The organism is Nocardiopsis oceanisediminis (assembly GCF_048595525.1).
Taxonomy (GTDB): domain Bacteria; phylum Actinomycetota; class Actinomycetes; order Streptosporangiales; family Streptosporangiaceae; genus Nocardiopsis_A; species Nocardiopsis_A oceanisediminis.
Genome location: NZ_JAFMZJ010000001.1, coordinates 2,203,896 through 2,318,527 on the forward strand (window position 1 = coordinate 2,203,896; position 114,632 = coordinate 2,318,527).

The following is a 114,632-nucleotide window of genomic DNA, read 5'->3' on the forward strand; positions in this document are numbered from 1 at the left end:
GTTCACCGCGGCGGACAGCGCCTCGGCGGCGCGGGCGCCGACCTCGGCCGGGTCCTTCCCGGGCAGCGCCAGCACGGTGCCGCCGGCCCGCGTCCCCGCCAGGCCGTCACCGGTCTCCGCCAGGTGCTGGGCGGCCGAGCGGAGCCGCCCGGCGTGCGCCCCGGGCGCCTCGGCGACCACCACGACGTGCGGGGCGTCCAGGTCGGCGCCGAGCAGCCGCCCCCGGCGGCGCAGCGCGTCGGCGTCGTCCGGGGAGTCCAGCACCGCATCCAGCAGGTCGCCGCGGACCCGGTGCTCGGCCTCGCTCGCCGAGCGGCGCATCACCAGCAGCAGGGCGACCACGAGGGCGGCGCGCTCCAGGATCCGGCGGTCGGCGGCGTCCAGCCGGACCCCGCGCAATACCAGGGTGCCCAGCGGCTCGCCGCCGGCCAGTACCGGCGCGGCGCAGGTCCCGCCGACCTGCACCACCCGGCCGCCGGCCTGCGCGGCCCGGACCGCCTCGGCGTCCTCCCCGGCCGGGCCGTCCGGGCCGCGCAGGCCGGCCCCGGGCGGGTCCGCGTCGTAGAGCACCGCCGATCCGCCCAGCACCTCGCTGACCGCGGCCTCCACCTCCTCCATCCCGCCGCCGCGCAGCACCAGGTCGGTGAAGCGCTCGTGGGCGGCCGCGGCCCGCTCCACGCCGGTGCTGTGCAGGGTGAGCCGCTGGTTGGCCTCGCCCAGCTCGGCCAGCGCGGCCCGGGTGTCCTCGATGAGGCCGGCGTTGTCGATCGCGATCGAGGCGTGCGCCGCGAACGAGCCGAGCAGCGCCACCTCGTCCCGGGAGAAGGGGCGCTCCCGGCGGTTGGCCGCGAACAGCACCCCGATCACCCGGCCGTTGAGCTGCAGCGGCACCCCGAGGATGGCGATCAGGCCCTCTTCGCTGACGGCCGTGTCGATCGGGTCGGTGTGCGCGAACCGGGTGTCGGCGAAGTAGTTCGCGGTCACGTAGGGCAGCGCGGTCTGCGCCACCAGTCCGCCCAGCCCGTCCCCGGGGCTCAGCCGCAGCCGCTGGAACCGGGCCGACACCGACCCCGAGGTGACCCGCATGACGGTGCCGCCGCCGTCCCCGGGATCGGCGTCGCGCAGCGTCAGGTAGGCGGTGTCGGTGCCGAGCAGGTTGCGGGCCCGGTCCACGATGGCGCGGAGCACCCGGTCCAGGTCGCGCATGCCGGCCAGGTCGTTCGCGGTCTCGTACAGAGCGGCCAGCTCCGACTCGCGCCGCCGCCGGTCGGCCAGCACGGTGCGCACCTCCAGGGCGAGCACCTTCGCGGTCTCCAGCCCGGCCAGCGCCTCCGGGTCCCGCCCGGCGGCCCGCGCCTCCATCAGCGGCCGCTCGTACTCCACGGCGGGCGCGTCGCGCAGCAGCAGCCGCAGGAACTGGGTCTGCGCGCTCTCCGGGCCGGCCGGGTCCGGCGGCGGGACCGACCGGGTCACCCGGCGCTCCAGCCGCCATCGAGGGTGAGCGAGGCCCCGTTGACGAACGAGGCGGCGGGGCCGCACAGGTAGGCGACGGCCTCGGCGACCTCCTCGGGCTCCAGCAGCCGCTTGGCCGGGGTGCGGGCGAGCAGTACCCGCCCGGCCACCTCGCCGGGGTCCAGGCCGTGCGCGGCGGCCTGATCGGCGAGCTGGGCCTCGACCAGCGGGGTGCGCACGTAGCCGGGGGCGACGCAGTTGGACGTGACGCCCCGGGCGGCCCCCTCCACCGCGACGGCCTTGGACAGGCCCTCCAGGGCGTGCTTGGCGGTGACGTAGGCCGACTTGTAGGGCGAGGCGAGCCGCCCGTGCACCGAGGAGACGTTCACGATCCGGCCCCACCCCCGCCGGTACATGTGCGGCAGGGCGGCCCGGACGGTGCGGAACGGCGCCTCCACCATGACCCGCAGCATCCGGGAGAACTCCTCCGGGGGGAACTCCTCCACCGGGGAGACCAGCTGGAAACCGGCGTTGTTCAGCACGATGTCGGCGCCCCTGCCGATCTCCTCGGCGGCGTCGGGATCGGCCAGGTCGGCCGGGACGGCGGTGCCCGCGCCGCTCTCGGCGAGCGCGCGCACCCCATCGGCGTCCCGGTCCACCAGCCGGACCTCGGCGCCGGCGGCGGCCAGCCGCAGCGCGCACGCCCGGCCGATGCCGGAGGCGGCGCCGGTCACCACGGCGGTCCGCCCGCGCAGGTCGAGCGGGGCGGACGCCTCGGCCGCGGTCGGCGCCGGCGGGGGCGCCGCAGGCTGCGCGCGCTGGTCGGTGGTGGCCATCGAGCCCTCCTGGTCCTGCACGGGGCCGGGGCCGGAGCCCCGGCGGGGAGCGGTCGCAGCTCAATCTAGGCGCGCCCGGCCCCCCGGCGCATGGGGCCCGCCTCCATGCCGGGCGGTCCGGGAGTGGCGGCGGACGACATGCCCCGCCGGCCCGGCCCGCGCGGGCGCCGCCGGCCTTCGGGATCGCGCTCCGCTGCGGCCCGGGGACCCCCACCGGTGCAGCGGGGGCGGCCGCCCCCGGAGGGGCCCGCGCGGCCCCTCCCGGGCGCCGGGTCGGCCCCGGATCCGGTTCCGGCGGGGGAGCAGGGCCGACGCCGCCCCGGCCGCATATCCGGCAGGCGGGCACCGGTCCGGGGCGGATGCTCGCCGGGAACGGGGGTCTCGCCGCCGCTCCGGTTTCTTGCGGGGCGGAAGGCGCGGGCCCGGGGGCGCCTCCGGGCCCGGTGCAGGGCCGCCGCCGCCGGACGGGCCGAGCGCACCTGCCTTCGCGGGGAAGGGGCGGTCCCGGCGGCCGCCCCGAGTGGCCCGGGAAGGCCGCTCCCGGGCGCATGCGGGCCGCGGCCCCGGCGGGGCCGTCCGGACCCCGCTCGGCCCGGCCTCCTTCCCCGGCCGCCGGTGCGCGGGGCGAGAGCCGCCGCTTCCGCCCCCGGTGCCCGCGCCCGGAGCGGGTGCGGAAGGGGGCCTCTCGGCGGCTCCTTCCGCCGCGCGGGCGGTCCGCCGGCCGGGTGCGGGTCCGGGAATGTGTCCGGGATACATGGGCGCGCCGCACCGTGAGTGGGCGGCCGCCATGGCATGGGCCACACTGGGCGGCCTACGGTGCAGCTGCCGAGGCCTTCCGGGCGTCCGGAGGGCCTCGGATCATCCCCCCCCCGACCGTGCGGAAAAGGTGGAGAACCCCATGGCCACGACCCGCGACGGCACCCCGCGCAGCTCGTTCGCGAAGGTGGTGACGTCCAGCCTGATCGGTACCACGATCGAGTGGTACGACTTCTTCCTCTACGGATCCGCGGCCGCGCTGGTGTTCGGCTCGGTGTTCTTCCCCGAGTCCGACCCGCTGACCGGGACGCTGCTGGCGTTCGGCACCTACGCGGTCGGGTTCGTGGCCCGGCCGGTCGGAGGCCTGGTCTTCGGGCACTACGGAGACCGGATCGGCCGGAAGAAGCTCCTGGTCATCAGCCTGCTGATGATGGGCGCATCGACGTTCGCGATCGGGCTGCTGCCCGGCTACGCCACGATCGGCCTGCTGGCGCCGCTGCTGCTCATCCTGCTCCGGCTCATCCAGGGCTTCGCGCTGGGCGGCGAGTGGGGCGGGGCGGTGCTCCTCGTCTCCGAGCACGGCAGCCCGCGCCACCGGGGCTTCTGGGCGTCCTGGCCGCAGGCCGGCGTGCCCTGCGGGAACCTGCTGGCCACCGCGGTCCTCGCGGTGCTGGCCGCGACCATGTCGGACGCCTCCTTCGAGGCCTGGGGGTGGCGCATCCCGTTCCTGCTCTCCGGGATCCTGGTGCTGATCGGGCTCTACATCCGGCTGGCGGTGTCGGAGTCCCCGGTCTTCCTGGAGGCGGCCGCGCGGGCGGAGAAGGCCCGGACCTCCGAGGGCGCCGTCGAGCGGGCCCCGCTGCTGCTGGTCCTCCGGGACCACTGGCGCGAGCTGCTGGTGGCGATGGGCGTGCGCATCGCGGAGAACATCTCCTACTACGTCATCACGGCGTTCATCCTGGTCTACGCGGTGCAGGAGGCCGGCGTCGACAACGGCACGGTGCTCAACGCGCTGCTGGTCGCCTCGGTGGTGCAGCTGGTCGCCATCCCGCTGTGGGGGCTGCTCTCCGACCGGGTGGGGCGCCGCCCGGTGGTGGCCTTCGGCGCGGTCGGGGTGGGCGCCTGGGCGTTCGCGTTCTTCCCGATCATCGACCGGGGCACGTTCGGCGCGCTGCTCGCCGCCGCCGCGGTCGGCCTGGTGCTGCACGCCGCCATGTACGGGCCGCAGGCCGCCTACTTCTCCGAGCTGTTCGGCACCCGGACGCGCTACTCCGGCGCCTCCATCGGCTACCAGCTGGCCTCGATCGTCGCGGGCGGCCTGGCGCCGCTCATCGCCACCGCGCTGCTGGCCGCCTTCGCCTCCTCGGTGCCGATCTCGGTCTACGTGGCCGCGGCGTCGGTGCTCACCCTGGCGGCGGTCGCCGCGTCGCCGGAGACCCGCGGCCGCGACCTGGCCGAGCGCCCCGAGCCGGACGGGGCGGCCGACCCGGGTCAGGCCGCCGGGTCCCGGTAGCGCAGCAGGTAGGCCCGCTCGCCGGCGTCCAGCCGGCGGGCGGCCTGGCGGTCCAGGTCGTAGCCGACGATGACCGACTCGGCGCGCAGGTAGACCGCCTCGTCGTCGAGGATCTCGTAGGCCAGCCGGAAGCTGGCGTTGCGCACCTCGGTGACCCGGGTCTCCACCCGGACCGGGGCGCGGCGGAGCAGCAGCGGCCGCAGGTAGTCCGCCTCGTGCCGGGCGACGACCAGCGCGCCGAACAGCCGCTCCCCGCCGTCGTCCGGCTCGGAGTCCCACTTGAGGAACGCGATCCGGGCGTCCTCCAGGTAGGTCAGCATCCGCACGTTGTTGACGTGGTTCAGCGGGTCGAGGTCGGCGAAGCGGACCTGGGCCAGGTGCACGTGGCGCTCACCGCCCCCTTCGGTCCGTCCGGGGGGCGCCTCGGTCGCGATCTCCACCACTGCTCAGGTCCCTGCCTCTTCGCCTCTGTGATCCCGGGCGGCCCGTGCGCACGGCACCCGCTCGCGGTGGGCGTACCGGACCGCCCACCAGCCGATTGTGCCGCGCCCGGCGGGCCGCCCGCACACCGGCCCCGGGTCAGGGCCCGCCGGGGCCGGGCCGCAGCCCGGTGTAGCGGGCGAGGAACGCCAGCTGCTCGGAGCCGAGCGCCACGCTGCGGCTCACCGAGCGGGAGCTGTGCCCGACCTCCGACTCCCGGCGGAGCAGCACCGGCCGCTCCTGGAGCGGGGCGGAGGTGGCGTGCTGCACGGCGGCGCACATCTTCCGCGCATGCAGCGGGTCCACCCGGGTGTCGTTCTCGAAGACGGTGAACAGGACCGCCGGGTAGCGCTCCCCCTCCCGGACGCGGTGGTAGGGGGAGTAGGACAGCAGCCAGTCCAGCTGCTCGGGGTCGTCGGCGGAGCCGTACTCCACGTTCCACAGCCGGCCCAGCCCGAACCGCTCGTAGCGGACCATGTCCAGCAGCGGGGCCGAGCACACCGCGGCCGCGAACAGGTCCGGCCGCTGGGTGACGGCCGCACCCACCAGCAGGCCCCCGTTGCTGCCGCCCATCACGGCGAGCCGGTCCGGGGCGGTGGTGCCGGACGCGATGAGGTGCTCGGCGCCGGCGGCCAGGTCGTCGAAGACGTTCTGCTTCCGGTCGAGCATGCCCGCCCGGTGCCACTCCTCGCCCTCCTCCAGGCCGCCGCGGAGGTTGGCGACGGCGTAGGCGCCGCCGGCCCGGACCCAGGCCAGCGCGCTCGCCGAGTAGCCGGGGGTGAGGGAGAGCGCGAAGCCGCCGTAGCCGTACAGCACGGTCGGCAGCGGCCCCTCGGCCCCCTCGGGGGAGAGCACCAGCATCCGCACGGCGGTGCCGTCCTTGGAGGCGTAGGCGACCTGCTCGGCGCGGACCCCGGGCAGGTCGAGGTCGGCGGCCCCGGGGGCGGCGGCCCAGAGCGAGGCCTCGCCGGTCCGCACGTCCAGCCGGTACACCGAGGCGGGGGTGGTGTGGTCGGTGTAGGTGAACCACACCTCGTGGCCGCCCTCGGGCCGCTCGGTCAGCGCGCCGACGCTGCCCGGCCCGGGCAGCTCCACCCTGCCCAGCGGCTCGCCGGTGGCCAGGTCGTGCCGGGTGATCTCGGAGACCGCGTGCCGGGACCAGACCGCGATCAGCTGCGGCCGCTCCAGCTCCGGCCCGTCCGCGACGGCGTACCCGCCGAGCACCGCCTCCGGGTCGGGGCCGATCAGGGTGCGCCAGTTCTCCGGGCCGGGGGCGGCGGGGTCGCAGACGCACAGCCGGCCGCGGGGCGCGTCCCGGTCGGTGGAGACGTACAGGCGGCCGTCCCGCCCGACGTAGGGCTCGGCCTCGGCGTCCGCTCCCTCCTGCACCGGGACGAAGCGGGGCGTCTCCGGGCCGGACTCGGCCAGGTCGGCGATCCAGGCGTCGTTGCTGACCGACGTCCCTTCGGAGGCGGTCAGCAGCAGGTGGCGGCCGGAGCGGTCCACGGCCGCCCCGAAGTACTCGGTCATGCCGCGCCCCTCGCCGAAGACCAGAACGTCCTCGTCGGCGGGCCGGCCGACCCGGTGCAGGTAGACGCGGCGGTGGTACTGGCGCTCGTCCTCGGGCACCTGCTCGGGCGGGAGCCGGCGGACGTAGTAGAACGCCTTGCCGCCGGGCAGCCAGGCCGGGGCGGAGTGCCGGGTGCGGTCGATCGGGCCGTCCACCGCCTCGCCGGTGGCGATGTCCATGACCCGGAGCAGGGACTCCTCGTCGCCGCCCTCGGAGAGGTGGTAGGCGAGCAGCCGCCCCTCGTCGTCGGGGTACCAGCCGTCCAGGGTGGTGGTGCCGCCGGGGTCGATCGCGGTGGGGTCGATCAGCACCCGCTCGCCCTCGCCCGGCGCCGAGGTCACCAGCGCCCCGTGCTCCTGGCCGGGCTCGCGCCGGACGAACAGGCACCGCTCGCCGCGCCACACCGGCGGGCCGACGTGGCCGGCCCGCATCAGCGCGGTGATGTCCGCGGCGAAGGCGGACCGCTCGGGCCAGGAGTCGCACATCCGGGCGTAAAGGGAGTCCTGGGCCGCGGACCATTCCCGGGAGGCGGGCGAATCCGCCTCCTCCAGCCAGCGGTAGGGGTCGGCGACGGAACGGCCGTGCAGATCTTCGACCAGGTCCGAGCGGCCGGCCGCAGGGTAGCGGTGATGAGGCATGACCGCACCCTATCGGCGTGCTTCACGCCGCCGATTCATACCGTGCGCCATTATCGGAAGCCAGGGGTTTTCCGCGAGCCCGCAGAATTGGGGTGGCGGCGGACGGGTCCGACCCAGCAAACTGAATGCGGGACTAAACGCTGCGGGAACCACCCACGGGAGGTCCGTGTGGAAGAGTCGACAGAGGCGGCCGCGAGGCCGGCCCACAAGGAGGTCTCCTGGCTGGCCGATCGGCTGGCCGGGGTAGAGACACGTACGGCCGGAGCGGTGCTGTGAGCGCCCGCACCGGCACGGAGGGCGCACTCCGCAGGCACGTCCTCCTGCTCAACGCCAGCTACGAACCCCTGACCACGCTCCCTCTGCGCCGCGCCGTGCTCCTGGTGCTCAGGGAGAAGGCCGAGGTCGTCCACGGTGACGCGGCCGGTGCGGTACTGCACTCCGCGACCACGGCGCTCTCGGTGCCGTCGGTGATCCGGCTCCGCCGCTACATCAGGGTTCCCTACCGCCGCCGCGTTCCGCTGACCAGGATCGCGCTGATGCGCCGGGACGGCAACCACTGCGCCTACTGCGGCAAGCGCGCCGAGACCATCGACCACGTCATCCCCCGGAGCCGGGGCGGCGCCCACGTCTGGGAGAACGTGGTCGCCTCCTGCAAGCCCTGCAACCACAGGAAGGCCGACCGTCTCCTCGACGAGCTGGGGTGGACGCTCAACGTCACCCCCACCGTTCCACGGGGTCTGCACTGGCGGCTGATCAACGGAGACCAGCACGGCGACCCGCAGTGGGCGCCGTACATGCCCCGCCAGGCGGCCTGACCAGGACAACCGAACCGCGCAGCGCCCACCGTGACGCGCCCCGGGGGACCACCCGGGGCGCGTCGCCCGTTCCAGGGGAGCGCGTGCACGAGCGTGCCGCGGCCGTCGCCGCGGGGGCGGCCGATCCCTATCATCGATGCCATGCCTCGATACGAGTACGCCTGCCGGACCTGCGGCGAGTCCTTCGAACTGTCCCGGCCGATGGCCGAGTCCGCCGACCCCGCCGACTGCCCGCAGGGGCACGGCGACACGGTGAAGCTGCTGTCCCGGGTGGCCGTCGGGGGGATGGCGGCCGAGCCCGCCGGGGGCGGGGGCTGCTGCGGCGGCGGGTGCTGCGGCTGACCGCGCCCCCGGACCGCCGGGGCGGTCCTCCGCCCGTCGGCCCCGGGCCGGAACGGGCGGAGCCCGGGCCCCCGCCGTGCGGCCGGGACCCGGGCTCCGCCGGTGCCGGTGCGGGCCTCAGCCCTCGATCTGGGAGACGTCCCGGGAAGCGCCGGTGGAGGCCGAGGTGGCCATCGCGGCGTAGGCGCGCAGCGCGGGGGTCACCGCCCGCTCGCGGGCGCGCGGCCGGAACCCGCCGAGCTCCTTGAGCAGCCGCTCGCGGCGGGCGTTCAGCTCCTCCTCGGCGACCTCCAGGGTGAGGCCGCGGTTCGGGATGTCGATGCTGACCACGTCGCCGTCCTCGACCAGGGCGATGTCGCCGCCGGCCGCCGCCTCCGGGGAGGCGTGCCCGATGGACAGCCCGGAGGTGCCGCCGGAGAACCGGCCGTCGGTGACCAGGGCGCACGCCTTGCCCAGCCCGCGGCCCTTGAGGAAGCTGGTCGGGTAGAGCATCTCCTGCATGCCGGGGCCGCCCTTGGGGCCCTCGTACCGGATGACCACCACGTCGCCCGGCTCCACCCGCTTGTTCAGGATGCCCTCGACCGCGTCCTCCTGGCTCTCGAAGACCTTGGCCGGGCCGGTGAAGGTGAGCAGCTCCTCCTCCACGCCGGCGGTCTTGACCACCGCGCCGTCCACGGCCAGGTTGCCGAAGAGCACGGCCAGACCGCCGTCGGCGCTGTAGGCGCTGCCGACCGAGCGGATGCAGCCGGCCTCCCGGTCGGTGTCCAGGCTCTCCCACCGGGTGTCCTGGGAGTAGGCCTTGGTGGTGCGCCGCCCGCCCGGCGCGGCGTGGAACAGCTCGACCGCCTCCGGGGCCGCGGTGGGCGAGGCGATGTCCCACTCGGCGAGGAACTCGCCGACCGTCTTGCCGTGCACGGTGGGCAGCGACGTGTCGATCAGCCCGCCGCGCGCCAGCTCGCCGAGGATGCCGGGGATGCCGCCGGCCCGGTGCACGTCCTCGATGTGGTACTTCTCCGTGTTCGGCGCGACCTTGCACAGGCAGGGCACCTTGCGGGAGAGCTCGTCGATCTCGGGCAGGCCGAAGTCCACGCCGGCCTCGGTGGCCGCGGCCAGCAGGTGCAGGATGGTGTTGGTGGAGCCGCCCATCGCGATGTCCAGCGCCATCGCGTTGCCGAAGGCCTGCGGGGTGGCGATGGACAGCGGCAGCACCGAGGAGTCGTCGCCCTCGTAGTAGCGCTTGGCGACGTCCACCACGAGCCGGCCGGCGTCCTGGTAGAGCCGCTTCCGGGCGACGTGGGTGGCCAGTACGGTGCCGTTGCCCGGCAGCGCCAGGCCGATCGCCTCGGTCAGGCAGTTCATCGAGTTGGCGGTGAACATGCCCGAGCAGGAGCCGCAGGTGGGGCAGGCGGCCTCCTCCAGCACCGCGAGCTCCTCGTCGGAGACGCTCTCGTCGGCGGCGGCGATCATCGGGTTGATCAGGTCGAGCTTGCGCTCCTTGGTGGCGGTCCCGTCGACCACGGTGACCCGGCCGGCCTCCATCGGGCCGCCGGAGACGAACACGGTGGGGATGTTCAGCCGCATGGCGGCCAGCAGCATCCCCGGGGTGATCTTGTCGCAGTTGGAGATGCAGACCAGGGCGTCCGCGCAGTGCGCGTTGACCATGTACTCCACCGCGTCGGCGATGAGCTCGCGGCTGGGCAGGGAGTAGAGCATGCCGCCGTGGCCCATGGCGATGCCGTCGTCGACCGCGATGGTGTTGAACTCCCGGGGGACGCCGCCGCCCTCGCGGACCGCCCCGGCCACCACGTCGGCGACCTCGCGCAGGTGCACGTGGCCCGGGACGAACTGGGTGAAGCTGTTGGCCACCGCTACGATCGGCTTGCCGAAGTCCTCGCGCTCCACGCCCGAGGCGCGCATGAGAGCGCGGGCGCCGACCATGTTCCGGCCGTGGGTGACGGTGCGTGAGCGGAGTTGCGGCATGGGGTGCTCCCAACGAGAACGGTGTTTCAGACCGATGGTATCCCCGGCTCCGAGCTGCCCGTGTCTCGACTCAGAAGATCACCGTCTCATATCATGAGATATCGTGTCCGGGGCCGGACACGGCGGCGGCCCGCCCCGGACCTCCGGGAGCGGGCCGCCGCGGGCGCGGGGGTCAGTACTTGGCGGGGAGGACCTTCTCCGCCGCGCGGTGGATGTCCTCGATCTCCTGCTCGGTGAGGCGGCTCTTGCCGCTCCGCAGCCACTTGCGCACCTTGGTGCCGCGGATGATGTCGACCCCGCGCAGGTTGTGGCTGTCCCAGGGCATCCCGGGACCGTAGATGGCCAGCGAGGCCCGGACCTGCACCGGCCGGCCGAGCTCCTCGCTGATCAGCTGCTGGGCGGTCCGGGCCTCCTCCAGCGCCTCGTCGATCCGCTCGTTCTTGGAGAACCGCCCGTGGTAGAGGCTCTCCAGCTTGTTGCGGAGCGGAAGCCGCTTGTCCCACGACTCGGAGTCGATCGCGAACGCGCCGCGCCGCCCGACGATGAAGTGGTCGATCTGGCCGTTGCCGCCCGGGGTCCCGCGCGCGTGCAGCACCCGGTAGCCCAGCCGCTTCATCACCCGCAGCTGCGCCTCGGTGCGCCGCTGGGCCATGGAGGGCTTCCGCCAGCGGGGGACCTCCGAGTGGCGCCGCGCGGTGCGGACGATGAACCCGATGAGCACGGCCGCGGCGAACGTCGCCCCGATCTGCCAGTCCCGGGTGAGCAGGCCCGTTGCGAGCCCGACGGCCAGCGCGATCGCGCCGCGCACCGCCCACCTGCGGGTCGCCTCGGGGGAGACCAGGTCGCCGTAGGTGCCGAGGAGCCCGTTCTTCGGGCCCTCGCCGCTCTTCTTGTCCGCCGACACGAAAAAGGGCGACAGGGATGCCGCCTCAGGGCGCTTGGCGCCGTCCTTCGCACTGGTTGCCGATTCCACGGTGCACAGATTAGTTCCATCCATATGCGAGTCCCAGTCCATTGGAACTCACACTTTTGTTCCCTTCTTCTTGGGGGAATCTCACGTGTTCGTCACCGGAGGGAGGGAAGGATAACCCTTTACCCGGACCTCTCTAGAGAAGTACCGGTGCCGCCCTCCGCCCCGGCGGGGTGTCGCCGGGCGGGCCCGCCGCGCTAGCCTCCGCCCATGAATCGGATTCACGACCTGACGGCGCTGGAGCAGGCCGAGGCGGTCCGCCGCCGGGAGCTCTCCCCGGTGGAGATCACCGACCACTACCTGGACCGCATCGACCGGTTGGACGATCAGGTCGGGGCCTTCATAACGGTCACCGCGGAATCGGCGCGGGAACAGGCCCGCAAAGCGGAGGAACGGGTGCTCCGCGACGCGCCGGAGGACCTCCCCCCGCTCCTCGGGGTGCCGGTTCCGGTCAAGGACCTGGACCCCGTTGCGGGCGTCCGGCACACCTTCGGGTCGGTCGCCTACGCGGACAACACCGCGGCGGTCGACGCCGAGTTCGTGGTCCGGCTGCGCGCGGCCGGCACGGTGATGACCGGCAAGACCAACACCCCCGAGTTCGGCAGCCCCTGCTACACCGAGAACGACATCGCGCCGCCCGCCCGCACCCCCTGGGACGCCTCCCGCTCCGCCGGCGGCTCCAGCGGCGGCGCGGCCGCGGCCGTCGCGGCCGGGCTGGCCCCGGTGGCCCAGGGCAGCGACGGCGGCGGCTCGATCCGCATCCCGGCCAGCGTCTGCGGCCTGTTCGGGATCAAGCCGTCCCGGGGCCGGATCACCTCGGCCCCGGTCCGCCCGGACTACGTCGGCCTCTCCACCTCCGGGCCGCTCGCCCGGACCGTCGCCGACGCGGCCCTGCTGCTCGACGTGATGTCCGGCTCGCTCCCCGGCGACTACTACACCGCTCCGCCGCTGCCCGCCGGGGAGACCTTCCTGGACCACGCGGGCCGGGAGCCGAAGCGGCTGCGCATCGGAAGGTTCAGCGCGGCCCCGGTCCCGGGCGTCCAGCCCGACCCGGCGGTGCTGGAGGCCTACGAGGACGCCACCCGGCTGCTGACCGGCCTCGGCCACGAGGTCGAGGAGGCCGAGTGCCCGTTCGACGCCTCGATGCTGCGGATGTTCTCGGTGGTCTGGGCGGCGATGACGGTGGCCAGCCCGGTCCCGCCGGAGTACGAGGACCGGCTGCGCCCGCTCACCCGGAGCCTGCGCGCCAAGGCCCGCGGGCTCTCGGTGGAGGACTACATGCGGGCCACCGCCGGGCTGCAGCTGGCCATCCGCAAGGCGATGCCGGCCATGCTCGGCTACGACGTGCTGCTCAGCCCGACGCTGGCGGCGCTTCCCGCGCCGGTGGGCCACTTCGACGCCGGGGACGACCCGGAGGAGGAGTTCGCCCGGATGACCCGGTTCACCCCCTACACCTCCATGTTCAACGTGACCGGCCAGCCCTCCGCGAGCGTCCCGCTGCACTGGACCCCCGAGGGGCTGCCGGTCGGCGTCATGCTGACGGGCCGGATGGGGGAGGAGGCGACTCTGCTGTCCCTCTCGGCTCAGCTGGAGAGGGCCCGTCCGTGGGCGGACCGGCGTCCCCTGCTGTGGGACGCCTGACCTTCATCCCCAGGGTGAGCAGCGCGCCGAGGGTCGCCAGGGCGGCGGCCCCGGCCACGCCCGCCGCGATCCCGCCCAGGTCGATCAGCCAGCCGGTGAGCGGCGAGGCCAGCGAGATGCCGCCGGTCGTCGCGGTGGTCATCCAGCCGTAGGCCTCGCCCCGCCGGTCCGGTGGGGCCAGTTCGCCCACCCGCTCGGTCACCGCGGCGACCGTCGGGGCGATGGCCAGGCCGGCGATGAACAGCACCGGGCCGATCAGCCACGGCGTCGGCAGGTGCAGCACCGGAGGCAGCAGCGGGATCAGTAGCAGCGCCCCGGCGGCGGTGCCGAAGGCGCGCCGCGGAATCCGCGGCCGCCCGGCCAGGGTGCCCGCGATCAGGCCGCCCACCAGCGACCCCAGCGCGTAGATCGCCATCAGGCCGCCGGCGTAGCCGGGCGTGCCCAGCTCGCGGGACCAGGCGACCATGGCCAGGTCGATCGAGCCCAGCCCGGCGACCATCAGCATGATCACGGCGATCACCAGCAGCACCTGGGGGTCGGTGAGCAGCGACCGGCGGCGCCCGGCGGGCTCCGCCGAGCCGGCCTCCCCGGTGGGGCGCGGCGGCAGGGTGTGCCCGGCCCGGCGCAGCGCCAGCGCGAACCCGACGGCCCCGGTGCACCCGATGGCGCCCAGCACGAGCAGGCCGGTGCGGCCGCCGCCGAAGCCGACCACCATGGCCGCCAGCAGCGGGCCGGCGATGAAGAGCAGCTCCTGCAGGGTGGCCTCGGCGGCGAACATGGTCTGGCGGACCGGACCGGAGGTGATCCGGGGCCACAGCGCGCGGCCGATCTGGGTGGCGGGCGGCTGGAACACCCCGGTGGCCACGGCCAGCGGGACGGCGATCCACCACAGCGCCGCGGGCAGCATCGCCATCGCGGTCAGCCCGCCCCCGTACACCGCGGCCGAGGCGAGCAGCAGCCGGTCGTTGGGCTGCCGGTCGGCCATCCGACCGCGGATCGGCCCGCCCAGCGCGGTGCCGGCGGTCAGCCCGCCGGCGACCAGCCCGGCCAGGGCGTAGGAGCCGGTCCAGTCCGCGACCAGGAAGGTGACCGCGATCGGCATGCCGCCGATGTGCAGCCGGGCGGCCAGGGACCAGAAGAGGAGGGAGCCCACGTCGGGCACGGCGAAGAGGCGGCGATAGGACATGAGCACCGTCTCAGTGAAGCACAGATTCGTCCCATGTTTAATCCGTTTTTCAATGCCCGGCGCCCGCACCCGGCGCGAGCGCGAGCGCGAGCGCGGGCGCGGGTGATGGGGGCGGGGTGCGGAGGTCGGCCGGCTGCGGCGCCTCGCGGGGCTGGGGTTCAGACGGGCGGCGACGGCGAGGGTAGGGGCGGAGCGCGGGTGTCCCAGCCGGGCGCGGCGCCCCACGGAGCGAAGGTTCAAACCGGCGGCGACGGCAGAAGTAGGGGCGGGGCGAAGGTCTCACCCGGGTGCGGCACCCCACGGGGTGGGGGTCCAAGCGGGCAGCGACAGCGGAAGTAGGGCCGGGGCCGGGCGCCTCACCCGGGCGCGGCGCCCCACGGAGCCAGGGTTCAGGCCGGCGGTGACGGCGCAGGCAGGGGCGGGGCGAAGGCGTCGTCCGGGCGCGGCGTCTCGCGGAGTGAAGGCTCAGACCAGCGGCGACGGCAGAGGCGGGGCCGGGGTGCAGGCGTCGCCCGGGCGCGGCGCCTCACAGAGCGAAGGCTCAAGCGGGCGGCGAGGGCGGGAGTGGGGCCGGGGGCGGCGTTCACCGGTCCGGCCCGTGTTCCCGGCGGGGGAGAGCGGTGTTCCGGCGGCGCGCCCAGGGGCGCCCTGCCAGTAGAGGGGGTTATGTCCGTTATGCCGGATCGCCGGCGGGGATCGGGCGGGCCGGGGGCGCCCTGCGCACCTCGGCGGCGGCCCCGATGACATCTACCGGCGAGTAGCACCCCCGGAAGCCCCGCCGCCCCCTCCCTGGTCACTCAGAGTCGCGGAAGCGGGGCTTTGCGGGAGGGCGAATGCGACATCTCGCCCCCGCACCGCCCCTGCCCCCGCACCGCCCCTGCCCGGGGTTCCGGCCCCGCCTTTCCGGCCTTCCCGGCGGCACGGATCCCCGATCACCGCCCCTATCAGGGCCGTTCGGGCCCCAGGAGGCCCGTTCCGGCCCGGGATGCGCGCCCAGGAATCACCGGGGTGCTCTCGCGGTGCGCAGGGCGCCCCCCCGCCACCATCACTGTCCGTGTTTACCCAGGTCAGAGAGGTGTCGGTGATCGCCGAGCGACCCGCCCCGGCGCCGGGGCGACGCGGGCGCGGCGATCCCGCCCCTTCACCCGCCCCCGCAGGCGCCCCGCTGCCCCGGCCCCCTTCCTGCCCTCGCTGCCTGCCTGTACCCCGCTCCGTGAGGCGCCGCGCTCGGCCGGGATGCCTCGGCCCCGCCCCTGCCTCCGCCGTCGCCGCCGGCCTGAACCTTCGCTCCGCGAGACGCCGCGCCCGACCGACCGGCTGGCACGCCCCCTGCCTTCGCCGCCGGTTTGAACCTTCGCTCTGTGGGGCGCCGCGCTCGGCCGGGATGCCCGGCCCCGCCCCTTCCTCCGCCGTCGCCGCCGGTCTGAGCCTTCGCTCTGTGGGGTGCCGCGCCCGACCGACCGACCGGCCCGCCCGCCCCCTGCCGTCGCCGCCCGCCTGAACCTTCACCCCGTGAGGCCCGCGCCCGGGCGATGCCTGAACCCCGCCCTACCTCTGCCGTCGCTGCCGGGTTGAACCCCGGCCCCGTGGGGTGTCGAACCCGGCCGGGGGCTCGGACTCCGGTGGGTCCGTTGCTCACCGGTACGGGAAGCGGGTCGGCCCTCCGCCCCTGGGCGCTCTGGCTGGGTCTTCTCCCGTTCTCCCTTCCTCCTTCCCCGAGGGATGATCTCGGCCGCGTCCGTTTTCGGACCGTCGGCTGAAAGGAACTGGGCGCGGAGCGGGCGGGGCGGACCGGCTCCTCTGCGGGAGAGGAGCGGTGCGCGGCCCGATACGGTCCGGCCGCAGCGCGGAACAGGGCATGGCGTTCCCGTCCCGATGCGGGCCGTATGCGGCATCATCGGATGCTGTGAGCGATGAGGACCTGGCACTGCTGGCCGAAGAGCACGGGGTGGCGACCGCCTACGAGGACTGGCGGGGCCGCAGGGTGCGCGTGGGCGCCGATACGCTCCGCCATGTCCTGGGCGCCCTCGGGGTGGACCCGTCCGATCCGAGGGCGGCGCTGGAGGCGCACCGGGCCGCGCAGGCCCGCCGGCTGCTGCCGCCGGCCGTGGTCGCCAGAGCCGGCCGCTCGCCCCGGCCGCCCCTCCCCGAGGGGGCGGTGGCCCGGGTCGAACTGGCCGACGGCGGCGAGACCGGGCTCGGCCCCGGCCTGCCGCTGGGCGTGCACACGCTCTACGCCGAGCACGGCGGCGCCTGCCAGAGCGCCCCGCTGCTCGTCGTCCCGGACCGGATCGAGCTGCCCGCCGCGCTGGCCGGCCGGCGCTGCTGGGGGCTGATGGCCCAGCTCTACTCGGTGCGCTCGCGCGCCTCCTGGGGCATGGGCGACCTGCGCGACCTCGCCGAGCTCGCGGACTGGAGCGCACGCGACCTCGGCGCCGCCTTCGCCCTGGTCAACCCGGTGCACGCGACCGAGCCCGCGCCGCCGCTGGAACCCTCGCCCTACCTGCCGGTGGGCCGCCGCTACGCCAGCCCGCTCTACATCCGGGTCGAGGACGTCCCCGAGTACAGCCGCCTGGAGCCGGCCCAGCGGGAGGCCGTGCAGCGGCTGGCCCGGCCGCTGCGCGAGCGCGGCCGCACCGCCGACCTGCTCGACCGGGACACGGTCTGGAACGCCAAGCGCACCGCCCTGGAGTCCCTCTCCCAGGTGCAGCGCTCACCCTCGCGGGAGGCGGCCTTCCAGGCCTACCTGGAGCGGGAGGGCGCGCCGCTGATCGAGTACGCCACCTGGTGCGCGCTGGCCGAGGAGCACGGGCCGGACCACCGGCGCTGGCCCTCGGTGCTGCGCGACGCCTACGGCCAGGAGGTCGGCGCCCAGGCCCTGGACCGCTGGGACAGGATCGACTTCCACCGGTGGATGCAGTGGGTCCTCGACGACCAGCTGGCCGCCGCCCAGGCCGGGGCGCGGGCGGCGGGCATGCCGATCGGCATCGTGCACGACCTGGCGGTGGGCGTCCGGCCCGGCGGAGCGGACTCCTGGATGTACCGGGACGCGCTGCTGGACGGGGTCAGCGTGGGCGCCCCGCCGGACGAGTTCAACCAGCAGGGGCAGGACTGGGCGCAGCCGCCCTGGCACCCGGTGCGCCTGGCCGAGCAGGGCTACGCGCCGTTCCGGCAGGTGCTCCGCCAGTGCATGCGGCACGCCGGCGGGGTCCGCGCCGACCACGTCATGGGCCTGTTCCGGCTCTGGTGGATCCCCGAGGGCGCCTCCCCGGAGCAGGGCACCTACGTCCGCTACGACCACGAGGGCATGGTCGGCTCGCTGCTGCTCACCGCGGCGGAGACCGGGGCGCTGGTCATCGGCGAGGACCTGGGCACGGTCGAGCCGCAGGTGCGCGAGCACCTGGCCGAGCGGGGCGTGCTGGGCACCTCGGTGCTCTGGTTCGAGCGCGGACCCGACGGCGCCCCGCGCCGCCCCGAGGAGTGGCGGGAGCAGTGCCTGGCCACCGTCTCCACGCACGACCTGCCCCCGGTCGCCTCGTTCCTCACCGCCGAGCACGTCGAGCTGCGCGACCGGCTGGGGCTGCTGAAGCGCCCCGCGGCCGATGAGCTCGCCGACGCCGAGGCGCAGGTCGAGGCCTGGCGGCGGCTCCTCATCGAGCTGGACCTGCTGGACCCGGGGGTGGATCCGGTCTCCGACCCGCAGACCGTCGTCGCGGCCCTGCACGCCTACCTGGTCCGCACCCCGGCGCGGCTGGTCGGCATCGCGCTGACCGACGTGGTCGGCGAGCGCCGGATGCAGAACCAGCCCGGCACCTCCACCGGCTACCCCAACTGGCGCATCCCGCTGACCAGCGCGGAAGGCGAGCCGGTGCTGCTCGACGAGCTGATGGCCGACCCGCACCTGTCCGCGGTGGTCCGCCGCGCCCTGCACCCGCTCACCGGCGGCCTCCCCGACGAACCCCGCCCGGACGCCCCGCGCCTCCCGCCGAGCTGGCTGGAGTCCTGACGGCGGGCCCGCGCCCCCGGGCCCGGCGCCGCCCACCCGCACCGGGGGGCGGAGGACAGCGCGTCCCGCCGTCCCGGCCGCCGCGGCCTCCGCCGCCGGTGTCCTGGTGCGGGCTCCCGGCGGGGGAGGCCACCGGACCCGGGGACGGATCAAGGGGGGCGGGCCGGGCCTCTGGTCTCCGAGGAAGCGGGGGAGAGCCGTTCCGGGGCGGCGGAGGGGCGGACCGCCCCGGCCGCTGGAGGCCGGCCGGAGGCCGTGGGAACGGGCCCGTCGGCGGCCGGTGCGGAGCCGCCGCCGGGGCGCCCCCGGCGGGGCCGCCGGACAGGGGCGGGCACGGCGAACGTGGGAAGACGCGGCGAGGGGGCGGCCCGGGCGGGCCGCCCCCTCAGTGGTCGGGACCTCCGACCGGGTTCTCCGGTCGGGGCGGCCGGGCGGGGTGCGCCGCCCGGCCGCCGTTCCGAGGCCGCCGTTCCGGGGCCGGCTACTCGGCGGCGCGGGCGTCGCGGCGCTGGGCCTCCAGGGCCCGCTCCACCGTGGCGCGGCCCTCGATCAGGAGGCGGCGGAGCGCCGGGGCCGGGGACTCCGACTCCAGGTAGGCGTCGGTGCGGCGGAGGGTCTCCTCCTCGACGAGCTGGCCGGGGTAGGCCATCTCGGCGAAGGACTGGGCGAACTCCTTGGTCCAGTTCTCCCAGACCTCGCCCAGCCGGGAGAAGTAGGAGTCGACGTAGGGCCGGACCAGCTCGCGCTGGGCGGGCTCGCCGAACCCGGAGAGCGTCGCGCGGAACTCGGTGTTGGCCATGTCGCCGCGGACGATCCGCTCCCAGGTCTGCGCCTTGGCCTCGGCGGTGGGCACCGCGGCCCGGCAGCCGGCGGCGTTCCGCTCGCCGGTCGCGGTGGCGTCCGACTCCAGCTCGGCGGCGATCTCCTTCTCTCCGGCCCTGCCCGCCGCGACCAGGCGGCGCAGCAGGGTCCAGCGCAGGTCGGTGTCGACGGTGAGGCCGTCCACGGTGATCGCGCCGTCCAGCAGCCCCTGCAGCAGCGACAGGTGCTCCTCGCCGACCGCGGCGTCGGCGAACCCGGTGGCGTAGACCAGCTGCAGGTCGCTGCCGGGCTCGGCGGCGGTGAGCAGGTCGCGGAGCCGGTCGGCGAGCAGCTGGAAGCCGGTCTGGCGCCACTCCGGCGCGGAGTAGTTGACCAGTGCCGAGACGGCCTGGCGGAGCAGCATCTGGGCGACCGAGACGTCGCCGACCCCGCCGATTCCGGAGACGACCAGCCGCACGTAGTCGCGGGCGGCCATCTCCGCGTCGCGGGTCATGTCCCAGGCGGCGGAGAAGCACAGCGCGCGCGGCAGCGACTCGGCGATCTCGCCGGCGGACTCCACCACGGTCCGCAGCGACCGGTCGTCCAGCCGGATCTTGGTGAAGGTGAGGTCGTCGTCGTTGATCAGCACCAGGTCCGGGCGGGCCTTGCCGACCAGCTCGGGGACCTCGGTGCGCGGGCCGCTGACGTCCAGCTCCACCCGCTCGCGGCGGACGATGCCCTTGTCGGTGCGGTCGTACAGGCCGACGGCGAGCCGGTGCGAGCGCAGCGTCGGGTAGTCGGCCGGGGCCTCCTGGAGCACCGCGAAGGAGGTGAAGTTCCCTTCGGCGTCCACCTCGAACTCCGGGCGCATGGTGTTGACGCCCGCGGTCTCCAGCCACTCCCGGGACCAGCCGGACAGCTCCCGGCCGGAGGCGCGCTCCAGCTGGCGGAGCAGGTCGGAGAGCTCGGTGTTGCCCCAGGCGTGCTCCTTGAAGTACTCGCGCACCCCGGCGAAGAACGCGTCCACCCCGACGTAGGCCACCAGCTGCTTGAGCACCGAGGCGCCCTTGGCGTAGGTGATGCCGTCGAAGTTGACCTCCACCGCCTGCATGTCCGGGATGTCGGCGGCGATCGGGTGGGTGGAGGGCAGCTGGTCCTGGCGGAGCGCCCAGGCCTTCTCCACGTTGGCGAAGGTGGTCCAGGCGTCGGTCCACTTGGTGGCCTCGGCCTGGCAGTGCACGCTGCTGTAGGTCGCGAACGACTCGTTCAGCCACAGGTCGTCCCACCAGCGCATGGTGACCAGGTCGCCGAACCACATGTGCGCCATCTCGTGCAGGATGGTCTCCGCGCGGCGCTCGTAGCGGGCGTCGGTGACCCGGGACCGGAAGACGTAGTCCTCCAGGAAGGTGACCGCGCCGGCGTTCTCCATCGCGCCGGCGTTGAACTCCGGCACGAAGAGCTGGTCGTACTTGCCGAACGGGTAGCGCATCCCGAACACGCCGTGGAAGAAGTCGAAGCCCTGCTTGGTGACCTCGAAGATCGCGTCGGCGTCCAGGAACTCCGCCAGCGAGGCCCGGCAGTACACGCCCAGCGGGATGCCGTCGTGGGAGTCCCGCTCGACGTGGTACGGCCCGGCGATGAGCGCGGTGATGTAGGTGGAGATCGGCTCGGTGGCCGGGAAGTGCCAGCGGACCTTCTCCGCGTCGGAGTCCTCCACCGGCTCGCGCACCGCGTCCGGGGCGCTGTTGCTCACCACCTCGAAGTCGGCCGGGGCGAGCACCGCCAGCTCGAACCGGGCCTTGAGGTCCGGCTGGTCGAAGCAGGTGTACATGCGGTGCGCGTCCGACGTCTCGAACTGCGTGTACAGGTAGGTCTTGCCGTCCACCGGGTCGACGAACCGGTGCAGGCCCTCGCCGGTGCGCATGTAGGCGGCGTCGGCCACCACCCGCAGCTCGTTGGAGGCCTCCAGGCCGCTCAGCGCGATCCGGCCGCCGTCGAACACCTCGGCCGGGTCCAGCGCGCGGCCGTTCAGCACGATCTCGGAGACCGCGGGGGCCACCAGGTCGACGAAGGTCGACGCGCCGGGCTCGGTGCAGTCGAAGCGGATCGTCGTGGCGGACCGGAAGGCCGTGTCCCCGGTGGTCAGGTCGAGCTCGACGTCGTAGGAGGAGACGTCGAGGAGCCTCGCGCGCTCGCGTGCCTCGTCGCGTGTCAGGTTGCCCGCCACGTACCGCTCCCTTCGCGGCCGTCGCCATCGCCGGCCGCAATCGAAAGGCGGCCCCCACCGCGCGGCGGTCGGCCGCGTCCCCGGGAGGCCCTGCCTGGTTGTGCTTCTTCCCTGGGGCTAGATCCTGCCACTTCCGGGCCGCGGATGCCGAGCGGGCGGACGAACCGGGCGGAATGCGGCGCGCGCGGGGGCGGTTGACCCTCGCGTGGGGGCCTTCCGGGCGCCCCCCGTCCCCTGGACGCCGCCCTGAACGCTGCGAGGAGCCGAGACGTGGCCGAGACGCCGAAGGAACCCGTGAAGACCGCCGACTTCTGGTTCGACCCCATGTGCCCGTGGGCCTGGCTCGCGTCGCGCTGGCTCCTGGAGGTGGAGAAGGTCCGGCCGGTGAAGGCCCGCTGGCACGTGATGAGCCTGTCGGTGCTGAACGAGGGCCGCGGCGAACTCCCGGAGAAGTACCGGGAGATGATGGAGAGGGGCTGGGGCCCGGTCCGGGTGGCGATCGCCGCCGAGCAGCGGTTCGGCAACGAGGTCCTCGGCCCGCTCTACACCGCCCTGGGCACCCGCTTCCACCTGCGCGGCGAAGAGGTCGGCCCGCCCGCGATCCGGGACGCCCTCAAGGAGGCCGGCCTGCCCGAGGACCTGGCCGAGGCGGCCGGGTCCGAGGACTACGATGAGGCCCTGCGCCGCTCGCACCACGACGGCATGGACCGCGTCGGCGAGGACGTCGGCACCCCCGTCATCTCGGTGGACGGGGTGTCCTTCTTCGGCCCCGTGGTGACCCCGGCCCCCAAGGGCGAGGCCGCCGGGCGGCTGTGGGACGGCGTGGTCCTGGTCGCCGGGACCGACGGCTTCTTCGAACTCAAGCGGACCCGGACCCGCGACCCCATCTTCGACTGAGCAGCGCTGGAGGCGCACCCATGACCGCTCCCGACGACGACCGGCGGATCGACCTGTCCGCCTTCGACGACGGCCTGGACGTCCTGCCGGACATCACCGACGACGAGCGCGGCTCGTCCTGGGGGGAGACCGCGGAGGACGACACGGCGCGCCTGCTGGAGGACCGCCCGCCGCACTGGGGGTGAGCCCGCGCCGCGGGCCGGGCCGCCTCCGGGCGGGCGGCCCGCGGCGCCTCCCCGGGGACGCCCAGGAATAACCGAACGCTGTTCTGGGAAGGTGGGCGGCATGCGCTCCCTCTACATCGACGGCGCCTGGTCGCCGTCCGCCTCCACCGCCTCCCTCGACGTCGTCAACCCCGCGACCGAAGAGGTCATCGACACCGTCCCGGCCGGCGACCCGGCCGACGCGGACCGCGCGGTCGCCGCGGCGCGGGCCGCCTTCCCCACCTGGTCCGCGCTGCCGGTGCAGCAGCGCCGCGCCGTGCTCGGCAAGGCGCTGGCCCTGTTCTCCGAGCGCGCCCCCGAGATCGCCGCGGCGATGGCCGCGGACATGGGCGCGCCGCTGAAGTTCGCCGCCAAGGTCCAGGCCGGCCTGCCGCTGCTGATGTTCTCCACCTACCTGGACCTGGCCGAGGAGGTCGGCGAGCGCTACTTCACCGGCGAGGAGGTCGGCTCCTCGATCGTGGTGCGCGAGCCCTACGGCGTGGTCGGCGCGATCACCCCGTGGAACTACCCGCTGCACCAGATCGTGCTCAAGGTCGTCCCGGCGCTGCTGGCCGGCAACACCGTGGTGCTCAAGCCCACCGAGGTCGCCCCGCTGGGCGCCTACGCCTTCGCCGAGGTGCTGCACGACGCCGGCCTGCCCGCCGGGGTGTTCAACATGGTCTCCGGCCTGGGCCCGGTGGTCGGCGAGGCGATCGCCGCCCACCCCGGCGTCGACATGGTCTCCTTCACCGGCTCCGGCCGGGCCGGCAAGCGGATCACCGAGGTGGCCGCCGCCACGGTCAAGAAGGTCGCGCTGGAGCTCGGCGGCAAGTCGCCCAACGTCATCCTGGACGACGCCGACCTGGAGGCGGCGGTCAAGGCCGGGGTGGCCGACGTGATGCGCAACACCGGGCAGAGCTGCAACGCCCTCACCCGGATGCTGGTCCCCCGGGAGAGGTACGACGAGGCCGTCGGGCTCGCCGCCCGCGCCGCGGAGAAGTACGCCCCCGGCGACCCGATGCAGGAGTCCACCCGGATGGGGCCGCTGGTCTCCGCCCAGCAGCTGGAGCGGGTCCGCGGCTACATCGAGGCCGGGGTGGCCGAGGGGGCGCGCCTGGTCACCGGCGGCGCGGAGCCGCCGGAGGGGGTGGAGCGCGGCTACTACGTCCGGCCCACCGTCTTCGCCGACGTCCGCAACGACATGCGGATCGCCCGGGAGGAGATCTTCGGCCCGGTGCTCGCGGTCATCCCCTACGAGGACGAGGAGGACGCCGTCGCGATCGCCAACGACACCGTCTACGGGCTGGCCGCGGCGGTCTGGTCCGGCGACGCGGACCGGGCGATGGCGGTGGCCCGCCGGCTCCGCGCCGGGCAGGTCTCGGTGAACGGCGGCGGGGTCAACCCGCGGGTGCCCTTCGGCGGCTACAAGCAGTCCGGCGTCGGCCGCGAGTGGGGCCTGCACGGACTGGACGAGTTCTGCGAGGTCAAGGCCATCCAGCGGTAGCCCCGGGGCGGCCGGGCGGCGCAGCTCGGGGGCGGGTCGGGGCACTCGGGTCCGCTGCATACCATGGGTCCGACGTTATGTCCGGGTTACCCATTCTTTGAGGTGTGAGTTGAGCAGCAAGCCCAAGGTGTCGAAGGCCGGTCCGCTGAGCAAGGACGTCAAGAGCATCGTCGTCACCAACGTCGTCGCGATCCTGTCGATGGCCCTGTTCGCCGCGCTCGGCCTGAGCGTCGCCTACGCGGCCAACGGCACCCTCGCCTTCTGAGGCCCGAGGACTCCGGGAGGCGCGTCCGCGCCTCCCCGGCGGCCCGTCCCGCGCCCGCGGGGCGGGCCGCTGCGCTTCCACCCGGCTGACCTGCCACACTGGGGGCGTGCGAGTTTATCTTGGATCCGATCACGCAGGCTTCGAACTGAAGGAGCACCTCGTCTCCTGGCTCAAGGAGCGGGGGCACGAGGTCGTGGACGCCGGGCCGGCCGTCTACGACGCCGTCGACGACTACCCGCCCTTCGTGCTGCGCGCCGCCGAGGGCGTCGCCGCCGACCCGGGCTCCCTGGGCGTGGTGATCGGCGGCTCCGGCAACGGCGAGCAGATCGCCGCCAACAAGGTCAAGGGCGTCCGCGCCGCGCTCGCCTGGAGCGAGGACACCGCGGTCCTGGCCCGCGAGCACAACGACGCCAACGTGATCGGCATCGGCGCCCGCATGCACGGCACCGACGAGGCGGTCCGCCTGGTCGAGCTCTTCCTCGGCACGCCCTACAGCGGCGAGGAGCGGCACGGCCGGCGCATCGGCATGCTCACCGACTACGAGCGGACCGGCGAGCTCCCGCCGCTGCCGTAACCGGTTCCGACACCCGCAGGCCCCGCCGCCCGGCCAGGGAGGCGGGGCCTGCGCGCGTCCGGGAGCGCGCGGGAGCCGTCGCGGGGGCGGAGTCAGCGGCGCCGGCGGGCGCGCCTGCCGCGCCGCGGCCGGGGCGGGGGAGGGACCACCAGGTCGTCGGGGCGGGCGGGCGCGGCGGGCCCGCCGCGCTGCCGGGAGGCGGACCCGCCGGACCCTCCGTCGCCCGTCTCCGGGCCGGAGGCGGTGCTCTCCGCGGAAGGGGCACCGTCGGGCGGGGACTCGGCGTCGCCGGGGCGCGGACGCGACACGTCGCGTGCGCGCATGGCGGCCGACAGGGTGATGTGCGTCCGCCCCATCGGTACCGCCTTCCCGGGCCGCCGGCCCCTGCCGCGACGGTAGTACGTCCGGGCGCCGCTGAAAAGCCGTCCGCCCGCGAGGCGGCTAGAAGACCACCGAGCAGTGAGGCGCCCGGAGCGGGGTGAGCGCCAGGTCGAGGGCGGCGACGGCGCCGGGGGAGCGCTCCTCGGCCAGCCCGGCGCCGACGAACTCCGAGAGCCGGTGGCCGCCGAGGTAGGCCGAGGCCAGGTGCGCGGTGTCCAGCCGGACGTCCGGCTCGGCGCCGGCGGGGCCGCACTCGGCCCCCTCCGGCCCGCCGCGCAGCCGCCAGCGGCCCGCGTTCCACGGGCAGTCCCGGTCGGCGACCTCCAGCACCGCGTCGACCGGGGCGGCGTAGGGCCGCTCGGCCAGCGCCCGGCGCAGGTCGACCAGGCGGAGCCAGAGGCCGTCCCGGACCTTGGCCTCCACCTGGTAGGGGTCGGCGAACATGCGGAACAGCGGGTCGTCCGGCGGGACCATCCCGGCGTGCACCTCGCCGACCAGGTCCCGCTCCAGGACGTGCCGCCACAGCAGCGCGGCGGCGGCCGGGTCGGCGGCGTGCATCGCCTCCACCTCCAGCCGGGAGTCGGCGGTGCCCTGGTCCCGCCAGCGCTGGGCGGTCCGGTACACGGCCAGGCCCCGGGGCTCACCGGCGCGCTCGGCCACCGCGGCCCGCAGCGAGGGGCCGCCGTTCCGGTCCCTCTCGTCGTCCCTGAGCAGCACCCGCCACCAGCCCTCGGTCAGCCGGAACTCCCCCCAGCGCAGCGGGAGCGCCGCGTCACGGGCCGCGGCGGCCTCCTCGCGGAGCTCGTGCAGGGCGCCGAAGCGGAGCTCCAGCGCGGGGTCGTGCGGCAGGCCGGGGCGGAGCACCGCCTCCCGGGGGGCGATCCGCACCTGGGCGGAGGGCGCGGCCGGGCCGTAGCCGAACCGGCCGTAGATCCCGCCCTCGCTGGCGAAGAGCGCCGCGGTGCTCTCCCCGGCCTCGCGGAGGTCGGCGAACTGGCGGCGCATCAGCGCGGTGAGCAGGCCCCGGCGGCGGTCCGTCGGCCAGACCCCGACCGAGGAGACCCCGGCCACCCGGCGCGGTCCGCCCGGCATGGCCATCTCCAGGGGGTAGGAGAGGGCGGTGCCGGCGATCCGGTCGCCGTCGAAGGCGGCGAGGGTGCGCTTGAAGTCGGTGATGATCGGGGCCGGGGCGTCGAGCGGGTCGCGCCGGGAGAGCAGGGCCTCGCGGAAGACGCGGATGAAGGCGGGGTACTCGTTCTCGGTGATCGGCCGGATCGGCCACGGGGCTGGTTCCATGGACGGCTGCCTATCATCGGAGGGGCCGGGTCGGCGATCGGATTTTCCGGTGCGGCCCGGAGGCGCGTTCCGGCTCGGCCGTGTCGGCTTTTTTCCGTCGAATCGCGGTCGAGAGGGCCGGACGCCTGACGCGGAGGGCCATCTCTGCCCATACTTGACCATGAGGTCGCCTGTACGAGTTCCGGGTCGCACGCTGGGGAGATATCGGTTGATCCCATATGTGGCGGAGTGGTGCGGTTACCGACCCGGTGGCGTGCTTGGGAAGATTTCGCACGCTACAGTGCGGGCACGATGAACGCTTCGCCCACAGCCAGGATCAGCCGCCGCCTGCGGTCGCTGTGGCAGCGCGGCGCGGCCTTCCTCCGCCGCAAGGTGCTCTTCCGCTACCGCCTCGTCCTGATCACCCTGGTACTGCTCGCGGTGGGCATCGGCGTGGGCGCGGTGTGGGGCCCGGCGGGCTGGTTCCCGCCCAGCGCGGTGATCCTCAACGTGCTGGCCGGCGGGCTGCTGCTCAAGCGCAAGAGCCTGGCGTTCCTGCTCGCCGTGGTCGCCTCGGTGCTGCTGTTCACCGCCTTCGCGCTGGACTTCGGCCAGGTCGGCCCGGGGCTGCTGGTCACCATCGGGGTGACCGCGGTCCTCGCCTACCTGCTGTCCGGGGTGCGCGAGCGGCTCGGCGTGCAGGGCCTGGGCGGCGAGAAGATGCTCCTCGAACTGCGCGACCGGCTGCGCACCCAGGGCCGGCTGCCGGAGCTGCCGGGCGGGTGGGGCGCCACCGCCGTCCTCCGCCAGGCCGGCGGCTCCTCCTTCGGCGGCGACTTCGTCGTCTCCCGGCTGCACCGGGACCGCCTCGACCTGGCCGTGGTCGACGTCTCCGGCAAGGGCGTGGACGCCGGCACCCGCGCGCTGCTGCTCTCCGGGGCCTTCAGCGGCATGCTCAGCGCCGTCCCCTCCGACGAGTTCCTTGCCTACTGCAACGACCACCTCATCCGAACGGCCGAAGGTGAGGGGTTCGTCACAGCCGTCCACCTCAGCCTCGACCTGGGCAGCGGCGCCTACCGGATCACCTCGGCCGGCCACCCGCCGGCCGTCCAGTTCGACAGCGGCGCAGGCCAGTGGTCGAGCAGCGAGGCCAAGGGGGTGGTGCTCGGGGTGATCCCGGAGATGACCTACACCCCGGTGGAGGGGCGGCTCCGCCCCGGCGACGCCCTCATGCTCTACACCGACGGCCTGATCGAGCGGCCCGGCGAGGACCTGGACGCCGGGGTGGACCGCCTGCTCGGAGCGGCCGACGGCCTGGTCGCCGAGGGGTTCGAGAAGGGCGCCCGGCGGGTCGTGGACACCCTCGCCCAGGGCGAGAGCGACGACACCGCCCTGGTGGTGATCTGGCGCTCCTGACCCCGGCGGGTGCGGCCGGGAGGGCCTGCTCCGCCCGGTATGGTCGCATGGTGCTCTCCGGCCCCGCGGCGCCGATTCCGCGGCGGCATCTGCGGAGGGCGCTGAAGCGAGGGGACTGCGAAGGGGGTGCTCGGCATGGCCGAAGAGGACGACGGCGCAGAGCTCAACCGGCTGATCGAAGAGAACGACCTCACCGGCATCCGCCTGTGGCTGGCCGACCATCCCCCCTACCTGATCGCCGACGAGCTGGCCCGGATGGACGCCCGCACCGCCATCGTGCCGTTCCGCCTCCTGGACAAGGACCGGGAGCTGGAGGTCTTCGAGGAGCTCGACCCGGTGCACCAGCAGGAGATCCTGCTCGGCCTGCGCGACTCGGCCTTCCACGAGCTGCTGGAGGAGATGGACCCCGACGACCGGGCGCGGCTGATCGGGGAGGCCCCGGCCAAGATCGCCACCCGGGCGCTGGCCGGGCTGAGCCCCGCCGAGCGGAAGATGACCGCGGCGCTGCTCGGCTACCCGGAGGAGTCCGTCGGCCGGTACATGACCCCGGAGACGGTGATCCTCCACCGCGACCTCAGCGTGGGCCGGGCGCTGGAGGTGGTCCGGGCCAAGAGCGCCGAGGCCGAGACCGTCTACACGCTGCCGGTCGTCGCCGACGGCCGCCGGTTCGCCGGCACGGTGGAGCTGAGCGACCTGGTCCGGGCCGACGACGACACCCAGCTCAAGGACATCGTGGACGTGCTGGTGCCCCGGGTGCGGGCCACCGAGCCGGCCGAGGACGCCGCCCGCCTCATGCAGGAGGCCAACCTGGTGGCGCTCTCCGTGGTCGACTCCGAGGAGCGCTTCATCGGGCTGCTCACCTTCGACGACGCCCTCGAGCTGATCGAGGCGGCCGACTCCGAGGACATCGCCCGGCAGTCCGGCGCCAGCCCGGTCGCCGGGCACTACGTCGCCGCCTCGGTGTTCCGCCTCGCCCGGGCGCGGGCCACCTGGCTGCTGCTGCTGATCGTCGCCGCCACCCTGACGGTCAACGTGATGCAGGCCTACGAGGCCACCCTGGAGCAGGTCACCGCGCTGGCGCTGTTCGTGCCGATGCTCACCGGCACCGGCGGCAACGTCGGGTCGCAGTCGGCCACCGCGATCGTGCGCGCGCTGGCCGTCGGCGAGGTGCGGGTCCGCGACCTGCCGGGCGTGGCCTGGAAGGAGTCGAGGGTCGGCTTCCTGCTCGGGGCGATGCTGGCCTGCGTCGCGCTGGCGATCGGCTCGGCCCTGGTGGGGCCGACCATCGCGGCGGTGGTCGCCGCCTCGGTCATCTGCATCTGCATCTGGGCGGCGACCATCGGCAGCTGCATGCCGCTGCTGGCCAGGAAGGCGGGGGTGGACCCGGCCGTGGTCTCGGCGCCGCTGGTGTCCACCCTGGTGGACGCGACCGGCCTGCTCATCTACTTCTCCATCGCCCGGATGATCCTGCACATCTGATCCGGTACCGCGGCTTCCGGGCATACACCATCCGGGGCCGGGTATCGCCTACCCCGAGGGCGCCCGCGGGCGCCGCGGCCCCGGCCGCGGCCCGAGCCGCGGGGCCCGGTAGCACGCAGACACCGGCAGAGCGCGCCGAAGGGGGATGGAATGTCCGGTATCGGGGACGCTTTCGAGAAGGTCAAGAAGGCCGCCGCGGACAACAGCGAGAAGGTCGCGGAGGGGGTCGGCAAGGCGACCGAGTTCGCCAAGGAGAAGACCGGCGGCAAGTACGACGACAAGATCGACAAGGCCGGCGGAGCCGCGACCGAGTACCTGCGGAAGCAGGCGGCCAAGAAGCGCGACGCGGACGGCGGCAAGGACGCGTAGTCCGCACGGTGTGGCGGGGGTCCCGGAGCCCGGCTCCGGGACCCCCGCCTGTGCGCGCGGGGCGGGCCTCAGCCCTCCAGGCCGGCCGCGTCGGCGGCCGCGGCGCGGGCCTGCCAGCGGCCGCCGGACCGCTCGATGTCGATGGGGTGGTCGAAGCAGGCCGAGACCGGCTTGGAGGCGACCACCTCGGTGGAGGGGCCGGCCGCGACCACCTGCCCGGCGCGCAGCAGCAGCGCGTGTGTGGTGGAGGCGGGCAGCTCCTCCAGGTGGTGGGTGACCAGCACGGTCGCCATCTCCGGGTGGGCGCGGCGGAGCCGGTCGACGGCGGAGAGCAGCCGCTCCCGCGCCGCCACGTCCAGCCCGGTGGCGGGCTCGTCCATGAGCAGCAGCCGGGGCTCGGGCATCAGCGCGCGGGCGATCAGGATCCGGCCCCGCTCTCCCTGGGAGAGCGTGGTCCACGGGGCGTCCGCATGGTCGGCGATGCCCAGCACCTCCATCAGCATCGCGGCGCGCTCGCGCTGGGCGCCGGTGGGCCGCCAGCGCGGCGGGGTCTCGATGCTGCCGGTGGCGCCGGTGAGCACCACGTCCCGGCCGGGCAGGGCGGAGCGCAGGTCGTGCCGGGGGTCCACGTGCCCGATGTGCGCGCGCAGCGCGCGCAGGTCCGCCCGGCCGAGGGTGCGGCCCAGCACCCGCACCGAGCCGCGGGTGGGGTGGCGCCGTGCGCCGAGCAGGCCGAGCAGCGTCGTCTTCCCGGCGCCGTTGGGGCCGAGCAGCGCCCAGTGCTCGCCGGGCCGGACCACCATGCTGACCTGGTCCAGGAGGGTCCTTCCGGAGCGGACCAGGTCCACCCGGTCGGCTTCGATGACGGTCCCGACGTCCGTACCGCTCTGCACGTTCGCACCTTCCCGCGCGTCGTCCGCGGCCCCGGGGCGGGGCGCCCCGTGCCGCCGCCGGCGGGCCGGCACGCGGATCCGGTGCCGGGGCGCGCCGACCGGGCCACTTTACAGCGCTGCCGCGTCTCACCGGTCGGACTCCGCTGCGCACCCGCCGACCTGCGCGTATACCGTAGAGCGCGACCAAGTGGACTGAACGGACCGAATGGCTCAGAGGGGGCGGACAGGTGGTCGCTGACCCGGCGGACCGGCCGTGCCGGCTGGTGGTGTGCCGCGGCTGCTGCTGCGGAACGAAGAAGAAGGTGCCCGGGGTGGACCACAAGGCCCAGCTGGCGCGGCTGAGCGGGCTGGAGGACCACGAGGGGCGCAGCGTCCCGGTGCGGGTCAGCAAGTGCCTGGACATCTGCTTCAAGGCCAACGTCGTGGTGGTGCAGCCCTCCTCCAAGGGGCGGGCCTCCGGCGGCCGCCCGGTCTGGCTGGGCGACTTCGCCCGGGACGGGCTCGTCGACGAGCTGGACGACTGGATCTTCGAGGGCGGTCCGGGCATCGCCCCGCTGCCCGCCGCCCTGGAGGAGCACGTCACCTCCAAGGACGCCAAGAAGCCGAAGAAGCAGAAGAAGCAGAAGAAGGCCGCGAAGGAGGAGAAGCCGAAGAAGGAGAAGAAGGAGAAGAAGGGCGGCGCGGCGGAGAAGGCCGCGAAGAAGGAGAGGAAGGCCCGGAAGAAGGCCGGGAAGAAGGCCGGGAAGGAGTGAGGCGGCCCCGCTCGCGCGGGACCGCCCCTCCGGTGCTCCGGCCGCGGCTCAGGCCGGGACCGGGGTCCTGTCCCCGTCACCGCCCCGGGGGGAGCCGGCCTCCGGCTCCTCCGCCGCCACCTCGGTGCCCAGCGGCTTCTCCTTGAGCAGCAGGGCCAGCACGAACCCGGCCGCCAGCAGCGGCAGCGCGTAGAGGAAGACCGGCGGCAGCGCCTCGGCGAAGGCGTTCACCACGAACTCGCGCGCCGGGGCGGGCAGCGCCTGCAGCATCTCCGGGGTGAGCGAGCCGATCCCGGCCTCGCCGCCCTGCACCTCCAGGCCGCCCCCGGGCGGGGCCGCCGCCATCTGCTCGTTCAGCCGGCCGACGAAGACCGAGCCGAACACCGCGATCCCGAACGACGCCCCGATCTGCCGGAAGTAGTTGTTGGCCGAGGTCGCCGTGCCCAGGTGCCGGCGCGGCGCGGAGTTCTGCACGATCAGCACCAGGTTCTGCATCACCATGCCCACGCCCAGCCCCAGCACCAGCATGCCCGCGGCGTTGTAGAGGTAGGAGGTGCCGGCGTCCATCCGGGAGAGCAGGACCAGCCCCGCGGCGATGGTCGGCATCGCCGCCACCGGCCACGCCTTGTACCGGCCGGTCCGGGAGATGGCCCGCCCCGAGGTGATCGTCGCCGTCAGCATGCCGGCCACCATCGGCAGCATCATCAGGCCCGACTCGGTGGCGCTGGCCCCGTTCACCATCTGCAGGAAGGTCGGCAGGTAGGAGACGGTGGAGAACATGGCGATGCCGACCGTGACGCCGATCAGCGCGGTGAGCACGAAGTCGCGGTCGCGGAAGAGCGACAGCGGGATGACCGGCTCCTCGGCCCGCAGCTCGGCCAGTACGAACAGCGCGGCGAACAGCACCGACCCGGCGCCCAGGCCGATGACGACCGGGCTGGTCCAGGCGTACTCGCCGCCGCCCCAGCTGGTGAAGAGCACGATGCAGGTGCTGGCCGCGGCGAGCAGCACGGTGCCGGCGTAGTCCAGCCGCGGCCGCGGTCCGGACGGCCGCGGCAGCCGCAGCACCAGCGCCGCGGTGGCCAGCGCGACCGCGCCCAGCGGCAGGTTGATGTAGAAGATCCAGCGCCAGTCCAGGTGGTCGGTGAAGAACCCGCCGAGCAGCGGGCCGGCGATCGACGCCAGGCCGAAGACGCCGCCCATCATGCCCATGTACCGGCCGCGCTCGCGGGCCGGGACGACGTCGGCGATGATCGCCTGGGCGCTGATCATCAGCCCGCCGCCGCCGATGCCCTGCAGCGCGCGGAACAGGATGAGCTGCGTCATGTCCTGCGCCATGCCGCACAGCACCGAACCGACCAGGAAGACCCCGATCGCGAACAGGAAGACCCGCTTGCGGCCGAACAGGTCCCCGGCCTTGCCGTAGATCGGCATCCCCACGGTGGCGGCCAGCATGTAGGCGGTGACCACCCAGGAGAGGTGCTCCAGCCCGTTGAGCTCGCCGACGATGGTGGGCAGCGCGGTGGAGACGATCGTCTGGTCCAGGGCGCCCAGCAGCATGGTCAGCATGACGCTGAGGAAGATCCAGCCGATCTTCGGCTTCGGTTCCGCCGGCGCGCCGGCGGCCGGGGCCGTCTCCGCCCCGCCGGGGCTCGCCCCGGATCCGGTGGTGGTCATAGGTCAGACTCGCTTCCCCGTTGTGGTGGGCGGCGCCGCGCGCGCGGAGAGCGGGCGCCGTTAGTCGGTCCCCTCGCCGGGGACGGGGGCGGGGCCGGGGGTCAGGCGGTCCCGTCGGGCCGCTCGGAGGGGGAGGCCCCAGCGGCGGCGGTGAAGAAGGCGCGGAGCGCCTCGAAGGTCTCGTCGAAGGAGCGCTCCAGCGCGGCGCGCTCCTCGTCGGTGGCCGGCCCGTCCGGCTCGGCCGGGGGCGCGTCCGGCCCGCCGCCCTGCAGGCGCTGCATGGTGAACCGCATCAGCGTGGTGGCCAGCAGCGCCCCCAGCCGCGGCCGCAGGTCGTCCGGGCCGGTGCCGAGCCGGGCCTCGACGTCGGCCGCGATGGCCTGCTCCGCCTCGGCGAAGCGGGCCATCAGCGGCGGCATCAGCGACGGCTCCCGGTGCACCAGGGACTTGCGCATGCGCAGGTCGGCCATGGCGCTCCGGTAGCCCTCCGGGGCGTCGTCCAGGAACGAGCCCAGGTAGGCGCGGAGGTCGGCGAAGGGGTCCCCGGTGGGGCCGCCGGCGATGAACACCGCGCGCCCCTCCTCCGAGGCGCGCGGCGGCCCGTCGCCGATGAGGGCCTCGTCCTTGGAGCCGAAGTAGTTGAAGAAGGTGCGGGTGGAGACCTCGACCTCGGCCGCGATGTCGTCGACGGTCACCTGGTCCAGGCCGCGCTCCAGCACGAGGCGGACGGCGGCGCGCTGCAGCGCCCGGCGGGTCGCCAGCTTCTTGCGTTCGCGCAGCCCCATCCGCCGCTCCCTCCCGTGATGCGCCCGGCTCCCCGGACACCCCTATTTTGCACGTCATGCAAAAATGCGCCAAATGAAATACTGCGTGACGTGCATCTCCGGTTCGGGAGGGAATAGGGCGGAGCGCCCGGCCGCGGAACGCGAGCGGGGGCCGCCGGTCACCCGGCGGCCCCCGCTCGGTCCGGGCTCAGGCCCGCGACTCCTCCTGCGCGGCGAACTGGGTCCGGTACAGGGCGGTGTACAGCCCGCCCCGGGCGAGCAGCTCCTCGTGGGTGCCCTGCTCCAGCAGGCGGCCGTCCTCCAGGACCAGGATCCGGTCGGCGTCGCGCACCGTCGCCAGCCGGTGCGCGATGACCAGCGAGGTCCGCCCCTCCAGCGCGGTGGCCAGCGCCTGCTGCACCGCGGCCTCGGACTCGGCGTCCAGGTGGGCGGTGGCCTCGTCCAGTACCACCACCGACGGCTCCTTCAGCAGCAGCCGCGCGATGGCCAGCCGCTGCTTCTCACCGCCGGAGAGCCGGTAGCCCCGGTCGCCGACCATCGTGTCCAGCCCGTCCGGCAGCGACTCCAGCAGCCGGCCCAGCTGCGCCGCGCGCATCGCCTCCTCCAGCTCGGCGTCGGTGGCGCCGGGCCGGGCGTAGCGCAGGTTGGCCGCGACCGTGTCGTGGAAGAGCTGGGTGTCCTGGGTGACCACGCCCACCGTGTCCCGGACCGACCGGGAGCGCGCCTCGCGCAGGTCGGTCCCGCCGATGCGCACCGCCCCCTCGGTCGGGTCGTACAGCCGGGAGACCAGGTGGGTCAGGGTCGTCTTGCCGGCCCCGGACGGGCCGACCAGCGCGACCAGCGAGCCGGCCGGCGCGGTGAACGAGACCCCGCTGAGCACCTGCGCGGCGTCGGCCTCGTCCGGCTGCGGGGTCAGCTCCAGGGAGGCCAGCGACGACTCGGCGGCGGTGGGGTAGCGGAACGAGACGCCGTCGAACTCCACGTCCACCGGCCCGTCCGGCAGCGGCCGGGCGTCCGGGGCCTCGCGCAGCATCGGCTTCAGGTCCAGCACCTCGAACACCCGGTCGAAGCTGACCAGCGCCGTCATCACCTCGACGTGCACGTTGGAGAGCGCGGTGATCGGCGCGTACAGCCGGGCCAGCAGGGTGGTCAGCGCCACCAGGGTGCCCAGCTGGAAGGAGCCGCCGATGACCAGGTTGCCGCCGACCCCGTAGACCACCGCTGTGGCCAGCGCGGTGATCAGCCCGATGCTGGTGAACAGCAGGCCGCCGAAGACCGACTGGGCGACGCCGATGTCGCGCACCCGCGCGGCCCGCTCGGAGAAGGCGTCGGCCTCCTCGTCCGGCCGCCCGTACAGCTTGACCAGCATCGCCCCGCCGACGTTGAACCGCTCGGTCATCAGCGAGCTCATCTCGGCGTTGAGGTTCATCCCGTCCCGGGAGATCCCGGCCAGCCGGCGCCCGATGAGCTTGGCCGGCACCAGGAAGAGCGGCACCAGCACCAGCGCGACCAGGGTGATCTGCCAGGACAGCACGAACATGGTGGTGATCACCGCGGCCGCGCTGATCAGGTTGGAGACCACCGACTGCAGCACCGAGGTGATCGCCCGCTGCGCCCCCACCACGTCGGTGTTGAGCCGGCTGATCAGCGACCCGGTCTGGGTCCGGGTGAAGAAGGCCAGCGGCATCCGCTGGACGTGCCGGAACACCTCGGTGCGCAGCTGGTAGATGACCCCCTCGCCGATCCGCGAGGAGAGCAGCCGGTTGGTCAGCCCGAGCACCGCCTCCAGCACCGCCAGCCCCGCGACGGCCGCGGCCAGCGAGGTGACCAGCGAGGAGTCCTGCTGGGTGACGCCGTGGTCGATGATCCGCTTCAGCAGCAGCGGATTGGCCACCACGATCGCCGAGGCCAGCGAGGAGCCGAGCAGGAACAGCGCGATCGCCCGCCAGTGCGGGCGCGCGTAGCCGGCGATCCGCCGCACGATGCCCTCGGAGAGGCGGGTGCCGGCGGAGCTTCCGTCGTTGACCAGGGACCGGTAGAGGGGAGGACCGCCCATCATCGCCATATCGACCTCATTCACCTGGGTGCGCGGATGTGCACGGCGCAAGTGCGGGTCCCCGGGCCGGCCTGCGGGCCCGGCGGTCGCCCGGAAGCCGTCGTGCAGGGGCGTCAACAGCGCGCCGCGGGGGTCTGTTCCCGCCCGGTGGCCGGAACCGGAAAGCCGAAAAGGGAACTTTTCGCCCCTGACCACTCTGAAACGTGCCCGGCAGGGGGAAAGCGGCCACATGATGATCCGTCGTGATGATGGAATGCGCGATCTACCGGGCCGACGGCCGCTCCGCGATCGAAGGGGGCATCGGCGGCACCCTGGACGAGGCACTGCTCGCCGTCGACCCGCTGGGCGCCCTTCGCCGCCGGTGACCGGCGCGCTGGTCGCGGGCGACATCGCGCTCGTCTGAACGCCCCTGTTCCTGCTGTTCAAGCGGAGCAGGTGGCTCTGAGGCCGGCCGCTACGGCGAGCGGGTGAGCTGGCCCAGGGTGGCGGTGGTGGACCGGCCCTGGGTCAGCGGAAGCTCCCAGGCCTGCGCGCCGAGGGCGGCGGCGCCGCGCTCCTTCGCCTCGGCGTAGGGGTCGCCGGCGGTGTAGGCCAGGGCCGCGGGGCGGATCGGCCGGAGCAGCTCGGCGTAGGCGTCGGCGCCGTTGACCTCCGGCGGGCCGGAGACGATGAAGACCCCGTCGACGCAGCGCAGCGCGGCCAGCATCTCGGCCCGCTCGGCGTCCGGGTTGACCGGCCGGTCCGGGCCCTTCCAGGCGCTGACCCGGCGGTCGTCCTCGACCCCCACCACCAGCGGAAGCCCGCGCTCCCGGATGGCCGACAGGAAGCGCAGGTGGCCGACGTGCAGGATGTCGAACACACCGGTGACCACGGCGGGGCGGACGCCCGCGGGCGGCTCCGCCGTCCAGCGGGCGGACAGCGCGGGAGCCTGCATGGGACCGGGACTCGACATCAGCTCAACCTTCGCACGCGGTTCGCACGACCGACCTGGGCAGGGGCGCCGTGCGGACGCCGCCGCCCGCATCAAGATATCCCCCCGGCGCCGGTGTCCGGTCGAGCAGGGCGCGCGGCGCGGCCCGGGGCCGCGGGGAAACAGAGGAGGCCGGACCCGGGGCCCGGCCTCTCCGCGCAGAGCGGGCGACGGGAATCGAACCCGCATGACCAGCTTGGAAGGCTGGAGTTCTGCCATTGAACTACGCCCGCGTGGCACCGGCCCCTCGGAGTTTCCTCTAGACTCGTGGGGCCGACGGGGACAACACTACAGTCTCCGGAGTGCCGGTCGCACACGAGAATCCCCGGAGGGCCTCGCGCGAGGCCGGCGCGGGAGCACGGGGAGTAGCGCAGCTTGGTTAGCGCGCATGCTTTGGGAGCATGAGGCCGCGGGTTCGAATCCCGCCTCCCCGACGAGACACTCGCGAGCTCCTGGCCGGGGCGGGCTGCGCCCGTCGGCCATGAGCCCCTGTTCATCTGCCCTAGACTTGGTGAGATCAGCAGGGGACACGCGAAGACCGGTCCAGACTTGGTCCAAGGCCCCACGGCTCGGTTCACGGACTGCACGGTCGGCGCCCGCGGCGCCGCGATCGCGCTAGCGTGCCCTGCGTGCCGGGTCGTCCCGGAAAACAGCCGGAAATCTAGGAGTACCGCCCCGTGAAGACCGATGTCGAGGAGCTCAGCCCGACCCGGGTCAAGCTGACCATCGAGGTTCCGTTCCAGGAACTGGATCACGCCTTCGACGTGACCTACAAGTCGCTGGCCAAGCAGGTCCGGATCAAGGGGTTCCGCCCCGGTAAGGCTCCGGCTCGGCTGATCGACCGCTACGTCGGGCGCGGCGCGGTGATCAGCGAGGCCGTCAACCACGCAGTTCCCGAGCTCTACAACGAGGCCGTCCAGAAGGAGGAGGTCTTCGCGCTCGGCCAGCCCGACGTGGAGATCACCAAGCTGGAGGACAACGACGAGCTCACCTTCACCGCCGAGGTCGACGTCCGCCCGAAGTTCGAGGTGGCCGACTGGGAGGGCGTCGAGGTCACCGTCGACGACGCCGAGGTCACCGACGAGCAGGTCGACGACCAGCTCGGCAACCTCCGCGAGCGCTTCTCCACGCTGACCGGCGCCGACCGCGCCGCGCAGAGCGGGGACCACGTCTCCATCGACCTGTCCGCCGCCATCGACGGCGAGGCGCTGGAGGACGTCCAGGCCAGCGGTGTCTCCTACGAGGTGGGCACCAACACCATGCTGGAGGGCCTGGACGGGGCCATCGAGGGCCTGTCCGAGGGCGAGTCCGCGACCTTCTCCACCAAGCTGGTCGGCGGCGAGTACGAGGGCAGGGAGGCCGACGTCACGGTCACCGTGCACTCGGTCAAGGTCAAGGAGCTGCCCGAGCTCGACGACGAGTTCGCCCAGATGGCGAGCGAGTTCGACACCATCGAGGAGCTCCGCGCCGACGTCCGCAAGCGGCTCGGCGAGATGCGCGAGGCGCAGCAGCGCGCGCAGGCCCGGGACCGCGCGATGGAGAAGCTGGTCGACTCCATCGACATCCCGCTGCCCGACTCGGTCGTCACCGACGAGGTGGACCGCCGCCGGCAGAGCCTGGAGCAGCAGCTCCAGCAGGGCGGGCTGTCCAAGGAGTCCTACCTGGAGTCCCAGGAGCAGTCCGAGGAGGAGTTCGAGGAGGAGCTCAAGAAGAGCGCCACCGCGGCCGTCAAGGCCGGCTTCGTCCTCGACCAGCTGGCCCTCCAGGAGGAGCTCAGCGCCGGCCAGGAGGAGCTCAGCGGCTACGTCATCGAGCAGGCGCAGCGGATGGGCGTCTCCCCGGACCAGCTGGTGCAGCACCTGGTGCAGTCCAACCAGATCCAGGTCGCCTACACCGAGGTCGTCCGGTCCAAGGCGATGGACCTGGTCGCGGCGAAGGCCAAGGTCGTCGACGAGTCCGGCAACGAGGTGCGGACCGCCGGCGCCGACGAGGCCGCCGAGTCCTCCGAGGAGGCCCCCGAGGCCGCCGCCGAGGCCGCGGAGCAGGAGGCCCCGGCCGAGGAGCAGGAGCAGAAGTAGGGCGCGGCGGCACCGCCGCCCGGCCCGCGGGCCCCCGGACGCACACCGTGCGGCCGGGGGCCCGTTCGCTTGTGGCGGAAGGGCGCGGCGGGGCCCTCCGCGAACCTGCGCTCAAAGCGAACAGGGCGCCGAACCGTCCGAGCGGGGCGGCGATGAGCGTTAGTGTCGCAAGCGTCGCAACCGTTTCGAAATCGGAGCAGGTGACGAGAGTGCCGCCGACCTTGAATGAGTCCATGCGAGTCGAAGCCCGTACGGCCGAGTCGCCTCTTCCCCAGGTGATCGAGCAGACGTCGCAGCGCCTGCTGCGCCAGCGCATCGTCTTCCTCGGCCAGCAGGTCGACGACGAGATCGCCAACCGCATCGTGGGTGAGCTGCTGCTGCTGTCCGCGGAGGACCGCACCCGGGACATCACGCTCTACATCAACTCCCCCGGCGGTTCGGTCACCGCCGGCATGGCGATCTACGACGTCATGCAGTACATCCCGAACGACGTCCGCACCGTGGGCATGGGGATGGCCGCCTCCATGGGGCAGTTCCTGCTCTGCGCCGGCGCGCCGGGCAAGCGCTTCGCGCTGCCGCACGCCCGGGTGATGATGCACCAGCCCAGCGGCGGCATCGGCGGGACCGCGTCCGACATCCGGATCCTCGCCGACGACCTGCTGTACGTGAAGAAGATGTTCCAGGAGCGGATCGCCTTCCACACCGGGCAGAGCGTGGAGCAGATCGAGAAGGACTCCGACCGGGACCGCTGGTTCACCGCGGAGGAGGCCCGGGAGTACGGGTTCATCGACGAGGTGCTGCAGGGCACCCTCGACGTCTCCGGCCGCGGCTGACCGCCGCGGACCCAGGAGACCCCAGATCCAAGCGGGCGGGGCGGGGGCCCGAGCCGTACCGCCGACCGCCCGGTGCACCGTGGAGGGCCAGAACAATGAACGAGTACGACTTCCAGGCGTACGGCGCCGGCGGGATGGCCCCGCCGAGTCCGCAGAGCCGCTACATCCTTCCGTCCTTCGTCGAGCGCACGTCGTACGGCGTGAAGGAGATGAACCCGTACAACAAGCTGTTCGAAGAGCGGATCATCTTCGTCGGCGTGCAGATCGACGACACCTCGGCCAACGACATCATGGCGCAGCTGCTCACCCTCGAGCAGATCGACGGCGAGCGCGACATCCAGATGTACATCAACTCGCCGGGCGGATCGTTCACCTCGCTGATGGCGATCTACGACACCATGCAGTTCGTCCGCCCCGACGTGCAGACGGTCTGCATCGGCCAGGCCGCCTCGGCCGCCGCGGTGCTGCTCGCCGGCGGCACCAAGGGCAAGCGCGGCTGCCTGCCCAACGCCCGGATCCTGATCCACCAGCCGGCCACCGACATCAGCCGCGGCCAGGCCAGCGACCTGGAGATCCAGGCCAACGAGATCATGCGGATCCGCCGGCAGCTGGAGAGCACCCTGGCGCGGCACACCGACCGCACCGAGGAGCAGATCTCGGCCGACATCGAGCGGGACAAGATCCTCACCGCCGATGAGGCCAAGGACTACGGCATCGTCGACTTCGTGCTGCCGTACCGCAAGACCTCCATGAAGTAGTAGGTCCCCAGGGGGACCGGCCTTCAGCACACGCCGGACGCCGCCGGGTGGTGAAGCCGGTCCCCTTCTTCGCTTACGCTCAGAGGAACGACGCACAGATCACCCCGTACGAACACGGCGCCGGAGGGCATATCCTGCAAATGCGGGAGCCGGCCCCGAGGACCCGGGAACGACATCCGGTCGGGCGGGCGCGCGAGCGCCGGTGACGGGGCGGCCTACGTTATAAGGAGTGGCTGGGTGGCACGCATCGGCGACGGTGGAGACCTGCTGAAGTGCTCGTTCTGCGGCAAGAGCCAGAAGCAGGTGAAGAAGCTCATTGCCGGCCCGGGTGTGTACATCTGCGATGAATGCATCGACCTGTGCAACGAGATCATCGAAGAGGAACTCGCCGATTCCACCGAGCTCAAGTGGGACAGCCTTCCCAAGCCGCGGGAGATCTACGAGTTCCTGGATTCGTATGTGATCGGTCAGGAGCAGGCGAAGAAGGCCTTGTCGGTGGCGGTGTACAACCACTACAAGCGGGTGCGTTCGGAGGGGGAGCGCCCGCGCGATGAGGACGTGGAGATCGCCAAGTCCAACATCCTGCTGCTGGGGCCGACGGGGTCGGGCAAGACGCTGCTGGCCCAGACGCTGGCCAAGATCCTCAACGTGCCGTTCGCGATCGCCGACGCCACGGCGCTGACCGAGGCGGGGTATGTGGGCGAGGATGTGGAGAACATCCTGCTGAAGCTGATCCAGGCGGCCGATTACGACGTGAAGAAGGCCGAGACGGGGATCATCTACATCGACGAGGTGGACAAGGTCGCCCGCAAGTCGGAGAACCCCTCGATCACCCGGGACGTGTCGGGCGAGGGGGTGCAGCAGGCGCTGCTGAAGATCCTGGAGGGGACCACGGCCAGTGTTCCGCCGCAGGGCGGGCGGAAGCATCCGCATCAGGAGTTCATCCAGATCGATACGACCAATGTGCTGTTCATCTGCGGGGGCGCGTTCGCGGGGCTGGACGGGTTGATCGATCAGCGGGTGGGCCGGCGGGGGATGGGGTTCAACGCGGTGCTGGGTCCGGAGGCCGGCGGTGCGGACCTGTTCGGCGAGGTGATGCCGGAGGATCTGCTGAAGTTCGGGATGATCCCGGAGTTCGTGGGGCGGCTGCCGGTGATCACGAGTGTGCATGATCTGGATCGGGGGGCGCTGATCCGGATTCTGACCGAGCCGCGCAATGCGCTGGTGAAGCAGTATCAGCGGTTGTTCGAGCTGGACGGTGTGGGGCTGGAGTTCTCGCCGGGGGCGCTGGAGGCGATCGCGGAGCAGGCGATCATCCGGGGGACGGGGGCCCGGGGGCTGCGGGCGATCATCGAGGAGGTGCTGCTGTCGGTGATGTACGAGGTGCCTTCGCGTGAGGATGTGGGGCGGGTGATCATCACGCGGGAGGCGGTGCTGGAGCATGTGAATCCGACGATCGTGCCGCGTGGGGGTCGGGGCGAGGAGCCCGAGGAGAAGACCGCCTGACCGCACCGCCCGGCGGCGACGGCGCCCCGGCGGATCCTCGAGGGGGCGGGCCCGAGACCGGGCCCGCCCCCTCGCCGTCTCCTCGGCGCGGCGCCGCTCCGCTCCGCCGCCTCTGCGCGGCCTCCGCTCAGTCCTCCAGCGCCAGCTCCATCCGCTCGATGTCGGCGGACTGCTCGGCCACCACGTCGTCGGCCATCCGCAGCACGTCGGGGTGCTTGCCGTCGACGGTGGCGTCCTGGGCCATCTCGATGGCGCCCTCGTGGTGGGAGGTCATCAGCTCGACGAACAGCCGGTCGAACCCGTCGCCCTCGGCGGCCTCCAGTTCGTCCAGGTCCTCCTGGGCGACCATGCCGGGCATGTCGGTGTGGTCGATGTCGATCGGGCAGTCACCGCCGCCGTGGTGGCCCGCCCCGTCCCCGTTCCGCCAGGCGGTCAGCCCGCACTGGTCGGCGTAGTTCGGGTTGCCCTCCGCGGGGCCGTAGACGTTGTCGTCCAGCCACGTCTCCATCGCCTCGATCTCGGGCTCCTGGGCGGCGGCGATCCGGCCGGCGATCTTCTCCACCGACTCCCGCTCCACCCGGTCCTCGACCATGTCGGTCATCTCCAGGGCCTGGGCGTGGTGCTCGATCATCTTGAGCACGTACTCCACGTCGGCCTCGTTGTGCCGGACGTCCGCGTCGGCCGCGTCGATCTGGTCCTGGGAGGCCGGCGAGGCGGTGTCCCCGGGGGCGCCGGGGTCGAGCACCGGGGGCGCGTCGGCGGCCTCGGAACCGGAGCAGGCGGTGGTGAGCAGGAGGGCGGCCGCCACCGCGGCCGGGACCCAACGGTGCACAGGGGGGCTCCTCTCGGGCGGGGCGTGACTCGGCGGGGAGAGTCCGGTGGCGCCCGCGCCGCTCTCCGCGTTGTCTACTGCCTCCGGAGGGGTCCTGTCCAGAGGGGAGGGGAGCGGGAAAGGCCGTCCGGCTCCCTTTCCGAAAGGCGCGAGGGGGGATTTCCCCGGTTTCGGTTCCGCTCTCCGGTGTTTCACGCGATTCCGAAACCGGGGCCGCTGTGCCGCCCCGGGCGGCCGGCTCCGAGGGGCGCTCCGTATCGCGGAAGCCCCTGCCGCGTGGGAACTCTCGCCGCGGCCGGGCGACTGGACGGGGTGCGGGGAGAAGGGCGGGAAAGGCGACGAAGTGACGGATATGTACCGTCCGGTGGTGCTCCCCTGTACAGAACGGGAACGGCCTCTGTAGTTTTCGTGGTGTTTCGGTGTGCTTGTGCCCGCCTAAGGAGAAGGAGGCCGGATGTCGACATCCTCCGGTCCGTTCGGACGCCTCCGGGCGGGGCCCCGCGAGCACGGCCGGACCGGACCCTGTCCCCGAGCCCCCCGAACCGACCCGCACCAGGCCGGCCCGGAGCAGGACTGACCGGCCGCACCGCGGGCCCGGCCGCGCCGGACCCGCCCCCACCCACCCCCAAGCGACCGCGCGGCCCGCTCCCGCGGCCGGCCGCAACGGGGCCGGACGAGACGGCGTGCGCCTCCGGTACCCGGGTCCCCTTCTGAACGAGGAGTCCGCATGTCGCCATCCCCCCACAGACCCGCGAGACGGCTGCGGCGCATCGGCGCCGCCGCGGTCGGAGCGGCGGGCCTGCTGCTGAGCCTGGCCTTCGCGCCCCCCGCGGCGGCCGACGCGCCGCCCGCCGACTCGATCTCCAGCGACAACATCGAGCACCTGGCGAACGTCCCCAAGCCGGAGGGGTTCGAGAGCACCAACTCCGACCTGGCCTTCACCGGCGACTACGCGATCGGCGGCAACTACAACGGGTTCGTCGTCTACGACATCTCCGACCCGGCCGAACCGGAGATCGCCAGCACCGTGCTGTGCCCCGGCGGGCAGGGCGACGTGTCGGTCAGCGGCGACCTGCTCTACTTCTCGGTGGACTACCCCCGGGCGGGCGAGGAGTGCGGCGCCGCGGAGTCCGACCCGACGGACCCGAACGCCTTCGAGGGCATCCGGATCTTCGACATCTCCGACAAGGAGGCCCCGCAGTACGTCGCGGCGGTGCGCACCGACTGCGGGTCGCACACCAACACCCTGCTGAAGGGCGAGGACGGCGAGAGCGACTACATCTACGTCTCCTCCTACGCCCCCTCGGACCGCTATCCGAACTGCGAGCCGCCGCACGACAAGGTGGCCATCATCGAGGTGCCGCTGGACGACCCGGCCTCGGCGGAGATCGCCGCGGAGCCGGTGCTCTTCCCGGACGGCGGCAACCACGACCAGGACGGCCTGCTCCGCCCGACCGAGGGCTGCCACGACATCACCATGTTCCCCGAGCGGGACCTGGCGGCCGGGGCCTGCATGGGCGACGGCATCCTGATGGACATCAGCGACCCGCTCGAGCCCGAGGTGGTGGAACGGGTCCGCGATGAGAACTTCGCCTTCTGGCACTCGGCGACCTTCACCAACAACGGCAAGGGCGTCCTCTTCACCGACGAGCTCGGCGGCGGCGGCGCGGCCACCTGCACCCCGGAGATCGGCCCGGAGCGCGGCGCCGACGCGGTCTTCGCCCTGAAGGGCGGAAAGGGCGACCCCCGGCTCGACTTCAAGAGCTACTTCAAGATCGACCGGCACCAGGGCACCGAGCAGAACTGCGTGGCGCACAACGGCTCGCTGATCCCGGTCAAGGGCAAGAACTACTTCGTCCAGTCCTGGTACCAGGGCGGCGTCTCGATCATCGACTTCAACGACCTCTCCGAGCCGGAGGAGATCGCCTACTTCGACGCCGACGACCGCGTCGACGGCTCGATCGAGACCAACACCAACACCTGGTCCACCTACTACTACAACGGCTACATCTACAACTCCGACATCGACCGCGGCCTCGACGTCCTCAAGGTCACCGACAAGCGCCTCAAGCGCGCCGAGAAGGTCCGCTTCGACGAATTTAACCCGCAGAACCAGCCGAGGTACTGAGCCGTAGGCAGAGCCGCCCCTCCCCGGTCCGCTCCGGGGGTGAGGGAAGACGCGCCCCGTCCCGGGCCTCCGGGGCGGGGCGCCGCCGCGTCCGCCTCCGCTTCCCCCGGACCGCACCCGGACACTCCGGGCGACCGTTCGCATATCCGACAGTCTCTGAGGGAGGCCGCCCGATCCGCCCCGAGTGCGGCCGCTGCGCGGAGCCGGCCGTATGCCCGGCGGGCCCTCAGCGCGCCCCGGCGTCGAACATCAGCTCGGTGTCGGCGCCGGCCAGGGTGAGGAGGCGGGCGGCGAAGTAGACCGTGCCCAGGGCGAGGACGTGGTCGCCGAGGGCGGCGACGGAGGCGGGGGTGAGGTCGGTGGAGTGCACCCGGTGCCAGTGCGGCGGCAGCTCGCGGTCGAAGTGCAGGTGGGCCAGGGGGAGGTCGGCGGCGGTGACCGGGAGGCCGGCGAGTTCGGTGATGGCGCCGGGGACGTCCTTGTGGTCGGGGAAGCAGAGCAGCACGTGGTCGACCCGGGGCCAGTGCGCGCGGGCATGCTCCAGGGCGGCGCGGATCCCGGTGCGGTCGATGGCGGAGTCGACGATCAGCCGGGCGGCGCCGATCCGGTGGTGGGAGAGGCGGCCGGGGAGGCGGACCGAGCCGAGTACGGCGGCGGTGCGCGCCGGGTCGCCGGCGGAGGGGTCCCGGCCGAGGAGGCGGAGCATCCGCTCGGCGGCGGCGTGCCCGAGCACGGCCGAGGAGGCAGAGAGCCCGGCCGGGCGGAGTCCGGGGGCGAGCAGGCCGGGGGCGCCGGAGGCGGGGTCGGCCTGCTCGGGGGCGACCCGGCCGGCGCAGGCCTCGCGGAGGGCGGCGCGCATCGCGCGGTCCGGCCCGGGGTCCTGGGGGAGGTGCACGAAGGCCTCGGTGCGCGGGCCGCAGACGCCGGCCTTCTCCGCGGCGATCTCGGCCGGGGTGTCGCCGAGCACGCCGATGTGCTCGGCGAAGACCGAGCTCAGCGCGACCACCCGGGGGCCGGTGAGCGACAGCTCGTCGCGGCGCCCGCCCATGCCGGCCTCCAGCACGCAGACGTCGGCGCCGGTCCGCACCGCCTCCAGCAGGCCGGCCGCGAGGAACAGGCCGTTGGGGCCGAGGTAGCCGCCGGCCGCGGCGGGCAGCCGGTCCCGGGCCGCGGAGATCCGCGCGGCCAGGGCCTCCAGCCGCTCCCCGGGGACCGCGCGGCCGTCCACCCGGATCCGCTCGCGGTGGCTGCGGTGGCTCGGCCCGGTGACGGTCACCACCCGCAGCCCGGCGGCGGCCAGCCGGGCCGAGGCGAACGCGGCCGCGGTGCCCTTGCCCTTGGAGCCGACCACGCCGAGCACCGGCACCGCGTCCTGCGGGTCGCCCAGCTCGCGCAGGAGGGCGGCCATCCGGGGCAGGCTGCGGCGCTCACCGGGGGCGCGGGCCTCCCACTCCTCGGTGAAGACGCCGGGGCCGGGTTCGAAATCGGACATGCGCCAGTTCTACCGCACCGAGGGGGAGGTGCCGGGCGGAGGAGGCGGAGCCGGCGCGGGGCGCGGCGGGACCGCGACCGGGCGGCCGCCGGGAGGGCCGCGGGGAGCGGCGGCGGAGGATTCCGGGCGAGCGGGCCGCTCGGAGGGCGGGGCGCGGCGGGCCGGGGTGTGCGATCGGCCATGCGCGGGGCGGGGCGGCGGCACCGCGCGCGGTCAGTAGGCTGGAGGCGTGTTCACCCCGACCAGAGCGACGCCATGAGCAAGCCCGGCGCGCACGAGCGCTACCAGCAGGTGATGGCCGAGATCACGGCCCGCCGGGTCGAGACCGACATCGACCCCACCATCGAGCGGGTCCGGGAGGTCCTCGACCTGCTCGGTGATCCGCAGCGCAACTACCGGATCATCCACATCACCGGTACCAACGGCAAGACCTCCACCGCGCGGATCGCCGACGCGCTGCTGCGCGAGCGGCGGCTGCGGGTGGGCCGCTACACCAGTCCGCACCTGCGCACCATGCGCGAGCGGATCGTGGTGGACGGCGAGCCGGTCTCCGAGGAGGCCTTCGTCGCGGCCTACGACGACGTGCTGCCCTACGTGCAGATGGTCGACCAGGGCTCCGACGTGCCGCTCTCCTTCTTCGAGGTGCTCACGGTGATGGCCTACGCGCTCTTCGCCGACGCCCCGGTGGACGTGGCGGTGATCGAGGTCGGCATGGGCGGCACCTGGGACGCCACCAACGTCGCCGACGCCGACGTGGCCGTGGTCACCCCGATCGGCATCGACCACACCGACTTCCTGCCGGACACGGTGGAGGGCATCGCCGAGGAGAAGTCCGGGATCATCAAGCCCGGATCGATCGCGGTGCTGGCGCAGCAGCCGCTGGCCGCCGCCGAGGTGCTGGTCCGCCGGGCCGCGGAGACCGGCGCCACGGTGGCCCGCGAGGGCCTGGAGTTCGGCGTGGCCCACCGCGAGGTCGCGCTCGGCGGGCAGCTGGTCACGGTCAAGGGGCTGCGCGGCGGCTACGAGAACCTCTTCCTCCCGCTGTACGGGGAGCACCAGGCGGGCAACGCCGCGGTGGCGATCGCGGCGGTGGAGGCGTTCGCCGCCCCCGCCGAGGGCGACGACGGGCTCGACCCGGAGCTGGTCGGCGAGGCGCTGGCCCAGGTCGGCTCGCCGGGCCGGCTGGAGGTGGTGCGGCGCGGCCCGACGGTCATCCTGGACGCGGCGCACAACCCGGCAGGGATGGCCGCCTCGGTGGCGGCGGTGGAGGAGTCGTTCGACTTCACCCGGCTGGTCGCCCTGGTCGCGATCATGGCGGACAAGGACGTCGAGGGCATCCTGGAGCCGCTGGAGCCGCTGGTCACCGAGATCGTGGTGACCCGGAACTCCTCGCCGCGCTCGCTCCCGCCCGAGGAGCTGGCCCGGATCGCCGAGCCGATCTTCGGCGCCGAGCGGGTGCGCACCGCGCCGCGCCTGGACGACGCGATCGAGCTGGCGATCGGGCGCGCCGAGGAGACCGGGGAGACCTCCGGGACCGGCGTGCTGATCACCGGTTCCGTGGTGACCGCCGGCGACGCCGGCCTGCTGCTCAAGGGGGAGTGACGTGCGGACGATCTGCGCGGTGGTGCTGGCCTTCGAGGTCGTGGTGATCGGCCTGGCGGTGCCGGTCGCGATCAACCTGGCCGGGTTCTCGCCGGCGGTCGCGGGCGGGGTCTGGGGCGGCCTGGCCGCCGCGGCCCTGGTGCTGGCCGGGCTGCAGCGGTTCCGCTGGGCGCACTACGCCGGCTGGGTCCTCCAGGCGGCCTTCCTGGTCAGCGGCTTCCTGGTGCCGGGGCTGGCGCTGCTGGGCATCGTCTTCGCCGGGCTGTGGGTGGCCGGGGTGATGCTGGGCCGCCGGACCGACGCGATGAAGGCGGCCGCCGAGGACGGGGCCGGTCCGCAGGCGGCCTGAGCGGCCTGTGCGAAGCCGCGCCGGGCGGTGCGGCCGGCGCGGTAGTGTGGCGGTCGGCAGGGCCGTCCGGAGCCCCCTCGCGCGCGGACCGGAACACCGGGCCCGCGCCGTCCGACGCCCATCAGCCCTGAGGAGTAATTCACCGTGGAGCGCACCCTTGTCCTGATCAAGCCCGACGGCGTCCGGCGGAACATCATCGGCGAGGTGATCTCCCGCATCGAGCGCCGCGGCCTCAAGATCGTCGCGCTGGAGCTGCGCACGCTGGACGAAGAGACCGCCAAGACGCACTACGAGGAGCACGCCGAGCGGCCGTTCTTCCCGTCGCTGGTCGAGTTCATCACCGGCGGTCCGCTGGTCGCCATGGTGGTCGAGGGCGAGCGGGCCGTCGAGGCGTTCCGCGCGCTGGCCGGCGCCACCGACCCGGTCTCGGCCGGGCCGGGCACCATCCGCGGCGACTTCGCCCTGGAGGTCCAGTCCAACGTGGTGCACGGCTCGGACTCGACCTACTCGGCCGAGCGGGAGATCAAGCTCTTCTTCCCCGACCTCGAGCACTGACCCTGCACGGCTCCGGCCGTGCGGTCACCCGCGCCCCGGGCGCCGGGCGGCGATCTCGCCCCCGGCGCCTTCGCCGTTTCCGGGCCGGTCCCCGGGGCGTCCGGAGGCGGTCCCGATCCGCCCGGAGCGTCCGTGAACCGGGTGGAAAGCGCAGGTCGGAGGGGCGCAGGAGGAGCGTCCTTTCCGGGGCGGGTCATCCCGGAGGGTGCCGATCCGTTCTCTGTGGTGGCAAGAAGGCAACGATTCGGTGTGTTTGCGTAACGGTCTGACTGCTCAGCGTTACGATACGGGTGCTGGATACACATCCGTGCACGATCGAGACCGTATTGCCCGCCTCGCGCCGATGCGTGGCCTTCGGTGCCGCTGAGGACGATATATGACCAACAATCTCGCCTTTCTCGGCCGCGACATGGCGGTCGATCTCGGTACCGCCAACACCCTGGTGTACGTGCGGGGCCGGGGGATCGTGCTGAACGAGCCCTCGGTCGTGGCCCTCAACACCTCCACCGGCAAGATCGTGGCGGTCGGCACGGACGCCAAGCAGATGATCGGGCGCACGCCGAGCAACATCACCGCGATCCGGCCGCTGAAGGACGGCGTCATCGCCGACTTCGAGATCACCGAGCGCATGCTGCGCTACTTCATCCAGAAGATCCACCGCCGCCGGCACTTCGCCAAGCCCCGGGTGGTGGTCGCGGTGCCCAGCGGGATCACCTCGGTGGAGCACCGCGCCGTCAAGGAGGCCGGCTACCAGGCCGGTGCGCGCCGGGTGCACATCGTCGAGGAGCCGATGGCCGCCGCGATCGGCGCCGGCCTGCCGGTGCACGAGCCCACCGGGAACATGGTGGTCGACATCGGCGGCGGCACCACCGAGGTCGCGGTGATCTCCATGGGCGGCATCGTCACCTCGCAGTCGCTGCGGGTCGGCGGGGACGAGCTGGACGAGGCGATCGGCACCTACGTGAAGAAGGAGTTCTCCCTGATGATCGGGGAGCGCACCGCGGAGGAGCTCAAGGTCGCCATCGGCTCGGCCTACCCGACCGGGTCGGAGGAGATGCACGCCGAGGTGCGCGGCCGCGACCTGGTCAGCGGCCTGCCCAAGACGGTGGTGATCTCGGCCGCCGACGTCCGCCAGGCCATCGAGGAGTCGGTCACCGCCATCATCGACGCGGTCCGCACCACCCTGGACAAGTGCCCGCCGGAGCTCTCCGGGGACATCATGGACCGGGGCATCGCGGTCACCGGCGGCGGCGCGCTCCTGCGCGGCCTGGGCGACCGGCTCCGGCACGAGACCGGGATGCCCATCCACCTGGCGGAGAACGCGCTGGACTCGGTGGCGCTGGGCTCGGGCACCTGCGTGGAGAACTTCGAGCGGCTGAACCAGGTCCTCGTCCCGGAACGGCGGCGCTGACATGCGGCGCGAGCGCATCCGCCGCCGAGCGGTCCTGGCGGTGCTGGCCGCCGCGTCGGTGGGGCTGATGGCGGTGGACGCCGGCGAGGAGCCGCATCCGCTGACCTCCGCCGGGCGGCACGCGGCCGCGGCCGCGTTCGCCCCGGTCTCGGAGGCCGCCTCGGTGGTCTTCCGGCCGGTCACCGGCGCCGCGGCCGCGATCGCCGCCGCGCCCGGCGCCGAGCGGCGCATCGAGGAACTGGAGCGGCGGAACAGCGAGCTCTCCGCCGAGCTCGCCGCCCGGGACCTGGACGACCGCCGCGCCCGCGACCTGGAGGAGCTGCTCCAGCTGTCCGGGCTGGGCGGCTACGAGATGCTTCCGGCCCGCTCGGTGACCAGGGTGGGGACCGGCGGCTACGCCGACGCGGTCACCCTGGACGTGGGGACCCGGGACGGGGTGCGGCCGAACATGACCGTGGTGGACGGCGGCGGCCTGGTCGGCCGGGTGCTGCGGGCCGCGGAGCGGACCAGCACCGTGCTGCTGATCAGCGACGGAGCCTCGTCGGTGGGCGTCCGGATGGAGGACAGCGGGCAGATCGGCGTGGTGCACGGCCGGTCGCATCCGCTGGACTCCCGCGCCCCCGCCGAGCTGGAGCTGCTGCGGGCCGACGCGAAGATCGCCGAAGGGGACCGGATCGTCACCATGGGGTCGCACGACGGCGCGCCGTTCGTCCCCGGGGTGCCGGTGGGCACGGTCACCGAGGTCCGCGACACCCCGGGGGCGCTCACCCGCACCGCCGAGGTGCGGCCCATGGTCGACCTGGACGCGCTGGACATCGTCGGCGTGGTGCTGGCCGCCCCGGAGGAGGACCCGCGGGACGCGGTGCTGCCCTCCGAGCCGCCGCCCGACGCCGGCCGGCCGCCGAAGGAGGAGCAGGGATGAAGCGGGCGGTGAGCGCGGTCCTCCTGGTGGCCGCGGTGCTGCTGCAGGTGGGTGTGGTCGACCGGCTGCCGCTGCCGTGGGGGGCGGTGCCCGACGCGGTGCTGCTCGTCCTGGTCGCGGTCGCCCTGCACTCCGGCCCGGCGGGCGCCGCGGCGGCGGGGTTCGCCTGCGGGCTCGCCGTCGACCTGCTGCCCCCCGCCGACCACGAGGCCGGGCGGTTCGCGCTCCTCTACTGCCTGGTCGGCTACCTGGTGAGCCGGCACGGGCGGAACGAGGCCCGGAGCGCCCTGGCCCGCTACGGGGTGGCGGCCGCGGCCTCGCTGGGCACCGCCGTCGGCTACGCGCTGCTCGGCGTGCTGCTGGCCGACCCGCGGGTCGGCCCGGCCGCCGCGGCGTTCGCCGTTCCGGCCACCGTGCTGGCGACGATGCCGGTCGCCCCGGTGCTGCTGGCCCCGGCGGAGCGGCTGCTCCGGCTGCTGGACTCGGACCGCTACGACGGCCTGGGGCCGCCGGTGGCGCCGGTGCGGATCGGCGGAGGGTGGCGCGGATGAGGCAGGAGCGCAAGGAGCGCCGGTACTTCCGGGACGCCAGGAGCGGGCGGAGCGGCGCCCGGCCCGCGCCGATGCCGGGGGAGCGCACCACCGGGCGGGCGGGGATGATCGCCGCCCAGGTCCTGGTGCTCTCCCTGCTCGCGGTGCTGACGGTCCGGCTGTGGTACCTGCAGGTGCCGATGGGCGACCACTACGCCGAACTGGCCGCCTCCAACCGGACCCAGGACCTGATCGTGCCGGCCACCCGCGGGCTGATCGTGGACGCGGCCGGGCGGCCGATGGTCGGCAACCGGGTCGAGCTGGTCGTCTCGGCCGACTTCCACGCCCTGCGCAAGCGGGACGACGGCGGCGCGGAGATCCTGGCGCGCGTCGCCGAGGTGGTCGGCGAGCCCCTGGAGGAGCTGCAGAAGCGGATGCGGCTGTGCGGCCCTGACGTGAGCCGGCCGTGCTGGCCGGGCTCGCCCTACCAGCCGGTCACCCTGGCCGAGGGGGTGGAGCCGCAGGAGGCGCTGCAGATCCTGGAGCGCCGCGAGGACTTCCCCGGCATCTCCGCGCAGCAGCTCGCCGTGCGCGACTACCCGCAGGGGGCCAGCGGCGCCCAGGTCCTGGGCTACCTGCAACCGGTCACCCAGGAGGAGCTGGAGGCCCGCGAGGAGCTGCGCGCCCAGTTCAGCGGGGTGGACCAGGTGGGCCGGGACGGCCTGGAGGCGGTCTACGACGACCGGCTGCGCGGCACCGCCGGGGTGCGCACCCTGGCGGTGAACAACCGGGGCGAGGTGACCGGCGTGGTCCGGGAGCAGGCCCCCGATCCCGGCATGCACCTGGTGACCCACCTGGACGAGCGGGTCCAGGAGATCACCGAGAAGGCGCTGGCCGCCGGCATCAAGAGGGCCAGGTCCTCCGGGAAGCCGACCGAGTCCGGGGCGGCCGTGGTGCTGGACGTGCGCAACGGCGGCGTGGTGGCGATGGCCAGCCTGCCCAGCTACGACCCGTCGGTATGGAACGGCGGCATCGACCAGGAGACCTTCGACGAGCTGCTCAGCGAGAAGGCCGGCAACCCGCTGACCTCCCGGGTGACCCAGGGCCAGTACCCGCCGGCCTCCACCTTCAAGGTCTCCTCGCTGGCCGCGGGGGTGGCCGGCGGGGCCGACCTGAAGGGCACCTACGCCTGCCCCTCCTCGATCAGCGTCGGCAACCGCTCCTTCGAGAACTACGAGGGCACCACGCACGGCTCGCTCAGCCTGCACCGGGCCATCGTGGTCTCCTGCAACACCGTCTTCTACCAGCTCGCCTACGACCAGTGGAAGGCCGACGGGGGCTCCGCCCCGACCGAGGGGACGGCCGACGTGTTCCGGAAGACCGCTGAGGGCTTCGGCTTCGGCGAGCCCACCGGGATCGACCTGCCGCACGAGGCCGCCGGGCGGATCCCCAGCCGGGAGTGGAAGAAGGAGCTGTGGGACGCGACCAAGGACGAGAGCTGCAAGCGGGCCAAGGAGGGCTACCCCGACGTCGAGGACCCGCAGCGCGCCTCCTATCTGCGCTCGGTGGCCAAGGAGAACTGCACCGACGGCTACCGGTGGCGGGCCGGTGACGCGGTGAACTTCTCCATCGGCCAGGGCGACGTCCTGGTCACCCCGCTGCAGCTGGCCCGGGCCTACGCGGCCATCGCCAACGGCGGCACGCTCTGGGAGCCCCGGGTCGGCAAGGCCCTGGTCTCCCCGGACGGCGGGGAGGTGCAGCGGATCGAGCCGGAGAAGGCGGGCGAGCTGCAGATCCCCGACGAGGTCCTGTCCTACCTGCGGTCGGCGCTGACCGAGGTGCCCAAGTCCGGTACGGCCGCGGGGGCGTTCAACGGGTTCCCGCAGGACGAGGTCTCCATCGCCGGCAAGACCGGTTCCGCCTCGGCGCTGGGCAGCGAGTCCTCGGCCTGGTTCGCCTCCTACGCGCCGGCCGACGATCCGCGGCTGGCCGTGGTGGTCCTGGTCCCGAAGGGCGGCACCGGCGGCGAGACCTCCGCGCCGATCGCCCGGGAGATCTACGACGGGATCTACGGCTTCACGAAGAAGGAGGACGAGGCCGCGGAGGGCGCCGAGGAGGGCGAGGAGGAGAAGGAGGAGCCCGAGCGGCGCGAGCCCGCGCTGCCCGGCGGCGAACCCCGCTCCGAGCTGCCGGAGATCCGCCCGGACGGCTCCTTCGACCACCCGGGCGCGGACGCCTGAGCCCGGCCCCGACCCGACGACGATCCAGCGACCCGAGGACGGTCCGCCTTGAGCATCGGAAACCAACCCCGGCCCAGGTCCTCCGGCGAGCGCGCGGCCCGCGCCATCGCGGGGGCGCTGCCCCGCCGGGTGGACGGGCCGCTGGTGGGCGCGGTCGCGGCGCTCATCGCGATCGGCACCGTGCTGCTGGCCGCCGCCACCTACACACCCGGCGACCCGGCCGAGCAGCTGCACTACGTGGAGCGGCACCTGCTCTACGCGGCCGTCGGCGCGCTGTGCTGCGCGGGGCTGACCGCGCTGGACCACCGGACGGTCCGGGCCTACGCGCCGATCGTCTTCGCGGTCTGCTCCATCGGCCTGGTGCTGGTGCTCACCCCGCTCGGCGCGGTGATCAACGGGACCCGGTCCTGGCTGGTCATCGGCGGCCTGCAGCTGCAGCCGGTGGAGCCGGCCAAGCTGGGCCTGGTGATGATGGTGGCGGTGCTGCTGGGCGAGCCGCGGGACGGCGAGCACGCGCCCACCTCCCGCGACGTGCTGTTCAGCCTGGCGGTGCTGGCGGTGCCCACGGTGCTGGTGATGCTCCAGCCCGACCTGGGGTCGCTGCTGGTCATCGGGGCGAGCTACCTGGGCATGCTGGCGCTGTCCGGGGCGCCGCTGCGCTGGATCGCCGGGCTGGCCGCGTGCGGCGCGGGCGCCCTGGTCGCGGTCTGGTCGCTGGGCCTGCTCAAGGCCTACCAGCTGGCCCGGCTGACCAGTTTCGTCGACCCGTCGTCCGACCCGCTGGGCCGCGGCTACAACGCCAACCAGGCGATGATCGCGGTGGGCTCCGGCGGGTTCACCGGGACCGGGCTGTTCCAGGGCGAGCAGACCAGCGGCCGGTTCGTGCCCGAGCAGCACACCGACTTCATCTTCACCGTGGCCGGGGAGGAGCTGGGCTTCCTCGGCAGCACGCTGATCATCGCGCTGATCGGCGTGGTGCTCTGGCGGATCCTGCGGATCGCCTCGCTCTGCGCCCAGCCCTACGCCCGGCTGCTCTGCACCGGCGTGGCCTCCTGGTTCGCCTTCCAGAGCTTCATCAACATCGGGATGACCATCGGCATCACCCCGATCACCGGCATCCCGCTGCCGTTCGTCTCCTACGGCGGCACCGCCACCATCGCCAACCTCGCCGCGGTCGGCATGGTGCTGGGCATCGGTGCCCGGGACCGGGGCCGGAGCTGAGCGGCGGGCGCCCCGGCCCTCTAACCTGGACCGACAGGACTCGGCGCGGCCGCGCCGGGAGCGCCGGCGCGGCCCGCCGCCCCATCTCGAGGAGTGGGCCCGATGGTCGTCAACGCAGGTGAGAGCCTCTTCCCGCGGCTGGAGGAACTGCTGCCGCGGGTGCGCAAACCGGTCCAGTACGTGGGCGGTGAGCTGAACTCGGTCGTGCGGGAGTGGGACGCCGCCGAGGTGCGGTGGGCGCTGATGTATCCCGACGCCTACGAGGTGGGCGTGCCCAACCAGGGGATCCAGATCCTCTACGAGATCCTCAACGAGCGGGAGGGGGTGCTGGCCGAGCGGACGTACGCGGTCGGCACCGACCTGGAGGCGCTGATGCGCGAGCACGGCGTCCCGCAGTTCACCGTGGACGCGCACCGCCCGGTCGGCGGGTTCGACCTGCTCGGGGTGAGCTTCGCCAGCGAGATGGGCTACACCAACCTGCTCACCGCCCTGGACCTGGCCGGCATCCCGCTGCACGCGGCCGACCGGGGCGGGGACCACCCCGTGGTGCTGGCCGGCGGGCACGCCGCGTTCAACCCGGAGCCGGTCGCCGACTTCCTGGACGCCGCGGTGCTCGGCGACGGGGAGGAGGTCGCGCTGGCCGTCACCGAGGTGGTGCGGGAGTGGAAGCGGGAGGGGCGGCCCGGCGGCCGGGACGGCCTGCTGGAGCGGCTGGCCGCCGGCGGCGGGGTGTACGTGCCGCGCTTCTACGACGTGGACTACCTGCCCGACGGGCGGATCGGCGGCTACCGCCCGAACCGGCCGGGCGTGCCGTGGCGGGTGCACAAGCACACCGTGATGGACCTGGACCGGTGGCCCTACCCGAAGCGGCCGATCGTGCCGATCGCGGAGTCGGTGCACGAGCGCTACAGCGTGGAGATCTTCCGGGGCTGCACCCGCGGCTGCCGCTTCTGCCAGGCGGGCATGATCACCCGGCCGGTGCGCGAGCGGAGCGGCGCGGCGGTGCGGGACATGGTGGAGCAGGGGGTGCGGGCCTCCGGCTTCCAGGAGGTCGGCCTGCTCTCGCTGTCCAGCGCCGACCACAGCGAGATCGGCTCGATCACCAAGACCCTGGCCGACCGGTACGAGGGCACCGGCACCGGGCTGTCGCTCCCCTCCACCCGGGTGGACGCGTTCAACATCGAGCTGGCCGGCGAGCTCGCCCGCTCCGGCCGCCGCTCCGGCCTGACCTTCGCCCCGGAGGGCGGCAGCGAGCGGATGCGCCGGGTGATCAACAAGATGGTCACCGAGCAGGATCTGATCCGCACCGTCACCGCCGCCTACGCCGCCGGCTGGCGGCAGGTCAAGCTGTACTTCATGTGCGGCCTGCCCACCGAGGAGGACGAGGACGTGCTGGCCATCGCCGACCTGGCCAGGGAGGTGGTGCGGACCGGCCGCGAGGCCTCCGGCCGGACCGACGTCCGGTGCACCGTCTCCATCGGCGGGTTCGTGCCCAAGCCGCACACCCCGTTCCAGTGGGCCGCGCAGGCCCCGGCCGAGGTGGTCGACGCCCGGCTGCGCCGGCTGCGCGACGCGCTCCGCGCGGACAAGCGCTTCGGCCGGGCGATCGGGCTGCGCTACCACGAGGGCGCCCCGTCGGTCATCGAAGGGCTGCTCTCCCGGGGCGACCGCCGGGTCGGCGCGGTCGTCGAGCGGGTCTGGCGGGACGGCGGCCGCTTCGACGGGTGGAGCGAGCACTTCGACCGCGAGCGCTGGCACCGCTGCGCCGCGGAGGCGTTCGCCGGCGGCCCGGTCGACCTGGACTGGTTCACGGTGCGCGAGCGCGCCGAGGACGAGGTGCTGCCCTGGGACCACCTGGACGCGGGCCTGGACCGGGACTGGCTCTGGCAGGACTGGCAGGACGCCCGGCACGGCGAGGAGTCCGTCGAGGTCGACGACTGCAGGTGGAACCCCTGCTACGACTGCGGCGTCTGCCCGAGCACCGGTGCCGAGATCCAGATCGGAGTGGGGCCGCAGGACCGCTCGAAGCTGCTGCCGCTGTCGGTGCGCTGACCGGGGCGCGCCGGGCCGCTGAGGAGATGGGGTTCGCCCGGGTGCTCGACGCGGCCGGAGGGCGGCGGAGCGGGCCCGATCGGGCCGGGCTGAAGGGGTATGGCCCGGCGCCCCGCTCGCGCCGGGCCATACGTGCAGTAGGACGGACGTGGTCACCGAATGGTTTGCACGATCGGCGAAAAAACTCGAAGAAAATTTGAGGCCGCTCGAAACACCAGGTCGGAGGGGGTCTGGCGGGGAGGGGGCGGTGCGGTGGCCGGGGCGTTGTCCGTACCGGTCGGGATGGAACGTCGCCGCCGGGCTTTTCAACGGGGCGCACCGGGGGAAGAGCAACCACGTGCGAGACGCATGGAACCGGCCGACGGGCGAGATCTCCCTTACGTCGGGTGATCGGCCGACACGGCCGGGTCGGTGGCGCGCGCCCCCCGCCGCGGGCCGTAGGCTGAATGGGACGTGAATTCCCCAGGTGGGTGTGTCGTGCAGGAATCGGCCGCCCGCTCGGGGAGTTGGACAGGAAAGGAGTACCGCTGCCCCCGGTACCTCAGGGCGAGGCTCCGCCCTCCGACGAACGGACCGGCCACCGGATCCGCGTCCGCTACCGCAAGAGCGGCCGGATGCGGTTCGCCAGCCACCGCGACATCGCGCGCGTGCTGGAGCGGGCCGTGCGGAGGGCGGGGGTGCCCGTTGCCTACTCGGCCGGGTTCTCCCCGCACCCGAAGATCTCCTACGCGGGCGCGGCTCCGACCGGAGTCGCGAGCGAGGCGGAGTACTTCGAGATGGTGCTGGCCGAACCGGCCGGCGTCGAGCAGGTACAGGTCGGCCTCGGCGCGGCGCTGCCCGAAGGGCTGGACGTCGCGGAGGCCGTACAGGCGGGCACCGGCGGCTTGGCGGACCGCCTGGAAGCATCGGAGTGGAGAGTGGAACTGCCCGGCGTCGCCCCCGAAGACGCCGAGCGGGCCGCGGCCGCGTTCCTGGCGGCCGACGGTGTGGAGGTCGAGCGGCTCACCAAGAAGGGCCGCCGGCGCTTCGACGCCCGCGGTGCCGTCGTCCGGCTCGAGCCGGCGCGGCGCACCGGAGCAACGGGACGAGAAGCGACATATGCCATACTTCGAATGGTCATACGGCACACCACACCCGCCGTACGACCGGACGATGTAATGACCGGCCTTCGTCAAGCGGCCGGCCTGGCGCCGCCGTCATCACCGGTGATGACCCGGCTGGCGCAGGGGCCGCTGGACGAGGAGTCCGGCGTGGTCGCCGATCCGCTCGGAGCGGATCGAAAGGCCGACCCGCCCGGACGCGCGGAGTGGACTCCGCGGCCGTCCCCGCCCGCGGAGGGCGCGCACGCGCCGCCCTCGACGGGGGACGCGGGCGAACGATGACGACTTTGCCCGGAGGTGTGCGAACACCACCGGCGCCGAAACAGCGACGACAGTCCTCGCGAGCGGCGGCAGAGGCTCGGTGAGCCGAGGCCGCGCCCGAGGGCTCTGACGGGAGACCGCCCGGATGCTCGAGAACGAGCCCAACGGCGGTGCCGACGGCACCGCGGGTACAACTGAAACGACGGAGACCGCAGAGGACCGGAAGCAGGGCCGGACGACCGTCACGGTCGCCCAGCCCCAGCAGGACTTCGAGGTCAAGGTGAGCGCCCCGGTGAAGCGCGCCAAGGGAGCGGTGCGCGCGGCCGGGCCGCCGCCCGAGCCCGAGCCGGCGGCGCGGGCCTCCTCGGCCCCGCTGACCGCCCCGGCGGGCAGGGTGGAGCCGGAGACCGCGGTCGCGGTGAACACGCCGCGCAAGGGCGCCGCCGGACGGCGCGCGTCCGCCCCCGCGGCGGAGCCCGCCGAGGCCCCGGCCGAAGCGGCGGCCGCACCGGAGGAGGAGAAGGCCCCGGCGAAGGGCCGGGCCTCCCGGACCCGCACCCGGGCGAGCCGGAAGAAGGAGCAGGAGGCCGCGGAGCCCGCGGCCGGGCCGGCCGCCGAGGCGGAGCCCGCCGAGGAGGAGCGGCGCCCGCGCACCCGCGCCCGCGGCTCCCGCAAGGCCGAGGCGCCCGCCGCCGGCACCGCCTTCCAGGCGCCCCCGGCCGCGGAGCCGGAGGAGGCCGCCGACCCCTCCGCCCTCTCCTTCCAGGCGCCCATGGTCCTCTTCCAGCCCCCGGTCGCACCGCCGGCCGGGGCCGACGGGACCGCGGATCAGACCGCAGAGGAGGCCCCCGAGGAGGAGGCCGAAGAGGCCGAGGCCGCCGACGCCGAGGCGGCGGAGGGCGATGAGGACCGCCCCGGCCGCCGCCGGCGCCGCCGCGGCGGGCGCGGGCGCGGCAGGTCCCGCACGGCCGAGGAGGAGGCCGAGGAGCAGTCCGCCGAAGACGGCCGGGAGGCCGCCGACGAGGGCGGCGAGCAGTCCGCCGCAGGGGGCGGCGACGGTGCCGAGCAGGCGGACTCCGCCGACGGCTCGGCCTCCGGGAGCCGCCGCCGGCGCCGCCGGCGCCGCCGCTCCGGATCCGACTCCGCCGGGGACGAGCCCCCCGGCAAGGACGACCCGCCCAACACCGTGGTGAAGGTGCGCGAGCCGCGCGCCGAGAAGCCGATCGAGGACGAGGTCCAGTCGGTCCGCGGCTCCACCCGGCTGGAGGCGAAGAAGCAGCGCCGCCGCGAGGGCCGCGAGCAGGGCCGCCGGCGCACCCCGATCATCACCGAGTCGGAGTTCCTGGCCCGCCGCGAGTCGGTCAAGCGCGACCTGGTGATCCGGCGCATCGGCGACCGGACCCAGATCGGCGTGCTCGAGGACGACGTCCTGGTCGAGCACTACGTCGACCGCTCCACCCACCGCTCCTACGTCGGCAACGTCTACCTGGGCCGGGTGCAGAACGTGCTCCCGTCCATGGAGGCCGCCTTCGTGGACATCGGCAAGGGCCGCAACGCGGTGCTCTACGCCGGCGAGGTGAACTGGGACGCCTCCGGGCTGGAGGGCCAGCCCAAGCGGATCGAGTCGGTGCTCAAGTCCGGCCAGTCGGTCCTGGTCCAGGTGACCAAGGACCCGATCGGGCACAAGGGCGCCCGGCTCACCAGCCAGATCAGCCTCCCCGGCCGGTACCTGGTCTACGTGCCGGACGGCTCGATGACCGGAATCAGCCGCAAGCTCCCGGACAAGGAGCGGGCCCGGCTCAAGCAGATCCTGAAGAAGGTCATGCCGGCCAACGCCGGGGTGATCGTGCGCACCGCGGCGGAGGGCGCCAGCGAGGAGGAGCTCGAGCGCGACATCTCGCGCCTGGCCGCGCAGTGGGAGTCGATCAAGCGCAAGTCGAAGTCGGCGACCGCTCCCGCGCTGCTCAACAGCGAGCCGGACCTGACCGTCAAGGTCGTCCGGGACGTGTTCAACGAGGACTTCACCAGCCTGGTCGTCTCCGGCGACGAGGCCTGGGACACGGTGCACGACTACGTCGACTACGTGGCCCCGCAGCTCTCCGAGCGGCTGACCAGGTGGGACGGCGAGCGGGACATCTTCGAGGCGTACCGGATCGACGAGCAGATCTCCAAGGGCCTGGAGCGCAAGGTCTGGCTGCCCAGCGGCGGCTCGCTGATCATCGACCGCACCGAGGCGATGACCGTGGTCGACGTGAACACCGGAAAGTTCACCGGCCAGGGCGGCAACCTCGAGGAGACGGTCACCAAGAACAACCTCGAGGCGGCCGAGGAGATCGTCCGCCAGCTGCGGCTGCGCGACATCGGCGGCATCATCGTGATCGACTTCATCGACATGGTGCTGGAGAGCAACCGGGACCTGGTCCTCCGCCGCCTGCTGGAGTGCCTCTCCCGGGACCGCACCAAGCACCAGGTGGCCGAGGTCACCTCGCTGGGCCTGGTGCAGATGACCCGCAAGCGGGTCGGCCAGGGGCTGCTGGAGGCGTTCTCGCACAGCTGCGAGCAGTGCAACGGGCGCGGCCTGATCCTCTCCCCCGAGCCGGTGGAGGGCAAGGGCTCCGGCGGCCAGTCCGGCTCCGGCCGGAAGAAGAAGGGCAAGGGCGGCTCCGCCGAGGACGCCAAGGCCAAGGACGAGAAGGCCAAGGACGACAAGGCCAAGGATTCCGCCAAGGAGGAGAAGGGCGGCAAGGCCGCCGCCCGGGCGGAGGAGGCCGAGGAGCCGGCCGGGGCCGGGGAGCCCGCCAAGGCCGAGGACGGCGCCAAGGAGGGCAGGTCCAAGGCCTCCGCGAAGAAGGGCGGCCGGTCCAGGAAGGCCAAGGCTGAGGCCGAGCCCGCCGAGGCCGCGGCGGCCGGGGAGAAGCCCGCGGAGGCGGCGTCCGAGGCCCCCGGGGCCCCGGCCGAGCAGCCGGCCGAGGCAGGCGCGCCCCGGAAGCGGACCCGCAAGGCCAAGGAGCCCGCCGCGGAGGCGCCCGAGGCCGCGCAGGCCGGGCCCGCCGCCGAGCAGGAGGACGCGGCCGGGGAGAGCACCGGGGAGCCGGCGGCCGAGGCCGCTCCGAAGCGCACCCGGGCGGCGAAGAAGACCACCGCGCGCAGCCGGACCCGCAAGGCGGCCGGTGCGACCGCGGACACCGGCGCCGAGCAGGCCGCCGAGGGGTCCGGGGAGCCGCGCGCGGAGGAGGCTGCCGCGGCGCCCGGCGGCGCCGCGGAGGCGGCCCCCGCCCCGGCGGCGGACGGCGCGGAGCGGTCCGCGGCCGCCGAGCCGGCCGGCGGGGAGCAGGACGAGGGCGCCGAGGGCGGAGCCGAGCGGCCCCGCCGCCGGCGCACCCGGCGGACGGCCAAGTCGGCGGGCACCGCCCCCGACTCGGCCCCCGTCGAGGCCGGTTGACGGACCCGGCCGGACCGGGGAGCCCCCTGGTCCGGCCGGGACCGCGGCGTGTCCGCCGCCGAGCGGCGGATGGTAATCTATGGGTCGGTGCGTCGGCGCGCCCCAATCGTTCGCGCGCCCGAGACCCGACTTCGATTCCCATGCCCCCGCTACGGGCCCTGATGGGTAACGAGCTGCGGTCAAAAGCAGCGCATTTCACCCCCGCTTCGGCGGGGATGGTCCACGAGCAGGAAGAGAGTTCCCCGGTGTACGCGATCGTGCGAGCGGGCGGCCGACAGGAGAAGGTGTCTGTCGATGACGTCTTGAACATCGACAGGGTCTCCGACGAGGCCGGTTCGACGGTGACGTGGGAGCCGCTGCTTGTCGTCGACGACGGCAAGGTCATCAGCGAGGCCACCGAGCTGAACGGGTACCAGGTCACCGCCGAGGTCATCGGCGAGACCAAGGGCCCCAAGATCAACATGCTGAAGTACAAGAACAAGACCGGTTACAAGAAGCGCCTGGGTCACCGCCAGAAGTACACCCGCGTGCGCGTCACCGGTATCGCTGCGAAGTAGAGGAGGGGCTCGAGATGGCACACAAGAAGGGCGCATCGTCCAGCCGTAACGGGCGCGACTCCAACGCCAAGCGGCTCGGGGTCAAGCGCTTCGGCGGCCAGTCCGTCAAGGCCGGCGAGATCCTGATCCGCCAGCGCGGCACCCGCTTCCACCCGGGCGACAACGTCGGCCGCGGTGGCGACGACACCCTGTTCGCGCTCGTCGCGGGCAAGGTCGAGTTCGGCAACCGGCGCGGCCGCAAGGCCGTCAACATCGTCCCGGTCCCCGCGGAGTAGCGCGCCCGGACGATCACGCTTCACCGCAGGGCGGGCCAGGCCGACTGGCCCGCCCTGCGTGCTCCGGAGGGGCGGCCGCCCCTCCGGGCCAGTCAGGACACGGGGAGAAGAGCAGATGCCCGATTTCGTCGACGAAGCGGTCTTGCACGTCAAGGCCGGTGACGGCGGGCACGGTTGTGCCTCCATCCACCGTGAGAAGTTCAAGCCGCTGGGCGGCCCGGACGGGGCCAACGGCGGCCGGGGCGGCGACATCGTCCTGGAGGTCGACCCCGGCAGCGCCACCCTGCTGGAGTACCAGCGCCGGCCGCACCGCAAGGCGGGCAACGGCGCGCCCGGCAAGGGCGGGAACCGGGCCGGGGCCAACGGCGAGACCCTGGTGCTGCCGGTCCCGGACGGGACCGTCGTCACCACCCTGGACGGCGAGCCGGTCGCCGACCTGGTCGGCGCCGGGACCCGGCTGGTCCTGGTCGAGGGCGGCGCGGGCGGCCTGGGCAACGCGGCGCTCGCCTCGCCCAAGCGCAAGGCGCCCGGCTTCGCGCTCAAGGGCGAGGAGGGGGCCTCCGCCGACGTCCGGCTGGAGATCAAGACCATCGCCGACGTCGGCCTGCTCGGGTTCCCCAGCGCCGGCAAGTCCTCGCTGATCGCGGCGCTCTCCGCGGCCCGGCCCAAGATCGCCGACTACCCGTTCACCACGCTGGTGCCCAACCTCGGCGTGGTCGAGGCGGGCACCGTGCAGTACGTGGTCGCCGACGTGCCCGGCCTGATCCCCGGCGCGAGCTCGGGCAAGGGCCTCGGCCTGGCCTTCCTCCGGCACATCGAGCGCTGCTCCATGCTGCTGCACGTGCTCGACTGCGCCACCTACGAGAAGGACCGCGACCCGGTCAGCGACCTGGACGCCCTCGAGGCCGAGCTGGCCGCCTACGGCGAGCTCACCGACGTCGACCTCTCCGACCGCCCGCGCATGGTCGTGCTGAACAAGATCGACGTGCCCGAGGCGCGCGAGCTGGCCGAGATGGTCCGCCCGATGCTGGAGGAGCGCGGCCTGAAGGTCTTCGAGATCTCCGCGGCCAGTCGCGAGGGGCTGCGCGCCCTGTCGTACGCGATGGGCGAGGAGGTCGCCCGGGCCCGCGCCGCCCGGCCCGCACCGGAGCCGACCCGGGTGGTGCTGCGCCCGCGCGAGATCGGCGACGCCTCCTTCGAGGTGGTCAAGGTCGGCGAGAACGCCTTCCGGGTGAGCGGCGCCAAGCCCGCCCGCTGGGTGCGCCAGACCGACTTCTCCAACGAGGAGGCCGTCGGCTACCTGAGCGAGCGCCTCGACCGCCTCGGCATCGAGGACGCGCTGCGCAAGGCCGGCGCCACCGAGGGCGCCGAGGTCTACATCGGCACCGAGGAGGACTCCGTGGTCTTCGACTGGGCCCCCGACCTCGACGCCTCGGTCCCGCCGACCGGCCCGCGCGGCACCGACGACCGGCTGGCCTGACGTCGCGCGGGGTACCCGCCGCCCCCGTCCCGGGGCGGCGGCGTTCGGAGGCTCAGCCGTCCGGGATCCGAGGCAGATGGGAAGTCGTGCACCGTGCACGGAACAGGTACGACGCAGGCAGGGACGAGCGGGCAGGGCGGCGCGGAGGCCGAGCGCGCCCGGCTGGCGACCGCGCGCAGGGTCGTGGTCAAGGTGGGGTCGTCCTCGCTGACCACCCCTGACGGGCACATCGACCGGGAGCGCATCGCGGCCCTCACCGACGTGCTGGCGCGGCGCCGCTCGGCCGGGACCGAACTGGTCCTGGTCTCCTCCGGGGCGGTCGCCGCGGGCATGTCCCCGCTGGGGCTGCCGTCCCGCCCCAAGGACCTGGCCACCCAGCAGGCGGCGGCCAGCGTCGGACAGGGCCTGCTGGTCGCCCGCTACACCGCGGCGTTCGCCGGGCACGGGCTGACCGCCGCCCAGGTGCTGCTCACCGTCGAGGACATGATGCGCCGGGTGCAGTACCGCAACGCCCAGCGCACCCTGCGGCGGCTGCTGGACATGGGCGCGGTGCCCATCGTGAACGAGAACGACACCGTCGCCACGCACGAGATCCGCTTCGGCGACAACGACCGGCTCGCCGCCCTCGTCGCCCACCTGCTCCGCGCCGACGCGCTGCTCCTCCTCTCCGACGTCGACGCGCTCTACGACGGCGACCCGTCCCGCCCCGGCACCCGGCGCATCCCGTGGGTGCCCGCGGTGCGCGGGCTCACCGGCGTCGACGTCGGCGGCGCCGGGCGGCGCGGGGTGGGCACCGGGGGCATGGCGACCAAGCTGGAGTCGGCCCGGATCGCCACCGAGGCGGGGGTGCCGACGGTGCTCGCCGCGGCGGCCGACGCCGGGGCGGCGCTGGCCGGGGAGGGGGTCGGCACCCTGTTCACCGCGAGCACCGGGCGCAGGCCGTCGGCCCGCCAGCTGTGGCTGGCGCACGCCACCGCCGGGCGCGGCAGCGTGGTGCTGGACCCCGGCGCGGTCCGCGCGGTCGCCGCGGAGCACGCCTCGCTGCTCCCGGCCGGCGTGGTCAAGGTCGAGGGCGAGTTCAGCGCCGGCGACCCGGTCGACCTGTGCGACGAGGACGGCCGGACCATCGCCCGCGGCCTGGTGAACTACGACGCCGCGGAGATCCCCGAGCTGATGGGCCGGTCCACCCGCTGGCTCGCCCGGGAGCTGGGCCCGGAGTACGAGCGGGAGATCGTGCACCGCGACGACCTGGTCGTGCTGGACGGCGAACGCCCCTGACCCGGCCCGGGGCTCCGCCCCGGGCCGCCACCGCATCCGAACACGGTAGGACCCCCAGGAAACGACTGCGCAGAACGGATGGAACGCCATGAGTGACACCGAGCGCGAGGTGCACGCCGCCGCACGGCGGGCCAAGGAGGCGGCGGCCGAGCTCGCCCCGCTCGGCCGGGAGGCCAAGGACGCGGCGCTGCACGCGGTGGCCGACGCCCTGGTCGCCGAAGCCGCCTCCATCGTCGAGGCCAACGCCGAGGACGTGGAGCGGGCCCGGCGGTCGGGCGAGCCCGGCGCGATGGTCGACCGGCTCACCCTGACCGAGGAGCGGGTCGCCGCGATCGCCGACGCGGTGCGCGAGGTCGCCGAGCTGCCGGACCCGGTGGGCGAGGTGGTCCGCGGCTCGGTGCTGCCCAACGGGCTGGAGCTGACCCAGATCCGGGTTCCGATGGGCGTCATCGGCATCATCTACGAGGGCCGGCCCAACGTCACCGCGGACGCCGCCGTGCTCTGCCTGAAGAGCGGGAACGCGGCGCTGCTCCGCGGCTCCTCCTCCGCCTACTCCTCCAACACCCGGATCGTCGAGGTGATCCGCGGGGCGCTGGAGAAGACCGGCGTCCCGGCCGACGCGGTGCAGCTGGTCCCCGGGGCCGGCCGGGACTCCGCGCAGGCGCTGATGCGCGCCCGCGGGCTGGTCGACGTGCTCATCCCGCGCGGCGGCGGGTCGCTCATCCAGGCGGTGGTGCGCGAGTCCACCGTCCCGGTGATCGAGACCGGCGAGGGCAACTGCCACGTCTACGTCGACGAGCACGCCGACCTGGACAAGGCCCTGGCGATCGCGCTGAACGCCAAGACGCAGCGCTGCTCGGTGTGCAACGCCGCGGAGACCGCCCTGGTGCACCGGGCGGTGGCCGGCCGCTTCCTGCCGCGGTTCCTCTCCGCCCTGGCGGACCTGGGCGTCACCGTGCACGGCGACGACGCGGTACTGGCCCACGACGACCGGGTGGTCCCGGCGACCGAGGCGGACTGGAGCACCGAGTACCTGGCCATGGACATCGCGGTCAAGGTGGTGGACTCGCTGGACGAGGCGGTCGCGCACATCCGCGAGTACTCCACCTCGCACACCGAGGCGATCGTCACCGACTCGCAGTCGGCGGCCCGCCGGTTCGTCTCCCGGGTCGACTCGGCCGCGGTCATGGTCAACGCCTCCACCCGGTTCACCGACGGCGGCGAGTTCGGCTTCGGCGCGGAGATCGGCATCTCCACCCAGAAGCTGCACGCCCGCGGCCCGATGGGGCTGCGCGAGATGACCTCGACCAAGTACGTGGTCACCGGCGACGGCCACGTGCGCTAGACCGCCGGAGGGGCCCGCGAAGGCCCCGGGCACCGCGGCCCCCCTCGGCGCGCCGAGGGGGGCCGCGCCGTCGGGACCCCGGTCCCGAAGGGCCCCGGGGGTGTCCCGGGAGACGGGCCGGAAACGCTAGGATGCCGCTGCCACAGGCGTTCTCGCACCCTCAGGAGCCCCCCATGACCGATGACAGGACCTCGGCCCCGCCGACCTCGGTGTTCGACCAGGGCGTGCCGACGGCCGCCCGGGTCTACGACGTGATGCTCGACGGCAAGGACAACTACGCCATCGACCGCGAGGTGGCCCGGGCCAGCCTGGAGGTGATGCCCGAGCTGAAGGAGATCGCCCTGCACAACCGGGCGATCCTGCACCGGGTGGTGCGCACCCTGGCCGCGCAGGAGGGGGTGGACCAGTTCCTGGACCTGGGGTCGGGCCTGCCGACGGCGCGCAACACCCACGAGGTCGCGCTGGAGGCGAACCCGGACGCCCGGGTGGTCTACGTGGACATCGACCCGCTGGTCTCCGCGCACGGGCACGCGATCCTGGCGGACAACCCCAACACCCGGGTGGTCACCGCGGACCTCCGCGACCCGCGCAGCGTGCTGGACCACGCCGAGGTGCGGAAGACGATCGACCTCGACCGGCCGGTCTGCGTGATGCTCTGCGGGATCCTCCACCACATCCTGGACGAGGAGGACCCGAACGGGATCGTCGCCGCGCTGCGCGAGGCGGTGGCGCCGGGCTCCTTCTTCTTCATCACCAACTTCACCCGGCTCGGCGACGCCCCGGAGAGCCAGGAGCTGGAGCGGGTGCTGCTCAGCCAGCTCGGCACCGGCCGGGTGCGCACGGTCGAGGAGCTGCAGGCCTACTTCGACGGGCTGGAGATGCTCCCGCCCGGGATGGTGCCGCTGCCGCTGTGGCGGCCGGACGGCATCGTCGCGGACAGCACCTCGGTGGCGGCCCGCTTCATGACCGGCGGGGTCGCGCGCAAGGCGTGACGCGCAAGGGGCGAGAGGCGACGGCGCGCCCGCGCCGGCGCCCCGGGAGCGGCCGGGGTGCCCGCGCGGGCGCGCCGCGGCGGTTCAGGAGCCGTTCTGCCCGCCGTCCCCGGAGCGGCCGGCGTTCTTCCACCGCTCGGCGACGGTGTCGAAGATCTTGCCGCCGGCGCTGGCGGCGTTGCCCGCCACGTCGCGCACCATGCCCACCAGCGGGTCGGCGGAGCGCTCCCAGGACTCCTTGTAGGAGCTGGCCGCGCTGCGCGCCTCCTCGCTCACCGAGGCGTCCCGGTCGGTGGAGCGCCGCGGGTAGTCGCCGTTGACGATCCGCCGGTAGGAGCCGTCCTCGATCCAGCGGTGCAGCTCGGCCATCCGCACCACGGCGAACGGGTGGGTGGTGCCCATCAGGCTGAGCAGCTTGATCAGGCTGTCCCGGGCGTCGCCGCCCCGGTCGTACTCGCGGGCCTGCTCCAGGAAGGCGTCCGGGTTCATCTCCGCGAGCCGGGAGCCGCCGGCGATCTTCATCAGGGCGCGCTTGGCGGCGTCGGGGTTCTGCGAGGCCAGCACGCCGGCCCGGTCGCAGGAGAGCTCCGACTTGCGGTACCACTCCTCCAGGGCGGCGACGATCGCGCGCAGCCCGATGTAGCCCAGCGGGATCCAGGCGACCCGGGCGGCCAGCTGGATCAGGGCCAGCAGCATGGTGCGGTAGACGGCGTGGCCGGAGAGGATGTGCCCCACCTCGTGGCCGACGACGAACCGCTGCTCCTCGGCGTCGAGCAGGTCGAACAGGCCGGTGGTCATCACGATGAACGGCCGCTGGCTGCCGATGGCCATCGCGTTGGGCCGGGGGTCCATCTGGATGTAGAGCTCGGGGACCTCGTCCAGGTCGAGCACGTAGGCGGCGTCCCGGACGTAGTCGTACACCTCGGGGAACTGGCGCTCGCTGACCCGGACCGAGCCGGAGAGGAACATCAGCCGCAGGGCGCGTTCGTTGAACAGGCCGGAGAGGCGCTTGAACACCTCGTCGAAGCCGCGCAGCGAGCGCAGCGCCACCAGGGCGCCGCGGTCGGCCGGGTGCTCATAGGCGCGCGAGGAGATTTCGGTGAGTCGGACGCGGGCACGGTCTGGTGTGTTGGTGGCCATATCGGCATGCTATGCGCCGCTCCCCGGGGCACGCCACGATTTCGGGCGACGAGATATGACGTGAATTTCGCACCGGCCGCGCACCGTTCCGGAACGGCCGGGGGCGCCGCGCGCCCGCGGGTCGGCTACGCTCGGCTCCAGCTGGAGGAAGCGGTGGAAAAGGAGTGGCAGGTGACGAAGGACGCGACGGTGGCGGACGCTCCGCGCGGGCCCCGGGCGCCGGCCCGGCGCGTGGGGGTCATGGGCGGCACGTTCGACCCGATCCACCACGGGCACCTGGTCGCGGCCAGTGAGGTCGCCCACCTCTACCACCTGGACGAGGTGCTGTTCGTACCGACCGGGCAGCCCTACCAGAAGGACCTCAGCAAGGTCGCGCCGGCCGAGGACCGCTACCTGATGACGGTCATCGCCACCGCGGAGAACCCGCAGTTCCGGGTGAGCCGGGTGGAGATCGACCGGGACGGCCCCACCTACACCATCGACACCCTGCGCGAACTCAGGAAGGCCTACGGGCCCGAGGTGAAGCTCTTCTTCATCACCGGGGCCGACGCACTGGGCGCTATCCTGAGCTGGCAGAACGTGGACGAACTCTTCGAACTCGCGCACTTCGTGGGCTGCAACCGCCCCGGGCACCGGCTGACCGACTCCGGGCTGCCCGACGGCAAGGTCAGCCTGGTGGAGATCCCGGCCCTGGCGATCTCCTCCACGGAGTGCCGGGAGCGGGTGCGCAAGGGCGAACCGATCTGGTACCTCGTCCCCGACGGCATCGTCCGCTACATCAACAAGACCGGGCTCTACCTCGACGATCAGCCGGGGCAGCGCCCTGGGGAGGCAGCTTCTTCATCGTGACCGCCACCGACCGGGCCCTGGAGCTCGTCAACATCGCCGCCGAAGCGGCATCGGACAAACTGGCCGAGGAGATCGTCGCCTACGACGTCAGCGACCAGCTGGTCATCACCGACGCCTTCGTGCTCTGCTCGGCCCCCAGCGACCGGCAGGTGCGCTCCATCGTCGACGAGGTGGAGGACCGCCTCCGGGACGGCGCCGGGATCAAGCCGGTGCGCCGCGAGGGCGAGCGCGACGGCCGCTGGGTGCTCCTCGACTACGCCGAGATCGTCGTGCACATCCAGCACGAGGAGGAGCGCGGGCACTACGGCCTGGAGCGGCTGTGGAAGGACTGCCCCGTCATCCCGCTGCCGGAGAGCGCGCGGGGCCGCGACCGCAGCGCGGCCGAGAACGGAAACTGACCCCGGGCCGGGGCGCCGGGGGCGGGGGACCGCGCCCGGGCCGCGCCCCGGAACCGCCCCCCGCCCCCTGTTCCCCACCCGGACCGGAGCCGACCACATGACCCGCCGCGTCATCTGCTGGCGCCATGGCCAGACCCAGTGGAACCTCGAGAAGCGGTTCCAGGGGCAGACCGACATCCCGCTGGACGAGACCGGCCACGGTCAGGCGCGCCGCGCCGCCCGGCTGCTCGCCTCGCTGCGCCCGGACGCGATCGTCTGCTCGGACCTGCGCCGCGCCGCCGACACCGCCGGCTACCTGGCCGCGGAGACCGGGCTGGTCCCGGAGGTCGACAAGGGGCTGCGCGAGCGCCACGGCGGCTCCTGGGAGGGGCTGACCCGGGAGGAGATCCGGAGGCGCTGGCCGGAGGAGAACGCCCGGATGGCGATCCCCGACGGCGAGCCGATCCTGGACGTCGGCGAGCGGGTGCACGACGCGATCCGGCGCGGGCTGGCCCGGGTCCCCGAGGGCGGCCTGCTGGTGGCGGTCGGCCACGGCGCGGCGCTGCGGGCCGGCATCAACCGGATGATCGGCCTGCCCGAGGAGATGCGCCAGGCGCTCGGCCCGCTGGGCAACTGCTCCTGGTCGCTGCTGGGCCCGCTGCACTCCGGCGGCTGGCGGCTGCTCGAGCACAACGCCTCCAGCCTGCCCGAGGACCGCATCCTCGGCGACGACCGCTGATCCCGCCGTTTCGACGGAACGGCGGGATTCCGCTATCCTTCCTGGAGTCGGCGGGACGGCGGAGACCGGCCCACCGGCCCGGATACGGGGCTATGGCGCAGTTGGTAGCGCGCCTCCATGGCATGGAGGAGGTCTGGGGTTCGAATCCCCATAGCTCCACAGCGGAAGGAGCGCCCGGCGGCGGGGAAACCCGCCTCCGGGCGCTCCTTCGTATGCCCCTGTCCGCATGCGCCTGTTCATATAGGCCTGTTCATGTGGGCCCGCGCGCACCCGGCCCCGGGCGGGCGCCCCGGAAAGGCGGCGGCGCGCCGGACCGCGGCGGCCGCCCGCCCGCCGTGCGGCGGGGGAGGGGCGGCCGCCGGCGGCCCTACAGGTAGAGGCCGGTTCCGTGCTCGGTGGCCTCGTTGGCCACGGCGTGCACGTCCCGTTCGCGCAGCACCAGGTAGCGCTCCGAGTGGAGCTCCACCTCGAACGCGTCCTCGGGGTTGAACAGCACCCGGTCACCGGAGGCGACGTGGCGGGCGCTGGTGCCCGCGCCGCAGACCTCGCCCCATACGAGGCGGGTCGCCATCTTCACGGTGTCCGGGATGACCAGTCCGCCGCTGCTGCGCCGCTCGCCCTTCTCCGGGAGCTCGCGCAGGAGGAGGCGGTCGTGGAGCATCTGGATCTCAAGCTTCGTTTCGGACACCCTGCAAGATTAATCCGTTTCCGGGGCGCTCCGCTCGGCCCGGCCCCGAGGCCGGGCCTGCCCGAGCAGTCCCGGACATCCGGTAGAGTCGAGGGGTCGCCGGGCGGAACGCCCGGAGCGGACACGGGGCTATGGCGCAGTTGGTAGCGCGCCTCCATGGCATGGAGGAGGTCTGGGGTTCGAATCCCCATAGCTCCACCCGGTTTCCAGAAGAGCGATGACGGCCCCGCCCGGAGGCGGGGCCTTATTCGTGTTCCCGCTTCCCGGAGCGGACGCCCTCCGGGGCGCCCCGGCGCTTCCGGCGCCCCCGGGGCGGCGGCCGGTCACAGCGGTCCCGCAGGTCCGATAGAATCGTCAGTGCTCCTCCGGGGAACCGGAGATGAACGCGGGGCTATGGCGCAGTTGGTAGCGCGCCTCCATGGCATGGAGGAGGTCTGGGGTTCGAATCCCCATAGCTCCACACCGCACGAGGCGGGCCGCCGGCATCGGGCCGGGGCCCGCCTTCGTCGTTCCCGGAGCCGGCCGGCTCCGGGTCGGCGTCGCCGTGACCACCGCAGAGGACCGGGTCTCCGCGGACCGGTGCGCCTCCTCACCTCCACCCGCCCCGGAAAACCGGCTTTTCCACCGCCGGCATCCGCTACCATGGAGTCACATCTGAGGGGCTATGGCGCAGTTGGTAGCGCGCCTCCATGGCATGGAGGAGGTCTGGGGTTCGAATCCCCATAGCTCCACACCGCACGAGGCGGGCCACCGGTATCCGACCGGGGCCCGCCTTCGTCGTTCCCGGCCCCCGGCCCCGGCAGGCCCGGATCAGTCCAGGCCGGCGAGGAACCCCCGCACCTCGGTGAGGAAGCGGTCGTGCGCCTCCAGTTGGGCCCAGTGGCCGCACCGCGAGGCCAGGACGACCCGGGCGCCGGGCATCCGGGCGGCGGCCAGCCGGGAGTCGCGCGGCGGGATCAGCGGGTCCAGGTCGCCGTGGAAGAACAGGGTGGGCACCCGGATGCGGTGCACCTCGGGGAGGACGTCGTTGCGCATCCAGCGGCGCCCCACGATGGCCTGGCCGTACCGCAGGTAGCCCAGTTGGCCGCCGGGCCGGGTGCTCTCCCGGCGGAACTCCGCCGCCGCCTCCGGCGGGAGCACCGACGGGTCGTGCAGCACGCGGCGGAGCGCGGTTCCGGTGAACCGCCCGGCCAGTCGGGCCGCGGGCAGCAGGACGGGGTCGGGGAGCCGGAGCAGCGCCCACAGCGCGGCCTGCATCCAGGGGCGGGAGAGCCCGGCGGAGAGCCCCGCCGGGGCGATCGGGATCAGGGCGCGGACCCGGTCGGGGTGGCGGAGGGCGAGGTTGAGCGCGACGTCCCCGCCCATCGACACCCCGGCCACCACGGCCCGCTCCTCGCCGAGGACGGTCATCAGCCGCGCGGTGAAGTCGGCCATCGGCGCCGGGCCGCCGAGCGGGGCGATGCCCGAGGTGGAGCCGGAGCCGGGCAGGTCGGGGGCGATCAGCCGGAAGGCGGTGCCCAGCGGCTCGAACACCCGGTACCAGGAGATCGAGGCGTTGTCGCAGCCGCCGCCGTGCAGCAGCAGGACGGCCGGGCCGGATTCGGCGGGGCTGCGCAGCACCCGGACCCGTCCGCCGTCGAGCGCGGCGGTCTCCGGGCGGGCGCCGGGCGGGACGAGAGGCGGCACGGTCGGCTCCGGGATCGGTGCTCGCGCCCCGCGCGGTCCCGTGGCTCGCGGCGGGCCCGCCTGAGCGGGGCTCCAGGAGGTCCATGGTAGCGCCGCCGCGCTGGACGGCCGAGGTCCCCGAAGCCGCCCGCACGCCTCCGACCTGCGCGTATCGCGCCCGAGGCCGCCTCCCCCGACGCCGTCCCGTCGGGGCGGAGGGCCGTCCCGCCCTCCGGTGGGAGAGAGGCGGACGACCGGCGTCCGAGCGCGGTTCCGGGGGTCGGTCCGCGCACACCGACCGCCTTCAGTCCCCTTCCCAGGGCCCGGTTCCCCGTTCGGGGCAGGGACTCCGGGGCCGCAGGTCCGGTTCGCGTGCCGCACCGGCCGGCCTCCCGCCGCTCCGCGCCCGGCGGGGGCGCCGCGCGCTTCCGGTGCCCGGGTCAGCCGCGGGCGGGGGCGTTCTCCTCCTCGGCGATGTGCAGGGCCGCGACCAGGTCCCGGTAGAGCTCGTCGGAGCGGAGCAGCTCGGTGTGGGTGCCCTGGGCGCGGACCCGGCCGGCCTCCAGCACCACGATCCGGTCGGCGCTGATGACGGTGGAGAGCCGGTGGGCGATGGTCACCACCGCCGCGCGGTCGGCGTGCCGGCGCACGCTGCGGGTGACGGCCGCCTCGGTGATCGCGTCGATCTGGGCGGTCGCCTCGTCGAGCAGCAGTACGTCGGGGGCGTGCAGCAGGGCGCGGGCGAGCGCGATCCGCTGCCGCTGGCCGCCGGAGAGCGAGTCGGAGCCCAGCGGGGTGTCCAGCCCCTCCTCCAGCGCGTCGACCTTGTCGGCCAGCCTGACCTCGGCGAGCACCCGCCGGATCTCCTCATCGCCGGCGTCGGGCCGGCTGAACAGCAGGTTCTCCCGGATGGTCCCGGGCAGCACCGGGGTGTCCTGCTCGACATAGGCGAACCTGCCGCGCACCTCGCCGGGGGTGAGGCCGGAGTAGGGGGCGCCGTCCAGGTAGAGCCGCCCCTCCTCGGGCTCGACGAAGCGCAGCAGCAGGGAGAGCACCGTCGTCTTGCCGGCGCCGGAGGGGCCGACGATCGCGGTGTGCCCCCGGGCCGGGACGGCGAGGTCGACCCCGCGCAGCGCGGGCTCGGACCCGGGGGCGTACCGGGCGGTGACCCCGCGCAGCTCCAGCAGCGCCCGGTCCGGTCCGCCCCCGGCGGGGCCGCCCGGCCGCGCCGCGGCCTCCGGGGCGTCCCCGGAGCCGGTGCCGGGCTCGGCCCCGGGCTCCGGCGGCAGCGCCTCGGTCTCCCGGATGCGCTTGGCCGCGGCCACCCCGGCCTGCAGCGCGGTCACGCTCTGGGAGAGCTCGGTGACCGGGCCGAGCAGGGTGAACGCGTACAGCAGGAAGGCGACCAGGGTGGACACCTCGATGCCGCCGGTGGTGATCCGCAGCGCGCCCACCCCGAGGATCGCGATGATCGCCAGCTGGATCCCGGTGCCCGCGATGGTCCAGGCGACCGCCTCGTGCCGGACCGAGCTGATCCCGTGCCGGGCCGCCGCCTCGGCGTCCTCGCCGATCCGGTCGGTGATCCGCCGCTCGGCGCGGGCCGCCTTCACCGTGCGGATCGCCCGCAGCGAGCCGTCCAGCAGGCCGCCCATCCGGCCGAGCGCCTCCTGGGCCCGCTCCTGGGCGCGGGCGATCGCCGGCATCAGGGTCAGGAACAGCACCGCCACCACGGCCACCGCGGCCGCGGTCACGCCGAACAGCGGCAGGTCCAGCACGGCCATCATGACGAGCGTCCCGGCCAGCAGCGCGCCGCTGCTGACCAGGTCCACCACGCCGGCGGAGGCCGCCTCGCGGAGCAGCACCGTGTCGGAGGTGACCCGGGTGACCAGCTCGCCGGTGCTGCGCCGGGTCAGCGGGACCAGCGAGGCGCGGAAGTAGCGCCGGACCAGCGAGCCGCGGGCGTCCAGGACGACCCGCTCGGCGAGGGTGCCGAGCAGGATCCAGTGCCACATGCCCACCGCGCCGCCGACCACCAGCAGCCCGAGCAGCAGCAGGATCGGGGTGCGCAGGCCGGCGTCGGCGGAGAGGTTGTCCAGCAGCAGCTTGGTCACCATCGGGGTGGCCAGCTCCAGGGCGGAGCCGACCAGGGCGAGCCCCAGGCCCAGCAGCACGGTCCGCCGGTGCGGGCGGAGGAAGGACCAGAGCAGCCGCAGGTTGGGGAAGCGCCCGGGCGGATGGGACGGGTCGGTACGTGTCGGGACTGAAGCGGTCATGTTCGAAATTAGGTCATGAGTGCCCGATTATTGTCAAGCGATTACCGACGGGGCTACCATGCGCCCATGGTGAAACGGGCTCCGGCGGAGGAAGAGACGAGGACGCGGGCGCGGACCCGCCGGGCGATCCTGGAGGCGGCGGTGAGCGTGCTCGCCGAGCGCTCCGCGGCGCCGCTCTCCGATGTCGCCCGGGCGGCCGGGGTGGCCCGCAGCACGCTGCAGCGCTACTTCCCGGAGCGCTCCGACCTGATGGCCGCCCTGGGCGACCACGCCGACGAGGTCCTCCGGGAGGCCACCGAGCGGGCGCGCCCCGCCGAGGGGACCGGGGCCGAGGCGTTCGTGCGCCTGGCGGCCGAGTACTTCCCGCTGCGCGACGCCATCATGCTGGCCTGGGGGAGCGGCGAGGACATCGAGGACCTGGCGTGGGCCGAGGAGCCGGGGGAGTACGACCGGGCCCTCTACGCGCTGGTCGAGCGGGGCCACGCGGACGGGAGCATGGACCGGCGGATCGGCCCGCTCTGGGCGCAGCAGCTGCTCTGGGGGCACCTCTACTCCGGCTGGGCCTACTGCCACCAGGCCTCGGTCCCCCGGCACGAGGCGCTCAACCTCTGCCTGTACTCGCTGGTCAAGTCGGTCTGCGCGGGCGACCCGGCCGCGGCCGCCGCGGGCCTGGTCCCGCTCCCCGCCGAGCACTGACCGCCGGCCGGGGCCGGCCCGCCGCGCCGGGAACGGCCGGATGTGGCCGATAGCGGCCGATCGGGAACCCGGCGGATCCGGGTAGGCATACCGGCCGTTTCTCCAGGGAGGTTCGGAGAAGGGCGGACCGCCGCGCGCCCGCCGCCCCCTCCGCGGAGGCAGGGGCGGACTACCGGGAGTGCCGGGCGGAGGGTAGATTCGTTTCGTCACCGACAGAGCCGAGGACGACCGTGACACCGAGTTCCCCCACCCGGTTCCGTCCCATCGTGCGCGCCTTGGCGGCGATCGGCTGCGCGGGCGCCCTGGCGTCCGCCGCCCCGGCCGCCGCGGACGCGGCGGGCTCCGCATCCCCCGGAGCCGGCGCGGAACACGCCGCAACGGCCAGGATCGCCGCCGTCGAATGGTGCGGCATGGGCACCATCGGCGAGGTCGAGACCGACCACGGCGGCGGCCCGGCCGCCGCGCACTGGGACGGCGCGAACGACGGCGCCGAGGGCGACCGGCACTTCCGGTCCGCGCCCGAGCGCGCCTACAGCAGGGTCTCCGCCGACGGCGCCGCGCTGAACGCCCGCGCCTCGATCACCGACGCGCACCTCGACCCCGCCTGCGCCCTGCTGCCCGCCGCCGGCGGCGGCGAACCGGCCCAGCGGCTGGCCGAGGCCTTCGGCGCCGAGGACCTGGCCTCGGTCGAGGCGGTCGAGTCCCGGGCCCGGTGGACCGAGGAGCGCGGCGCGGCGGCCGATCTGGAGGTCCGCGGCCTGGAGGTGCTCGGCGAGCCGATCGACCTCGAAGCGGCCGAGGGCGGCGCGGTCGAGCGGACCTTCACCGCCGAGGGCCCCGCGGGCCCGGTCCGGGTGGACCTCACCGCGCGGGCCTCGGAGCACGGCCTGCCGGAGGGCGGCGAGACCGCCACCGCGGCCTGGGCCGGCCTCACCCTGCAGTTCGACGTCGCCGCGGCCGGCGGCGCGGAGCAGGGGGAGGCGGCGGACGTCAGCGGCACCTACCGGGTCGACCTGGCCGGGACGGGCGTGCACGGCGGCCGGGTGCTGACCGAGCCCTCCCCGCCCGAGGACGGGGGCGGGGGGACCGAACCCAGCCCGCGGCCGGCCCCCGGCCCCGAGCACGCCCCGCGGACGGAGCCCTCGCCGGAGGAGACCGGCGGCGGGGACCGCGGCGGGGAGCGGCCCGGGGAGGAGCCCGGGACCGAGGGCCCCGGCGGTACCGGCGACCGCTCCACCGAGCCGGGCGGCGGCACCGGTTCCACCGGGCCGGGCGGCGGCGCCTCTCCGAGCCCCTCATCGGGACCGCAGAGCCCGACCGGGACGCCCGGCACGGACGGCCTCGCCCTGGACCCCGACGCGTCGACCGGCGGTGGCGGCGGCAGGCTGCCGGTCACCGGCCAGGCCCTGATCGGGATGGCCGCCACCGGCCTGGCCTCGCTCGCGGCCGGCGCCGCCGCGCTCTACCTGGGCCGCTCCCGCTCCTCGGCCTCCGGAGACGACTGACCCCGCCCCGCCGCCCCTGACCGGCGGCCCCCACCGTTGATCTTGGACTCATCGACCGGTCCCGGTCTGCGGGCCCGCACCGGCGAGCGGTCCTCGACCGGTCGATGAGTCCAAGATCAACGCCCTCGGTGGGGCGGGGCTCCTTCCGCTGCGTCGGGTCGGCCCTGGGTGAACTCCTGGGCGAAGGCGGCGTGCACGGTCAGCGCGTGCGTGGTGACCACCGGGACGCGCACGCAGGTGGCGGCGGCCCGCAGGTCCGGGTGGCCGAGGATCTTCCGCGACTCGTTGCAGGCCTTCAGCTCCTCCGAGGAGCAGCCGTCCCCCTTCAGCGAGCCGGCCCACGGCACCGCGTTCACCGCCGGCGGCGCCGGGAACGGGCCCGGCTCCTCGCCGACGGCGGCGCGGTGCGCCGCAGGCGGCCGCCGCGGGCGGCCCGGCGGCGCATGTCCCACATGCACAGCGCCATGGGGGCGGTGCGCACCCGGAGCGGGAGCCGCGGGTAGACGGCGCGGACCACGGCGGTGAGCCGGTCGAAGCGGCGCTGCGAGCGCGGCCCCCAGGGCAGGCCCAGCCCGTCGCGCACGTGCGCGGGGAGCAGGCCCGCGGCGAGGAACCGCTGCAGCCGCACCGGCGGCACCAGCAGCGGGTTGCGGGGGTGGAACAGGTCGCGGGCGATGCCGCGGGCGGCCTCGCCGGGGCGGAGCGCGGAGACCGAGTCGGACCAGTAGCGCTCGAAGTCGTCCCGGGTCGGCGGCCAGCGGTCCGCCGGGCAGCCCAGCGCGGTGGCGTACACCGCGGCCTGCCGGTAGGCGGCCTCCCTGCGCTCCGGCGGCAGCGGTCCCATCGCGGTCTCGTAGAGCCGGAGGCCGCCCTCGTACAGGGTGGCCGCGACCCAGATCTGGAGGTCGGGGTCGCGGGCGTCGTAGCCGGGGCCGCGGACCCGGCCGTGCGCCGCCCGGACGGTGCGGGACACCCGGTCCACCTCCTCGGGGGTCCCCACGGCCATGGTGTAGACGAAGGTCAGCGTGGCGCGCAGCCGGTCCAGCGGGCGCTGCGCGAAGTCGCTGTGGTCGGCGACGCCCTGCCCCACCCCGGGGTGGCTCACCTGCATCAGGATCGCGTAGGCGGCGCCGCCGAGCACCGCGGCCTCCCCGCTGATCCGGCGCAGTTCCGACCGGTCGCCACCCGTTGCCGCCTCCATGGGCCCGATGCTACGGGGGCCGCGCCGGACGGCTCCGGCGGCTCTCCGGAAACGGCGGCACGGGCACATTCCTACCGGTCGGTAGGGGGTTGTCCGGGCGGGCGGCCGACTCTAGTGTGACTCGCACCACTCTAACCGAACGCTGTTAGGAACGTTGGAGCGAGGAAGGGTCCCGCATGGCACTGCGCACCTCCGGACCGGCCGCGGCGGCTCGCGGCGAAGGGGTCCCCGGCTCCCCGCGGGCCTGGGTCATCGTCGGGATGCTCGTCATCCTGATGGGCCTCAACTACGCGGACAAGCTGGCGTTCGGCCTCGCGGCCAACCCGGTGATCGAGGAGTTCGGGCTCACCGCGACCCAGTACGGCTTCGCCAACAGCATCTTCTACGTGCCCTTCTTCATCGCCACCCTGGCCGTGGGGTTCTACGCGAACAAGGCCCCGGCCACCCGGCTGCTGGGCGTCATCGCGGTGCTGTGGGGCGTCGCCCAGATCTCCATGGTCTTCGCCGCCGGGCTCGGCATGATCCTGTTCTCCCGCATCCTGCTCGGCGCCTCGGAGGGGCCCACCTACGGGCTGGTCAACCACGCCGCCTTCAAGTGGCTCCGGGAGGCCGACCGGAGCCTGGCCAGCTCGCTGCTGTCGGCCGGCGGCTCGCTCGGCGTCCTGATCGGCGCCCCCGTGCTGACCTGGCTGATCGTCGAGCACGGCTGGCGGGCGGCGTTCCTCGGCTCCGGTCTGGCCAGCATCGCCTGGTGCGCGGTGTGGCTGCTCATCGGCAGGGAGGGGCCGCTCACCGGCGCCACCGGGGCGGAGGGGGCGAAGCGGGGCGGGCCCGAGGCCGGTCCGGCCGGCCCGGAGCGGGCGGCGGCCCCCGCGGCGGAGCCCGGCTTCTGGCGGATCGTGCGCACCCCCACCTTCATCGCGGTCTCCCTGGCCGCGTTCGCCGCCAACTGGGGCATCTCGGTCAAGCTCGCCTTCATGCCGCTCTACGTGCAGAACGTGCTGGGCCTCACCGAGCACCAGACCAGCCTCTACCTGATGGCCAGCCAGCTCTTCACCGTGCTCTGCGTCTACATCGGGCTGGCCTTCCTGATCAAGGCGCTGATGGGCCGGGGTGTGACCAGCAGGGGCGCGCGCGGCGTGCTCGGCGGGGTGTGCCTGCTGGTCGCCGGGGTCTCGCTGTTCGGGTTCGTGCTGCTGCCGCTGGTCCCGCTCAAGCTCGGAGTGAGCATCCTCGGCGCCCTCGGGCTGATCGCCTTCCCGGTGGGCAGCACCGTCATCGGGCAGATCGCCCCGACCGGCAAGCGGGCCGGCGTGCTGGGCGCCTACGCCTCGGTCTACGGCATCGCCGGCGTGATCGGCCCGCTGGTCACCGGGCTGTTCGCCGACGCCGGCGCCACCCAGGCGGCGGGCCTGGACACCGGGCTGATGTTCTGGGGCGGGCTCACCCTGGTCTGCGGCGCCGTCGCGGTGGTCTTCACCCGCCCGGAGCGGGACGCCCGCCGGCTCGCCGCAGGCCGGTAGAGAAGGGGCGGGCCTGGGCATAACCACCGCCGACGGCCACGGAGACGACGGGGGAGACCGGGATGTCACTGACCTTCGGCGGCGGTCCGCTCAGCAAGAACGCGCCCGAAACGGTGAACTACACCCTCTCGGCGCCGCGGCACGCGCTGTTCATGCAGCCGTTCCCGCGCCGGGTGCGGGCGGTGCTGGCCGGCACCGCCGTGCTCGACACGGTCCGGGGCCACCTGCTGCACGAGACCGGCCTGATGCCGCAGCTCTACGTGCCCGCCGAGGACCTGCGCGGCGGCAGCCTCACCCCCAGCGACCACACCACGCACTGCCCCTACAAGGGGGACGCCGCCTACTGGCACCTCACCGTCGGCGGGCGCACCGCGGAGAACGCGGTCTGGGCCTACCCCGACCCCCGCCCGGAGGCGTCCTGGCTGCGCGGCCTCTCCTCGCTCTACTGGGACGCCGCCGACTCCTGGTTCGACGAAGAGGAGGAGGTCCACGCCCACCTGCGGGACCCCTACCACCGGGTGGACACCCGGCCGGCGAGCGTGCTGGTCCGGGTCCGCCACGGCGACCAGGTCGTCGCGCTGAGCGGGAATGCCAGGGTGCTCTCCGAGACCGGTCTGCCCAACCGCTACTACATCCCGGCCGACGACGTCCGCACCGACCTGCTCGTCCCCAGCGGCACCGACCACCACTGCCCGTACAAGGGCCGGGCCCGCTACTGGCACCTGCGCACCGGCGACCGGGACCTGGTCGACGCGGCCTGGAGCTTCACGACCCCGCTCTCCGACGGCAGGGACGTGCGCGACCACTACTGCTTCCTCCACGACGAGCTGGAGACCACCACCGAGCCCAAGTGAGGCCCGGCCCGGACGGGCGCGGGCGGCCGTCCACAGCGCCCCGCGGAGCGGTCCCCGCCCGTCCCGCGGGAGCGGTACTGTCGCATGCGTGCCTGAACTCCCCGATGTCGAGACCCTGCTGGACGCGGCCGTCACCGCCCTGGGCGGCACCCGGCGCGAGGGCCAGGCGGAGATGGCCGCGGCCGTCTCCGACGCCGTCGCCGCCCAGGAGCACCTCGTGGTGCAGGCCGGCACCGGAACCGGGAAGTCGCTGGCCTACCTGGTACCGGCCATCCGCCACGCCCTCGCCGAAGAGGCCACCGTCGTGGTCTCCACCGCCACCCTCGCGCTGCAGCGCCAGCTGATCGAGCGGGACCTGCCCCGGCTGGCCGCGGCGCTGGCGCCGCTGCTCGGCCGCGAGCCGACCTTCGCGATCCTCAAGGGCCGCCGGAACTACCTGTGCCGGCAGAAGCTGAGCGGCGCCGGGGAGGCCGCCGAGGACCCCGAGGCCGAGCTCTTCGACCCGCGCCGGCTCTCCGCGATGGGGCGCCAGGTGAAGCGGCTGCACGAGTGGGCGGAGGAGACCGGGACCGGCGACCGGGACGACCTCGCCCCCGGCGTCGGCGACCTCGCCTGGCGCCAGGTCTCGGTGGCCGGGAACGAGTGCATCGGCGCCGCGGCCTGCCCCTTCGGCCAGGAGTGCTTCGCCGAGCTGGCCCGCGAGGCGGCCGGCGAGGCCGACATCGTGGTCACCAACCACGCCCTGCTCGCCATCGACGCCATGCAGGGCTACCACATCCTCCCCGACCACCCGGTGCTGGTCGTGGACGAGGCCCACGAGCTGGTCGACCGGGTCACCTCGGTGGCCACCGCCGCGCTGGGCGACCGGGCCGTCTCGGCCGCCGCCAAGCGCGCCGCGCGCCTGGTCGAGCCGGACACCACCGAGCGGCTCGGCGAGGCCGCCGACGGGCTCGCCCTGATGGTCGCCGACCTGGACCCCGGCCGGCTGGACCACATCGACGAAGGGCTGGCCGGCGCGGTCGCCGCGGTCCGCGACACCGCGCACTCCTGCATCACCGCGGTCAAGGCGGTCAGCGCCGAGGGCGACGCGGACACCACCGCGGCCCGCCGCCGCACCCTGGCCGCCCTGGAGGAGGTGCACGACGCCGCGGTCCGGCTGCTGGAGTCCTTCGAGCCGCCGCTGCGCGACCGGACCTCGGTGGTGTGGCTGGCCAAGGGGCCGCACACCCCGCCCGCCCTGCACGTCGCCCCGCTCGGCGTCGGCGGGCTGCTCCGGGAGAAGCTCTTCGGCGACCGCACCACCGTGCTCACCTCGGCCACCCTCGCCCTGGGCGGGGGCTTCGGCGCGCTGGCCGCGCAGTGGGGCCTGGGCCGGCGGACCGACACCGGGGACCCCGGCCCGGACGGCGGCGGGGAGGACGCGGACGGGGCGGAGCGGCGCGGCGACGCCGACACCGCGGCGGGCGAGCCGCGCTGGCGCGGGCTGGACGTCGGCTCCCCCTTCGACCACCGGCGCAGCGGCATCCTCTACGTGGCCCGGCACCTGCCGCCGCCCGGCCGGGACGGGCTGGACGAGCGGTACCTGAAGGAGATCGAGGAGCTGATCGGGGCGGCCGGCGGGCGCACCCTGGGGCTGTTCTCCTCGATGCGGGCCGCCTCCGCCGCGGCGGAGGAGATGCGCGAGCGGCTGGACGTCCCGGTCCTGTGCCAGGGCGAGGACTCCACCGGGCAGCTGGTGGAGCGGTTCGCCGCGGACGAGCAGAGCTGCCTGTTCGGCACCCTCTCGCTCTGGCAGGGGGTGGACGTGCCCGGGCCCTCGCTGCAGCTGGTCATCGTGGACCGGATCCCCTTCCCGAGGCCGGACGACCCGCTGGCCTCGGCGCGGCAGCGCTCCATCGGCGCGCACGGCGGCAACGGGTTCATGGCGGTGGCGGCCACGCACGCCGCGCTGCTGCTGGCCCAGGGCACCGGCCGGCTGCTGCGCTCCACCGGGGACCGGGGCGTGATCGCGGTGCTCGACCCGCGGCTGGCCACCGCCAGGTACGGCGGCTTCCTGCGCTCCTCGCTGCCGCCCTACTGGGAGACCGGGGACCCGGAGGTGGCCCGGGGCGCGCTCCGCCGCCTCGACGCCCTCGCCGCGGAGCGGGAGCCCGCCGCCGCGGCGGGCTGACGGCCCGGCCGGAGCGGCCGGGGAGCCCGCCCGCGCCCCGATGCCCGCTCCCATCCGGTCTGCGCACCGTGCGCCCTTCTGAGCGGGGGCGTCCGGCGGATCGGGTGAGGCGGGCCGGTCCCGGGACTCTGAGCGGTCCGCCCGCTCTACGGCGCCGTCGCATCCGGTCCGCCCGGCGGCCGTGCGCCCTCCGGTCCGCGCGCGCCGGATCAGGCCGGGAGCGAGCGGCTCGGACGAGGAGCGGGAGACGGGGCCGCGTGCGGGCAGAGCGCCCGCGCCGGGCCGCGGTCCGCGCGGTGATCCGTCCGGCTGCCGCGCGCGGGTTCAGAGGGGGAGAGCACCGGCCGGGCGCAGGGGCGGAGAGGGCCTCGCGCGCCTGCGATCGCCGCAGGTGCCGAGGTGCGTTTGCGGAGGGCGGCCGTCTCCGGGCCGGAGGGCGGCTGATGGGGCGGTCGGCGGCCCGCGGCCACCGGCCGGGGGCGGTATCAGAGCCGTCGGAAGAGGAGCGGTCGGCGCGGCTGGCGGGGCGCTTCCCTGCGCCCGCCCGCGCCGCCGGCCTCCCGCCGGCGCTCTAGCGGCGCAGCCGGTAGCCGAAGAGCCGGACCGCGTACCCGGGCGACTCCTCGTCCTCGCCCGGCTGGAACTGCCAGCGCTCCTCGTGCCCGCCGGTGGTCAGCTCGTTCCAGACCAGGTCGATCAGTTTCAGCCGGGCGACCACCGAGGCGGCCGGGTCCAGGACCACCGAGTAGGAGCGGTCCGCGAGCCGCTGGGTCACCATCCCGACGGGCTGGCCGTCCCAGACGGCCGGCACCGGGGCGTGCCCGATCTCGACGTCGCAGAGACGGAGCTGCTGGATCTCCTCCTCCAAGGCCTCCCCGGCCATCGCGTCGTCCAGCTTCAGGGCCTCTTCGAGCTCGTCGCGGTCGGCGTCGTCGCGCAGGTAGGCGTGGTAGGTGCGATGGCCGCAGACGCGGCAGAGGCGCCGGACGACGCACCGGGCCAGGCCGTAGGCGGACTGCGCCTCGCCGGTGCCCTGGTAGTCGCTCACCTGGCGGCTCTGGCCGCATTCGCAGCACAAGGCCGTGAGATCCCGCTTCATTCCTCAGTCCCCCTCCCAGGGGAGTATGCGATGGAAGCGGCCGGTAAGGGAACCGCCCTGATCGGCGAGATGCTTCAAACTTGTGCCGATCAATGGCCAAAAAGCCGCGTATTACCCGAATCGCACCTGGCGGTCCACACCTTCCGGCGCCGCTGTGAGATAGCTTGCCCTCCATCCGGGGCCGGGCGCCAGAGCCCGGGCGTCACGGGCCCTCCGCGGCCTTCCCGGCCTTCCCCGCCGGACCGCCGCCCGCGGCCTTCCCGGAGCCGCCTCCGGACCCCTCCGCCGGCCGGTCGCCGGGGGCCGGCTCCGCCCCGCCGGCGGGCTCCCCGGCGGCCCGGCGCTCCTCCTCGGTCCCTTCGAGCAGCGGGTGCTCGGCCACCTCGTAGCGCTTGATGTACACGCTGAGGAACGCCTGGAGGCTGGCGCCCGCGGGCAGCGCGAGCAGCGCGCCGGGGGCGCCCAGCACCGCCGCCCCGGCCAGCACCGCGCCGAACGCCACGGCCGGGTGCATGTCCAGCGTCCGGGCGGTGATCCGGGGCTGCAGCACGTAGTTCTCGAACTGCTGGTAGACGGTGATGAACACGAGCATCCACAGCGCCGGGAACGGGCCGCCGATCAGCGCCACCACCACCGGGAGCGCCCCGCCGATGTAGGTGCCGACGGTCGGGATGAACTGGGAGAGCACGCCGACCCACAGCGCCAGCGCGAACGCGTAGTCCACGTCCAGCACGACCAGCGCCGCGAAGTGGGCTGCGGTGGAGATCAGCGCGAGCAGGGCGCGGGAGTAGATGTAGCCGCCGGTCTTGTCGATCGCGATCTCCCAGGCCCGCAGCACCTCGCTCTGCGTGCGGGGCGGCAGCACCGAGCAGATGGTGCGCCGGAACCGCGGCCCGTCGGCGGTCAGGTAGAAGGTGAACAGCGCCACCGTCAGCCCGTTGAAGAGGAGCAGGAGCAGCGCGGTCCCGGCGCCCCAGGCGTTCTCCGCCGCGCTGGAGGCCCACTGGTTGAGCTGGCCGCTGACGTCGGTCAGCTCGGCGAGCAGGATCTCCGGCTGGAAGTCGGCGTTGAAGGTGCTGTTGACCCAGCTCAGCAGGGCCCGGCTCATCGCCGGGATCTGCACGGCGAACTCCAGCACCTGGCCGACCAGCATCGACCCGAGCACCGAGACGAACACCGCGAGCACGCCCAGCGCGGCCAGCATCACCGCGCCGGTGGCCAGCCCGCGCGGCCAGCGGTGCCGGTGCAGCCAGTTGACCGCGGGCTCCAGCGCCAGGGCGAGGAAGAGCGAGATGAGCAGCAGCACCAGCAGGCCGCGCAGCTGGAAGAAGAGCCATCCGGCGACGGCGAAGCCGATGACGGTCCACACCGCGAGCATCATCGCGCGCGGCAGCCACGACGGCATGCCGGTCTTGTCAGGATGGGTCATGGGTGCGTTGGCGCGGAGACTCCCGCCCCGCGGGCGGAAGGGAGCGCTTCCTCCTCAGTCTGTCGGGTCGCCCGGCCGCGCCGGGAAGCGGCCGGGCCGTCGGGGCCCGCGTCCGGTTCCGGGGCCCGCCCCGGCCGGCCGCGCGGTGGAGGCCACCCTGCCCGCCCCGGCTGTGAACCCGCTGAGAGGAGCGGCCGTCCGCACCCGGAGGCTCAGTCGTCCAGGGAGAGCCCGCGCTTGTTCCGAGCGGTCCACTCGCGCATCCGCTTGGGATAACCGACGACCAGGACATCGTAGACGGGGACCGCCAGCTTCCGCGCCACCTTGCGGATCACGTCGGGGGACCCGACCCGGCGCCGGGTCCACTCCCCGTCGTGCGCGACGCCCACCGCGGTGGTCCCGGTGGCGAACGTCTCCGGCTCGACGTAGAACTCCACGCCCGTCCTGGACCGGGCGAAATCGATCAGCGCCTTCACATCGGAGTCCTCGGCCGGGCGGTCGAAGCGGGCCTTGCCGCGCCGCCGCGCCCTGCGGAGTCCGAACCGGTCTCGCCATCCCATGTGCGTCGTGCTCCCGTTCACGCCGTGGTGCCGCCGTGCGGTACTCGGGCGTCGTGCTCGGCCCTTGCAAAGGAGTCTATCCGCCCGGTGCGACGGGACTTTTCGCATTTCCCGCACACCGGAGTGACCGCGCTGCTACGTTCGGTGGCCGATAGGGGAGAGGGGGTCGCTCGTCGTGACTCTGTGGACGTGGGTGGCCGAGACGGCGCGGCGCTTCCGCGAAGAGGAGCGTCCGGAGCTGGCCGACGCGGTGGTGCGGCTGCCGCTGCTGGCCGCCGAAGGGGAGACCGAGCGGATCCGCACGGTGCTGCCGTCGGCCCTGCGCGCGCTGCGCGAGGCCGACGGCTTCCTCCCGGTCTGGCTGGAGGGCTACTTCAGGCACTGGCCGCTGGCCGCGCGGGTCGGCCACCGCGGGGAGGGGACCACGGCGCTCGCCGCCGCCGAGGAGGCGCTGGTCGCCGCGCACGGCGAGGCCGAGGACGCCGACGACGCCGCGGCCTCCTGCGGCCCGGCGTCGTGCGCCGCGCAGAACGTCCTGGACTGCTACGCCAACATCGACGGCCCCGGCCGCACCGCGGACCGGACCGCGCTGCTCGCCGAGGCCATGGCGCACTCCGGTCCGGGCCACCCGGCCTGGGAGGCGCTGGTCGTCGCGCACGCCGACATGCTCATCGACGACGAGCGCCCCGAGGAGGCCGTCCGCGAGCTGGACCTGCGCGCCGAGGAGATCCGCGGGGCCGGCGCCGAGGTCGGCATGGAGTACGGCTTCGCCTATGTGCGCGCGCTCCGCTACCAGGACCGGTACACCGACGCGCTGCTCGTGCTGGAGCGGCTGGAGGAGGGGGCGCTGGCCTCGGTCCCGGCCGGGACGGCGCGCACCGCCGCGGCCCGGCGGCTCCGGTTCGAGCGCGCCCGCCTGCTGGCCTGGCTCTCCCGGGCCGGGCTGAAGCCGGCCGAGGAGGCGGCGGCCGCGCTGCCCGACGCCACCGAGGCCGACGCCCACCCGCGGCTCCGCAAGGCCTGGACCGACGCGGCCGAGGACCTCGCCGCCCAGGGCGCGCTGGCCAACGACTGGAAGACCGGGGTGGCCCTGACCACCTGGTCCCGCTATGCCGAGCGGGTCGGCGCGGACCGCCGGTGCGCGCAGCTCTCGCTGACCGCGGCCCGGCTGGCCGCCGCGCGCGGCGCCCGCTGGGTGGGGGAGAGCGCGCTGGCCCGGGCCCGGCGCGCGCTGGGGCGCATCCGCCGCTCCGACGAGCTCGCCGCCGACCTGGACGAGGCCCGCGGCCTGGTGCTCGGCCTGCCCCCGGTGGTCCTCCCGGTCGGCGCCGCCGACCTCGTCGCCGAGCTGCGCAAGGAGCCCAGGGAGACGGTCGACCCCGAGCGCCAGGCCGACCTGGTCGTCGCGGCCCGCACCGAGCGCCCGGACGACTCCGTCCTGCTCAGCGCCCTCGGGCAGGTGGGGCGGACGCTCAAGCTCGGCGACACCGCCGCCGAACCGCAGTGGTCCCGGGTCCGCCGCGCCCCCAGCGACCAGCGCGCCGCGCTCTCCCTGCTGGAGACCCTGCTGCAGGACAACGACACCGCCGGGGTGCGGGTCCTGGTCCGCACGCTCACCGAGGCGGCGCTCACCCCGTCCACCCCGAACTGACCCGCCGCCGGGAGGAGAGGCGCGGGCGCAGAGGCTGTCGGGCATGCGGCCGGTCGCCCGGGGTGTCCGGCCGCGGGTCGGGAGAGGCGGGGTTCGGGGGCTCGGCGTAGCCGCGGCCGCTGCGGGCCGCGCGCCGCCGGGCCCCCGAACCCCGCCTTCCCCGTTGGTCTTGGAGTTGCGGGGGTATCAGGGCGCCCTGATACCCCCGCAACTCCAAGACCAACGGGGCGGGCCGCTGCCGGGCGTTCCGGGCGGCCGGCCGGATGCCCGACGGTCTCTCAGGCGGGAAGAGCGGGCTCGGCCAGTACCTCGCCGGCCGGGTAGGCCAGGGCGGCCTTGGGCAGGTCGGACGGGCGGCCGCTGGACAGCACCCGGACGGCGCCGGTGCGCCGGGCCCCGGGGGCGGGCTCCGCGCCGATCCGGCGCAGCGCCTGGGCGGCGACCGCCTGCGCCGCGGTGAACAGGGCGGGGCCGCCGCCGAGCGCCGCGGAGATCTCCGCGCCCACCAGGTCGTAGTGGGTGCAGCCGAGGACCACGCCGCGCACCCCGGCCGGGGTGCGCTCGGCGGCGTAGGCCACCGCCGACGCGATCGCCCCGGGGTCGGCCGACTCCACCGCCTCGGCCAGCCCGAGGCAGGCCACCGCGGCGACCTCGCCGCCCGGGGCGAACCGGTCGATCAGGTCCTGCTGGTAGCGGCTGGCGGTGGTGGCCCGGGTGGCCCACACCGCGATCGGGGCGCCGCGCTCGGCGGCCGGCTTGATCGGCGGGACCGTCCCGATCACCGGGGTGCCCGGTTCGAACTCGGCGCGCAGCGCCACCAGGCCGTTCACCGACGCGGTGTTGCACGGCACCACGATCGCGTCGGGCTCCAGCGCCGCCGCGGCGCGGGCCCCGGCCAGTACCCGGCCGATGATGTCCTCGGGCGTCCGGGGCCCCCACGGCATGTGGTCGGGGTCCATGGACAGGATCAGGTCGGCGTCCGGGCGGGCCGTGCGGAGCGCGGCGGCGGTGGACAGCATTCCGATACCGGAGTCGATGAGGGCTATGCGCACGTCACCCGATGATATGGCCTCCCCGCCCCGGCCGGCCCGGGCGCGACCCGCCGGAGCGGGCCGCGTCCCGGCGGCGGTCAGAGCCCGCCGATGCCGTTCCGGTGCCGCTCGGCCAGTTCCCGGTAGACGCCGGGGTTGGCGTCCACCCACCCCTGGGCGGTGGGGCTGAGCGGCCCGCGGACCCGGGCCGGGACGCCCACCGCGAGGGTGCCCGCGGGGATCTCGGCGCCCGGCGGCACCAGGGCGCCGGCGGCGACCATGGCCCGGTCGCCGACCACCGCGCCGTCCTGGACCGTGGCGCCGTTGCCGATCAGCGCCTCCCGGCCGATCCGGGCCGCGTGCACCGTGCACAGGTGGCCGACGGTGGCGCCGTGGCCGATCTCGGTCACCGAGCCGTCGGTGTGCAGCACGGAATTGTCCTGGACGTTGGCGCCGGAACGGACGATGATCGGGCCGAAGTCGGCGCGGAGCACCGCGCCGTACCAGACCGAGGCGCCCTCCTCCACGGTGACGTCGCCGATCAGGGTCGCCGTCGGGGCGACCCATGCCCCGGGGGCGATGCTGGGCTTCGCGCCCTCGAATTGAAAGAGTGGCATGCGGAACAGCGTAGGCCGAGTCGCCCTACCGACCGGTAGGCGTAGGGTTGCTCGGGGCCGTCCGTCGTCTATGGCGCCGCGCAGCGCCGAAGTGGGTGAGTGAACGTGCATCGTCAGCCTCCGCAGCGGGACTTCGCCGACCACGTCGCGGCCGTTCAGCGACTGCGCAGGGACTTCGCCGCACTCCCCGAGGGGGCGCCGGTCCGCCTGGCCAAGCCGACCTCCAACCTGTTCCGGTTCCGCGAGTCCGGTGACGCGCCCCGGCTGGACGTCTCCGCCTTCACCTCGGTGATCTCGGTGGACCCGGTCCGGCGGACCGCCGAGGTCGGCGGCATGACCACCTATGAGGACCTGGTCGCCGCCACCCTGCGGCACGGGCTGATGCCGCTGGTGGTGCCGCAGCTGCGCACCATCACCCTGGGCGGAGCCGTCACCGGTCTGGGCATCGAGTCCGCCTCGTTCCGGAACGGGCTGCCGCACGAGTCGGTCCAGGAGATCGAGGTCCTCACCGCCACCGGCGACACCGTGGTGGCGCGCCCGGACAACGAGCACGCCGAGCTGTTCCGCGGGTTCCCCAACTCCTACGGCACGCTCGGCTACAGCCTGCGGCTCCGCATCGAGCTGGAGCCGGTCGCGCCCTTCGTGCACCTGCGCCACCTGCGGTTCGCCGACGCCAAGGAGGCGATGGACGCCTTCTCCCGGATCTGCGCCGAGCGCGAGCACGGCGGCGAGCGGGCCGACTTCGTGGACGGGGTCGCCTTCGGCCCCGACGAGCTCTACCTGACCGTCGCCTCCTTCACCGACAGCGCGCCGTGGACCAGCGACTACACCGGCAACGACATCTACTACACGTCGATCCCGCGCTACGCGGGCAGCGGCCCCGGCGACTACCTCACCACCGAGGACTACCTGTGGCGCTGGGACACCGACTGGTTCTGGTGCTCGCGGGCGTTCGGCGTGCAGAACCCGCGGATCCGGAGGCTCTGGCCGCGCTCGCTCAAGCGCTCCGACGTCTACCGCAGGCTGGTCGCGCTGGACCGGCGGACCGACTTCAGCCGGCTGCTCAACCACTACCGGGGGCTGCCCCAGCAGGAGCCGGTCATCCAGGACATCGAGGTCGGGGTGGAGCGCGGCGCGGAGTTCCTGGAGTTCTTCCACTCCGAGATCGGCATGTCGCCGATCTGGATGTGCCCGCTGCGGCTGCGGGACCGGCCGGAGGGGGCGGCGGAGCCGGGCCCCGCGGAGGACGGCCCCACCTGGCCGCTCTACCCGCTGGAGCGGGACCGGCTCTACCTGAACTTCGGCTTCTGGGGGATGGTGCCGATGGAGCGCGGCCGGCGCCGGCACCACCACAACCGCCTGGTCGAGGAGGAGGTCTCCCGGCTGGGCGGGCATAAATCCCTCTACTCGGACGCCTACTACACCGAGGACGAGTTCTGGCGGCTCTACAACGGCGACGGCTACCGGGCGCTGAAGGACGCCTACGACCCCCAGGGGCGCCTTCTCGACCTCTACGCCAAATGCGTCAGCAACAGGTGAGATGACACGCCGACCCCCGCTCCGGGGGAGTCGGGGCGACGTGCCGTGACGAAGAGGAGCGAACATGCGGCTTGCGGAGATCTTCGAACGCGTCGTGGGCACCGGCGCGCCCGTAGCGTTCCGCGCCTATGACGGCAGCACGGCAGGCGATCCCGACAGCGACGTGGCCATCGTGGTCCGCACCCCGGTGGCCCTCAACCACCTGGCCCGGTCGCCGGGCGCGCTGGGGCTCACCCGCGCCTACGTCTCCGGCCACATCGACCTCGAAGGCGACATGTACACCGCGCTCAAGCGGATGAGCGACGTCGTCTTCGCGGAGCGCCCGGCGCTCTCCGCCCGGGAGCTGGCCGGGATCGTGCGGAGCATCGGCTGGGTCAAGTTCGTCAACCGGGTCGCCCCGCCGCCGCAGGAGATGACCCGCTCGCGCCTGTCCGGGCTGGGCTGGCGGCACAGCAGGAGCCGCGACGCGGAGGCCATCCACCACCACTACGACGTCTCCAACGCCTTCTACCGGCTGGTGCTCGGACCATCGATGACCTACACCTGCGCGGTGTTCCCCACCGAGGAGGCCTCCCTGGAGGAGGCCCAGTTCGCCAAGTACGAGCTGGTCTCCCGCAAGCTCGACCTGCGCCCGGGGATGCGGCTGCTGGACGTCGGCTGCGGCTGGGGCGGGATGGTGATGCACGCGGCCAGGGAGCACGGCGTCAAGGCGCTCGGCGTGACGCTCTCCAAGGAGCAGGCCGAGTGGGCGAGCAAGCGGATCGCCCAGGAGGGCCTGGGCGACCTGGCCGAGGTCCGGCACATGGACTACCGGGACCTCCCGGACGGCGCCTACGACCGGATCAGCTCGATCGGCCTGACCGAGCACATCGGCAAGAAGAACGTGCCGGACTACTTCGCCGGGCTGCACGCCAAGCTCAAGCCGGGCGGCCGGCTGCTCAACCACTGCATCACCCGGCCGCGCAACGACGAGCCGCCGATGAAGCCGGGCGGGGTGATCAACCGCTACGTCTTCCCCGACGGCGAGCTGGAGGGGCCGGGCTGGCTGCAGTCGAAGATGAACGACGCCGGCTTCGAGATCCGGCACCAGGAGAACCTCCGCGAGCACTACGCGCTCACCCTGCGCGAATGGTGCGCCAACCTGGAGCGCAACTGGGACGCGGCGGTGCGCGAGGTCGGCGAGGGCACCGCCCGGGTGTGGCGGCTGTACATGGCCGGCTGCGTGCTGGGCTTCGAGAAGAACGTGGTCCAGCTCCACCAGATCCTCGGGGTGAAGCCGGACGGCGCCGACGCGCGCATGCCGCTCCGACCGTCCTTCTCCTGACCGCGCCCCCGGCCGCTCCGCACCGCGGGCGGCCCTCCGCTCCGCGGCGCTCCCCGCGCCGCGGGGCGGAGGGCCGCGACACGGCCGGCGGCGCGGCCGGGCCCGGCGCCGGGGAAGCGGGCCGGGTAGGGGATCATGGGAGGCATGCCGGAAGAACCCCAAGACGACCGCCGGCGGGCCGCCGCGCTCGCCATCGAGATCATCGACGCCTACGTCCGCTCCGACCGGGACGCGCTGGCCGGGTCCGCCGCCCGGGCGCAGGAGGAGGGGGCCGTCGAGACGGTCACCTCGGAGCTGCGGGTCTTCACCGCCTTCCTGACCCGCCGGGTGCAGGAGACGGGCGTCGTCTACAAGCCGGCGGACTCGCGCGAGGCGGTGGCCGCGGCCGTCGCCGACATGCTCCCGCCCGAGCTGGAGTTCGCCGTGGTGACCGCCTGGGAGGCCTACTCGGTCGGCGAGGAGGAGGCCGCGGAGCGGCTCTCGCACGGCGACCCGATGGTGGCGGTGCACATGCTGGCCGCGTTCTGCGCGGCGGTCGGCCGGGCCGTCTACCGGCCGGCCGAGCTCATCTCCACGCTGCGGATCGCGGCCGGCGTCGCCGAGGGGGGCCCGGACCAGGAGGCTTGACACGAGAGGTCGCTGTGTAAAGAGTGTGGGGCGAGACACACCAGTCGGAAGGCCCCCCATGCTCTCCACGCCGCCGGCCGAAGTGGCCGACATCGACCTCTCCTCGATGAAGTTCTGGAGCCGGTCGCCGAGCGAGCGCCACCGCGACTTCGCTCGGCTCCGCCGGCACGCCCCGGTGTTCTTCGCCGAGCCGGACATGGGCCCGGTGCCCGCCGGGCCCGGCTACTACGCGCTGGTCCGCCACGCCGACGTGGTCGAGGCCAGCCGCACCCCGCAGGTCTTCGCCTCCGAGCCGAGCGCCATCTCCATCCCGGACATGCCGCAGGAGTTCGCCGAGTACTTCGGGTCGATGATCAACATGGACGACCCGCGGCACGCGCGGCTGCGCCGGATCGTCTCCCGCGGCTTCACCCCCCGGATGCTCGCCAAGCTCGACGACGACGTCCGCCGCGAGGCCGCGCTGATCGTGGACGGCCTGCTGGAGAAGGGGCCGTGCGACTTCGTCTCCGAGGTGGCCGCCCGGCTGCCGCTCAACATCATCTGCGCGATGATGGGCATCCCGGAGGACCTGCGGGAGACCGTCTTCGCCGACTCCAACATCGTGCTGGCCGGCAACGACCCCGACTACCTGGGCGAGGACGCCGACACCGCGGTGCACCGGCTGCTGGAGGCCGGGGCGGAGCTCTCCGGGATCCTCGCCGAGCTGGCCGGGGAGCGCCGCCGCCGGCCCGCCGACGACCTCACCTCCGCCCTGGTGCACGCCAACATCGACGGCGAGCTCCTCACCGACCAGGAGCTCGGCTCCTTCTTCATCCTGCTGGCGGTGGCCGGCAACGAGACCACCCGGAACGGCATCAGCCACGCGCTCGAGCTGCTCACCCTCCACCCCGACCGGCGGGAGCTGTGGTGGTCGGACTTCGAGGCGCACGCCGGGACCGCGGTGGAGGAGGTCGTCCGGTACGCCTCGCCGGTGAACTGGATGCGCCGCACCGTCACCCGGGACCACGAGATGAACGGCGTGCACTACCGGGCCGGCGACAAGGTGCTGCTGATCTACCCCTCGGCCAACCGGGACGAGGCGGTCTTCGACCGGCCGGACGACTTCGACGTCACCCGCTCGCCCAACCCGCACGTCGGCTTCGGCGGGCCCGGACCGCACTTCTGCCTCGGCGCCCACCTCGCCCGGCGGGAGATCACCGTGATGCTGCGCGAGCTGCACCGGCGGGTGCCCGGGATCCACTCGACCGCCCCGCCGCAGCGGCTGCTCTCCTCCTTCGTCAACGGGGTCAAGTCGATGCCGTGCGCCTTCTGAGCCGGGCCCGGGGACCGGAGAGGGGAAGGGAAAACGGGCGGTTCCGCGAGGCGTCCGCCGCCCGCGCCGGGTGCCGAATGTAACGTGATGCGCACAGTGGGTCCCGCCTGTGGGGCAGGTCATAACATCCGCGTTACTTGTCTTCACAGCACCCACCGGTGTGCGTAGTTTTTCTACAGAACCCCCGGGGGGCCCTGGACGCCCCGCATCCGCGGGGACGTTCCCGGATGGGAGGACGCCGATGGAGCCGATGAATCCCCAGCCCGCCACCGGACACCGCACCCGGAGAGGGAACCCCGCACGTACCGCGCGCAGGGCGCTGCCCGCGGCCGCCGCCGCGGCGGCGCTCGGCCTGGCCGCCACCGCATGCGGCGGGGGAGGCGGCGGCGGGAACGACGGGGCCCTCACCGTCTGGATCATGGAGGGCACCAACCCCGACGCCACCGAGTACTTCGAAGCGGTCGGCGAGCGCTTCGAGGAGGAGCACGGGATGCCGGTCGAGGTGGAGTTCGTCCCCTGGGCCGACGCGCACGACCGGTTCACCAAGGGCATGGCCGGCGGCACGCTGCCCGACGTCGCCGAGCTGGGCACCACCTTCACCCCCGAGTTCGCCGAGGTCGGCGCGCTGGTCGAGCTGACCGACCGGGTCGGCGACACCGGCGCCTACAACCCGGCGCTGGTGGAGGCCGGCACCTACGACGGCCAGGTCTACGGCATGCCCTGGTACGCCGGCATCCGGTCGGTCATCTACCGCACCGACGTGTTCGAGGAGCTCGACCTGGAGGTCCCGGAGAACTGGGACGAGCTGCGCGAGACCGCCAAGACCATCGCCGAGGAGGGGGAGGAGGACATGACCGCCTTCCCGGTCCCCGGCGCCGCCCCCTACTCGGTGATGCCGTTCGTCTGGGGCGCCGGCGGCGGCATCGCCGAGGAGGACGGCGGGAAGTGGACCGGGACGCTCTCCTCCGAGGAGTCGGTGGAGGGCCTGGAGTTCTACACCGGCCTCGCGCTGGAGGACGGCGTCTCCAGCACCGGCGCCGCCACCTGGAAGGAGACCGACGTCCAGGACAACTTCGTGGACGGCAAGGTGGCGATGGCGATCTCCGGCAGCTGGACCCCGGCCGCCATCGCCGAGGCCGACCCCGAGCTGGCCGAGAACCTGGGCGCCTTCCCCATCCCCGGACCGGACGGCGGGTACAGCCCGTCCTTCATGGGCGGCTCGCACCTGGGCATGTTCGCCGGGGAGAACGAGGACGCCGCCTGGTCCTACATCGAGCTGCTCACCGGCGACGAGTTCGCGCAGCGCTGGACCGAGGAGAGCACCTACTTCCCGGGCCGCCAGGACCAGATCGAGGCGCTCGCCGAGTCCGACGACCCGCTGGTCGCCCCGTTCGCGGTGCAGGCGCTGGAGGCCGGCGCCTCCGCCCCGGTCTCCCCGCAGTGGGGGCAGGTCGAAGGCAAGCAGGTCATCCCGGAGATGACCCAGTCGATCCTGAACGGCGACGCCACCGCGGAGGAGGCGGCGGAGAAGGCCGACGCGGCGATCGACGGCACCCTCAACCAGGAGTCGTGAGGGCCCGAGCAAGGTGAGTGAGACCGTGACCGCGGGGCGGCCGGCGCCGGCCGCCCCGCCGCCGCCCCCGAACCGCCGCCGGCGGATGTCCCTGCGCGCCCGCCGGCGCGCGCTGCCCTGGGCGCTGCTCGCGCCGGGCCTGCTCGTCATCGGCGGCCTGCTGCTCTACCCGCTGGGCCGGGTGCTGTGGCTGTCGGTGCAGGACTACGGCCTGCGCGAGCTGTTCCAGGGCGGGACGAACTTCGTCGGCGCCGAGAACTACACCGGCCTGCTGGCCGACCCCTACCTGTGGCGGACCGCGCTGCCCAACACCGTGCTCTTCGCGGTGGTCGCGGTGGGGGCCACCGTCGTCTTCGGCACCCTGGTGGCGCTGCTGCTGGCCACCCTGCGGCCGCTCGCCCGCACCATCGTGATCAGCTGCATCATGGTGGCCTGGGCGATGCCGGCGGTGTCCGGCACCTACGTGTGGGTGTGGATCTTCGACGTCGACCGGGGCATCGTCCGGCAGGGCCTGGAGGCGGCCGGGGCGCTCGGCCCCGAGGGGTTCAACTGGTTCGCCGACCGGCTGGCGTTCTACGCGATCGTCACGCTCAACATCGTCCACCACGGCTTCCCGTTCGTGGCGGTGACGGTGCTGGCCGGGCTGCTCACCGTGCCCAGGGAGCTGTACGAGGCCGCGCTGATCGACGGGGCCGGCGCCTGGCAGCGGTTCTGGAACGTCACGGTTCCCACCCTGCGCCCGGTCTTCGCGGTGGTCACCATCCTCTCCACCATCTGGGACTTCAAGGTCTTCGCCCAGGTCTTCCTGATGCCCGGGGGCGACGGGGCCAACCCGTCGGTGCTCAACTTCGGCGTCTGGTCCTATCAGCAGGGCATCGTGCAGACCGCCTACGGGACCGGCGCGGCCATCGCGGTGCTGCTCACCGTGATGCTGCTCGCCGTCACCCTGGTCTACCTGCGCGCCCTGTTCCGCGAGGAGGAGCTGCGATGAGGATCGGAAGGCGCTCGCCCTGGGCCTCCGCCGGCATCTTCGCCGCGGTCGCCGGGCTGCTGGCGTTCACCCTGTTCCCGGCCTACTTCATGCTGTCCAGCGCGCTGGCGCCGAAGCGGACCGTGACCGGGACCGAGGTGCTCCTGCCGGACGAGGTCACCCTGGACAACTTCGCCTACGTGCTGACCGACGCGGGCTTCGTCCGCTACCTGGGCAACTCGCTGTTCATCGCGGTGGCCACCGTGCTCGGCAGCGCGCTGCTGGCGCTGCTCGCCGCGGTCGCGGTCTCCCGGTTCCGCTTCCGGTTCCGCACCACGGTGCTGGTGATGGTGCTGGTCGTGCAGATGGTCCCGCTGGAGGCGCTGGTCATCCCGCTCTTCCTGCAGGCCTCCTCGCTGAACATGCTCAACTCGCTGCTCGGGCTCTCCATCGTCTACGTGGCGCTCTCGCTGCCGTTCGCGATCTGGATGCTGCGCGGGTTCACCGCGGCGGTCCCGGTGGAGGTGGAGGAGGCCGCCTACATCGACGGCGCCTCCTGGGGGCGGATGTTCTGGTCGGTCCTGCTCCCGCTGGTGGCCCCGGGCCTGGTCGCCACCGGCATCTTCTCCTTCATCACCGCCTGGAACGAGTTCCTCATCGCGTACGCGTTCCTGGACGTGGAGGAGTACTACACGGTGGCCGTGGGGCTGCGGCAGTTCGCCGGCCAGAACACCACCGACTGGGGCGCGATGATGGCGGCCTCCACCATCGTGACCGTCCCGGTGATGGTGTTCTTCCTGTTCGTTCAGCGCGGGCTGGTCTCCGGCCTGGTACAAGGGGCGGTGAAGGGTTGACGGACGCTGCGGAGCGGATCGAGCGGGCGGCCGCCTCGGTGCTGATGCCGGGGTTCCTGGGCACGGAACCGCCGCCCTGGCTGGTCCGCGCCATCGAGGGCGGACTGGGGTCGGTGCTCTACTTCGCGCAGAACTTCACCGGCGACACCGCCCGGCTCTCCGCGGAGCTGCACCGGCTCGCCCCCGGGCTGCTCATCGCCTCCGACGAGGAGGGCGGCGCGGTCAGCCGGCTGCACGCCGGCGGCCCGGCGCGCCACCCCTCGCACGCCGAGCTGGGCGCCGCCGACGACACCGGCCGCACCCGGGAGACGGCCCGGGCGCTCGGCGAGGAGCTCGCCGGGGTCGGCGTGGACGCCGCGCTCTCCCCGGTGGTCGACGTCAACTCCGACCCGCTCAACCCGGTGATCGGGGTGCGCGCCTTCGGCGACGCCCCGGAACTGGCCGCGCGGCACGGCGCCGCGTTCATCGAGGGCCTGCAGCGGGCCGGGCGGGCGACCGCGGCCAAGCACTTCCCCGGGCACGGCGACACCCGGACCGACTCGCACGCGGCGCTGCCGGTCATCGACATCGACGCCGGCCTGCTCGCCGAGCGCGAGCTGGTGCCGTTCACCGCGGCCGTGCGGGCCGGCGCGGACATGGTGATGTCCGGGCACATCGTCGTCCCCGCGGTGGACGACGCCCCGGCCAGCGTCTCGCCGCGCTGGTACGCGCTGCTCCGCGAGGAGCTCGGGTTCACCGGCGTCGCGATCACCGACGCCCTGGACATGAAGGGGCTCGCGCACTTCACCGGCGCCGCCGACCCGGTCGAGGGGGTGGCGCGCGGCGCGGTCGCCGCGCTGGCCGCCGGGGCGGACCTGCTCTGCCTGGGCAACCCGGTCACCGCGGGCGGCACCGGGGAGGAGGCCTACCGGGCGGCCCTGGAGGCGGTGGCCGCCGCGGTGGCGGCCGGAGAGGTGCCCGAGTCCCGGCTGGCGGAGGCCTCCGCCCGGGTCGCCGCGATGGCCGGGCGGGTGCGGGCCGGCGCCGCCCCGGGCGGGCTCTAGCCCCCCCGGGGGGACCGGGGCGCGGCCCGGCGGTGCTCCCGGAGCGGACCGGGCCGGCCGCGGTCCGGGCCGGCGGAGTAATGCGCGGATACCGGGGAAGCAGGGGAGAGACGGGAGCCGGGCGAGCAACCAGGGGGCGGTCGGGTGACGGAGGACGGCGCTGCGCAGAGCGGTCCGGCGGGCGGGGGGAGTACCGCGGCCGGCCCGCTGCCGGACCACCCCATCGAGCCGGAGGCCCCGTGGCCGAAGAGCCCGACCGGGGTGCGGATCCGCTGCAACCGGTGCGGCGAGCCGCGGTTCTTCGCCGACCGGCACGCCGACCGGCCGGACGGGCGCGGCCCGGAGCCGCACTGCGGCGTGTGCGGCCGGCCCATCGAGTACCGCTGCACCGTGTGCGGCGCGCGCTGGCGGCCGCTGCCCTGAGGCGCCGGCCGCGCGCCCGCCCGCAAGCCGTCGGTCTCGGCGACGCGGCCCCCTCGGAGCGCTCCGAGGGGGCCGCGCCCCGGCGGCTCCGCGGAGCCGCCGGGGCGCGGCGGCGGGTCAGCGCAGGTCGCGCTTGAGGATCTTGCCGGTCGCGGTCATCGGGAGCCGGTCGCGGAACTCGATCAGCCGGGGGTACTTGTAGCCGGCCAGCCGCTCCTTGGACCAGGAGACGAGCTCCTCCTCGGTGACCTCCCGGCCCTCCTCGGGCACCACGTAGGCCTTGATCTCCTCGCCGTGGCTCTCGTGCGGGACGCCCACCACCGCGACCAGGCTCACCGCCGGGTGGGTCATCAGGACCTCCTCCAGCTCCCGGGGGTACACGTTGTAGCCGCCGCGGATGATCATGTCCTTGGACCGGTCCACGATGAAGTAGAAGCCCTCCTCGTCGCGGCGGGCGATGTCCCCGGTGCGGAACCAGCCGTCCTGGAGCACCTGGGCGCTGGCGTCGGGGCGGTCGTGGTAGCCCTTCATCACGCAGTGGCCGCGCACCGCGATCTCCGCCGGGCCCTCGCCCTCGACGTCGTTGAACTCGGCGTCGACCAGCTTCATCTCCACGCCCCAGATCGGCCGGCCGATGGAGCCGGGTTTCGCCTTGACCTTGGGGTTGTTGAAGGAGACCACGGGGGAGGTCTCGGAGAGGCCGTAGCCCTCCAGGATCTCCACGCCCAGCCGCTCCTTGACGTTCTTGGCCAGCTCGGCGGGGAGCGCCGAGCCGCCGGAGACCGCGGTGTGCAGGTTCGCGGCGATCTTCTCGACGTCGTGCTCGCCCTTGGCGCCGAGCAGCCCCCAGTACATGGTCGGCACGCCGCCGAAGACGGTGACGCCCTCCTTCTCCATCAGGGCCAGCGCTTCGTCGCCGTCGAACCGCGGCTGCAGCACCATGGTGGCGTGCCGGTACAGCGCGGTGTTGAGCATCGTGGTCTGGCCGAAGATGTGGAACAGCGGGAGCACGGTGAGGAACACGTCGTGCTCGGCGCTGCCGAACAGCTGGCTGGAGCAGACCGCGTTGTAGAGCAGGTTGTTGTGGCTGAGCTCGGCGCCCTTGGGGGTGCCGGTGGTGCCGCTGGTGTAGATGATCACGGCGGTGTCGTCGGCCTCGGTGCGCACCGACTCGAAGGTGCCGGGCTGCCCGTCCAGGGCGGCCCAGAACGTCTCGGCGCCCTCGATCGACGACTCCTTGGCACCGGGGGAGGCCGGCAGGTCGATGTAGGTGGTGCAGGTGTCCACCTCGCCGAAGGCGGCGTGGGCGCGCTCGCCGAGCGGCAGCTCGGGGGTGCCGGCGAAGGCGAACAGCGCCTTGGCCCCGGAGTCGGTCAGGTGGTAGGCGATCTCGCGCGGGGTGAGCAGCACGTTGAGCGGGACGACCACCGCGCCCGCCTTGAGCGCGCCGAAGTAGACGAACGGGAAGTAGGGGACGTTCGGGCTGGCCAGCGCGACCTTGTCGCCGGGTTCGACACCGCGGGAGACCAGCAGGTTGGCGACCTGGTTGGCGATCATGTCGACCAGGGCGTAGTTCAGCCGCAGGTCCCCGAAGACCAGGCATTCGCGTTCCGGAGTGGTCCGGGCGCCGTCTTCGAGCAGCACGGAAAGGTTCAGCATCGCGTCTCCCAGGGGTGCGAAGAGTGTTCCCGCTCACTTTCTACCGCACGGTAACCCGAGGGGCGGGTGCCGGGGCCCGGGAGGCGCGCCCCGCCGGGCGCGGCGGGGCGCAGCGGGCCGGGGAGGCCACCGGGCGCCGCCGGGCGGCCGCCCGGCACGGCGCGGCCCGCTCACTCCCCGCCGTCCTCCCCGCCCCGGGTCAGGGTGGCGCTGCTCGGCTGGGAGGAGGAGTCGCTCAACCCGATCTCCGACACCCGCCACGGCTCGCCGCCGATCTCCAGCTCCTCGCCGAGCCGCAGGGTGTGCTCGGCGGCCGGGCCCTCCTCCGGGGCGACACTGATCTCCACCGAGGGCTCGTCCCCCTTCTCGTGCCCGGTGAGCCGGATCGTGACCATGCCGCCGGAGCCGTCCTCCATCGTGTAGGAGACGCCCTCGGTGAGCCGGATGCGGTCCAGGTTCTGGCCGAGATCGGGCGCCGCGGAGTCCGACGACGCCGTCTCGCTCTCGGTCTCCGCCTCTCCTCCGCAGGCCGCGCCGGTGAGCGCGAGCACCGCCCCGAGCAGCGCGGTGGACAGGGCGCGGGCGGTGCGTGGGCCGGGGGTGAAGGTCATGGGCTGCGGTCTCCAATTGTCGTCGGACCCCGGCACGGCGGCGCCCGGTCCGCGGACGACCGCTGGAGGGGGTGGGCCACGCGCGCCGGCGGGGGCGGTACGGGGTGCCGCCCGCCGAGCATTCTTGCACCGCCGGGGGACCCGGAAGGCCCGTCCCCGCAACGCGGGCGGGCCGGTTCCGCCGGACCGGCACCGGCCGCCGTCGGGGCGACGGCGCCCCGACCGGGGGCGGGACCGGCGGCCCGCCCCGCGGGGAGCCCGACCGGATCCGCCGGACGCGCCGTCGCCGCCGGTCCCGGCCCCGGACGAGGGGCGGCCGGGGCCCGCCGGCGCGCTAACCTGGATGCCCGGGAGACCCCGGCCGGAGGCGGAGCCCCGGTGCGGAGGAGCGGCGGGCGCGGGACGGCGCCCAGTCCGAGCGGTGCTCCCCCAACGCGAACCGGCAGAGGGACGAACAGCGATGACAGCGGTAGAGGGAGAACAGGTGGCGAGCGACGTCTACGACGCCCGCGCCCTCCAGGAGAAGTGGCAGGCGCGCTGGGCGAAGGACGACCCCTTCGCCGCCTCGGAGGACCCGTCCGACGATCGGCCGCGCAGCTACGTGCTCGACATGTTCCCCTACCCCTCGGGCGACCTCCACATGGGGCACGCCGAGGCGTTCGCCATGGGCGACGTCGTCGCCCGCTACCGCTTCCAGCGCGGGGACAACGTCCTGCACCCGATCGGCTGGGACTCCTTCGGCCTGCCCGCGGAGAACGCCGCGATCAAGCGCGACTCCCACCCGGCCGAGTGGACCTACGCCAACATCGAGACCCAGGCGGAGTCCTTCAAGCGGTACGGCGTCGCCATCGACTGGTCGCGCCGGCTGCACACCAGCGACCCGGAGTACTACCGCTGGAACCAGTGGCTGTTCCTGCGCTTCTTCGAGCGCGGCCTGGCCTACCGCAAGGACGGGCTGGTCAACTGGTGCCCCAAGGACCAGACCGTGCTCGCCAACGAGCAGGTCGTCAACGGCCGCTGCGAGCGGTGCGGCACCGACGTGGTGCGGCGCAGCCTCAACCAGTGGTACTTCCGCATCACCTCCTACGCCGACCGGCTGCTGGAGGACATGGAGCGGCTGGAGGGCAAGTGGCCCGAGCGGGTCCTGCTCATGCAGCGGAACTGGATCGGCCGCTCGCAGGGGGCCGACGTCCGGTTCGCGATCGAGGGCCGCGACGAGCCGGTCACCGTCTTCACCACCCGGCCCGACACGCTGTACGGCGCCACCTTCTTCGTGGTCGCCGCGGACGCCCCGCTCGCCGACGAGCTGTGCGCGCCCGGGCAGCGCGAGGCGTTCGAGGAGTACAAGGCGCAGGTGGCCAAGCTCAGCGACATCGAGCGGCAGTCCACCGAGCGCGAGAAGACCGGCGTCTTCCTGGGCCGCTACGCGGTCAACCCGGTCAACGGCGAGCGCATCCCGGTCTGGGCCGCCGACTACGTGCTGGCCGACTACGGGCACGGCGCGATCATGGCCGTCCCCGCGCACGACCAGCGCGACCTGGACTTCGCGCTGAAGTTCGGGCTGCCGGTGCGCGAGGTGGTCGAGACCGGCGAGGGCGCCCCGGCCGAGACCGGCGTCGCCACCGCGGGCGAGGGCGTGCTGACCAACTCCGGTCCGCTGGACGGCCTGGCCAAGAGCGAGGCCATCCCGCGGATCACCGAGGTGCTGCGGGAGCGCGGCACCGGGGACGCCGCGGTCAACTACCGGCTGCGCGACTGGCTCCTGTCCCGCCAGCGCTTCTGGGGCACGCCGATCCCGATCGTGCACTGCCCGGACTGCGGCGAGGTGCCGGTCCCCGACGACCAGCTGCCGGTTACCCTCCCCGAGAACCTGCGCGGCGCGGACCTGGCGCCCAAGGGCATCTCCCCGCTGGCCGCCGTCGAGGAATGGGTCAACGTGGACTGCCCGCGCTGCGGCGGGGCGGCCCAGCGGGACACCGACACCATGGACACCTTCGTCGACTCGTCCTGGTACTACCTGCGCTACTGCTCGCCGCAGGCCGACACCGCCCCCTTCGACCAGGAGAAGGTGCGCAGGTGGGGGCCGATCGACCAGTACGTCGGCGGCGTCGAGCACGCCATCCTGCACCTGCTGTACAGCCGCTTCTTCACCAAGGTGCTGTACGACATGGGCATGCTGGAGTTCACCGAGCCCTTCACCCGGCTGATGAACCAGGGCCAGGTCATCAACCAGGGCAAGGCGATGTCGAAGTCGCTGGGCAACGGCGTCGACCTGGGCGCCGAGATCGACGCCTACGGGGTGGACGCGGTCCGGCTGACCGTGGTGTTCGCCGGCCCGCCCGAGGACGACATCGACTGGGCCGACGTCTCCCCGGCCGCCTCGCTGAAGTTCCTCGGCCGCGCGTTCCGGGTGATGGTCCAGGCCGGCGAGGCCTCCGCACCCGGCACCGACCCGGCCGCCGGGGACCTGAACCTGCGCAAGGCCACCCACCAGGCGCTGGACAAGATCACCGCGGCGGTGGAGGAGCAGCGCTTCAACGTCGCCATCGCCCGGATCATGGAGCTGGTGACCGCCGCCCGCAAGGCCATCGACGGCGGCCCCGGCGCCGCCGACCCGGCGGTCCGCGAGGCGGCCGAGGTCATCGCGGTCACCCTGTCCCTGGTGGCGCCGTACATCGCCGAGGAGGGCTGGGAGCGCCTGGGCCACAGCGGCTCGGTGGCGATCGGCAACTGGCGCACCCCCGACCCCGCCCTGCTGGTGCAGGAGGAGGTCACCGCGGTGGTCCAGGTGAACAGCAAGGTCCGGGACAAGCTCCGGGTCTCCCCGGACATCACCGCCGAGGAGCTGGAGAGCCGGGCGCTGGCCTCGGAGAAGGCCCAGGGCTTCATCGGAGGCAAGGCGGTGCGCAAGGTGATCGTCCGGGCGCCCAAGCTGGTCAACATCGTGGTGGGCTGATCCGGGTGGCCGGTCTGCGGAACCTGTGGGCGGCCGCCCCGCGCCGGGTGCGCTGGGCGGCCGCCGCCGCTGCCGCGGCCCTGCTGGTCGTCGCGGTGTCGGTCACCGCCGTGCTCTGGGCGGAGGGCGGCGGCCCCTCCGCCGAGGCGGGCCCGGACGACCTGTTCCGGGCCGCGCCGGAGTGCGGCGAGGTCCCCGCCGGGGTCCTCGGCGAGGCGCTCGGCGAGGCCGCGCTGGACGCGGCCGAGCGCGGCCTGCTGGAGGACTCCGACGGAGCGGTGTGCACCTGGACCTCGGTCGGGACCGGGGACGGCGGCCTACCGCCCCGCGTGCTCCGGGTCGACTTCCGGGCGCTCTTCACCGACCGGTCCGGCGAGGTGTCCGGGGCGGAGGCGGCGGGGGAGGCGCTGGCCGCCCTGGAGCCGATCCAGCGCGGCGTCTCGGCCGTCCCGGCGCTGGGCGAGGACGCGCGGGCCTGGCGGTCCACCCCGGCCGGCGACTCCGCCGAGGTCGCCTTCCGCAAGGACAACCTGCTGGTCCGGGTCTCCTACGGGGGAGCGGAGAAGGCCGGCGGCCCGCCGCTGGGCTACCGGGACGCGCGCGGTGCCGCGATCGCCGCGGCGGAGGGCGTCGAAGCGGCGATCTGACGGTCTCCGCGGAGCCCGCCCCGCTTGTACGGTTGTCGTACACGATGACCTGACCGATGAGCCAGCCGGGAGGCGCCCATGTCCGAGCAGCCGGACGGGACCGGGCCGCGGAACGGCCCGCCCGCCTCCGACGCGGAGGACGGCGCCGTCGCTCCGCCGCAGAGCGGGCCGCCCCGGTCCGCGCCGGGCGGGGAGGCGACCGGAGCGGACGCCCCCGCCCCGGCGGGCCGCGGTCCGGTACAGGACGCTCCGGAGCAGGGCGGGAACGCCCCTGCTCCGCTCGGCGGCGGCCCGGAGCAGGACGCTCCGGAGCAGGGCGGGGAGCCCCCCGTCCCGGCCGGCGGCCCGGAGCAGGGCGGTCGGCCTCCGGAGCCCGCCGGGCCTCCCGGTGCGCCCGCCCGGCCGGACCGGGGCGGGGCCCCGGCCGCTCCGGACGGCCCGCCGGCCCCGGGCGGGGCCCCCGGAGCGCCGCCGCGCGCCCAGGGGGCGCCGGAGGCCCCGGCACCGCCCGACGGGCCGGGCGCGGTCCGCACCGGAGCGCTTCCGGCGGCGCCGGCCGCAGGTGCGCCGGAGAACCCCGCCCCGGGTGCCCCCGCCGGTCCGGGGGGCGCCGCACCGCCCCCGCAGGGGCCTCCCGCTCCCGGTCCGCACGGGGCCCAGGGGGAGCAGGGGCCGCCCTCCGGTCCGCCGCCGCAGGGGCCGCCGGGCGCCGGTCCGTCCCCGGAGGCGCCGCGCGCCAACCGGGGGTGCGCCACCGCCGCCGTCACCGCGCTGGCTCTGGGCGGCCTGGCGCTGCTCGGTGCCGGGGTGTGGGCCGTGGTGGGCGTGCTGGGCCTGGACGGCTTCGAGAAGGTCCCCGAGTGCCCGGTCGTCGAGGGGGAGACCCTGGACGGGCTGGTCCCCGACGCCGAGGTCGAGGTCGACGGCCCCATCGACGGCCTGGAGCGGGAGGGCCGCGAGGGCACGGAGTGCCGCTGGGCGAGCGGCGAGGACTCCGCGCACACGCCCTCCGCGGTGCGCGTGGTCATGGTGCGCACCGGAACCCAGGGCGGCTCCGCCGGCGAGGAGGCCGCCGCGGAGCTGCTGAACGGCGCCTCGCAGCGGCACGAGCGCACCGCGCTCTCCGGGCTCGGCGACGAGGCCTACTCCTGGTACGACGCCGAGGTCGCCCCGCTCGGCTGGGGCTGCGTCGGCGTGCGCACCGCCAACCTCTACGTCGAGACCTGCTACTCCTCCGCCGCCGACTACGGGCGCACCGAGCCGATCCCCGACGCCGACATGGTGGACGGCGCCAAGCGCCTGGCCGCCGAGGCGATCACCGGCATCGAGGAGAGCAGGGGCTGACCCCCGGGGCGCCCGGGGTCACCCGCGGCGTGACGGAGCGTGCCGCTCCGGGGCTCCGCCGCCGGCCCCCGGCCGCCGCCCGGTCACAGCGCGCCGTCGAGGAAGTCCTCCAGGGCCGGGGCCGCGTCGGGGGAGAAGCGGCGGCCGGCGTCGGCGGCGACCGCGCCCGGGGCGGGGTCGTACATCCGGAAGACGTGGTCGGCGCCCTCCAGGTCGACCCGGGTCGCGTCGGGCAGCCCGCCGGTGAGCCGGTCCACCTCGGCCTCGGTGACCTGGGTGTCCTCGGTGCCCCACAGCACCAGTGCGGGGGTTCCGCCGGGGAGGCCCCGGGCCAGGTCGAGCGGGTCGAGCGCGTCGATCTCGCGGAGGAACGGCTCGTTCTGCGGGCCGAACAGCGACTCCAGCTCGGGGGAGAGGTCCTCGGGCAGGGGGTCGCCCGCGCGCAGCCGCGCGATGGAGGTGCGCACGTCGGAGAGGAGGGCGGTGACGTCCGCCTCGGAGGCGCCGGAGGCCTCCGCGCTGCGCATCTGCTCGGTCAGCTGGCGGTCGATCAGGTCCAGGTACCGGGTGCCGGGCGGGGCGGCCAGCACGAGCGCGGCCGGCGGGTGCCCGTGGACGGCCTCCGGCGCGCGCAGCGCGAACAGCGCGCCCTCGCTGTGGCCCAGCACCAGCAGGCGCGAGGGGTCCACCTCGGGCTGGGAGGCCAGCTCGGCGTAGGCGTTCACCATCTCCCGCTCGAAGACGTCGTAGTCGACCGGCTCGTCGGCGTCGCGGGAGCCCGTCCCGGTCTCGCCGCTGCCCAGCTTGTCGTAGCGGAGCGAGGCGACCCCGGCGTCGGCGAGCACCCGGGCGAAGTTGAGGTTGGTCTCCGCGCCCGGCCGGCCGGGGTTGTTGCCGTCGCGGTCGGTGGGGCCGCTGCCGGAGACGATCAGCGCGGCCGGCACCTTCCCCCCGTCGGCCCCGGGCGGCAGTGCGAAGGTGCCGAACAGGGTGTCCGGGCCGCTGCCGAAGCGGACGTCCCGCTCGACCGGTGCGACGCCGGGCGGGGCGGCCTGCTCCGCGCCGGTCCCGCCGGGGACGCAGCCCGCGGCCAGCAGCGCGGCCGCGGCGGCGGCCGCGATGCGCGGCGGGGTCCGGCGGGCGCCCCGGTGCGGCGGGCGCGGTCGGGAGGGGAGGAGCGGCGGCCAAGGCATGCCCCTACCGTACGGGGCTCCGGGGGAGCGGCGTACGGCGGAGGCCCGGCGGCCCCGCCGTCCGGCGCGCATCGCGCGGGGCCGCCCCGGAGGTCACCGCGGGGTGACGGAAGGGGAACGATCCCGCGGCCGGAGGCGGAAGGTCACGGGGGCGTTCCGAAGCGAGGCGAAGTCGTTACCGCGGCCGCTACATGCGGCGCATCACCGCGACGACCTTGCCGAGGATGGTGGCCTCGTCGCCGTCGATCGGCTCGTAGGCGTCGTTGCGGGGCAGCAGCAGGACGTGGTCGCCGTCGCGCTTGAACACCTTCACGGTGGCCTCGTCGCCGAGCAGGGCGGCCACGATGTCGCCGTTGTTGGCGTCCGGCTGCTGGCGGACGACGACCAGGTCGCCGTCGGTGATGGCGGCGTCGGTCATGGAGTCGCCGACCACGGTGAGCATGAACAGCCGGCCCTCGCCGACGATCTGCTTGGGCAGGGTCAGGACGTCCTCGATGGACTCCTCGGCCAGGATCGGGCCGCCGGCCGCGATCCGGCCCACCACCGGGACGTGCGCGGCGCGCCCCTCCGGGGCCTGCGGCTCGCCCTCCAGCTCGTCCCAGGAGCGCACCGTGGCCTGGCCCGGAATGCGAATTTCCACCGCTCGTGGGCGATTCTGATCGCGGTGAAGATAGCCCTTGCGTTGCAAGACCTTCAGTTGGTGCGCGACACTGGACGGGCTCGACAGGCCCACGGCGTCCCCGATCTCCCGGATGGACGGCGGGTAACCGCGCTGCCGTACGTAGCGGTGGATGCAGTTCAGTACGCTCTGCTGGCGAGCCGTGAGTTTCGGTGCGCCGCTCTGCGTCGCCGCCCCCGCACGCGCGCCCTCCGGCGCCGGGGAGGCGGGGCGCGGGTCGGTGGAGCCGGGCCCGCCCGCGTGAGGTTCCTGCGTTCCGTGGTTCTCCTCCGGCACGGCCGGCCTCCTCGGCGGTGATCTCGCGGTCGTCGCGCGTATGGGCTGTCGGGAGCGTCGAAACCCTCGACCGATGGTGCGGCGGCACCGACCGTGACCGCCCCGCTCGCGGGCCGCGCCGGTGTCGAGGTAAAGCACGTCCAACGTTACTGCCTGCACATAGCGATATCAAACAAACGTTCGAGATGGTGATGAAAAAATCGCCCGGATACGGTATTAGTCGAACATCAGTTCGATCAGACTGGTGTTCGAAGGGGGCGTCCATGTCCGAAACCGCGCCCGTCCCGCCGGGGGCGCCCGGTGCCGTTCCGCAGATCCCCCGTCCCCGGAGGCCCGCCTCCCCCGGCCCCGCCCTGTACGACTGGGCGGTCGAGATCCCCGAGTGGCACCGCTCCCCGGCGGGTCCGCCCGCCCTGGCCGGGCTGCCCGAGCTGCTGGCCGTCCCCGGCGGGGCGGACGGCGTCCGGGTCCGGCTCACCGCGCGCGGCCGCGTGGTCCTGGTCTCCCTGCTGTGCGCGGTGGCCACCGGTGTGCTGTCGCTGCTGTTCATGACCTCCGCGGCCGCGGGCGCCTCGGGGGCCGGGGCGGCGGCCGGCGCCTTCTTCGGGGCGGCTCCCCCGACGGTGGTCGTCCGGGACGGCGATACGCTTTGGGAGATCGCCGAGCGGGTGCGCCCCGGCGATGACGCGCGGCGCACCGTGCACGAGATCGTCGAGCTCAACGGCCTGCCCGGAACCGAGCTGGAACCCGGTCAGAGGCTGCGGATCCCCGGGGGCTGACCCCACTCCGCGCGCGGGTGTCCATCGTCACGGCGGCGGCCCGCGCCCCGGTGCGACACGCCGGGGCGCGGGCGCTCCCGTCCGGGCTGACCTGCGAAGCCGCCCGGACGCCGCGCGGGGGCTTGCGGTCCTGACCTGCGGCCTCATAGGTTGACCACAAGATCTTGTGCTCGCCTTGGTATGAGTGACCCATAAGTTGTGCTTTAGTGGGTGCAGATCTTCATGGGGCCGTCCGGTGCGCGGACGACGCCGGCGGCCCGGGCGAAACAGTGAGCGGACTCCGCCGCGCACGTCGCGGCGGGAGCCGGCGCGGAAGGGCCGCGGGGCGCAGGGAGGCGTTTCGGCATGCACTGTCCGTTCTGCCGTCATCCGGACAGCCGGGTGATCGACAGCCGGTCCACCGACGACGGCGCGGCGATCCGCCGGCGCCGCTCCTGCCCGGAGTGCGGGCGGCGGTTCACCACGCAGGAGACGGTCCTGCTGATGGTGCAGAAGCGCTCGGGCGTCACCGAGCCCTTCTCCCGGGCCAAGATCGTCGCCGGCGTCCGCCGCGCCTGCCAGGGCCGCCCGGTCACCGAGGACGCGCTGGCCGTGCTGGGCCAGCGGGTGGAGGAGGAGATCCGCTGCCGCGGCCTGGCCGAGGTGCCCGCGCACGAGATCGGTCTGGCCATCCTCGGTCCGCTGCAGGAGCTGGACGAGGTGGCCTACATGCAGTTCGCATCGGTCTACCGGGGCTTCGAGTCGCTCGCCGACTTCGAGGAGGAGATCTCCCGGCTGCGGGCCGAGCGGCAGTCCGCCGGCGTCGGGGACGAGGACGGCGCGTAGCGGTCCCCGGGGCCGCGCGGGGAGAGCAGGAGGGCCCGCCGGGATGCGGGCCGACGGTGGCTCCGGGGGGAGCCCGGACGAGATTTCAGGGGGAGCCGGCATGACGGAGACGACGGGCGCGACGGCGCGCAAGGGCGGCGGCCGCCGCAAGGGGCTGAAGATCGAGCGCATCTTCACCACGCCCGGCGTGCACCCTTACGACGAGGTCGAGTGGGAGCGCCGCGACATCGTCATGACCAACTGGCGGGACGGGTCGGTCAACTTCGAGCAGAAGGGCGTGGAGTTCCCCGCCGCCTGGTCGATGAACGCCACCCAGATCGTCGCCAGCAAGTACTTCCGCGGCGCGGTGGGCACCCCGCAGCGGGAATGGAGCCTCAAGCAGCTCGTCGACCGGGTCGCCGGGATGTACACCCGCACCGGCCGGGAGAACGGCTACTTCGCGACCGACGCCGACGCCGAGGTCTTCGACCACGAGCTGAAGCACGCGCTGGTGCACCAGCTGTTCAGCTTCAACTCGCCGGTCTGGTTCAACGTCGGCACCGCCTCCAGCCAGCAGGTCTCCGCCTGCTTCATCCTGTCGGTGGACGACACCATGGAGTCGATCCTCGACTGGTACAAGGAGGAGGGGATCATCTTCAAGGGCGGCTCCGGCGCCGGGGTCAACCTCTCCCGGATCCGCTCCAGCAAGGAGCTGCTCTCCTCCGGCGGCACCGCCTCGGGCCCGGTCTCGTTCATGCGCGGCGCCGACGCCTCGGCCGGCACCATCAAGTCGGGCGGCGCCACCCGCCGGGCGGCCAAGATGGTCGTGCTCGACGTGGACCACCCCGACATCGAGGAGTTCATCGAGACCAAGGCGCGCGAGGAGCACAAGATCCGCGCGCTGCGCGACGCCGGCTTCGACGTCGACCTGGGCGGCGCGGACATGTTCAGCGTCCAGTACCAGAACGCCAACAACTCGGTGCGGGTCTCCGACTCGTTCATGCGCGCGGTGGAGAGCGGCTCCGGCTTCGGCCTGGTCTCCCGGACCACCGGCGACGCGGTGGACGAGGTGGACGCCCAGCGGCTCTTCCGCTCCATGGCCAAGGCGGCGTGGGAGTGCGCCGACCCGGGCGTGCAGTACGACGACACCATCAACGACTGGCACACCGCGCCGGAGAGCGGCCGGATCACCGCCAGCAACCCCTGCTCGGAGTACGTCCACCTGGACAACTCCTCGTGCAACCTGGCCTCGATCAACCTGCTGAAGTTCCTCGGCGAGGACGGCTCGTTCGACATCGCGAACTTCGCCGCGCTCACCGAGCTGGTCATCACGGCGATGGACATCTCCATCACCTTCGCCGACTTCCCCACCGAGAAGATCGGCGAGACCACCCGGGCCTTCCGCCAGCTCGGCATCGGCTACGCCAACCTGGGCGCGCTGCTGATGGCCACCGGCCACGCCTACGACTCCGACGGGGGCCGCGCGGTCGCCGCCGCGATCACCTCGCTGATGACCGGAACCGCCTACAAGCGCAGCGCGGAGCTGGCCGGCGTGGTCGGCCCCTACGACGGCTACGCCAAGAACGCGGACGCGCACAAGCGGGTGATGCGCAAGCACGCCGCCGCCAACGACGACCTGCGCACCGTCGGCGAGATGGACCGGTCGATCGCCGCGGCCGCCACCGCCGCCTGGCAGGGCTGCCTCAAGACCGGAGAGAAGCACGGCTGGCGCAACGCCCAGGCCAGCCTGCTCGCGCCCACCGGCACCATCGGCTTCATGATGGACTGCGACACCACCGGCATCGAGCCGGACTTCTCGCTGGTCAAGTTCAAGAAGCTGGTCGGCGGCGGCTCCATGCAGATCGTCAACCAGGCGATCCCGCGGGCGCTGGCCACGCTCGGCTACCAGCAGGAGCAGGTCGAGGCCATCGTCGAGTACATCTCGGAGAACGGCCACGTGGTGGACGCCCCCGGGCTGCGCCCGGAGCACTACGAGGTGTTCGACTGCGCCATGGGCCGCCGCTACATCAAGCCGATGGGCCACGTGGAGATGATGGCCGCGGTGCAGCCGTTCCTCTCCGGCGCGATCTCCAAGACGGTGAACGTGCCCGAGGAGGCCACCGTCGAGGACTTCGAGCACATCTACTTCCAGGGCTGGAAGCTCGGCCTGAAGGCGCTCGCGGTCTACCGGGACAACTGCAAGGTCGGCCAGCCGCTCTCCACCGCCGGGAGCGGGGAGAAGAAGGAGGCCGGGCAGGCGCCCGAGCCGCAGGCCGTCGAGGTGAACCGCCCGGTCCGGCGCCGGCTGCCGAAGAAGCGCCCCAGCCAGACCGTGTCGTTCGCGGTCGGCGGCGCCGAGGGGTACATCACCGCGGGCTCCTACCCGGACGACGGCCTCGGCGAGGTCTTCATGAAGCTCGGCAAGCAGGGCTCCACCCTGGCCGGGATCATGGACGCCTTCTCCATCGCGATCTCCATCGCGCTGCAGTACGGGGTCCCGCTGGAGACCTACGTCGAGAAGTTCACCAACATGCGGTTCGAGCCGGCCGGCATGACCGACGACCCGGACATCCGGATGGCCCAGTCGGTGGTCGACTACATCTTCCGCCGCCTGGCCCTGGACCACCTCTCCTTCGAGGAGCGCGCCGACCTGGGCGTGCTCACCGCCGAGGAGCGCCGGGCCCAGGCCGCCGGCGAGGACCCGGCGCAGGTCGCCGCCGAGGTGGAGTCCTACGCCCAGTCCGCCCCGGTCGCCGGCCGCGAGGAGGCCCCCGCGGAGCAGGGCGCCGCCCGCGCCGCCGAGTCCCGCGTCCGCACCGCCGCCGAGCAGGGCTTCGTCGCCGACGCCCCGCTCTGCGTCACCTGCGGCACCAAGATGCGCCCGTCCGGTTCCTGCTACGTCTGCGAGGGCTGCGGCTCCACCAGCGGCTGCAGCTGATCCCGGGCACCCGACCCGTCCGACGGGGGCCGACCGATCCGGTCGGCCCCCGTTTCGGCGTTCTCCGGGAACACCGGCCCGAGTTCTTCGGCCGTTTCCCGGGTAGGAGTTTCCTACTGGCGGTAGGATCGCGCGGCATGGGGACGGTGCACATGGAGCAGGAGACGGCCGGTCACGAGAGGGAGGCGCGCATCCTCCGGGAGGGGGCCCTTCTCGAAGAGATGAGGTCCCTCTCGCCGGGAGAGGCGAGAGCGATGCTGCGCCTCCTGCACAGAACCGTCGAGAAGCGCACCGAGGAAGAAGAGGAGCGCGCGCGCAAGGTCAGCGTCTCCATGCCCGAGTCGCTCGTCGACGCGGTCCGGGAGCGGGCCGGGCGCGGGGAGTTCAGCCGCTACATCAGCGAGGCGGTCGCCACGAGACTCGAACGTGAGCGGCTGATCGAGTTGAACCTCCTCTTGGAGGAGGAGTACGGCCCCGTCTCGGAGGAGTACCTGGCCGAAGCGGAGGCGGCGTGGCCGGACGCCGATTGAGCCGCCTCGGAGGAACAGTCGTCCTCGATTCGGAGGGGCTCGCCAAGGCCGCAGGAGGAGACGGGCGGGCCCGGGCCCATCTGGTGAAGGCGGAGGAACACGGTGCCCGAGTGGTGGTCAGCACCGTCACCCTGGCCGAGGTGCTGCGCGGCGGGCCGCGCGATGCACGCGTGCACCGCGTCCTGAAGGGGGTCGTGCAGGTGCCGGTCTCCGCCGAGATCGGGCGCGCCGCGGGGGAGATCCTGGGCAGGGCCGGGCTGTCCGGCCACCGCTGCACCGTCGACGCGATCGTCGCGGCCACCGCTCTGGTGCAGGCCAGGCCCGTTCTCCTGCTGACCAGCGATCCGGACGACATGGCGAAGCTGGTCGAAGAGCCCGACGTGCCCAAGAACCGGCGGGTCGGCATCGTGCACATCTGACCCACCCGGCGCAGCCGCCCCTGATCGGCGGGGAGGCGGTTAAGGGCGGGCGGCCCGCGGGTAACCCTCGGTCACCGAGCGAAAGGTGACCGCCATGCTGATCGCCGAGCTGCTGCG

General features: G+C 74.1%; 95 protein-coding genes, 6 tRNA genes and 1 pseudogene (2 of these 102 cut by a window edge). 69 read left to right on the top strand and 33 right to left on the bottom strand.

Annotation, left to right across the window (positions count from 1 at the left end):
- On the bottom strand, window positions 1–1,485 hold the 5' portion of the coding sequence (locus J0910_RS09885; protein WP_420161938.1) for a helix-turn-helix domain-containing protein. The gene continues 468 nt to the left of window position 1, outside the view; 1,485 of the gene's 1,953 nt are visible here — the first part of the coding sequence; the start codon lies at window positions 1,483–1,485; the stop codon falls past the left edge of the window.
- Window positions 1,470–2,288, bottom strand: coding sequence for a 3-hydroxybutyrate dehydrogenase (locus J0910_RS09890; protein ID WP_420158225.1), 819 nt, complete (start codon window positions 2,286–2,288; stop codon window positions 1,470–1,472). Before J0910_RS09890 ends, J0910_RS09885 begins: the two co-directional genes overlap by 16 nt.
- 898 nt (window positions 2,289–3,186) lie before the next feature.
- Here J0910_RS09890 and J0910_RS09895 point away from each other — a divergent pair.
- The gene (locus tag J0910_RS09895) at window positions 3,187–4,557 is read left to right on the top strand and encodes an MFS transporter (protein WP_420158226.1); all 1,371 of its coding nucleotides are present in this window, start codon (window positions 3,187–3,189) and stop codon (window positions 4,555–4,557) included.
- Here the strand turns inward: J0910_RS09895 and J0910_RS09900 are convergent.
- Together J0910_RS09900 and J0910_RS09905 are read right to left on the bottom strand one after the other, a co-directional pair.
- On the bottom strand, window positions 4,536–5,000 hold the full coding sequence (locus J0910_RS09900) for an acyl-CoA thioesterase (RefSeq protein WP_420158227.1): 465 nt from the start codon (window positions 4,998–5,000) through the stop codon (window positions 4,536–4,538). The two genes, J0910_RS09895 and J0910_RS09900, sit on opposite strands and share 22 nt — an antisense overlap.
- A gap of 136 nt (window positions 5,001–5,136) precedes the next feature.
- Window positions 5,137–7,245 carry a prolyl oligopeptidase family serine peptidase gene (locus tag J0910_RS09905; protein ID WP_420158228.1) on the bottom strand — a complete coding sequence of 703 codons (2,109 nt, stop codon included), beginning with the start codon at window positions 7,243–7,245 and terminating at the stop codon, window positions 5,137–5,139.
- Between the two features lie 272 nt (window positions 7,246–7,517).
- Here J0910_RS09905 and J0910_RS09910 point away from each other — a divergent pair, with 272 nt between their 5' ends.
- Window positions 7,518–8,060 carry an HNH endonuclease gene (locus tag J0910_RS09910; RefSeq protein ID WP_420158229.1) on the top strand — a complete coding sequence of 181 codons (543 nt, stop codon included), beginning with the start codon at window positions 7,518–7,520 and terminating at the stop codon, window positions 8,058–8,060.
- Window positions 8,061–8,201: 141 nt separating this feature from the next.
- A complete protein-coding gene (locus tag J0910_RS09915; protein WP_420158230.1) occupies window positions 8,202–8,402 on the top strand; it encodes an FmdB family zinc ribbon protein in 201 nt (66 codons plus the stop codon).
- Window positions 8,403–8,519: 117 nt separating this feature from the next.
- On the opposite strand, the gene ilvD is transcribed toward J0910_RS09915, so the two are convergent.
- Both ilvD and J0910_RS09925 read right to left on the bottom strand, forming a co-directional pair.
- On the bottom strand, window positions 8,520–10,382 hold the full coding sequence (gene ilvD / locus J0910_RS09920) for a dihydroxy-acid dehydratase (RefSeq protein WP_420158231.1): 1,863 nt from the start codon (window positions 10,380–10,382) through the stop codon (window positions 8,520–8,522).
- A gap of 172 nt (window positions 10,383–10,554) precedes the next feature.
- A complete protein-coding gene (locus tag J0910_RS09925) occupies window positions 10,555–11,355 on the bottom strand; it encodes a nuclease-related domain-containing protein (RefSeq protein WP_420158232.1) in 801 nt (266 codons plus the stop codon).
- Between the two features lie 207 nt (window positions 11,356–11,562).
- Here J0910_RS09925 and J0910_RS09930 point away from each other — a divergent pair, with 207 nt between their 5' ends.
- A complete protein-coding gene (locus J0910_RS09930; protein ID WP_420158233.1) occupies window positions 11,563–12,993 on the top strand; it encodes an amidase in 1,431 nt (476 codons plus the stop codon).
- Here the strand turns inward: J0910_RS09930 and J0910_RS09935 are convergent.
- Window positions 12,884–14,179, bottom strand: a complete 1,296-nt coding sequence (locus J0910_RS09935) for an MFS transporter (protein WP_420161939.1) — start codon at window positions 14,177–14,179, stop codon at window positions 12,884–12,886. The genes J0910_RS09930 and J0910_RS09935 overlap by 110 nt on opposite strands.
- A 1,906-nt stretch (window positions 14,180–16,085) precedes the next feature.
- Between J0910_RS09935 and malQ the strand changes: the two genes are divergently transcribed.
- On the top strand, window positions 16,086–18,185 hold the full coding sequence (gene malQ / locus J0910_RS09940; protein WP_420158234.1) for a 4-alpha-glucanotransferase: 2,100 nt from the start codon (window positions 16,086–16,088) through the stop codon (window positions 18,183–18,185).
- Between the two features lie 481 nt (window positions 18,186–18,666).
- Here the strand turns inward: malQ and pepN are convergent, their stop codons facing one another.
- Window positions 18,667–21,213, bottom strand: coding sequence for an aminopeptidase N (gene pepN / locus J0910_RS09945; protein ID WP_420158235.1), 2,547 nt, complete (start codon window positions 21,211–21,213; stop codon window positions 18,667–18,669).
- A 270-nt stretch (window positions 21,214–21,483) separates the two neighbouring features.
- Here pepN and J0910_RS09950 point away from each other — a divergent pair, with 270 nt between their 5' ends.
- From J0910_RS09950 to J0910_RS09970, 5 genes are all read left to right on the top strand, one after another.
- Entirely contained in the window at window positions 21,484–22,110 is a 627-nt protein-coding gene (locus tag J0910_RS09950) for a mycothiol-dependent nitroreductase Rv2466c family protein (protein ID WP_420158236.1), read from the top strand.
- A gap of 20 nt (window positions 22,111–22,130) precedes the next feature.
- Window positions 22,131–22,295: a hypothetical protein gene (locus J0910_RS09955; RefSeq protein ID WP_420158237.1), complete on the top strand. Its 165-nt coding sequence runs from the start codon at window positions 22,131–22,133 to the stop codon at window positions 22,293–22,295.
- A gap of 100 nt (window positions 22,296–22,395) precedes the next feature.
- A complete protein-coding gene (locus J0910_RS09960; RefSeq protein ID WP_420158238.1) occupies window positions 22,396–23,817 on the top strand; it encodes an aldehyde dehydrogenase family protein in 1,422 nt (473 codons plus the stop codon).
- Between the two features lie 109 nt (window positions 23,818–23,926).
- Window positions 23,927–24,082 carry a hypothetical protein gene (locus J0910_RS09965; protein WP_420158239.1) on the top strand — a complete coding sequence of 52 codons (156 nt, stop codon included), beginning with the start codon at window positions 23,927–23,929 and terminating at the stop codon, window positions 24,080–24,082.
- A gap of 106 nt (window positions 24,083–24,188) precedes the next feature.
- Window positions 24,189–24,656 carry a ribose-5-phosphate isomerase gene (locus tag J0910_RS09970; RefSeq protein ID WP_420158240.1) on the top strand — a complete coding sequence of 156 codons (468 nt, stop codon included), beginning with the start codon at window positions 24,189–24,191 and terminating at the stop codon, window positions 24,654–24,656.
- A gap of 92 nt (window positions 24,657–24,748) precedes the next feature.
- On the opposite strand, the gene J0910_RS09975 is transcribed toward J0910_RS09970, so the two are convergent.
- Both J0910_RS09975 and J0910_RS09980 read right to left on the bottom strand, forming a co-directional pair.
- Window positions 24,749–25,012, bottom strand: coding sequence for a hypothetical protein (locus J0910_RS09975; protein WP_420158241.1), 264 nt, complete (start codon window positions 25,010–25,012; stop codon window positions 24,749–24,751).
- An 85-nt stretch (window positions 25,013–25,097) separates the two neighbouring features.
- Entirely contained in the window at window positions 25,098–26,333 is a 1,236-nt protein-coding gene (locus J0910_RS09980) for a GNAT family N-acetyltransferase (protein ID WP_420158242.1), read from the bottom strand.
- 291 nt (window positions 26,334–26,624) lie between these two features.
- On the opposite strand from J0910_RS09980, the gene J0910_RS09985 reads away from it, so the two are divergent.
- The 3 genes from J0910_RS09985 (at window position 26,625) to J0910_RS09995 (ending at window position 29,576) form a co-directional block, all read left to right on the top strand.
- Window positions 26,625–27,728, top strand: coding sequence for a PP2C family protein-serine/threonine phosphatase (locus tag J0910_RS09985; protein ID WP_420158243.1), 1,104 nt, complete (start codon window positions 26,625–26,627; stop codon window positions 27,726–27,728).
- Window positions 27,729–27,863: 135 nt separating this feature from the next.
- Window positions 27,864–29,207 carry a magnesium transporter gene (mgtE, locus tag J0910_RS09990; protein ID WP_420158244.1) on the top strand — a complete coding sequence of 448 codons (1,344 nt, stop codon included), beginning with the start codon at window positions 27,864–27,866 and terminating at the stop codon, window positions 29,205–29,207.
- A 150-nt stretch (window positions 29,208–29,357) separates the two neighbouring features.
- A complete protein-coding gene (locus J0910_RS09995; protein WP_420158245.1) occupies window positions 29,358–29,576 on the top strand; it encodes an antitoxin in 219 nt (72 codons plus the stop codon).
- A 68-nt stretch (window positions 29,577–29,644) separates the two neighbouring features.
- On the opposite strand, the gene J0910_RS10000 is transcribed toward J0910_RS09995, so the two are convergent.
- On the bottom strand, window positions 29,645–30,469 hold the full coding sequence (locus J0910_RS10000) for an ABC transporter ATP-binding protein (protein WP_420158246.1): 825 nt from the start codon (window positions 30,467–30,469) through the stop codon (window positions 29,645–29,647).
- 227 nt (window positions 30,470–30,696) lie between these two features.
- Between J0910_RS10000 and J0910_RS10005 the strand changes: the two genes are divergently transcribed.
- Window positions 30,697–31,221, top strand: a complete 525-nt coding sequence (locus tag J0910_RS10005) for a (2Fe-2S) ferredoxin domain-containing protein (RefSeq protein WP_420158247.1) — start codon at window positions 30,697–30,699, stop codon at window positions 31,219–31,221.
- 48 nt (window positions 31,222–31,269) lie between these two features.
- On the opposite strand, the gene J0910_RS10010 is transcribed toward J0910_RS10005, so the two are convergent.
- From J0910_RS10010 to J0910_RS10020, 3 genes are all read right to left on the bottom strand, one after another.
- Window positions 31,270–32,898 carry an MDR family MFS transporter gene (locus tag J0910_RS10010; protein WP_420158248.1) on the bottom strand — a complete coding sequence of 543 codons (1,629 nt, stop codon included), beginning with the start codon at window positions 32,896–32,898 and terminating at the stop codon, window positions 31,270–31,272.
- Window positions 32,899–32,999: 101 nt separating this feature from the next.
- Window positions 33,000–33,683, bottom strand: coding sequence for a TetR/AcrR family transcriptional regulator (locus tag J0910_RS10015; RefSeq protein WP_420158249.1), 684 nt, complete (start codon window positions 33,681–33,683; stop codon window positions 33,000–33,002).
- Between the two features lie 187 nt (window positions 33,684–33,870).
- Window positions 33,871–35,748 (bottom strand): ABC transporter ATP-binding protein, encoded by a 1,878-nt coding sequence (locus J0910_RS10020; protein WP_420158250.1) that lies wholly within the window; start codon window positions 35,746–35,748, stop codon window positions 33,871–33,873.
- A gap of 233 nt (window positions 35,749–35,981) precedes the next feature.
- On the opposite strand from J0910_RS10020, the gene J0910_RS10025 reads away from it, so the two are divergent.
- Entirely contained in the window at window positions 35,982–36,104 is a 123-nt protein-coding gene (locus J0910_RS10025) for a hypothetical protein (RefSeq protein WP_420158251.1), read from the top strand.
- An 89-nt stretch (window positions 36,105–36,193) separates the two neighbouring features.
- On the opposite strand, the gene J0910_RS10030 is transcribed toward J0910_RS10025, so the two are convergent.
- Both J0910_RS10030 and J0910_RS10035 read right to left on the bottom strand, forming a co-directional pair.
- Complete coding sequence (locus J0910_RS10030; RefSeq protein ID WP_420158252.1) at window positions 36,194–36,691, bottom strand: adenylyltransferase/cytidyltransferase family protein; 498 nt, start codon at window positions 36,689–36,691, stop codon at window positions 36,194–36,196.
- 180 nt (window positions 36,692–36,871) lie between these two features.
- A tRNA-Gly gene (locus J0910_RS10035) sits at window positions 36,872–36,942 on the bottom strand.
- A gap of 126 nt (window positions 36,943–37,068) precedes the next feature.
- Between J0910_RS10035 and J0910_RS10040 the strand changes: the two genes are divergently transcribed.
- The 5 genes from J0910_RS10040 to clpX all read left to right on the top strand — a co-directional run bounded on the left by J0910_RS10040 (window position 37,069) and on the right by clpX (window position 41,884).
- Window positions 37,069–37,143, top strand: a tRNA-Pro gene (locus tag J0910_RS10040).
- A 243-nt stretch (window positions 37,144–37,386) separates the two neighbouring features.
- Window positions 37,387–38,787: a trigger factor gene (gene tig / locus J0910_RS10045; RefSeq protein WP_420158253.1), complete on the top strand. Its 1,401-nt coding sequence runs from the start codon at window positions 37,387–37,389 to the stop codon at window positions 38,785–38,787.
- 233 nt (window positions 38,788–39,020) lie between these two features.
- Window positions 39,021–39,620: an ATP-dependent Clp protease proteolytic subunit gene (locus J0910_RS10050; RefSeq protein WP_420158254.1), complete on the top strand. Its 600-nt coding sequence runs from the start codon at window positions 39,021–39,023 to the stop codon at window positions 39,618–39,620.
- Between the two features lie 95 nt (window positions 39,621–39,715).
- Entirely contained in the window at window positions 39,716–40,378 is a 663-nt protein-coding gene (locus J0910_RS10055) for an ATP-dependent Clp protease proteolytic subunit (protein ID WP_420158255.1), read from the top strand.
- A 237-nt stretch (window positions 40,379–40,615) separates the two neighbouring features.
- Window positions 40,616–41,884 (top strand): ATP-dependent Clp protease ATP-binding subunit ClpX, encoded by a 1,269-nt coding sequence (clpX, locus tag J0910_RS10060; protein ID WP_420158256.1) that lies wholly within the window; start codon window positions 40,616–40,618, stop codon window positions 41,882–41,884.
- A gap of 127 nt (window positions 41,885–42,011) precedes the next feature.
- Here the strand turns inward: clpX and J0910_RS10065 are convergent, their stop codons facing one another.
- Window positions 42,012–42,716: a DUF305 domain-containing protein gene (locus J0910_RS10065; RefSeq protein ID WP_420158257.1), complete on the bottom strand. Its 705-nt coding sequence runs from the start codon at window positions 42,714–42,716 to the stop codon at window positions 42,012–42,014.
- Between the two features lie 727 nt (window positions 42,717–43,443).
- Here J0910_RS10065 and J0910_RS10070 point away from each other — a divergent pair.
- The gene (locus J0910_RS10070; RefSeq protein ID WP_420158258.1) at window positions 43,444–44,844 is read left to right on the top strand and encodes an LVIVD repeat-containing protein; all 1,401 of its coding nucleotides are present in this window, start codon (window positions 43,444–43,446) and stop codon (window positions 44,842–44,844) included.
- A gap of 226 nt (window positions 44,845–45,070) precedes the next feature.
- Here J0910_RS10070 and J0910_RS10075 read toward each other — a convergent pair whose 3' ends face one another.
- On the bottom strand, window positions 45,071–46,336 hold the full coding sequence (locus tag J0910_RS10075) for a hypothetical protein (protein WP_420158259.1): 1,266 nt from the start codon (window positions 46,334–46,336) through the stop codon (window positions 45,071–45,073).
- Between the two features lie 255 nt (window positions 46,337–46,591).
- On the opposite strand from J0910_RS10075, the gene J0910_RS10080 reads away from it, so the two are divergent.
- The 17 genes from J0910_RS10080 to J0910_RS10160 all read left to right on the top strand — a co-directional run bounded on the left by J0910_RS10080 (window position 46,592) and on the right by J0910_RS10160 (window position 67,948).
- On the top strand, window positions 46,592–47,938 hold the full coding sequence (locus J0910_RS10080; protein WP_420158260.1) for a bifunctional folylpolyglutamate synthase/dihydrofolate synthase: 1,347 nt from the start codon (window positions 46,592–46,594) through the stop codon (window positions 47,936–47,938).
- A 1-nt stretch (window position 47,939) separates the two neighbouring features.
- Window positions 47,940–48,287 carry a DUF4233 domain-containing protein gene (locus J0910_RS10085; protein ID WP_420158261.1) on the top strand — a complete coding sequence of 116 codons (348 nt, stop codon included), beginning with the start codon at window positions 47,940–47,942 and terminating at the stop codon, window positions 48,285–48,287.
- A gap of 144 nt (window positions 48,288–48,431) precedes the next feature.
- Entirely contained in the window at window positions 48,432–48,842 is a 411-nt protein-coding gene (gene ndk, locus J0910_RS10090) for a nucleoside-diphosphate kinase (protein WP_420158262.1), read from the top strand.
- Between the two features lie 376 nt (window positions 48,843–49,218).
- Complete coding sequence (locus J0910_RS10095) at window positions 49,219–50,253, top strand: rod shape-determining protein (protein ID WP_420158263.1); 1,035 nt, start codon at window positions 49,219–49,221, stop codon at window positions 50,251–50,253.
- A 1-nt stretch (window position 50,254) separates the two neighbouring features.
- A complete protein-coding gene (mreC, locus tag J0910_RS10100; RefSeq protein WP_420158264.1) occupies window positions 50,255–51,175 on the top strand; it encodes a rod shape-determining protein MreC in 921 nt (306 codons plus the stop codon).
- Entirely contained in the window at window positions 51,172–51,726 is a 555-nt protein-coding gene (gene mreD / locus J0910_RS10105) for a rod shape-determining protein MreD (protein ID WP_420158265.1), read from the top strand. Before mreC ends, mreD begins: the two co-directional genes overlap by 4 nt.
- 71 nt (window positions 51,727–51,797) lie before the next feature.
- The gene (gene mrdA / locus J0910_RS10110) at window positions 51,798–53,945 is read left to right on the top strand and encodes a penicillin-binding protein 2 (RefSeq protein ID WP_420161940.1); all 2,148 of its coding nucleotides are present in this window, start codon (window positions 51,798–51,800) and stop codon (window positions 53,943–53,945) included.
- Window positions 53,946–53,993: 48 nt separating this feature from the next.
- Window positions 53,994–55,166 carry a rod shape-determining protein RodA gene (rodA, locus tag J0910_RS10115; RefSeq protein ID WP_420158266.1) on the top strand — a complete coding sequence of 391 codons (1,173 nt, stop codon included), beginning with the start codon at window positions 53,994–53,996 and terminating at the stop codon, window positions 55,164–55,166.
- 102 nt (window positions 55,167–55,268) lie between these two features.
- Window positions 55,269–57,218 (top strand): TIGR03960 family B12-binding radical SAM protein, encoded by a 1,950-nt coding sequence (locus J0910_RS10120; RefSeq protein WP_420158267.1) that lies wholly within the window; start codon window positions 55,269–55,271, stop codon window positions 57,216–57,218.
- A 446-nt stretch (window positions 57,219–57,664) separates the two neighbouring features.
- Complete coding sequence (locus J0910_RS10125) at window positions 57,665–58,600, top strand: TIGR03936 family radical SAM-associated protein (RefSeq protein ID WP_420158268.1); 936 nt, start codon at window positions 57,665–57,667, stop codon at window positions 58,598–58,600.
- Between the two features lie 124 nt (window positions 58,601–58,724).
- On the top strand, window positions 58,725–62,021 hold the full coding sequence (locus J0910_RS10130) for an Rne/Rng family ribonuclease (RefSeq protein WP_420158269.1): 3,297 nt from the start codon (window positions 58,725–58,727) through the stop codon (window positions 62,019–62,021).
- Window positions 62,022–62,266: 245 nt separating this feature from the next.
- Complete coding sequence (gene rplU / locus J0910_RS10135; protein WP_420161941.1) at window positions 62,267–62,578, top strand: 50S ribosomal protein L21; 312 nt, start codon at window positions 62,267–62,269, stop codon at window positions 62,576–62,578.
- Window positions 62,579–62,592: 14 nt separating this feature from the next.
- Window positions 62,593–62,853: a 50S ribosomal protein L27 gene (rpmA, locus tag J0910_RS10140; protein WP_017594386.1), complete on the top strand. Its 261-nt coding sequence runs from the start codon at window positions 62,593–62,595 to the stop codon at window positions 62,851–62,853.
- Between the two features lie 115 nt (window positions 62,854–62,968).
- Window positions 62,969–64,333 carry a GTPase ObgE gene (gene obgE / locus J0910_RS10145; RefSeq protein WP_420158270.1) on the top strand — a complete coding sequence of 455 codons (1,365 nt, stop codon included), beginning with the start codon at window positions 62,969–62,971 and terminating at the stop codon, window positions 64,331–64,333.
- Between the two features lie 93 nt (window positions 64,334–64,426).
- Window positions 64,427–65,611 (top strand): glutamate 5-kinase, encoded by a 1,185-nt coding sequence (gene proB, locus J0910_RS10150; RefSeq protein ID WP_420158271.1) that lies wholly within the window; start codon window positions 64,427–64,429, stop codon window positions 65,609–65,611.
- Window positions 65,612–65,699: 88 nt separating this feature from the next.
- Window positions 65,700–66,956: a glutamate-5-semialdehyde dehydrogenase gene (locus J0910_RS10155; protein WP_420158272.1), complete on the top strand. Its 1,257-nt coding sequence runs from the start codon at window positions 65,700–65,702 to the stop codon at window positions 66,954–66,956.
- A gap of 173 nt (window positions 66,957–67,129) precedes the next feature.
- The gene (locus J0910_RS10160; RefSeq protein ID WP_420158273.1) at window positions 67,130–67,948 is read left to right on the top strand and encodes an SAM-dependent methyltransferase; all 819 of its coding nucleotides are present in this window, start codon (window positions 67,130–67,132) and stop codon (window positions 67,946–67,948) included.
- Between the two features lie 84 nt (window positions 67,949–68,032).
- Here J0910_RS10160 and J0910_RS10165 read toward each other — a convergent pair whose 3' ends face one another.
- Window positions 68,033–69,088 (bottom strand): M48 family metallopeptidase, encoded by a 1,056-nt coding sequence (locus tag J0910_RS10165; protein WP_420158274.1) that lies wholly within the window; start codon window positions 69,086–69,088, stop codon window positions 68,033–68,035.
- 240 nt (window positions 69,089–69,328) lie between these two features.
- Between J0910_RS10165 and nadD the strand changes: the two genes are divergently transcribed.
- From nadD to J0910_RS10185, 4 genes are all read left to right on the top strand, one after another.
- Complete coding sequence (nadD, locus tag J0910_RS10170) at window positions 69,329–69,937, top strand: nicotinate-nucleotide adenylyltransferase (protein ID WP_221332499.1); 609 nt, start codon at window positions 69,329–69,331, stop codon at window positions 69,935–69,937.
- On the top strand, window positions 69,934–70,335 hold the full coding sequence (gene rsfS / locus J0910_RS10175) for a ribosome silencing factor (RefSeq protein WP_017594379.1): 402 nt from the start codon (window positions 69,934–69,936) through the stop codon (window positions 70,333–70,335). Before nadD ends, rsfS begins: the two co-directional genes overlap by 4 nt.
- 97 nt (window positions 70,336–70,432) lie before the next feature.
- Complete coding sequence (locus tag J0910_RS10180) at window positions 70,433–71,053, top strand: histidine phosphatase family protein (RefSeq protein WP_420158275.1); 621 nt, start codon at window positions 70,433–70,435, stop codon at window positions 71,051–71,053.
- A gap of 86 nt (window positions 71,054–71,139) precedes the next feature.
- Window positions 71,140–71,212, top strand: a tRNA-Ala gene (locus J0910_RS10185).
- A 208-nt stretch (window positions 71,213–71,420) separates the two neighbouring features.
- Here the strand turns inward: J0910_RS10185 and J0910_RS10190 are convergent.
- Window positions 71,421–71,714, bottom strand: coding sequence for a GroES family chaperonin (locus J0910_RS10190; RefSeq protein WP_017594377.1), 294 nt, complete (start codon window positions 71,712–71,714; stop codon window positions 71,421–71,423).
- Window positions 71,715–71,866: 152 nt separating this feature from the next.
- Here J0910_RS10190 and J0910_RS10195 point away from each other — a divergent pair.
- The 3 genes from J0910_RS10195 to J0910_RS10205 all read left to right on the top strand — a co-directional run bounded on the left by J0910_RS10195 (window position 71,867) and on the right by J0910_RS10205 (window position 72,472).
- Window positions 71,867–71,939: transfer RNA gene (locus tag J0910_RS10195), tRNA-Ala, on the top strand.
- Between the two features lie 189 nt (window positions 71,940–72,128).
- Window positions 72,129–72,201: transfer RNA gene (locus J0910_RS10200), tRNA-Ala, on the top strand.
- A 198-nt stretch (window positions 72,202–72,399) separates the two neighbouring features.
- Window positions 72,400–72,472 (top strand) — tRNA-Ala (locus J0910_RS10205).
- Between the two features lie 79 nt (window positions 72,473–72,551).
- On the opposite strand, the gene J0910_RS10210 is transcribed toward J0910_RS10205, so the two are convergent.
- Both J0910_RS10210 and J0910_RS10215 read right to left on the bottom strand, forming a co-directional pair.
- A complete protein-coding gene (locus tag J0910_RS10210) occupies window positions 72,552–73,427 on the bottom strand; it encodes an alpha/beta fold hydrolase (protein WP_420158276.1) in 876 nt (291 codons plus the stop codon).
- Window positions 73,428–73,846: 419 nt separating this feature from the next.
- Window positions 73,847–75,613, bottom strand: coding sequence for an ABC transporter ATP-binding protein (locus J0910_RS10215; protein WP_420161942.1), 1,767 nt, complete (start codon window positions 75,611–75,613; stop codon window positions 73,847–73,849).
- A 132-nt stretch (window positions 75,614–75,745) separates the two neighbouring features.
- Here J0910_RS10215 and J0910_RS10220 point away from each other — a divergent pair, with 132 nt between their 5' ends.
- Window positions 75,746–76,375, top strand: a complete 630-nt coding sequence (locus tag J0910_RS10220; RefSeq protein ID WP_420158277.1) for a TetR/AcrR family transcriptional regulator — start codon at window positions 75,746–75,748, stop codon at window positions 76,373–76,375.
- A gap of 230 nt (window positions 76,376–76,605) precedes the next feature.
- The gene (locus J0910_RS10225) at window positions 76,606–77,880 is read left to right on the top strand and encodes a hypothetical protein (RefSeq protein ID WP_420158278.1); all 1,275 of its coding nucleotides are present in this window, start codon (window positions 76,606–76,608) and stop codon (window positions 77,878–77,880) included.
- Between the two features lie 173 nt (window positions 77,881–78,053).
- On the opposite strand, the pseudogene J0910_RS10230 reads toward J0910_RS10225, so the two are convergent.
- Window positions 78,054–78,284: pseudogene (locus J0910_RS10230) on the bottom strand (Asd/ArgC dimerization domain-containing protein); the annotation flags it as partial.
- Complete coding sequence (locus J0910_RS10235; RefSeq protein WP_420158279.1) at window positions 78,233–79,081, bottom strand: oxygenase MpaB family protein; 849 nt, start codon at window positions 79,079–79,081, stop codon at window positions 78,233–78,235. The pseudogene J0910_RS10230 and the gene J0910_RS10235, both read right to left, overlap by 52 nt.
- 176 nt (window positions 79,082–79,257) lie before the next feature.
- Between J0910_RS10235 and J0910_RS10240 the strand changes: the two genes are divergently transcribed.
- The 3 genes from J0910_RS10240 (at window position 79,258) to J0910_RS10250 (ending at window position 83,628) form a co-directional block, all read left to right on the top strand.
- The gene (locus J0910_RS10240; protein ID WP_420158280.1) at window positions 79,258–80,604 is read left to right on the top strand and encodes an MFS transporter; all 1,347 of its coding nucleotides are present in this window, start codon (window positions 79,258–79,260) and stop codon (window positions 80,602–80,604) included.
- 62 nt (window positions 80,605–80,666) lie between these two features.
- Window positions 80,667–81,458, top strand: coding sequence for a DUF427 domain-containing protein (locus tag J0910_RS10245; RefSeq protein ID WP_420158281.1), 792 nt, complete (start codon window positions 80,667–80,669; stop codon window positions 81,456–81,458).
- An 88-nt stretch (window positions 81,459–81,546) separates the two neighbouring features.
- Window positions 81,547–83,628 (top strand): ATP-dependent DNA helicase, encoded by a 2,082-nt coding sequence (locus J0910_RS10250; RefSeq protein WP_420158282.1) that lies wholly within the window; start codon window positions 81,547–81,549, stop codon window positions 83,626–83,628.
- Between the two features lie 571 nt (window positions 83,629–84,199).
- Here J0910_RS10250 and J0910_RS10255 read toward each other — a convergent pair.
- The 3 genes from J0910_RS10255 to J0910_RS10265 all read right to left on the bottom strand — a co-directional run bounded on the left by J0910_RS10255 (window position 84,200) and on the right by J0910_RS10265 (window position 86,716).
- Window positions 84,200–84,727 (bottom strand): DUF6315 family protein, encoded by a 528-nt coding sequence (locus tag J0910_RS10255; RefSeq protein ID WP_420158283.1) that lies wholly within the window; start codon window positions 84,725–84,727, stop codon window positions 84,200–84,202.
- A gap of 202 nt (window positions 84,728–84,929) precedes the next feature.
- Window positions 84,930–86,156, bottom strand: coding sequence for an AI-2E family transporter (locus tag J0910_RS10260; RefSeq protein WP_420158284.1), 1,227 nt, complete (start codon window positions 86,154–86,156; stop codon window positions 84,930–84,932).
- Between the two features lie 212 nt (window positions 86,157–86,368).
- Window positions 86,369–86,716, bottom strand: a complete 348-nt coding sequence (locus J0910_RS10265; RefSeq protein WP_420158285.1) for a hypothetical protein — start codon at window positions 86,714–86,716, stop codon at window positions 86,369–86,371.
- A 175-nt stretch (window positions 86,717–86,891) separates the two neighbouring features.
- Here J0910_RS10265 and J0910_RS10270 point away from each other — a divergent pair, with 175 nt between their 5' ends.
- Window positions 86,892–88,367 (top strand): hypothetical protein, encoded by a 1,476-nt coding sequence (locus tag J0910_RS10270; protein WP_420158286.1) that lies wholly within the window; start codon window positions 86,892–86,894, stop codon window positions 88,365–88,367.
- A gap of 278 nt (window positions 88,368–88,645) precedes the next feature.
- Here J0910_RS10270 and J0910_RS10275 read toward each other — a convergent pair whose 3' ends face one another.
- Together J0910_RS10275 and J0910_RS10280 are read right to left on the bottom strand one after the other, a co-directional pair.
- Window positions 88,646–89,386: a glutamate racemase gene (locus tag J0910_RS10275; protein ID WP_420161943.1), complete on the bottom strand. Its 741-nt coding sequence runs from the start codon at window positions 89,384–89,386 to the stop codon at window positions 88,646–88,648.
- A 110-nt stretch (window positions 89,387–89,496) separates the two neighbouring features.
- On the bottom strand, window positions 89,497–90,015 hold the full coding sequence (locus tag J0910_RS10280; RefSeq protein WP_420158287.1) for a gamma carbonic anhydrase family protein: 519 nt from the start codon (window positions 90,013–90,015) through the stop codon (window positions 89,497–89,499).
- A gap of 99 nt (window positions 90,016–90,114) precedes the next feature.
- On the opposite strand from J0910_RS10280, the gene J0910_RS10285 reads away from it, so the two are divergent.
- The 9 genes from J0910_RS10285 (at window position 90,115) to J0910_RS10325 (ending at window position 99,680) form a co-directional block, all read left to right on the top strand.
- Window positions 90,115–91,554: an FAD-binding oxidoreductase gene (locus J0910_RS10285; protein WP_420158288.1), complete on the top strand. Its 1,440-nt coding sequence runs from the start codon at window positions 90,115–90,117 to the stop codon at window positions 91,552–91,554.
- 64 nt (window positions 91,555–91,618) lie between these two features.
- A complete protein-coding gene (locus tag J0910_RS10290) occupies window positions 91,619–92,878 on the top strand; it encodes a class I SAM-dependent methyltransferase (protein WP_420158289.1) in 1,260 nt (419 codons plus the stop codon).
- A 144-nt stretch (window positions 92,879–93,022) separates the two neighbouring features.
- A complete protein-coding gene (locus tag J0910_RS10295) occupies window positions 93,023–93,505 on the top strand; it encodes a hypothetical protein (protein ID WP_420158290.1) in 483 nt (160 codons plus the stop codon).
- A gap of 58 nt (window positions 93,506–93,563) precedes the next feature.
- Entirely contained in the window at window positions 93,564–94,817 is a 1,254-nt protein-coding gene (locus J0910_RS10300; protein ID WP_420158291.1) for a cytochrome P450, read from the top strand.
- Between the two features lie 241 nt (window positions 94,818–95,058).
- Entirely contained in the window at window positions 95,059–96,390 is a 1,332-nt protein-coding gene (locus J0910_RS10305; protein ID WP_420158292.1) for a sugar ABC transporter substrate-binding protein, read from the top strand.
- 85 nt (window positions 96,391–96,475) lie between these two features.
- Complete coding sequence (locus tag J0910_RS10310) at window positions 96,476–97,381, top strand: carbohydrate ABC transporter permease (RefSeq protein WP_420161944.1); 906 nt, start codon at window positions 96,476–96,478, stop codon at window positions 97,379–97,381.
- Window positions 97,378–98,214, top strand: coding sequence for a carbohydrate ABC transporter permease (locus tag J0910_RS10315; protein WP_420158293.1), 837 nt, complete (start codon window positions 97,378–97,380; stop codon window positions 98,212–98,214). Before J0910_RS10310 ends, J0910_RS10315 begins: the two co-directional genes overlap by 4 nt.
- On the top strand, window positions 98,211–99,257 hold the full coding sequence (locus J0910_RS10320; protein WP_420158294.1) for a glycoside hydrolase family 3 N-terminal domain-containing protein: 1,047 nt from the start codon (window positions 98,211–98,213) through the stop codon (window positions 99,255–99,257). Before J0910_RS10315 ends, J0910_RS10320 begins: the two co-directional genes overlap by 4 nt.
- A gap of 144 nt (window positions 99,258–99,401) precedes the next feature.
- The gene (locus tag J0910_RS10325) at window positions 99,402–99,680 is read left to right on the top strand and encodes a hypothetical protein (RefSeq protein ID WP_420158295.1); all 279 of its coding nucleotides are present in this window, start codon (window positions 99,402–99,404) and stop codon (window positions 99,678–99,680) included.
- Window positions 99,681–99,797: 117 nt separating this feature from the next.
- On the opposite strand, the gene J0910_RS10330 is transcribed toward J0910_RS10325, so the two are convergent.
- Window positions 99,798–101,339, bottom strand: coding sequence for a long-chain-fatty-acid--CoA ligase (locus J0910_RS10330; protein ID WP_420158296.1), 1,542 nt, complete (start codon window positions 101,337–101,339; stop codon window positions 99,798–99,800).
- A gap of 170 nt (window positions 101,340–101,509) precedes the next feature.
- Entirely contained in the window at window positions 101,510–101,950 is a 441-nt protein-coding gene (locus J0910_RS10335) for a DUF6406 domain-containing protein (protein ID WP_420158297.1), read from the bottom strand.
- 460 nt (window positions 101,951–102,410) lie between these two features.
- Here J0910_RS10335 and leuS point away from each other — a divergent pair, with 460 nt between their 5' ends.
- The 3 genes from leuS (at window position 102,411) to J0910_RS10350 (ending at window position 106,897) form a co-directional block, all read left to right on the top strand.
- The gene (gene leuS, locus J0910_RS10340; RefSeq protein ID WP_420158298.1) at window positions 102,411–104,906 is read left to right on the top strand and encodes a leucine--tRNA ligase; all 2,496 of its coding nucleotides are present in this window, start codon (window positions 102,411–102,413) and stop codon (window positions 104,904–104,906) included.
- A 5-nt stretch (window positions 104,907–104,911) separates the two neighbouring features.
- A complete protein-coding gene (locus J0910_RS10345) occupies window positions 104,912–105,553 on the top strand; it encodes a hypothetical protein (RefSeq protein ID WP_420158299.1) in 642 nt (213 codons plus the stop codon).
- A gap of 78 nt (window positions 105,554–105,631) precedes the next feature.
- Window positions 105,632–106,897: a hypothetical protein gene (locus J0910_RS10350; protein ID WP_420158300.1), complete on the top strand. Its 1,266-nt coding sequence runs from the start codon at window positions 105,632–105,634 to the stop codon at window positions 106,895–106,897.
- Between the two features lie 83 nt (window positions 106,898–106,980).
- Here J0910_RS10350 and J0910_RS10355 read toward each other — a convergent pair whose 3' ends face one another.
- Window positions 106,981–108,090 carry an alpha/beta hydrolase family protein gene (locus J0910_RS10355; RefSeq protein WP_420158301.1) on the bottom strand — a complete coding sequence of 370 codons (1,110 nt, stop codon included), beginning with the start codon at window positions 108,088–108,090 and terminating at the stop codon, window positions 106,981–106,983.
- 187 nt (window positions 108,091–108,277) lie between these two features.
- A complete protein-coding gene (gene lexA, locus J0910_RS10360; RefSeq protein ID WP_420158302.1) occupies window positions 108,278–109,045 on the bottom strand; it encodes a transcriptional repressor LexA in 768 nt (255 codons plus the stop codon).
- 263 nt (window positions 109,046–109,308) lie between these two features.
- Here lexA and J0910_RS10365 point away from each other — a divergent pair, with 263 nt between their 5' ends.
- From J0910_RS10365 to J0910_RS10390, 6 genes are all read left to right on the top strand, one after another.
- Window positions 109,309–109,824: a LysM peptidoglycan-binding domain-containing protein gene (locus J0910_RS10365; RefSeq protein ID WP_420158303.1), complete on the top strand. Its 516-nt coding sequence runs from the start codon at window positions 109,309–109,311 to the stop codon at window positions 109,822–109,824.
- 345 nt (window positions 109,825–110,169) lie between these two features.
- On the top strand, window positions 110,170–110,649 hold the full coding sequence (nrdR, locus tag J0910_RS10370; RefSeq protein WP_040710353.1) for a transcriptional regulator NrdR: 480 nt from the start codon (window positions 110,170–110,172) through the stop codon (window positions 110,647–110,649).
- Between the two features lie 100 nt (window positions 110,650–110,749).
- A complete protein-coding gene (locus J0910_RS10375) occupies window positions 110,750–113,566 on the top strand; it encodes a vitamin B12-dependent ribonucleotide reductase (protein ID WP_420158304.1) in 2,817 nt (938 codons plus the stop codon).
- A 137-nt stretch (window positions 113,567–113,703) separates the two neighbouring features.
- Window positions 113,704–114,096 carry a hypothetical protein gene (locus tag J0910_RS10380; protein ID WP_420158305.1) on the top strand — a complete coding sequence of 131 codons (393 nt, stop codon included), beginning with the start codon at window positions 113,704–113,706 and terminating at the stop codon, window positions 114,094–114,096.
- A complete protein-coding gene (locus J0910_RS10385; RefSeq protein ID WP_420158306.1) occupies window positions 114,078–114,515 on the top strand; it encodes a type II toxin-antitoxin system VapC family toxin in 438 nt (145 codons plus the stop codon). Before J0910_RS10380 ends, J0910_RS10385 begins: the two co-directional genes overlap by 19 nt.
- Before the next feature lie 94 nt (window positions 114,516–114,609).
- A protein-coding gene (locus J0910_RS10390) for a CBS domain-containing protein (protein ID WP_420161945.1) crosses the window boundary here: on the top strand, window positions 114,610–114,632 show its start. Its footprint extends 406 nt past the window's final position; only the first 23 of its 429 coding nucleotides appear in the window; it begins with the start codon at window positions 114,610–114,612; its stop codon lies off the right edge, out of view.

Bases quoted from the DNA above. Each gene is read 5' to 3' on its own strand.
- J0910_RS09890 (WP_420158225.1), bottom strand. From the start codon at position 2,288: ATGGCCACCACCGACCAGCGCGCGCAGCCTGCGGCGCCCCCGCCGGCG.
- J0910_RS09895 (WP_420158226.1), top strand. From the start codon at position 3,187: ATGGCCACGACCCGCGACGGCACCCCGCGCAGCTCGTTCGCGAAGGTG.
- J0910_RS09905 (WP_420158228.1), bottom strand. From the start codon at position 7,245: ATGCCTCATCACCGCTACCCTGCGGCCGGCCGCTCGGACCTGGTCGAA.
- J0910_RS09915 (WP_420158230.1), top strand. From the start codon at position 8,202: ATGCCTCGATACGAGTACGCCTGCCGGACCTGCGGCGAGTCCTTCGAA.
- ilvD (WP_420158231.1), bottom strand. From the start codon at position 10,382: ATGCCGCAACTCCGCTCACGCACCGTCACCCACGGCCGGAACATGGTC.
- J0910_RS09930 (WP_420158233.1), top strand. From the start codon at position 11,563: ATGAATCGGATTCACGACCTGACGGCGCTGGAGCAGGCCGAGGCGGTC.
- J0910_RS09935 (WP_420161939.1), bottom strand. From the start codon at position 14,179: ATGTCCTATCGCCGCCTCTTCGCCGTGCCCGACGTGGGCTCCCTCCTC.
- J0910_RS09955 (WP_420158237.1), top strand. From the start codon at position 22,131: ATGACCGCTCCCGACGACGACCGGCGGATCGACCTGTCCGCCTTCGAC.
- J0910_RS09960 (WP_420158238.1), top strand. From the start codon at position 22,396: ATGCGCTCCCTCTACATCGACGGCGCCTGGTCGCCGTCCGCCTCCACC.
- J0910_RS09975 (WP_420158241.1), bottom strand. From the start codon at position 25,012: ATGGGGCGGACGCACATCACCCTGTCGGCCGCCATGCGCGCACGCGAC.
- J0910_RS09980 (WP_420158242.1), bottom strand. From the start codon at position 26,333: ATGGAACCAGCCCCGTGGCCGATCCGGCCGATCACCGAGAACGAGTAC.
- J0910_RS09985 (WP_420158243.1), top strand. From the start codon at position 26,625: ATGAACGCTTCGCCCACAGCCAGGATCAGCCGCCGCCTGCGGTCGCTG.
- mgtE (WP_420158244.1), top strand. From the start codon at position 27,864: ATGGCCGAAGAGGACGACGGCGCAGAGCTCAACCGGCTGATCGAAGAG.
- J0910_RS09995 (WP_420158245.1), top strand. From the start codon at position 29,358: ATGTCCGGTATCGGGGACGCTTTCGAGAAGGTCAAGAAGGCCGCCGCG.
- J0910_RS10010 (WP_420158248.1), bottom strand. From the start codon at position 32,898: ATGACCACCACCGGATCCGGGGCGAGCCCCGGCGGGGCGGAGACGGCC.
- J0910_RS10015 (WP_420158249.1), bottom strand. From the start codon at position 33,683: ATGGGGCTGCGCGAACGCAAGAAGCTGGCGACCCGCCGGGCGCTGCAG.
- J0910_RS10020 (WP_420158250.1), bottom strand. From the start codon at position 35,748: ATGGCGATGATGGGCGGTCCTCCCCTCTACCGGTCCCTGGTCAACGAC.
- J0910_RS10030 (WP_420158252.1), bottom strand. From the start codon at position 36,691: ATGTCGAGTCCCGGTCCCATGCAGGCTCCCGCGCTGTCCGCCCGCTGG.
- J0910_RS10050 (WP_420158254.1), top strand. From the start codon at position 39,021: ATGCGAGTCGAAGCCCGTACGGCCGAGTCGCCTCTTCCCCAGGTGATC.
- J0910_RS10055 (WP_420158255.1), top strand. From the start codon at position 39,716: ATGAACGAGTACGACTTCCAGGCGTACGGCGCCGGCGGGATGGCCCCG.
- J0910_RS10070 (WP_420158258.1), top strand. From the start codon at position 43,444: ATGTCGCCATCCCCCCACAGACCCGCGAGACGGCTGCGGCGCATCGGC.
- J0910_RS10075 (WP_420158259.1), bottom strand. From the start codon at position 46,336: ATGTCCGATTTCGAACCCGGCCCCGGCGTCTTCACCGAGGAGTGGGAG.
- J0910_RS10080 (WP_420158260.1), top strand. From the start codon at position 46,592: ATGAGCAAGCCCGGCGCGCACGAGCGCTACCAGCAGGTGATGGCCGAG.
- J0910_RS10095 (WP_420158263.1), top strand. From the start codon at position 49,219: ATGACCAACAATCTCGCCTTTCTCGGCCGCGACATGGCGGTCGATCTC.
- mreC (WP_420158264.1), top strand. From the start codon at position 50,255: ATGCGGCGCGAGCGCATCCGCCGCCGAGCGGTCCTGGCGGTGCTGGCC.
- mreD (WP_420158265.1), top strand. From the start codon at position 51,172: ATGAAGCGGGCGGTGAGCGCGGTCCTCCTGGTGGCCGCGGTGCTGCTG.
- mrdA (WP_420161940.1), top strand. From the start codon at position 51,798: ATGCCGGGGGAGCGCACCACCGGGCGGGCGGGGATGATCGCCGCCCAG.
- J0910_RS10120 (WP_420158267.1), top strand. From the start codon at position 55,269: ATGGTCGTCAACGCAGGTGAGAGCCTCTTCCCGCGGCTGGAGGAACTG.
- J0910_RS10125 (WP_420158268.1), top strand. From the start codon at position 57,665: ATGGGACGTGAATTCCCCAGGTGGGTGTGTCGTGCAGGAATCGGCCGC.
- J0910_RS10130 (WP_420158269.1), top strand. From the start codon at position 58,725: ATGCTCGAGAACGAGCCCAACGGCGGTGCCGACGGCACCGCGGGTACA.
- rpmA (WP_017594386.1), top strand. From the start codon at position 62,593: ATGGCACACAAGAAGGGCGCATCGTCCAGCCGTAACGGGCGCGACTCC.
- obgE (WP_420158270.1), top strand. From the start codon at position 62,969: ATGCCCGATTTCGTCGACGAAGCGGTCTTGCACGTCAAGGCCGGTGAC.
- J0910_RS10155 (WP_420158272.1), top strand. From the start codon at position 65,700: ATGAGTGACACCGAGCGCGAGGTGCACGCCGCCGCACGGCGGGCCAAG.
- J0910_RS10160 (WP_420158273.1), top strand. From the start codon at position 67,130: ATGACCGATGACAGGACCTCGGCCCCGCCGACCTCGGTGTTCGACCAG.
- J0910_RS10165 (WP_420158274.1), bottom strand. From the start codon at position 69,088: ATGGCCACCAACACACCAGACCGTGCCCGCGTCCGACTCACCGAAATC.
- nadD (WP_221332499.1), top strand. From the start codon at position 69,329: ATGGGCGGCACGTTCGACCCGATCCACCACGGGCACCTGGTCGCGGCC.
- J0910_RS10180 (WP_420158275.1), top strand. From the start codon at position 70,433: ATGACCCGCCGCGTCATCTGCTGGCGCCATGGCCAGACCCAGTGGAAC.
- J0910_RS10190 (WP_017594377.1), bottom strand. From the start codon at position 71,714: ATGCTCCACGACCGCCTCCTCCTGCGCGAGCTCCCGGAGAAGGGCGAG.
- J0910_RS10220 (WP_420158277.1), top strand. From the start codon at position 75,746: ATGGTGAAACGGGCTCCGGCGGAGGAAGAGACGAGGACGCGGGCGCGG.
- J0910_RS10235 (WP_420158279.1), bottom strand. From the start codon at position 79,081: ATGGAGGCGGCAACGGGTGGCGACCGGTCGGAACTGCGCCGGATCAGC.
- J0910_RS10240 (WP_420158280.1), top strand. From the start codon at position 79,258: ATGGCACTGCGCACCTCCGGACCGGCCGCGGCGGCTCGCGGCGAAGGG.
- J0910_RS10245 (WP_420158281.1), top strand. From the start codon at position 80,667: ATGTCACTGACCTTCGGCGGCGGTCCGCTCAGCAAGAACGCGCCCGAA.
- J0910_RS10255 (WP_420158283.1), bottom strand. From the start codon at position 84,727: ATGAAGCGGGATCTCACGGCCTTGTGCTGCGAATGCGGCCAGAGCCGC.
- J0910_RS10260 (WP_420158284.1), bottom strand. From the start codon at position 86,156: ATGACCCATCCTGACAAGACCGGCATGCCGTCGTGGCTGCCGCGCGCG.
- J0910_RS10265 (WP_420158285.1), bottom strand. From the start codon at position 86,716: ATGGGATGGCGAGACCGGTTCGGACTCCGCAGGGCGCGGCGGCGCGGC.
- J0910_RS10275 (WP_420161943.1), bottom strand. From the start codon at position 89,386: ATGCTGTCCACCGCCGCCGCGCTCCGCACGGCCCGCCCGGACGCCGAC.
- J0910_RS10280 (WP_420158287.1), bottom strand. From the start codon at position 90,015: ATGCCACTCTTTCAATTCGAGGGCGCGAAGCCCAGCATCGCCCCCGGG.
- J0910_RS10290 (WP_420158289.1), top strand. From the start codon at position 91,619: ATGCGGCTTGCGGAGATCTTCGAACGCGTCGTGGGCACCGGCGCGCCC.
- J0910_RS10295 (WP_420158290.1), top strand. From the start codon at position 93,023: ATGCCGGAAGAACCCCAAGACGACCGCCGGCGGGCCGCCGCGCTCGCC.
- J0910_RS10300 (WP_420158291.1), top strand. From the start codon at position 93,564: ATGCTCTCCACGCCGCCGGCCGAAGTGGCCGACATCGACCTCTCCTCG.
- J0910_RS10305 (WP_420158292.1), top strand. From the start codon at position 95,059: ATGGAGCCGATGAATCCCCAGCCCGCCACCGGACACCGCACCCGGAGA.
- J0910_RS10310 (WP_420161944.1), top strand. From the start codon at position 96,476: ATGTCCCTGCGCGCCCGCCGGCGCGCGCTGCCCTGGGCGCTGCTCGCG.
- J0910_RS10315 (WP_420158293.1), top strand. From the start codon at position 97,378: ATGAGGATCGGAAGGCGCTCGCCCTGGGCCTCCGCCGGCATCTTCGCC.
- J0910_RS10330 (WP_420158296.1), bottom strand. From the start codon at position 101,339: ATGCTGAACCTTTCCGTGCTGCTCGAAGACGGCGCCCGGACCACTCCG.
- J0910_RS10335 (WP_420158297.1), bottom strand. From the start codon at position 101,950: ATGACCTTCACCCCCGGCCCACGCACCGCCCGCGCCCTGTCCACCGCG.
- leuS (WP_420158298.1), top strand. From the start codon at position 102,411: ATGACAGCGGTAGAGGGAGAACAGGTGGCGAGCGACGTCTACGACGCC.
- J0910_RS10350 (WP_420158300.1), top strand. From the start codon at position 105,632: ATGTCCGAGCAGCCGGACGGGACCGGGCCGCGGAACGGCCCGCCCGCC.
- J0910_RS10355 (WP_420158301.1), bottom strand. From the start codon at position 108,090: ATGCCTTGGCCGCCGCTCCTCCCCTCCCGACCGCGCCCGCCGCACCGG.
- J0910_RS10365 (WP_420158303.1), top strand. From the start codon at position 109,309: ATGTCCGAAACCGCGCCCGTCCCGCCGGGGGCGCCCGGTGCCGTTCCG.
- nrdR (WP_040710353.1), top strand. From the start codon at position 110,170: ATGCACTGTCCGTTCTGCCGTCATCCGGACAGCCGGGTGATCGACAGC.
- J0910_RS10375 (WP_420158304.1), top strand. From the start codon at position 110,750: ATGACGGAGACGACGGGCGCGACGGCGCGCAAGGGCGGCGGCCGCCGC.
- J0910_RS10380 (WP_420158305.1), top strand. From the start codon at position 113,704: ATGGGGACGGTGCACATGGAGCAGGAGACGGCCGGTCACGAGAGGGAG.